The sequence below is a fragment of the Thermoactinomyces sp. CICC 23799 genome, assembly GCF_016055145.1.
In the GTDB taxonomy this organism is placed as follows: domain Bacteria; phylum Bacillota; class Bacilli; order Thermoactinomycetales; family Thermoactinomycetaceae; genus Thermoactinomyces; species Thermoactinomyces intermedius.
In genome coordinates this window covers 57672-173014 of the sequence record NZ_JAECVV010000006.1, presented here as the reverse complement: position 1 = coordinate 173014, position 115343 = coordinate 57672, and the positions used below count along the sequence as shown (strand labels likewise).

Annotated in this window: 118 protein-coding genes, 3 pseudogenes, 1 riboswitch and 1 other annotated feature (2 of these 123 cut by a window edge); of the genes and pseudogenes, 22 read left to right on the top strand and 99 right to left on the bottom strand. The window is 49.1% G+C overall.

The features are described 5' to 3' along the window. The 19 genes from I8U21_RS09835 to I8U21_RS09745 form a co-directional block, all read right to left on the bottom strand. A protein-coding gene (locus I8U21_RS09835) for a TlyA family RNA methyltransferase (protein ID WP_181731685.1) crosses the window boundary here: on the bottom strand, window positions 1-217 show its beginning. The gene continues 596 nt to the left of window position 1, outside the view; the window shows 217 of its 813 coding nt (coding positions 1-217); it begins with the start codon at window positions 215-217; the stop codon falls past the left edge of the window. 9 nt (window positions 218-226) lie between these two features. Continuing rightward, window positions 227-2116, bottom strand: coding sequence for a 1-deoxy-D-xylulose-5-phosphate synthase (dxs, locus tag I8U21_RS09830; protein ID WP_198053812.1), 1890 nt, complete (start codon window positions 2114-2116; stop codon window positions 227-229). Between the two features lie 565 nt (window positions 2117-2681). Next, complete coding sequence (locus I8U21_RS09825) at window positions 2682-3578, bottom strand: polyprenyl synthetase family protein (protein WP_309544787.1); 897 nt, start codon at window positions 3576-3578, stop codon at window positions 2682-2684. Then, complete coding sequence (xseB, locus tag I8U21_RS09820; protein WP_037993848.1) at window positions 3579-3839, bottom strand: exodeoxyribonuclease VII small subunit; 261 nt, start codon at window positions 3837-3839, stop codon at window positions 3579-3581. Then, window positions 3832-5196 carry an exodeoxyribonuclease VII large subunit gene (gene xseA, locus I8U21_RS09815; protein WP_181731687.1) on the bottom strand — a complete coding sequence of 455 codons (1365 nt, stop codon included), beginning with the start codon at window positions 5194-5196 and terminating at the stop codon, window positions 3832-3834. The genes xseB and xseA overlap by 8 nt, the downstream gene beginning before the upstream one ends. A 94-nt stretch (window positions 5197-5290) precedes the next feature. Further along, on the bottom strand, window positions 5291-6151 hold the full coding sequence (gene folD, locus I8U21_RS09810; protein WP_181731688.1) for a bifunctional methylenetetrahydrofolate dehydrogenase/methenyltetrahydrofolate cyclohydrolase FolD: 861 nt from the start codon (window positions 6149-6151) through the stop codon (window positions 5291-5293). A 160-nt stretch (window positions 6152-6311) separates the two neighbouring features. Further along, window positions 6312-6728: a transcription antitermination factor NusB gene (gene nusB, locus I8U21_RS09805; protein WP_181731689.1), complete on the bottom strand. Its 417-nt coding sequence runs from the start codon at window positions 6726-6728 to the stop codon at window positions 6312-6314. A gap of 89 nt (window positions 6729-6817) precedes the next feature. After that, entirely contained in the window at window positions 6818-7222 is a 405-nt protein-coding gene (locus tag I8U21_RS09800; protein WP_181731690.1) for an Asp23/Gls24 family envelope stress response protein, read from the bottom strand. Continuing rightward, window positions 7219-8580, bottom strand: a complete 1362-nt coding sequence (gene accC, locus I8U21_RS09795) for an acetyl-CoA carboxylase biotin carboxylase subunit (RefSeq protein WP_181731691.1) — start codon at window positions 8578-8580, stop codon at window positions 7219-7221. Before accC ends, I8U21_RS09800 begins: the two co-directional genes overlap by 4 nt. A 22-nt stretch (window positions 8581-8602) precedes the next feature. After that, entirely contained in the window at window positions 8603-9127 is a 525-nt protein-coding gene (gene accB / locus I8U21_RS09790; RefSeq protein WP_049719943.1) for an acetyl-CoA carboxylase biotin carboxyl carrier protein, read from the bottom strand. 188 nt (window positions 9128-9315) lie between these two features. Continuing rightward, window positions 9316-9876 carry a SpoIIIAH-like family protein gene (locus tag I8U21_RS09785; protein ID WP_198053811.1) on the bottom strand — a complete coding sequence of 187 codons (561 nt, stop codon included), beginning with the start codon at window positions 9874-9876 and terminating at the stop codon, window positions 9316-9318. 17 nt (window positions 9877-9893) lie between these two features. Beyond that, window positions 9894-10514, bottom strand: a complete 621-nt coding sequence (gene spoIIIAG, locus I8U21_RS09780) for a stage III sporulation protein AG (protein WP_049719941.1) — start codon at window positions 10512-10514, stop codon at window positions 9894-9896. A 68-nt stretch (window positions 10515-10582) separates the two neighbouring features. Beyond that, window positions 10583-11203, bottom strand: coding sequence for a stage III sporulation protein AF (spoIIIAF, locus tag I8U21_RS09775; RefSeq protein WP_181731692.1), 621 nt, complete (start codon window positions 11201-11203; stop codon window positions 10583-10585). Window positions 11204-11224: 21 nt separating this feature from the next. Further along, window positions 11225-12409 (bottom strand): stage III sporulation protein AE, encoded by a 1185-nt coding sequence (gene spoIIIAE, locus I8U21_RS09770; RefSeq protein ID WP_198053810.1) that lies wholly within the window; start codon window positions 12407-12409, stop codon window positions 11225-11227. A 12-nt stretch (window positions 12410-12421) separates the two neighbouring features. Then, window positions 12422-12811 (bottom strand): stage III sporulation protein AD, encoded by a 390-nt coding sequence (gene spoIIIAD, locus I8U21_RS09765; protein ID WP_049719938.1) that lies wholly within the window; start codon window positions 12809-12811, stop codon window positions 12422-12424. A gap of 15 nt (window positions 12812-12826) precedes the next feature. Beyond that, window positions 12827-13033 carry a stage III sporulation protein AC gene (gene spoIIIAC, locus I8U21_RS09760; RefSeq protein WP_037993870.1) on the bottom strand — a complete coding sequence of 69 codons (207 nt, stop codon included), beginning with the start codon at window positions 13031-13033 and terminating at the stop codon, window positions 12827-12829. A 28-nt stretch (window positions 13034-13061) separates the two neighbouring features. Then, a complete protein-coding gene (spoIIIAB, locus tag I8U21_RS09755) occupies window positions 13062-13577 on the bottom strand; it encodes a stage III sporulation protein SpoIIIAB (RefSeq protein ID WP_181731694.1) in 516 nt (171 codons plus the stop codon). Then, complete coding sequence (spoIIIAA, locus tag I8U21_RS09750) at window positions 13571-14551, bottom strand: stage III sporulation protein AA (protein ID WP_198053809.1); 981 nt, start codon at window positions 14549-14551, stop codon at window positions 13571-13573. Before spoIIIAA ends, spoIIIAB begins: the two co-directional genes overlap by 7 nt. Before the next feature lie 127 nt (window positions 14552-14678). Beyond that, window positions 14679-15101, bottom strand: coding sequence for a CD1247 N-terminal domain-containing protein (locus tag I8U21_RS09745; protein WP_181731696.1), 423 nt, complete (start codon window positions 15099-15101; stop codon window positions 14679-14681). Between the two features lie 140 nt (window positions 15102-15241). Here I8U21_RS09745 and I8U21_RS09740 point away from each other — a divergent pair, with 140 nt between their 5' ends. The 4 genes from I8U21_RS09740 (at window position 15242) to I8U21_RS09725 (ending at window position 19516) form a co-directional block, all read left to right on the top strand. Beyond that, window positions 15242-16522, top strand: coding sequence for an MFS transporter (locus tag I8U21_RS09740; protein ID WP_181731697.1), 1281 nt, complete (start codon window positions 15242-15244; stop codon window positions 16520-16522). Window positions 16523-16598: 76 nt separating this feature from the next. Further along, entirely contained in the window at window positions 16599-17390 is a 792-nt protein-coding gene (comA, locus tag I8U21_RS09735) for a phosphosulfolactate synthase (RefSeq protein WP_181731698.1), read from the top strand. Between the two features lie 66 nt (window positions 17391-17456). Next, a complete protein-coding gene (locus I8U21_RS09730) occupies window positions 17457-17909 on the top strand; it encodes a DUF441 domain-containing protein (RefSeq protein ID WP_037993879.1) in 453 nt (150 codons plus the stop codon). Window positions 17910-18211: 302 nt separating this feature from the next. After that, on the top strand, window positions 18212-19516 hold the full coding sequence (locus I8U21_RS09725; RefSeq protein ID WP_181731699.1) for an MDR family MFS transporter: 1305 nt from the start codon (window positions 18212-18214) through the stop codon (window positions 19514-19516). 119 nt (window positions 19517-19635) lie between these two features. On the opposite strand, the gene I8U21_RS09720 is transcribed toward I8U21_RS09725, so the two are convergent. From I8U21_RS09720 to I8U21_RS09710, 3 genes are all read right to left on the bottom strand, one after another. Further along, window positions 19636-20778: a conserved virulence factor C family protein gene (locus I8U21_RS09720; RefSeq protein WP_181731700.1), complete on the bottom strand. Its 1143-nt coding sequence runs from the start codon at window positions 20776-20778 to the stop codon at window positions 19636-19638. 82 nt (window positions 20779-20860) lie between these two features. After that, entirely contained in the window at window positions 20861-21418 is a 558-nt protein-coding gene (gene efp / locus I8U21_RS09715) for an elongation factor P (RefSeq protein ID WP_181731701.1), read from the bottom strand. A gap of 20 nt (window positions 21419-21438) precedes the next feature. Beyond that, the gene (locus tag I8U21_RS09710; RefSeq protein WP_181731702.1) at window positions 21439-22509 is read right to left on the bottom strand and encodes a M24 family metallopeptidase; all 1071 of its coding nucleotides are present in this window, start codon (window positions 22507-22509) and stop codon (window positions 21439-21441) included. A 203-nt stretch (window positions 22510-22712) separates the two neighbouring features. Here I8U21_RS09710 and I8U21_RS09705 point away from each other — a divergent pair, with 203 nt between their 5' ends. From I8U21_RS09705 to I8U21_RS09695, 3 genes are all read left to right on the top strand, one after another. Continuing rightward, window positions 22713-23885: a C39 family peptidase gene (locus tag I8U21_RS09705; protein ID WP_181731703.1), complete on the top strand. Its 1173-nt coding sequence runs from the start codon at window positions 22713-22715 to the stop codon at window positions 23883-23885. Window positions 23886-24087: 202 nt separating this feature from the next. Next, window positions 24088-25023, top strand: a complete 936-nt coding sequence (locus tag I8U21_RS09700) for a DUF1385 domain-containing protein (protein WP_198053833.1) — start codon at window positions 24088-24090, stop codon at window positions 25021-25023. Between the two features lie 14 nt (window positions 25024-25037). After that, a complete protein-coding gene (locus I8U21_RS09695) occupies window positions 25038-25298 on the top strand; it encodes a hypothetical protein (RefSeq protein WP_181731704.1) in 261 nt (86 codons plus the stop codon). A gap of 68 nt (window positions 25299-25366) precedes the next feature. On the opposite strand, the gene I8U21_RS09690 is transcribed toward I8U21_RS09695, so the two are convergent. The 4 genes from I8U21_RS09690 to I8U21_RS09675 form a co-directional block, all read right to left on the bottom strand. After that, a complete protein-coding gene (locus I8U21_RS09690) occupies window positions 25367-26320 on the bottom strand; it encodes a patatin-like phospholipase family protein (RefSeq protein ID WP_198053808.1) in 954 nt (317 codons plus the stop codon). Between the two features lie 82 nt (window positions 26321-26402). Beyond that, a complete protein-coding gene (gene mntR / locus I8U21_RS09685) occupies window positions 26403-26834 on the bottom strand; it encodes a transcriptional regulator MntR (protein ID WP_181731706.1) in 432 nt (143 codons plus the stop codon). An 11-nt stretch (window positions 26835-26845) separates the two neighbouring features. Further along, window positions 26846-27409 carry an NADPH-dependent FMN reductase gene (locus I8U21_RS09680; protein WP_220215002.1) on the bottom strand — a complete coding sequence of 188 codons (564 nt, stop codon included), beginning with the start codon at window positions 27407-27409 and terminating at the stop codon, window positions 26846-26848. 192 nt (window positions 27410-27601) lie between these two features. Then, window positions 27602-28069 (bottom strand): hypothetical protein, encoded by a 468-nt coding sequence (locus I8U21_RS09675; RefSeq protein WP_181731707.1) that lies wholly within the window; start codon window positions 28067-28069, stop codon window positions 27602-27604. Window positions 28070-28254: 185 nt separating this feature from the next. On the opposite strand from I8U21_RS09675, the gene hutH reads away from it, so the two are divergent. Continuing rightward, on the top strand, window positions 28255-29787 hold the full coding sequence (gene hutH, locus I8U21_RS09670; protein ID WP_181731708.1) for a histidine ammonia-lyase: 1533 nt from the start codon (window positions 28255-28257) through the stop codon (window positions 29785-29787). Between the two features lie 51 nt (window positions 29788-29838). Here hutH and I8U21_RS09665 read toward each other — a convergent pair whose 3' ends face one another. The 3 genes and pseudogenes from I8U21_RS09665 to I8U21_RS15325 all read right to left on the bottom strand — a co-directional run. After that, entirely contained in the window at window positions 29839-30570 is a 732-nt protein-coding gene (locus I8U21_RS09665; RefSeq protein ID WP_181731709.1) for a metallophosphoesterase, read from the bottom strand. A 136-nt stretch (window positions 30571-30706) separates the two neighbouring features. Then, complete coding sequence (locus I8U21_RS15380) at window positions 30707-31357, bottom strand: TSCPD domain-containing protein (RefSeq protein ID WP_445267830.1); 651 nt, start codon at window positions 31355-31357, stop codon at window positions 30707-30709. Window positions 31358-31495: 138 nt separating this feature from the next. Further along, window positions 31496-33997: pseudogene (locus tag I8U21_RS15325) on the bottom strand (vitamin B12-dependent ribonucleotide reductase); the annotation flags it as partial. 159 nt (window positions 33998-34156) lie between these two features. Between I8U21_RS15325 and dat the strand changes: the two are divergent. Further along, window positions 34157-35002 (top strand): D-amino-acid transaminase, encoded by an 846-nt coding sequence (gene dat / locus I8U21_RS09655; RefSeq protein ID WP_181731711.1) that lies wholly within the window; start codon window positions 34157-34159, stop codon window positions 35000-35002. A gap of 130 nt (window positions 35003-35132) precedes the next feature. Here the strand turns inward: dat and I8U21_RS09650 are convergent, their stop codons facing one another. The 10 genes and pseudogenes from I8U21_RS09650 to gcvT form a co-directional block, all read right to left on the bottom strand. After that, complete coding sequence (locus I8U21_RS09650; RefSeq protein ID WP_181731712.1) at window positions 35133-36941, bottom strand: serine/threonine-protein kinase; 1809 nt, start codon at window positions 36939-36941, stop codon at window positions 35133-35135. Window positions 36942-37251: 310 nt separating this feature from the next. After that, window positions 37252-38067 carry a lipoate--protein ligase family protein gene (locus tag I8U21_RS09645; protein ID WP_181731713.1) on the bottom strand — a complete coding sequence of 272 codons (816 nt, stop codon included), beginning with the start codon at window positions 38065-38067 and terminating at the stop codon, window positions 37252-37254. 51 nt (window positions 38068-38118) lie between these two features. Beyond that, a complete protein-coding gene (locus I8U21_RS09640; protein WP_181731714.1) occupies window positions 38119-39096 on the bottom strand; it encodes an NAD-dependent epimerase/dehydratase family protein in 978 nt (325 codons plus the stop codon). A gap of 124 nt (window positions 39097-39220) precedes the next feature. Continuing rightward, window positions 39221-41167: a glucose-specific PTS transporter subunit IIBC gene (gene ptsG, locus I8U21_RS09635; protein ID WP_198053807.1), complete on the bottom strand. Its 1947-nt coding sequence runs from the start codon at window positions 41165-41167 to the stop codon at window positions 39221-39223. 171 nt (window positions 41168-41338) lie between these two features. Next, on the bottom strand, window positions 41339-42184 hold the full coding sequence (gene glcT, locus I8U21_RS09630; RefSeq protein ID WP_181731716.1) for a glucose PTS transporter transcription antiterminator GlcT: 846 nt from the start codon (window positions 42182-42184) through the stop codon (window positions 41339-41341). A gap of 175 nt (window positions 42185-42359) precedes the next feature. Beyond that, window positions 42360-43839 (bottom strand): annotated as a pseudogene (locus I8U21_RS09625) (MFS transporter). Beyond that, window positions 43818-43997 carry a hypothetical protein gene (locus I8U21_RS09620; protein ID WP_198053806.1) on the bottom strand — a complete coding sequence of 60 codons (180 nt, stop codon included), beginning with the start codon at window positions 43995-43997 and terminating at the stop codon, window positions 43818-43820. Before I8U21_RS09620 ends, I8U21_RS09625 begins: the two are co-directional and overlap by 22 nt. Window positions 43998-44315: 318 nt before the next feature. Then, the gene (gene gcvPB / locus I8U21_RS09615) at window positions 44316-45776 is read right to left on the bottom strand and encodes an aminomethyl-transferring glycine dehydrogenase subunit GcvPB (RefSeq protein ID WP_181731718.1); all 1461 of its coding nucleotides are present in this window, start codon (window positions 45774-45776) and stop codon (window positions 44316-44318) included. Next, window positions 45773-47122, bottom strand: a complete 1350-nt coding sequence (gene gcvPA / locus I8U21_RS09610) for an aminomethyl-transferring glycine dehydrogenase subunit GcvPA (RefSeq protein WP_198053805.1) — start codon at window positions 47120-47122, stop codon at window positions 45773-45775. Before gcvPA ends, gcvPB begins: the two co-directional genes overlap by 4 nt. Before the next feature lie 22 nt (window positions 47123-47144). Further along, the gene (gene gcvT, locus I8U21_RS09605) at window positions 47145-48242 is read right to left on the bottom strand and encodes a glycine cleavage system aminomethyltransferase GcvT (protein ID WP_181731720.1); all 1098 of its coding nucleotides are present in this window, start codon (window positions 48240-48242) and stop codon (window positions 47145-47147) included. Window positions 48243-48404: 162 nt separating this feature from the next. Next, a riboswitch (glycine riboswitch) is annotated at window positions 48405-48497 on the bottom strand. Between the two features lie 165 nt (window positions 48498-48662). Here gcvT and I8U21_RS09600 point away from each other — a divergent pair. Beyond that, on the top strand, window positions 48663-50390 hold the full coding sequence (locus I8U21_RS09600) for a DEAD/DEAH box helicase (RefSeq protein WP_181731721.1): 1728 nt from the start codon (window positions 48663-48665) through the stop codon (window positions 50388-50390). After that, on the top strand, window positions 50371-51177 hold the full coding sequence (locus I8U21_RS09595) for a YqhG family protein (RefSeq protein WP_181731722.1): 807 nt from the start codon (window positions 50371-50373) through the stop codon (window positions 51175-51177). Before I8U21_RS09600 ends, I8U21_RS09595 begins: the two co-directional genes overlap by 20 nt. A gap of 61 nt (window positions 51178-51238) precedes the next feature. Here I8U21_RS09595 and I8U21_RS09590 read toward each other — a convergent pair whose 3' ends face one another. The 9 genes from I8U21_RS09590 to I8U21_RS09550 all read right to left on the bottom strand — a co-directional run bounded on the left by I8U21_RS09590 (window position 51239) and on the right by I8U21_RS09550 (window position 58823). Beyond that, the gene (locus tag I8U21_RS09590) at window positions 51239-51850 is read right to left on the bottom strand and encodes a class I SAM-dependent methyltransferase (protein WP_198053804.1); all 612 of its coding nucleotides are present in this window, start codon (window positions 51848-51850) and stop codon (window positions 51239-51241) included. 75 nt (window positions 51851-51925) lie between these two features. Then, window positions 51926-52669 (bottom strand): amino acid ABC transporter ATP-binding protein, encoded by a 744-nt coding sequence (locus I8U21_RS09585; protein ID WP_181731724.1) that lies wholly within the window; start codon window positions 52667-52669, stop codon window positions 51926-51928. A gap of 15 nt (window positions 52670-52684) precedes the next feature. Continuing rightward, the gene (locus I8U21_RS09580; protein ID WP_231564574.1) at window positions 52685-53368 is read right to left on the bottom strand and encodes an amino acid ABC transporter permease; all 684 of its coding nucleotides are present in this window, start codon (window positions 53366-53368) and stop codon (window positions 52685-52687) included. Window positions 53369-53511: 143 nt separating this feature from the next. Beyond that, a complete protein-coding gene (locus I8U21_RS09575) occupies window positions 53512-54141 on the bottom strand; it encodes a cyclase family protein (protein WP_181731725.1) in 630 nt (209 codons plus the stop codon). 16 nt (window positions 54142-54157) lie between these two features. Next, window positions 54158-55696, bottom strand: coding sequence for a glucose-6-phosphate dehydrogenase (gene zwf / locus I8U21_RS09570; RefSeq protein ID WP_198053803.1), 1539 nt, complete (start codon window positions 55694-55696; stop codon window positions 54158-54160). A 116-nt stretch (window positions 55697-55812) separates the two neighbouring features. Next, window positions 55813-55995 carry a hypothetical protein gene (locus tag I8U21_RS09565; RefSeq protein WP_181731727.1) on the bottom strand — a complete coding sequence of 61 codons (183 nt, stop codon included), beginning with the start codon at window positions 55993-55995 and terminating at the stop codon, window positions 55813-55815. A 111-nt stretch (window positions 55996-56106) separates the two neighbouring features. Next, a complete protein-coding gene (locus I8U21_RS09560) occupies window positions 56107-56895 on the bottom strand; it encodes a transporter substrate-binding domain-containing protein (protein WP_309544807.1) in 789 nt (262 codons plus the stop codon). Between the two features lie 129 nt (window positions 56896-57024). Beyond that, the gene (locus I8U21_RS09555; RefSeq protein WP_181731728.1) at window positions 57025-57396 is read right to left on the bottom strand and encodes a hypothetical protein; all 372 of its coding nucleotides are present in this window, start codon (window positions 57394-57396) and stop codon (window positions 57025-57027) included. 104 nt (window positions 57397-57500) lie between these two features. After that, window positions 57501-58823 (bottom strand): anti-phage deoxyguanosine triphosphatase, encoded by a 1323-nt coding sequence (locus tag I8U21_RS09550; RefSeq protein ID WP_181731729.1) that lies wholly within the window; start codon window positions 58821-58823, stop codon window positions 57501-57503. Between the two features lie 159 nt (window positions 58824-58982). Between I8U21_RS09550 and I8U21_RS09545 the strand changes: the two genes are divergently transcribed. Further along, window positions 58983-59261: an H-type small acid-soluble spore protein gene (locus tag I8U21_RS09545; protein WP_198053801.1), complete on the top strand. Its 279-nt coding sequence runs from the start codon at window positions 58983-58985 to the stop codon at window positions 59259-59261. On the opposite strand, the gene I8U21_RS09540 is transcribed toward I8U21_RS09545, so the two are convergent. Next, window positions 59177-60922, bottom strand: coding sequence for an ABC transporter ATP-binding protein (locus I8U21_RS09540; protein ID WP_181731731.1), 1746 nt, complete (start codon window positions 60920-60922; stop codon window positions 59177-59179). The two genes, I8U21_RS09545 and I8U21_RS09540, sit on opposite strands and share 85 nt — an antisense overlap. 23 nt (window positions 60923-60945) lie before the next feature. Then, entirely contained in the window at window positions 60946-62679 is a 1734-nt protein-coding gene (locus I8U21_RS09535) for an ABC transporter ATP-binding protein (protein WP_181731732.1), read from the bottom strand. A 122-nt stretch (window positions 62680-62801) separates the two neighbouring features. Between I8U21_RS09535 and typA the strand changes: the two genes are divergently transcribed. Further along, window positions 62802-64619: a translational GTPase TypA gene (gene typA, locus I8U21_RS09530; RefSeq protein ID WP_198053800.1), complete on the top strand. Its 1818-nt coding sequence runs from the start codon at window positions 62802-62804 to the stop codon at window positions 64617-64619. Window positions 64620-64657: 38 nt separating this feature from the next. On the opposite strand, the gene I8U21_RS09525 is transcribed toward typA, so the two are convergent. The 9 genes and pseudogenes from I8U21_RS09525 to I8U21_RS09490 form a co-directional block, all read right to left on the bottom strand. Beyond that, window positions 64658-65320 carry a flavin reductase family protein gene (locus tag I8U21_RS09525; protein ID WP_181731734.1) on the bottom strand — a complete coding sequence of 221 codons (663 nt, stop codon included), beginning with the start codon at window positions 65318-65320 and terminating at the stop codon, window positions 64658-64660. Then, a complete protein-coding gene (locus I8U21_RS09520; RefSeq protein WP_181731735.1) occupies window positions 65320-66492 on the bottom strand; it encodes a homogentisate 1,2-dioxygenase in 1173 nt (390 codons plus the stop codon). Before I8U21_RS09520 ends, I8U21_RS09525 begins: the two co-directional genes overlap by 1 nt. 394 nt (window positions 66493-66886) lie before the next feature. Beyond that, entirely contained in the window at window positions 66887-67519 is a 633-nt protein-coding gene (locus tag I8U21_RS09515) for an FMN-dependent NADH-azoreductase (protein WP_181731736.1), read from the bottom strand. A 90-nt stretch (window positions 67520-67609) separates the two neighbouring features. Then, window positions 67610-68260, bottom strand: coding sequence for an FMN-dependent NADH-azoreductase (locus tag I8U21_RS09510; RefSeq protein WP_181731737.1), 651 nt, complete (start codon window positions 68258-68260; stop codon window positions 67610-67612). 147 nt (window positions 68261-68407) lie between these two features. Next, window positions 68408-68536 (bottom strand): hypothetical protein, encoded by a 129-nt coding sequence (locus I8U21_RS15190; protein WP_255516960.1) that lies wholly within the window; start codon window positions 68534-68536, stop codon window positions 68408-68410. 204 nt (window positions 68537-68740) lie between these two features. After that, the gene (locus tag I8U21_RS09505; protein WP_037993958.1) at window positions 68741-69256 is read right to left on the bottom strand and encodes an adenine phosphoribosyltransferase; all 516 of its coding nucleotides are present in this window, start codon (window positions 69254-69256) and stop codon (window positions 68741-68743) included. Continuing rightward, the gene (gene recJ / locus I8U21_RS09500; protein WP_198053799.1) at window positions 69195-71615 is read right to left on the bottom strand and encodes a single-stranded-DNA-specific exonuclease RecJ; all 2421 of its coding nucleotides are present in this window, start codon (window positions 71613-71615) and stop codon (window positions 69195-69197) included. The genes I8U21_RS09505 and recJ overlap by 62 nt, the downstream gene beginning before the upstream one ends. A 117-nt stretch (window positions 71616-71732) precedes the next feature. Further along, a pseudogene (secD, locus tag I8U21_RS09495) lies at window positions 71733-73863 on the bottom strand (protein translocase subunit SecD). A gap of 107 nt (window positions 73864-73970) precedes the next feature. Beyond that, window positions 73971-74285 carry a post-transcriptional regulator gene (locus I8U21_RS09490; RefSeq protein WP_309544808.1) on the bottom strand — a complete coding sequence of 105 codons (315 nt, stop codon included), beginning with the start codon at window positions 74283-74285 and terminating at the stop codon, window positions 73971-73973. A gap of 190 nt (window positions 74286-74475) precedes the next feature. Between I8U21_RS09490 and spoVB the strand changes: the two genes are divergently transcribed. Further along, window positions 74476-76041: a stage V sporulation protein B gene (gene spoVB, locus I8U21_RS09485; protein ID WP_309544809.1), complete on the top strand. Its 1566-nt coding sequence runs from the start codon at window positions 74476-74478 to the stop codon at window positions 76039-76041. Window positions 76042-76046: 5 nt separating this feature from the next. Here spoVB and I8U21_RS09480 read toward each other — a convergent pair whose 3' ends face one another. Then, complete coding sequence (locus tag I8U21_RS09480) at window positions 76047-76658, bottom strand: DUF421 domain-containing protein (RefSeq protein WP_181731844.1); 612 nt, start codon at window positions 76656-76658, stop codon at window positions 76047-76049. Window positions 76659-76826: 168 nt separating this feature from the next. Here I8U21_RS09480 and I8U21_RS09475 point away from each other — a divergent pair, with 168 nt between their 5' ends. Beyond that, entirely contained in the window at window positions 76827-77222 is a 396-nt protein-coding gene (locus I8U21_RS09475; RefSeq protein ID WP_181731740.1) for a TIGR04086 family membrane protein, read from the top strand. A 54-nt stretch (window positions 77223-77276) separates the two neighbouring features. Here I8U21_RS09475 and yajC read toward each other — a convergent pair whose 3' ends face one another. From yajC to I8U21_RS09410, 13 genes are all read right to left on the bottom strand, one after another. Then, window positions 77277-77609, bottom strand: a complete 333-nt coding sequence (yajC, locus tag I8U21_RS09470; protein WP_181731741.1) for a preprotein translocase subunit YajC — start codon at window positions 77607-77609, stop codon at window positions 77277-77279. A 14-nt stretch (window positions 77610-77623) separates the two neighbouring features. Beyond that, window positions 77624-78760 (bottom strand): tRNA guanosine(34) transglycosylase Tgt, encoded by a 1137-nt coding sequence (gene tgt, locus I8U21_RS09465; protein ID WP_181731742.1) that lies wholly within the window; start codon window positions 78758-78760, stop codon window positions 77624-77626. A 107-nt stretch (window positions 78761-78867) separates the two neighbouring features. Continuing rightward, window positions 78868-79902 (bottom strand): tRNA preQ1(34) S-adenosylmethionine ribosyltransferase-isomerase QueA, encoded by a 1035-nt coding sequence (gene queA, locus I8U21_RS09460; RefSeq protein WP_181731743.1) that lies wholly within the window; start codon window positions 79900-79902, stop codon window positions 78868-78870. Window positions 79903-79953: 51 nt separating this feature from the next. Next, the gene (locus I8U21_RS09455) at window positions 79954-80172 is read right to left on the bottom strand and encodes a DUF2905 domain-containing protein (RefSeq protein WP_181731744.1); all 219 of its coding nucleotides are present in this window, start codon (window positions 80170-80172) and stop codon (window positions 79954-79956) included. Further along, window positions 80169-81167, bottom strand: a complete 999-nt coding sequence (gene ruvB / locus I8U21_RS09450; protein ID WP_181731745.1) for a Holliday junction branch migration DNA helicase RuvB — start codon at window positions 81165-81167, stop codon at window positions 80169-80171. The genes I8U21_RS09455 and ruvB overlap by 4 nt, the downstream gene beginning before the upstream one ends. 11 nt (window positions 81168-81178) lie before the next feature. Further along, window positions 81179-81781 carry a Holliday junction branch migration protein RuvA gene (ruvA, locus tag I8U21_RS09445; RefSeq protein WP_181731746.1) on the bottom strand — a complete coding sequence of 201 codons (603 nt, stop codon included), beginning with the start codon at window positions 81779-81781 and terminating at the stop codon, window positions 81179-81181. Then, a complete protein-coding gene (ruvC, locus tag I8U21_RS09440) occupies window positions 81778-82287 on the bottom strand; it encodes a crossover junction endodeoxyribonuclease RuvC (protein WP_181731747.1) in 510 nt (169 codons plus the stop codon). The genes ruvA and ruvC overlap by 4 nt, the downstream gene beginning before the upstream one ends. 146 nt (window positions 82288-82433) lie before the next feature. Continuing rightward, entirely contained in the window at window positions 82434-82607 is a 174-nt protein-coding gene (locus tag I8U21_RS09435; protein WP_181731748.1) for a hypothetical protein, read from the bottom strand. 221 nt (window positions 82608-82828) lie between these two features. Beyond that, complete coding sequence (locus I8U21_RS09430) at window positions 82829-83587, bottom strand: YebC/PmpR family DNA-binding transcriptional regulator (RefSeq protein ID WP_181731749.1); 759 nt, start codon at window positions 83585-83587, stop codon at window positions 82829-82831. A gap of 22 nt (window positions 83588-83609) precedes the next feature. Next, complete coding sequence (locus tag I8U21_RS09425) at window positions 83610-84461, bottom strand: NAD+ synthase (RefSeq protein ID WP_232333874.1); 852 nt, start codon at window positions 84459-84461, stop codon at window positions 83610-83612. A gap of 2 nt (window positions 84462-84463) precedes the next feature. Next, window positions 84464-85315, bottom strand: coding sequence for a nitrilase-related carbon-nitrogen hydrolase (locus tag I8U21_RS09420; RefSeq protein WP_181731750.1), 852 nt, complete (start codon window positions 85313-85315; stop codon window positions 84464-84466). A 71-nt stretch (window positions 85316-85386) separates the two neighbouring features. Next, a complete protein-coding gene (locus I8U21_RS09415; RefSeq protein ID WP_198053798.1) occupies window positions 85387-86235 on the bottom strand; it encodes a phosphotransferase in 849 nt (282 codons plus the stop codon). Between the two features lie 116 nt (window positions 86236-86351). Further along, on the bottom strand, window positions 86352-86972 hold the full coding sequence (locus tag I8U21_RS09410; protein WP_198053797.1) for a LysM peptidoglycan-binding domain-containing protein: 621 nt from the start codon (window positions 86970-86972) through the stop codon (window positions 86352-86354). Between the two features lie 124 nt (window positions 86973-87096). On the opposite strand from I8U21_RS09410, the gene I8U21_RS09405 reads away from it, so the two are divergent. From I8U21_RS09405 to I8U21_RS09395, 3 genes are read left to right on the top strand one after another with little or no spacing between them, the layout of a single operon-like run. Continuing rightward, window positions 87097-87918: a GDSL-type esterase/lipase family protein gene (locus I8U21_RS09405; RefSeq protein ID WP_181731753.1), complete on the top strand. Its 822-nt coding sequence runs from the start codon at window positions 87097-87099 to the stop codon at window positions 87916-87918. Next, a complete protein-coding gene (locus tag I8U21_RS09400) occupies window positions 87896-88825 on the top strand; it encodes an ABC transporter ATP-binding protein (protein WP_181731754.1) in 930 nt (309 codons plus the stop codon). The genes I8U21_RS09405 and I8U21_RS09400 overlap by 23 nt, the downstream gene beginning before the upstream one ends. Further along, a complete protein-coding gene (locus I8U21_RS09395) occupies window positions 88822-89805 on the top strand; it encodes an ABC transporter permease subunit (RefSeq protein ID WP_181731755.1) in 984 nt (327 codons plus the stop codon). The genes I8U21_RS09400 and I8U21_RS09395 overlap by 4 nt, the downstream gene beginning before the upstream one ends. A 42-nt stretch (window positions 89806-89847) precedes the next feature. Here I8U21_RS09395 and ilvE read toward each other — a convergent pair whose 3' ends face one another. The 5 genes from ilvE to I8U21_RS09370 all read right to left on the bottom strand — a co-directional run bounded on the left by ilvE (window position 89848) and on the right by I8U21_RS09370 (window position 94394). Then, window positions 89848-90759 (bottom strand): branched-chain-amino-acid transaminase, encoded by a 912-nt coding sequence (ilvE, locus tag I8U21_RS09390; protein ID WP_255516959.1) that lies wholly within the window; start codon window positions 90757-90759, stop codon window positions 89848-89850. A gap of 254 nt (window positions 90760-91013) precedes the next feature. Next, complete coding sequence (gene pheA / locus I8U21_RS09385; protein ID WP_181731756.1) at window positions 91014-91907, bottom strand: prephenate dehydratase; 894 nt, start codon at window positions 91905-91907, stop codon at window positions 91014-91016. A 20-nt stretch (window positions 91908-91927) separates the two neighbouring features. Then, on the bottom strand, window positions 91928-92857 hold the full coding sequence (thrB, locus tag I8U21_RS09380; RefSeq protein WP_181731757.1) for a homoserine kinase: 930 nt from the start codon (window positions 92855-92857) through the stop codon (window positions 91928-91930). Further along, window positions 92854-93927: a threonine synthase gene (gene thrC, locus I8U21_RS09375; RefSeq protein ID WP_181731758.1), complete on the bottom strand. Its 1074-nt coding sequence runs from the start codon at window positions 93925-93927 to the stop codon at window positions 92854-92856. Before thrC ends, thrB begins: the two co-directional genes overlap by 4 nt. A gap of 23 nt (window positions 93928-93950) precedes the next feature. After that, the gene (locus I8U21_RS09370) at window positions 93951-94394 is read right to left on the bottom strand and encodes an ACT domain-containing protein (protein ID WP_181731759.1); all 444 of its coding nucleotides are present in this window, start codon (window positions 94392-94394) and stop codon (window positions 93951-93953) included. A gap of 148 nt (window positions 94395-94542) precedes the next feature. Between I8U21_RS09370 and I8U21_RS09365 the strand changes: the two genes are divergently transcribed. Both I8U21_RS09365 and I8U21_RS09360 read left to right on the top strand, forming a co-directional pair. Then, window positions 94543-95013, top strand: coding sequence for a low molecular weight protein-tyrosine-phosphatase (locus I8U21_RS09365; RefSeq protein ID WP_181731760.1), 471 nt, complete (start codon window positions 94543-94545; stop codon window positions 95011-95013). Between the two features lie 80 nt (window positions 95014-95093). Further along, complete coding sequence (locus I8U21_RS09360) at window positions 95094-95474, top strand: hypothetical protein (protein WP_181731761.1); 381 nt, start codon at window positions 95094-95096, stop codon at window positions 95472-95474. A gap of 28 nt (window positions 95475-95502) precedes the next feature. Here the strand turns inward: I8U21_RS09360 and obgE are convergent, their stop codons facing one another. The 17 genes from obgE to I8U21_RS09275 form a co-directional block, all read right to left on the bottom strand. Further along, the gene (gene obgE / locus I8U21_RS09355; RefSeq protein WP_181731762.1) at window positions 95503-96807 is read right to left on the bottom strand and encodes a GTPase ObgE; all 1305 of its coding nucleotides are present in this window, start codon (window positions 96805-96807) and stop codon (window positions 95503-95505) included. A 7-nt stretch (window positions 96808-96814) separates the two neighbouring features. After that, complete coding sequence (locus I8U21_RS09350) at window positions 96815-97534, bottom strand: Spo0B domain-containing protein (protein WP_181731763.1); 720 nt, start codon at window positions 97532-97534, stop codon at window positions 96815-96817. 156 nt (window positions 97535-97690) lie between these two features. Beyond that, entirely contained in the window at window positions 97691-97999 is a 309-nt protein-coding gene (gene rpmA, locus I8U21_RS09345; RefSeq protein WP_037993495.1) for a 50S ribosomal protein L27, read from the bottom strand. 22 nt (window positions 98000-98021) lie between these two features. Beyond that, window positions 98022-98360, bottom strand: a complete 339-nt coding sequence (locus I8U21_RS09340; protein WP_198053796.1) for a ribosomal-processing cysteine protease Prp — start codon at window positions 98358-98360, stop codon at window positions 98022-98024. Continuing rightward, window positions 98357-98671, bottom strand: a complete 315-nt coding sequence (gene rplU / locus I8U21_RS09335; protein WP_037993499.1) for a 50S ribosomal protein L21 — start codon at window positions 98669-98671, stop codon at window positions 98357-98359. The genes I8U21_RS09340 and rplU overlap by 4 nt, the downstream gene beginning before the upstream one ends. A gap of 12 nt (window positions 98672-98683) precedes the next feature. Continuing rightward, window positions 98684-98755 (bottom strand) — a sequence feature (ribosomal protein L21 leader region). A 68-nt stretch (window positions 98756-98823) separates the two neighbouring features. After that, window positions 98824-99690, bottom strand: coding sequence for a M50 family metallopeptidase (locus I8U21_RS09330; RefSeq protein ID WP_181731765.1), 867 nt, complete (start codon window positions 99688-99690; stop codon window positions 98824-98826). Then, complete coding sequence (locus I8U21_RS09325) at window positions 99683-100441, bottom strand: M23 family metallopeptidase (protein ID WP_181731766.1); 759 nt, start codon at window positions 100439-100441, stop codon at window positions 99683-99685. Before I8U21_RS09325 ends, I8U21_RS09330 begins: the two co-directional genes overlap by 8 nt. Before the next feature lie 94 nt (window positions 100442-100535). Next, window positions 100536-101330: a septum site-determining protein MinD gene (minD, locus tag I8U21_RS09320; RefSeq protein WP_181731767.1), complete on the bottom strand. Its 795-nt coding sequence runs from the start codon at window positions 101328-101330 to the stop codon at window positions 100536-100538. 26 nt (window positions 101331-101356) lie between these two features. Then, a complete protein-coding gene (locus tag I8U21_RS09315; RefSeq protein WP_181731768.1) occupies window positions 101357-102037 on the bottom strand; it encodes a septum site-determining protein MinC in 681 nt (226 codons plus the stop codon). A gap of 76 nt (window positions 102038-102113) precedes the next feature. After that, window positions 102114-102644: a rod shape-determining protein MreD gene (gene mreD / locus I8U21_RS09310; RefSeq protein WP_181731769.1), complete on the bottom strand. Its 531-nt coding sequence runs from the start codon at window positions 102642-102644 to the stop codon at window positions 102114-102116. Between the two features lie 30 nt (window positions 102645-102674). Continuing rightward, the gene (mreC, locus tag I8U21_RS09305) at window positions 102675-103490 is read right to left on the bottom strand and encodes a rod shape-determining protein MreC (RefSeq protein WP_181731770.1); all 816 of its coding nucleotides are present in this window, start codon (window positions 103488-103490) and stop codon (window positions 102675-102677) included. A gap of 15 nt (window positions 103491-103505) precedes the next feature. Beyond that, on the bottom strand, window positions 103506-104564 hold the full coding sequence (locus tag I8U21_RS09300; RefSeq protein WP_181731771.1) for a rod shape-determining protein: 1059 nt from the start codon (window positions 104562-104564) through the stop codon (window positions 103506-103508). Window positions 104565-104607: 43 nt separating this feature from the next. Beyond that, window positions 104608-105315 (bottom strand): RadC family protein, encoded by a 708-nt coding sequence (gene radC, locus I8U21_RS09295; protein WP_269747550.1) that lies wholly within the window; start codon window positions 105313-105315, stop codon window positions 104608-104610. Window positions 105316-105404: 89 nt separating this feature from the next. Continuing rightward, on the bottom strand, window positions 105405-106004 hold the full coding sequence (locus I8U21_RS09290; protein ID WP_181731772.1) for a Maf family protein: 600 nt from the start codon (window positions 106002-106004) through the stop codon (window positions 105405-105407). Window positions 106005-106201: 197 nt separating this feature from the next. Further along, window positions 106202-107317 carry an SPOR domain-containing protein gene (locus tag I8U21_RS09285; protein WP_181731773.1) on the bottom strand — a complete coding sequence of 372 codons (1116 nt, stop codon included), beginning with the start codon at window positions 107315-107317 and terminating at the stop codon, window positions 106202-106204. 39 nt (window positions 107318-107356) lie between these two features. Beyond that, a complete protein-coding gene (locus tag I8U21_RS09280) occupies window positions 107357-108076 on the bottom strand; it encodes a prepilin peptidase (protein WP_198053795.1) in 720 nt (239 codons plus the stop codon). After that, window positions 108063-109106 carry a type IV pilus twitching motility protein PilT gene (locus I8U21_RS09275; protein WP_181731775.1) on the bottom strand — a complete coding sequence of 348 codons (1044 nt, stop codon included), beginning with the start codon at window positions 109104-109106 and terminating at the stop codon, window positions 108063-108065. Before I8U21_RS09275 ends, I8U21_RS09280 begins: the two co-directional genes overlap by 14 nt. A gap of 92 nt (window positions 109107-109198) precedes the next feature. On the opposite strand from I8U21_RS09275, the gene I8U21_RS09270 reads away from it, so the two are divergent. Together I8U21_RS09270 and I8U21_RS09265 are read left to right on the top strand one after the other, a co-directional pair. Then, entirely contained in the window at window positions 109199-109933 is a 735-nt protein-coding gene (locus tag I8U21_RS09270) for an ABC transporter ATP-binding protein (RefSeq protein WP_181731776.1), read from the top strand. Beyond that, window positions 109930-111159 (top strand): ABC transporter permease, encoded by a 1230-nt coding sequence (locus I8U21_RS09265; protein WP_181731777.1) that lies wholly within the window; start codon window positions 109930-109932, stop codon window positions 111157-111159. The genes I8U21_RS09270 and I8U21_RS09265 overlap by 4 nt, the downstream gene beginning before the upstream one ends. Before the next feature lie 29 nt (window positions 111160-111188). On the opposite strand, the gene I8U21_RS09260 is transcribed toward I8U21_RS09265, so the two are convergent. The 4 genes from I8U21_RS09260 to I8U21_RS09245 form a co-directional block, all read right to left on the bottom strand. Continuing rightward, the gene (locus I8U21_RS09260; protein ID WP_181731778.1) at window positions 111189-111830 is read right to left on the bottom strand and encodes an SCO family protein; all 642 of its coding nucleotides are present in this window, start codon (window positions 111828-111830) and stop codon (window positions 111189-111191) included. Window positions 111831-111929: 99 nt separating this feature from the next. Continuing rightward, complete coding sequence (gene murC, locus I8U21_RS09255) at window positions 111930-113315, bottom strand: UDP-N-acetylmuramate--L-alanine ligase (protein WP_181731779.1); 1386 nt, start codon at window positions 113313-113315, stop codon at window positions 111930-111932. A gap of 17 nt (window positions 113316-113332) precedes the next feature. Further along, on the bottom strand, window positions 113333-114637 hold the full coding sequence (locus I8U21_RS09250) for a bifunctional folylpolyglutamate synthase/dihydrofolate synthase (RefSeq protein ID WP_181731780.1): 1305 nt from the start codon (window positions 114635-114637) through the stop codon (window positions 113333-113335). Between the two features lie 160 nt (window positions 114638-114797). Further along, window positions 114798-115343, bottom strand: partial view of a valine--tRNA ligase gene (locus tag I8U21_RS09245; protein ID WP_181731781.1) — the end only. The gene runs 2094 nt beyond the window's last position; 546 of the gene's 2640 nt are visible here — the last part of the coding sequence; its start codon lies beyond the right edge, outside the window — the gene reads right to left on this strand; it ends in the stop codon at window positions 114798-114800.

The following is a 115343-nucleotide window of genomic DNA, read 5'->3' as shown; positions in this document are numbered from 1 at the left end:
CCGCTTCTTCCAGTTTCAATCCGCCACGGCTGACATAAGGGTGAAGTTGCCCTTTCACCTCGATGGACACATCCACCGGAACTTTGGTCCCTGCTTTTTCGATCCGTTCCTGATTTACGTAAACCAGTCCGGCCATGATGGATCGTTTGGCCTGCTCACGGCTTGCAAACAGGCCTTTTTGAACCAGTAAAGTATCAATGCGTTCCTTTTTTTCCACGTTCAACCCTCAAGCTTTTTGGATTTTTTGTGATAAAAATCTGTTAACAGTATCGGCAATGCCTTCCGGAGTTAATCCGACTTCTCTCCGTTGGTCATCGATGCTTCCGTGTTCCACATAGACATCCGGAACCCCCAAAATTTTCACCTTGGGCATGTCGATTTCTTTTTGCTGGTAATACTCCAGCACGGCGCTTCCGAAACCGCCAAGCACCGCGGCTTCTTCCACCGTGATCAACGGTATGTTTTCTTCAACCAGCTGATCCAGAAGCGCGGTATCCAGCGGCTTGGCAAACCGGGCGTTGATCACACGCGCATCAATACCCTTTTCTTTCAACCGTTCAGCCGCTTCCAAAGAGGTCTGAACCATCGGTCCCAGTGCCAGAATGGCCACATCCTTTCCGGGTCTCACCTCTTCCGCTTTCCCGATAGGCACCAACTTCAATTCATCATCCATCGGAACCCCGACCCCGGCGCTTTTGGAGTACCTGACGGCGACAGGCCCGTCGTTGTATTGGACGGCCGTATGGATCATGTGCTGCAATTCATTTTCATCTTTTGGCATCATGATCACCATGTTTGGCTGACTGCGCATATATCCGATGTCATAAATTCCCTGATGGGTTTCCCCGTCTTCACCGACAAATCCGGCCCGGTCCACTGCAAAAACCACATTCAGGTTCTGCCGGCATACGTCGTGAACCAGTTGATCATAGCCTCTTTGCAAAAAGGTGGAATAAATGGCGAGTACCGGTTTCATCCCTTGGGTTGCAAGGCCTGCAGCAAAAGTGACAGCATGTTGTTCCGCGATTCCCACATCAAAACAACGATGCGGAAACTTTTTCTGAAAATCATCCAATTTGGAACCGGTCAGCATCGCCGGGGTGATCGCGACAATGCGATCGTCTTTTTCAGCCAGCTTCACCAAGGTTTTTCCAAAAACCGAGGGGTAAGTCGGAGGACCTCCTGCTTTCTTTTGAAAAGCACCGGATTCAATTTTGTACGTTCCGACACCGTGATACACGACGGAATCATCTTCGGCGGGCTTATACCCGTATCCTTTTCTCGTGATGACATGGACCAAGACCGGCCCTTTGGTTTTGCCGGCCAAACGCAGGCTTTCCATCAATTCATCCAATTGATGGCCGTCAACCGGCCCGATGTAAGTAAAGCCCAAGTGTTCAAAAAAGACTCCGGATACCACCAAATATTTCAGACTGTCTTTTATTCTTTCCAATGTTTTGGCGAAAGGCACGCCGACCGTCGGAATCTTCTTCAAAAGATGCTGGATTTCGTCTTTCATCTTGTTATAGCTTTTGTTTGTGCGAAGACGGGCCAAATGATTGTGAATGGCACCGACATTCGGGCTGATGGACATTTCATTGTCATTTAAAATGACAATCATATCGCTTTGGGATTCCCCGATATGGTTGAGTGCTTCCAAAGCCATGCCGCCGGTCAGGGCTCCATCCCCGATCACCGGGATGACTTTGTAGTCTTCCCCTTTCAAATCCCGGGCCGCAACCATTCCCATCGCCCCGGACAAGGACGTGCTGCTGTGTCCGGTTTCCCAGCAGTCATGCTCCGATTCTCTCATTTTCGGAAAACCGCACAACCCTTTGTACTGTCGCAAAGTGGAAAACATTTCGCGGCGGCCCGTCAAAATTTTATGCACATAAGCCTGATGGCCGACATCCCACAAAATTTTGTCCCGGGGACTGTCAAACAGATAATGAAGGGCAATCGTCAGTTCCACCACGCCCAGATTGGAGGCCAAATGTCCTCCGGTCTTCGACAAACTTTCAATGAGAAACCGGCGGATTTCATCCGCCAATTTCGGAAGTTCTTCCACAGGTAATTTTTTTAATTCATCTGGCGAATTAATCTGCTCGAGGTGCACGAAAAACGCCTCGCTTTCGCTTTCTTTTCATTTTGGTTTACAAGACTTACTTGAAAAATAATATGATGAGCAAAGGAAATTGACAAGCGGCTTTGGTCCGAAAAATCACTGCAAAGAAAGAGCGTTGTTGGAAGCGATTACGACACCACAAGGTCAAGTCCGCTTTCAAAGCGGCCTTTCCCCGCATTCGCGGGTTTCCCGCCGCCTTCGTTGCCATCATGAATATGATCCGATACAGATGAGTCCTTCTCCATCCCGTCTCTTTATAAATGCAGTGACGTGCTCCTGAACACCCGTCATCTTTCCTTTGCCCGAATCCATTCAGAAAAATGCCGGCCGCAAGGACCGGTGCCGTTCATCGTTTCTCCAACGATGGATATGTATTTTTCCCGGTTCACGCAAGTGGTGCCCCTTGGGACGAGTACCGCATCAAGCAGGCTTTTCCGGCAACATACAGCCTGCTTGTCATCTGACGGTTCCCGATGTGCCTCCTTTTTCAAGAGACCCACTCACTGAAAACATATTTTATTATAGCACAAGGCTCTCTCTTTATCATACATTGGCGTCAATGATCACGGGACAATAAATAATCGGCGATTTCCAACAACCGGGACGGTTCAATCCCGGGATGGGACATCAACGTGTTTTTGGCATCCTCCGTGAGCAATTTCAGCCTTCTTTTGGATTCTTCAAGACCGAGCAATGACGGATACGTTGCTTTGTTGGATTTGATGTCGCTTCCGGCCGGTTTCCCGATCACTTCGGTGGTGCCGGTCACATCCAAAATATCGTCCTGGATTTGATACGCAAGACCGATTTGATAAGCAAAACGCGTCAAAGCATCCAGCACGGAGGGTTCAGCCTGGCAAAAATGCGCCCCCATGCGCACCGAAAAGGCGATCAAATCCCCGGTTTTTCTTTTGTGGATGCTTTCCAGTTCTTCCAAGCTGATCTTCCGGTTTTCACTCAACAGGTCATCCGACTGGCCTCCGACCATTCCGCGCGCCCCTGCACTTCGGGCTCCTTCTTCAATCATCGTCAGAGCCACTTCGGCAGGCAATCCTTCTTTTTTGGCCGCGGCGGCCATTAAACCGAATGCTTCTGTCAGCAGGGCATCCCCGGCCAAAATGGCCTGAGCCTCCCCAAACACTTTGTGGTTGGTCAGCTTCCCCCGCCTGTAATCGTCGTCGTCCATGCTCGGCAAGTCATCATGAATCAGGGAATACGTATGAATCATTTCAATGGCACAGGCAAAAGGCAGGGCTTTTTCGGGATCTTTTCCAAGCGACTCCACGGTGGCCAGCGTCAACACCGGACGCAACCGTTTCCCCCCGGCCAACAGCGAATACCGCATGGATTGCCGCAACACATCGGGCAGGCTGTCCATCTGATCCAAATATTGTTCCAAAGCCCGGTGAACCCGATCCGCTTGTTCCTTGATATATGATGTAATGGATTGCACTTACTCCAAATCCTCCTCTATTTCAAAAGGTTTTTTCAGCCACTCTCCATTCTCCTTGACCAGCATCTCGACCTGATGTTCCGCCCATTCCAGCTTCTTTCCGCAAACATGGGCCAACTTCATTCCTTCATCAAACAACTGAATCGCCTGCTCCAGAGGAGTGTCGCCTTTTTCCAGCTGCTGCACCACTTGTTCCAGCCGTTTCAACGCATCTTCAAACGGCAGGGACTCGAATGCGGACAGATCTTTTGATTCAGTCATTTTTTTCCTCCTCCGCTCTGTACACTTGACATCTCAACCGCCCGTCGGGGAGACGGACTTGAATCAAATCCCCGGGCTCCGCTTGCCGGACGGATTTAATCAGTTCATTCTTATGAAGGCGGTAAACGAGAGAATATCCGCGTTGCATGACCTTTAACGGACTCAATGCATCCAATTGGGCCAGTTGGTGATGGTAGCGTTGTATTTCGGTTTTCAGCCGCTGATGCATCAGGGTCCGGCTGTCTTTGATCAATAACGCCAACTGCTCACTCAGTTTAGACAATTTTTGCGACGGATGGCAAGCCTTTAATTGAAACTTCATTTCGGAAAAATCACGTTTTTTGGTTTCAAGCGATGCTTGCATGGCATGCTCCAGCCGCGTCTGTAAATGATCAAGCCGTTGGGTGTATTGTAAGAGGCGTGCTTTCGGATCCAGAAAGACAGCCCGGTTGACTTGGTTTTTCACCCGTTCTTTCATCCGGTCCAGGACCGACTGCTGAGACTGAATCAAACGCCGGGTTAACTGAGCGGTTTGATTTTTCAGCTCCAGCAGCTCGGGAACCACAAACTCCGCTGCTGCCGTCGGGGTGGGAGCCCGTAAATCGGCCACCAAATCGCTGATGGTTACATCGGTTTCGTGCCCGACGGCCGATACCACCGGCAATTTGGAACGATAAATGCTCCGGGCAACCACTTCTTCATTGAATGCCCACAATTCCTCCAACGAGCCGCCGCCTCTTCCGACAATCAACACATCCACTTCATCCATTTCGTTCATGTGATCAATGGCTCTGGCGATTTCGTGTGCCGCTTCATCCCCTTGAACCGAAACCGGATATAAGAGAATGGATGCAATCGGATAGCGCCGGCGAATCGTTACAATAATATCACGAACAGCGGCTCCGCTGGCAGAGGTAATTACCCCCACTTTTCCCGGAAATTTCGGCAGAGGCTTTTTTTCTTTGTCAAACAACCCTTCCGCCGAAAGTTTTTCTTTCAGCCGCTCAAAAGCAATGTACAAATCCCCGGTTCCGCTGAGCCGCATATCTTGCACATAAATCTGCAGATGACCGTTTTTCATGTATAAAGAAACATACCCGCGGACCAACACCCGGTCCCCGTTTTTGGGCACAAAACGCAACCGGCGGTTGTTTCCCGCAAACATGACCGCATCGATGGCGGCTTGATCATCCTTGATGGTGAAATACATATGGCGGCTTTTCCGGTTTTGGGAGAAATTTGTAATTTCTCCTTCCAGCCAGATCTTTTTTAAATTTTCATCCAGATTCAGCGACGTATAAAGGTATTCCACCAGGTCAGTGACTGACCAGACATCGCGTTCCGGTTCACGGAACATAACTTCCCCTCACTTTGCCTTTTTAAATCACTCATCTTTTCCATTATAAAAGAAAGAGGCTCTCCTCCAACAGAGGAAGCCTCTTCTTTTTCATTTATTTTGCACGTTGCCACAGCTTTTTCGCCGCCGTGACGGTGTTTTTCATCAGCATTGCCACCGTCATCGGGCCGACGCCGCCCGGCACCGGGGTAATCGCCGAGCAAACCGGCGCCACTTCTTCAAAATTCACGTCTCCCACCAATTTGCCGGCTTCATTCCGGTTCATTCCCACATCAATCACCACGGCCCCGGGTTTGACAAACTCTTTGGTGATCATTTCGCCTCTTCCCACAGCGGCCACGAGAATATCCGCCTGGCGGGTGTGATGAGCCAGATCCGCTGTTTTCGAATGGCACAATGTCACGGTGGCATTGGCTTGTTGCAACAACATGGCCATCGGCTTGCCGACAATATTGCTTCTTCCCACGACCACCGCATGTTTTCCTTCGAGAGAAATCCCCGTCCGTTTAAACAATTGCATGATTCCGTAAGGCGTGCACGGCAACAAACCGTTTTGTCCGATCATCATTTTTCCCATATTGACGGGGGAAAAGCCGTCCACATCTTTGGACGGGGAAATGGTTGCAATCACTTTATCCGGGTCGATGTGAGCAGGCAGGGGCAGTTGCACCAAAATCCCGTGGATGGCCGGGTCCTCATTCAATTCTTTCACCTGATTCAACAACTCTTCTTCTTGAACGGTTTCCTCCATCCGGATTAACCGGGAGTGGATGCCGATTTCTTCCGATGCCCGGATTTTACTCCGCACATACGTTTCGGACGCAGGGTTGTTTCCAACCAGAATGACGGCCAACCCCGGCTTCAATCCCTCTTCGGCTAATTGGCTGACTTCTTCTTTCAGTTCCGCACGGATTTCTTTGGCGATTTGTTTTCCATCAATCAATTGATAAGACAACGCGCTCACTTCCTTAACATTAAAGGTTAATTATTAATTAATGTTCAGTTTATATGTTAAATGTTTTGATGTAAAGACTTTATGCAAACACTTAAAATACAAGCGTTTTCATATACAAAAAAGAGGGGAGATCTCCGTCCCCTCTCCTCTTTTTTAAAAATTATTGTTCGGTTATTTGCCCGGCTTCTTCTTTTGCCACTCTTCCCAAAACCCCGTTGATAAACCGGCCGGATTCTTCGCCGGAAAAAGACTTGGCCAGTTCGACCGCTTCATTGATCACCACAGCCTTGGGCACATCTTTTTCATATAACAATTCAAATATGGCCAAGCGTAAGATCATTTTATCCACAGTGGGAATCCGTTCCAATGACCAGCCTTTTTTCAACAAGGGGCGAAACACTTCATCCAGACGGAAAGCGTTTTGCAAGATCCCTTCTGTTAAATGCAAAAAATACGAACGCTCTTCCCCGGCGAGTCCGGTGCTTCGCACAGACACAATTTCCTCTTGTTCCTCCGGGCGAAATTCACACTCATACAATGTTTGAATCACTTTTTCCCTGATCTCTCTTCTGCTCATCAACAATCCCCCAAAAAGAAGCCCGAGCCATGCAGCCCGGTCTTCGATCTTCCCTCTTTATTTTAACCAAAAAACAGCACAAGCCATTCTTATTTCACACGTGGCGGGTTTGGCTCATTCTCGTCCCCGGAATCGTTTGCCGGCATTTTGATGCCGCTGATTTTGACGGAAACTTGATCCACTTGAAGCCCGGTCATGTTTTCGATGGCTTGTTTTACTTCTTCCTGCACTTTGCGGCCAAGTTCAGGAATATTGAAACCATATTGTACCACAATGGACAAGTCAACGGCCAGTTGTTCTCCCAAATCCACATGAATTCCTTTTTTCAAATTTTTGCGGCCCAACAACTGATTGATATTGGCGGCGGTTCCCCCGCTCAACCCGATGACGCCGTCGACGGAAGACGCTGCAATCCCTGAGATGATTTGGATCACTTCCGGCGCAATCTCAATCTTGCCAATCGCATTTTGATCGTACTCATAAATTTCATTCATTGATCCATACTCTCCTTATTTAATGGATTCTTCTCCAGGAAAAGAATATCAAAATCCCCTTCGGCAAATTTCGGATGTTGCATCAGTTTCAGGTGGAACGGAATGGTTGTGTGAATTCCGTCGATCGCAAATTCATTTAATGCCCGTTTCATCCGCTCAATCGCCTCATTGCGATCTTTTCCCCATACAATCAACTTTGCCACCATGGAATCATAGAACGGCTGAATTTTGAAGCCTTGATAACAAGCGCTGTCCACCCGCACTCCGTTTCCTCCCGGCGGCAGGTAGAATTGGATGGTTCCGGGGGAAGGCATGAAATCTTTTTCCGGACGCTCGGCATTGATCCGGCATTCAATCGACCAACCGTTGATCCGGACTTCTTCCTGACGGAGCGAAAGTTTCTCGCCGGCGGCAATCCGGATTTGCTCTTTCACCAAATCCACGCCCGTTATCAACTCGGTCACCGGATGCTCTACCTGGATGCGTGTATTCATTTCCATGAAATAAAAGTTTCCTTCTTTATCCAGGAGAAACTCCACGGTGCCGGCTCCCGAATATTGGACGGACCGGGCTGCTTTCACCGCCGCTTCCCCCATCTTTTCCCGCAATTCCGGAGACAATGCGGGAGACGGGGCTTCTTCCACCAGTTTTTGATACCGTCGTTGGATCGAACAATCCCTTTCTCCGAGATGTATCACATTGCCGTGCTGGTCCGCCAACACCTGGATCTCAATGTGACGGGGTTCCACCAGGTATTTTTCCAAATAAACCCCCGGATTGCCGAAATTGGCTTCGGCTTCTTTCTGCGCAAGCGCAATCGCCCGTTTCAGCTCTTCTTCGTGATGGACCACGCGCATTCCTTTTCCGCCTCCGCCGGCGGTCGCTTTCACAATCACCGGAAAACCGATTTCTTTGGCTGTTTGCACGGCCTCATCCACATCCTCAATCACGCCCTCGGTTCCCGGCACGACCGGCACCCCGGCCTCTTTCATGGTATCACGGGCCGTCGTCTTATCCCCCATTTTTTGAATCGCTTCCGGCGAAGGGCCCACAAACGTAATATTGCAAGCAGCGCATAACTCGGCAAAATCGGCATTCTCAGACAAAAAACCGTATCCCGGGTGAATGGCATCCACTCCGACCAGTGTTGCCGTGCTCATCAGGTTGGTCATATTCAAATAGCTGTCTTTGCTTGGAGCCGGACCGATGCAATAAGCTTCGTCCGCCAGCGTCACATGCAATGCTTCCCGGTCTGCCTCGGAATAAACGGCCACCGTGGAAATTCCGAGCTCCTTGCAGGCACGAATAATTCGCACAGCAATTTCACCGCGGTTAGCGATTAAGAGCTTTTTAAACATCGTCATCCTCCTTCCGCGGCCGTTATGTGGTTTTCACCAAGAACAAGGGTTGGCCGTATTCCACCAGTTGTCCGTTTTCCACCAATACTTTCACAATGGTACCGTTTACTTCCGCTTCAATTTCATTCATCAATTTCATCGCTTCCACGATGCAAACCACTGTATCTTTTTGAATGGTGTCTCCTTCTTTTACATAAGGATCGGCATCCGGAGCCGGAGCGCGGTAAAAGGTGCCAACCATGGGCGAAACAATTTTATGTAAAGTCGGATCATCTTCCTCCGCCGCTTGCGGTGCCGGTTCCTGAGCCTCCTGTTCCTTTGGCGCCGCGACGGGTTCCGGAACCACTGCTTTGGGGGTCGGGACAGCTTGTACAGGTGACGCTTGAGCAGCCGGTTCGGATGTCGTGAGCGTTGCAGAAGCTCCGCTGTTTGTGCCGGACTTTTTCATATAAATTTTGTTTCCTTCAAACTCGAGTTCAAACTCATCGATTTGAGATTCATCAATTAATCGGATCAGTTCGCGAATCTCATACGGTTTAAAATTCATCTTTAATTTCCTCCCTTAATTTCTGCCCAAAGCAAAATCCATAATAACGCTAATAGCATAACGCATTTTCAGTGGTTTGACCACCTCTTTACATAGTAAAACAACCGACCCGGTTTTACCAAATGTCCGTATGTAAAAAAATAAACCAGTTTCCTTGTTGAAACCGGTTTTTTGATCATTTCTTTTTTTCAGCGGTATGCGACGGTCACATGATGCGGATCGACTTGCAGATGCTGGCGGACCAGACTGATTAATTTCACCACTTGTTTTTTGTCCAGCTTTTCGCTTTGGACAATCACATCGACGTGCGGAAGATTGGTAATGACCACGGCATCCTGATAACCTTCTTTCCGGATCAGTTCTTCCAACACGGTCTCCTGATTGTCAATTTTCATCAATTGCTGGATTTTCTGATTGGCCTCTTCCACTTCCTTCTCGGGTGCTTCCGGATTGGTCAGCACTTGCATGTATTCTTCGACAATTTTTTGGCGCAACGTGCTCCGTTGCAACTGATAACCGACAAAAAAATCATTGGACTGGTTCTCCAGAACTTCCGCCGATTTTTGGCCGGAAGAAGACGGTTCATCGACCCGCTTGATATCCACTTTGATATCCCCTTGTTTTTCCTTGGCGGTTTGTGCCACCTGATCAGCCGGTTCAACCGGACCCGTCACGATATAATAGGCAGACAAAACGACCATGACGGACAACATCGTCACCAGCCATACCGTTTGTTTGTTCACCGACATTCAGAATTCCTCCTTTTTTATCCTTTCGGTAATACAGAAATTCGATGCACCGGAACATCCAACGTCCGTTGGACCGCTTCAATCACAATCGCTTTCACCTTCAGGTTTTCCACTCCGCGCGCAACGACCAACACCCCCCGCACTTGCGGTTTTAACTTCTTGATGACCACGGGCTTCTCCCCGTTTTCACCGCGGTAGTAAGCGGTTTTTTGATCTTCGGTGTCTTGGGTGACGGAACGTTTCCCGCCGTTTTTATCCGTTTCCGTCGTCACTTGGCGCGATTCCCTTTTATCCACTTGCAAAACCTCTTCCACCGTCGAATTCAAGTTGACTATGACGGAAACATCTTCCACCCCCACGATTTTGCTCAACACTTCCTCCAGTTCTTTTTCGTACCTCTGCTCGTATTCCATCATGCTGAGGGCATCATCTGAGGAAGAGGTCACGGCCGCCGGTTTGGCATCGGCTTCCGCTTGGGGAGAATCCTTTTTATCCGGCGGCAACGAAGCTTCTCTCACTTGGATGAAGGATGAAAGAATCATGATCGCCACCCCCGAAGCCCCCAAAATCAAAATCCATCCCAAGCGCTTCGACTTCTCCCCGTCCCCTGCCGTGTTTTGGAAAAGCTTTTTGAACATGTTTGCTTTTCACCTCCGTCTTTGATGGTTATGTAAAGCCGGTGGCCATGACCGTAACAGGCAAACATCTACTCCCCCTGCACTTCCACATGAATGTTTTCCCTGGGTACATTCCAATGGTTTTCAAGGTAATGTATCACATCCCATTGCAGTTTTTTCCGGTTTGCTTCCTGATCTTTCTCTTGCGTACCATCGCCGGATTTTCCCACATTGATTTCAACGGGTTCAACGGACCGGTCCGATTGCGTCGCCGGGGAAGCCAGGGGCCGCATGACCACCACGATGCCTTCAATCGCCTGCTCGTTTCCGTCCATTTTTAATTTCACTTCCGCTTTTTCCACTTTGGCTTGGAAGCGCTGTTGCAATTCGTCTTTCAGCTGTTCCCCGGCCCTTGATTCGGCTTCTTGCCGGATCCATTGTTGTTGTTCCTGCTTGAGGGCCTCCCCTTGTTTTTTTATTTCTTCCATCGAAACTTCCTTGGACAGTGCCGGGCTTGAACCGAGAAAGGCAAAGGATCTTAAATCATGGTCTTCCGAGAGCAATTGGAAAACGGGTGACAACATCGCCAAAATGATGAGCAGTCCCATCACCAATTTCACATATCTGTCCAGACGGTTATTCGGCAATAACAAATCAATAAAGGTGGCGATCAAAACCAGGAGGACAATTTGCTTTAACCAATCACTCATCCAGGAGACCATCTGTTTCACCTACCTGATCATGGCGGAAATGTTTCCGGCCGCTACCAAAATGGTTACGGAGAGAAAAAACATGAGCCCGACGGTTGCCAAAGCCGCAAAGACGTAGATCAGTGTTTTGCCGATCGTGTTTAAACTTTCAATGATGGGACTGCTTCCCAAAGGTTGCATGATGGCAGCCGAAAAATTATAGATAAAGGCAAGCGATAATATCTTCAACGCCGGGAAAGCGCAAATAAACAGGAGGATCAGCACTCCGGAAAGCCCCACGGTGTTTTTCACCAGCAAAGAAGCACTCATGACGGTGTCTGCCGCTTCGGAAATGGTTCTTCCCACCACCGGCACAAAATTCCCCGTGATGTATTTGGCGGTTCGAAGCGTAATCCCGTCGGTCACCGCACTGGTGGCTCCCTGAATGGAAATCACCCCCAAAAAGACGGCCAACAGCCCTCCCAATAAAGTGATACCGGTTTTGCGCAACAATCCCGCCAAGTGATTGACTTTGTACTTCTCCGTGATGCTGCTGACGATGCTGAGCACCGCCGAAAAAAACAACAGCGGAAAAACCACGGTATAGATCAACGTTCCGATGATGTGGATCATAAAAACAATCAAGGGATGAAAAAGGGATACGGACACCACGTTGCCCATCGTCACCATCAGCGTCATCATCAACGGAACCAGCGACAGCATGAAATCGGTCATTCGCCCGATCGCCAGCTTGGCCGAATCGACGGCGACATAAAAACTGTTCACCGCCAAAATGATCACCACCATAAACACGATGGCATAGGCCACTTTACTGACCTGATTTTGTTCAAACGCCGTCTGGAGCGTTTGCAAAATCATGCTGAAAACCGTAAGGATGATGATGCTGCCCAACAATTTCCCGTTGTACAGGACTTCATCGAAAAAATACCTGACGAAACCGCTTAAAACGTTCTTGAGGCTGAGACCGTTTTCCCCCGAGAGAATCAAATCAAAAATATCCTTTGAACTCTGCCCGTCCAAATATTTTTCATAATCTTGCGCAATTTGTTTCCAAAAATCCTCGACTTGTTCGGTTTGCAACTGATCGAGGCGGGAACGGATCATCTCATGGACCATCCGGGAATCCCCCTCGCTTTCAGCCACAGCCAAGAGAGGAAAGCCTGTGATCAAAATCAAAATCCATCCAAGCAAAATCTTTTTCTTCATTCCCCTTCATCCTTACGCGGGCAGAATTTGGATAATGGTCTCAATCATCACGGTAATGATCGGGATGGCCATGACCATGATCAAAACTTTTCCTGCCAGTTCAATCTTGGAAGCAATGGAATCTTGTCCGGCATCCCTTGTCACTTGCGCCCCAAACTCGGCAATGTAAGCAATTCCGATGATTTTCAAGATGGTTTCCAAAAACAGGTCATTCACCTTGGCCAGATGCGCCAGATCCTTCAGGATCCCGATCACTTCCCCGATTTTGGTTGCCAGGAAGATAAAAATAACCACACCGACAAACAGTGCCAATGAAAATGCAAAAACGGGGCTTTGTTCTTTTACGGCCAGGACAAGAAATGTGGTGATAAGGCCAAGGCCCGCCACCTGGATGATTTCCAAGCGGATCGCCTCCCATCAAGTACGAAACAAAAAGACGTTTTTAATGGTTTGAAACAAATCCTGAAGCAACATTGCAACCATAAACAAAACGACGACAAAACCAAACAGGGTGACCCAATGAGCGAAATCTTCCTTGCCCATTTGTTTTAACACCGTGTGAATCATGGCCACGATGATTCCGATTCCCGCAATCTGGAATACTGAATCCAAATGGTATGGCATAAAGCCAGCACCACCCCTTCATCCAAGTTTAAAACATCAAAATCACCAGAAGGGCTCCGGATAAAACTCCGAGTGTTTTCACCATTTTTTCATAGGTTTCTTGTTCTTCCCGGGCTTTGTTTTCTTCCATTTGCAAATTTTCTTGCGCCAAATCCAAGTGATGCAACTGATCCCACCGGTTGGAACTGCCCAACACCTGGCACAGTTTGAGGACGATGCCTTTTTCCTCTTCCCCCATCACTGTTTTTTTCCACTTTTCCTCAATGGCCGATTTCAAACATTCATAAGTGGATTTGCCATCCGAAGTATTTAATTTCCGGCTCGCTTCGAGGAAGACCGGTTTCAATTCGCCGCTTGCTTCGGCAATGCGTTCGAATGCCTCGGCAAGCGGCCTTGTCCCATAGTTGATCTCGGTTTTTAAAATTGCCAAACCGGAACGGAGTTCTTGTATTTGCCGCGGCCGCTTCCGGAGTTGCCGGGCTGAGTCAAATCCGATCTTGGACGTCGCCATGAGGATCAAAACCGCTCCCAAAACTTTCAACATAACGTTCCCGGCCTTCCCGCCCGTTGCCTTGCATCCAGCCGCTCAAAAAATTGATTAAAAACACCTTCCACCGTTCCGGGGCCTTTTCTCCTGCTCAACAAGATAATCCGGGTGAAAACCTTTTCCTGCAAAAGTTCCTTCAACACCGGACGCGCGGCGATCTCCTTGATGGATTGCCCGTGAACCGTGGCAAAAATGTGAACCCCCGCATAAACCGCTTCATGGATAGCATCACTGTCTTCTTTCCGCCCGATCTCATCCACCACCAGGAGATCTGGTGACATCGAGCGAATCATCATCATCATGCCTTCCGCTTTCGGGCACCCGTCCAACACATCCGTCCGGGGACCGACATCATGCTGGGGAACCCCCGCCACACATCCGGCAATCTCCGACCGTTCATCCACAATGCCGACTTTGAATGCCGGAAACAATGCGCTTCCTTCGCTGGCCCGGCGGGCAAGGTCACGGATCAACGTGGTCTTCCCGCATTGGGGAGGGGACACAATCAACACATTTTCCACTTTGTTGTGATGGAACATATAAGGGAGCAACGGATCGGCCACGCCGGGAACCTGCCGGGCGATCCGGACATTAAAACCGGTGATGTCCCGAAGATGTTTGACTTTCCCTCCTTCCACAATCACCTTTCCGACCAGTCCGATCCGATGCCCGCCTTCCACTGTCACATATCCCTGCCTTAATTCTTCATCCATGGTGTACAATGAATGGTTGCTGATCAGATTTAAGAGATTCAGACAATCTTCCTTGTTCGGAATCATGGCATCGTGCGGCTGTTTGGAAAGGCGCGAAGACCGGCTGACAAACCACGACTCTTCATTGGTGACGATTTCCAGCGGCCTCTCCTGGCGAACCCTGACTTCTTCCAAACACTCCAGCACCGGAGCAGGAAGCGATCGGATCACCTCACGGATGGAAAGCGGAAGAACTTGAAGAACCGGCTGAAAAGACATGGAGCACCTCCTGTCCCAAACCTTTTTTCTTATTCCCATTCATATGTGGACTTGTTTTGAATATGACAAGCAATGCGGACAAAATCACCGGACCGCGGAAGCAAAAAAAGAGCGGGACGCCCTTTTTTCAGTCCGTCCCGCCATCCATGATTTCTTCGGCTTCTTCATCGTGTATGTCTTGTAATTCCAGCACCGTATTGCATTTGGGACAAAGAAGTTCAATGGAATCATCTTCGAGATCTTCCGCCTCCACCACGACTTCTTCCCCGCATTCGGGGCAAACCACATACACCGGCTCATCAAACTCTTCGTCTTCATCTTCATCGTCATAAACCAATAATTCCAGATCATTCAAGTCTTCATCCACGGCCTCCACATATTCTTCCAATTCTGACTGTCGCCGGTCCAACTGCTCAACGGACTCCACCAACTGATCCACTACGTCCAACAGACGGTGCAACGCTTTGGATTCCACGTGATCCCGGTGTTTTTCATCACCTTGCAAAAGTCCCTCAATATAAGATAAATCCCGTTTTAAGTTGACATACATACAATCACCTCATCGTCCCTGATGATTTTTCCTTAGTGTGTCTTTTTCACCGGAGACCCAAACAAATCAATAAATGGAAACAAGATTTTACGGAAAACGGGACATTCTAAACCAATAAAACGACAAAAGAGGTGAACCGAATGCCTCCAAACCAAATGGCTTCGAAAGAAAAAAGAACCGCGCCTGATTCTGCGGTTTTACTCACATTAAGCACCATTCCGTTTATCATGGTGATCGGAAACTCGATGCTGATTCCTGTATTGCCGACAGCCGAAGAAGCATTGAATGTAAATTCATTCCAAGTCAGCCTGCTTATCACCTTGTTTTCCATCCCGGCTGCCATCGTCATTCCAGTGGCCGGAATTCTGGCGGACCGGATCGGCCGCAAACAAATTGTTTTTTACAGTTTGCTTTTATACGGCTTTGGAGGGTTGTTGGCCGGCTTTTCGTCCATCATCCAAGGAGGATCTTACACCCTGGTTTTGATTTCAAGGATCATTCAGGGCATCGGCGCTGCCGGAACCGCTCCGATTGCCATGGTCTTGTTGGGGGATTTGTACCAAGGGCAAGCCCGGAGCAAATCGCTTGGCATTTTGGAAGCCTCCAACGCATTCGGGAAAGTCATCAGTCCCATTCTCGGTTCACTGATTGCACTGATCACTTGGTATGCCATGTTCTTTATTTTTCCTCTCTTGTGTGTGCCGGTGGCCATTGCCTTATGGAAAGTGATCGAAGAACCGTCCAAAAGAGAACCCCCCCAACCTTTGCGGGAATACAAACAACATATCCGCCAGGTCTTTCAACGCAGGGGTTCCTGGCTTGTCGTTACTTTTTTGTCCGGGTCTTTGATCATGTTCACCATGTTCGGGGTTTTGTTTTACCTCTCTGATTTCCTTGAAGAATCCTTCCGCATCGGTGGCGTGATCAAAGGGTTTATTTTGGCCATCCCGTTGCTCGCCTTATGTTTGACCGCATACTTCACGGGGGCTCATGTAAAAGAAAAAACGCACCAGATGAACCAATTGATTGTGATCGGTTTGATCATCACCACGATCGCCACTGCGGCCATTCCCTGGTGGCGCAATGCCTACTGGCTGATTCTCTGCTCTTTTGCCATCGGCATTGGAAGCGGGTTGATCCTTCCCTGTTTAAATACGTTGATCACCTCCGCCGTCGGCATGCAGGAACGTGGCATCATCACTTCGTTATACAACAGCGTCCGTTTTTTCGGAGTGGCCCTCGGCCCGCCGGTTTTCGGCGCTTTGTCACCGCATCCCTTTCTTTTGTTTCTCGGGCTGGGAGGCATATTATTTGTCATGATTTTCCTGACCCGGAAGTTTATCGAGCGTCCCCAACGGTTGCGGGGAAAAGACGGAAGGACCCGTTTGTTGCTGCGGAAAAAAAAGCTTTCGCCTGCCTGAAGTGTTACCGGCGGATTCGCCCCGCATAAAAATAAGATGTATTTCAAGATGCATTTCATTTCAGGAGGCGAAATCCATGAATCAGCCATTATGGCCGGATACACTCGTTTCATCCCGAAAGCGCCCGCCTAAACCCCGTCGGAACGGTTTGACCATGGTGATCGACAAGGGGTTGGGGTTGAGCGCTTTTTGCGATTTGCTTCAGCTCGCCGGCGAATATATCGATTTTCTCAAGTTGGGATTTGGCACCGCCGGAGTCACCCCGCCCGAAATCTTACGAAAAAAAATAGCACTCGCCCGGCAATCCAAGGTCTCCATTTACCCGGGCGGCACCTTTTTGGAAATTGCCCATGCCCGAAAAAAGCTCCAACCGTGCTTGAAGACCCTCGCCGGATTAGGGTTTGAATGGATTGAAGTTTCCGACGGATTGATGGAATTTTCCCCGGCCGAGCGCTCCCGCCTGATCAGACTGGGGCAAGAAATGGGTTTTCGCGTCATCACTGAAATCGGGAAAAAGGCCTCAGGCATTCCCCTGGATTTAAAAACGTTTGCAGATGTATATGAACGGGACCGGGAGGCGGGAGCCGCCTTTGTGATCGTGGAAGGAAGAGAATCGGGAAAAAATGTCGGGATCTATGATGAAAACGGGCAAATCCGCCGGTCCATGCTGGAATTCATCCGGAACCGAACCGATCCCGATACCATTTTGTGGGAAGCTCCCCAAACCCATCAGCAAATCCAACTTCTTCATCTTCTCGGCCCGAAGGCCAATCTGGGAAATATTTCGCCCCATGATATCCTGTCGCTGGAATGCTTGCGGAGAGGCCTTCGGGCCGATACCTTCCATCCGGGCGATCCCCGTACTTAAACATTCATAAATCAAACCTGTCCCACATATTTTTAGTACAAACTTGACAGGACAGGGGTTAACCGAATGAATCCCGATCTTCTTTTAGTGACACTCATCATCATCGGCGTCATCGGACGATCGCCGTTGATCGCAACGGCCTCCAGTTTGTTGCTCATTCTCAAATTGATTCATTTGGAGCGGTACTTCCCTGCTTTGGAAAGAAGAGGGTTGGAATTCGGATTGTTGTTTTTAACCATTTCCGTTTTGGTCCCTTTTGCTTCCGGGCGAATCCAAAGCAAAGATGTTTTATCCGTTTTTATCACTCTGCCCGGGATTTTGGCTCTCATTGGCGGAGCCTTGGCTACATATATGAACGGAAAAGGACTGGACCTTTTAAAAGTGGATCCTCAACTCATCGTGGGGCTTGTAATCGGCTCCATCTTCGGCATTTTATTTATGCGCGGCATTCCGGTCGGCCCTTTGATGGCTGCAGGAATCACAGCCTTTTTGCTCCGGCTTTTGAAATGGCTTTTTTGAATCCGGTTAAAAAAAGATTGCAACCGGATTGATCTTTCACTAAAATAAAAGTACATCATTTTCAAAAAAATCAAGGAGGTGGAAAGGATTATGAAAAATCTCCAAATCGTAAGCATGTTTCCCCTGAAAAAACCGGGCTTCAAGTATGCCCGTCAAATCAAAACCTTTGTAGGCAGATTCAATCCTTTCCGCCCCGATGACGGATAAACTCTTTTTTTTGCGGGACTCGTATCTCCAAAAGAAGCCACGGGTAAGGATCGTCTTGCCTGTGGCTTCTTTTTCTTTTTATAAGGGGGAGTACTGTGCGAATTCGAGATTGGGACCAAAATTTAAAAGTCCGTCTCTTCGGAGAAGGGCTGATTCACATTCTTTTTTGGATGTATATCCCGTTTATGTCCATATTCTTCGCCGATGCTTACGGAAAAAAAACCGCCGGGATCTTGTTGATTCTTTCACAGATGATCAGTGTGCTGGCCAATCTGGCCGGAGGTTATTGTGCCGACCGCTACGGACGGAAAAAAATGATGGTTATCGCCTCCGTCGGGGAATCGGTCACCTTTTTCTCCTTTGCACTGGCCAATTCGCCTTGGTTTTCCTCACCGGGTTGGTCTTTTGTCTGCTTTGCCGTTTTGGGAATGTTTCAATCCATCTATTGGCCGGCAAGCCATGCCATGATTGCGGATGTGGTGGCCGAAGAGGACCGGAACCAGGTTTTTGCCACCTTTTACACCACGTCCAATCTGGCCGTGGTCGTCGGACCGGTTTTGGGCGGATTTTTCTTTTTTCAACACCGGTTTGAATTGTTGCTGGCATCCGGCCTGGCCACTCTGTTATTAGCGGTTTTGATCCAAAAATTTGTCCGGGAAACCGCCCGGATCCGGGAAGGAAACACCCCTGTGTCCGGAAACGGGAAATGGATTGCGTTTGTCAAACAAAATTTGCGGGACTACCGGATTATTTTTTCCGACTTTAACTTCATGCTTTTTATCCTGGCAGGCATCCTGGTTTCCCAAACCTTCATGCAACTGGATTTGGTCATTGGCGTTTATGTCACGGAATCGATTCCGGTTCAAACCCTGTTTCAATGGGGATCGTTCAAAATCGAAGCGGGAGGCGCCGGATTTTTCAGCTGGCTGATTACGGAAAACGGTTTGATGGTGGTTCTTTTTACGGTTTGGATCACCAAGATGATTCACTCTTTTCACGAAAAAACCGTTTTTGTCACCTCATCCCTGCTGTACGGCTTTTCCATGATTTTGCTGGGTATGACGCATCTGTGGTGGCTCGCCTTTTTGGCTATCTTTATTTTCACCGTCGCCGAAATCCTGGTGGTCGGATTGCAGGACGGCTTTATTTCGAAACTGGCTCCGGAGTCCATGCGCGGACAATATTTTGCCGCAGCCAGTCTCCGGTTTTCCATCGGGAAAACCATTGCCCCCGCCGCCATTCCCTTGTCGGCATGGGTGGGATATCCGTGGACCTTTGCCATTTTGGGTTTGATCGCTTTTGCCGGGGCATTTTTGTATCATCTTTTGTTCCGGAACTTACGGCACCGTCCACTTCCGTCCGGCCATCTAAAAAAACGGGGTGCTCAAAAAGCAGTGTAGTCCGGAAAAAACCGGCGCCCTGTCGGAATTGGAGAGACATGAAAAAAACGGATGAGATGTTCACACCGTGAGCATCCATCCGTTTTCTGCCCTCTTCAGGAAAAAAACCGGACTGTGTTTTATTTCTTATCTTCTTCCATCCGCCTCATCATTTGCTGCCAAACCGTTCCGCTGGCTTCTTCTCCCCGCTTAATGCGTTCCAAAGCCATTTGGGCTTGCAACCGCACTTCGAATTCGACATCATTCACGGCTTCTTCCAAAGCAGGAATCGCACTTTCGTCGCCAACCTCAAACAAAAACCGGGCGGCACGCCATCGCACCAGTTTGTTCGGATCTTTCAACGCTTCACACATAGCCGGAATGGCTTTGGGATTCCCCAGATCCGACATCGTATCGCCCGCTGTGCGGCGGACAATGGCGGACCGGTCCTTCAAGGCTTCTTCCAGATACGGAAGCACCCGCTCATCTTCCAAAAAACCGAGATACACCACCGCCAGGCGGCGAATTGCCGGCTTTTCATCTTTCAGCGCTTTTGCCAGCAAATCCAGATCCCCGATTTCCGGTTCAAATTGTTCCAAAGCGGCATACCGTTTTTCCCACTCCGGAGAAGTGAATGCTTTTTCCACTTCTTCCCGGCTGATGCCTTTTTCTTTCGTTTCCGTCTCCCCGGAAAACGCTCGTTTCACCAGATTTTCCAGCCGCTTTTTGTCATAGGCGGCGGAAATTTCTTCCACGATTTGGTTCCCGACTTCTTCAATCTCCCCGTATCGCGGCTTTTGCTCAACCCATTGCCGTTCAAAAATCAAATTGGATGTCGTTTCCTGAACTTTCATCACGGCCTCTTTAAAACGATCCGGCAATCCAAAGCGGTACTCTTCCCCGTCTTTTAACAATTTTACTTGCATGGGGATCTCTTTCAACTTTTGGATCAAAACCGTGATTTCACCGAAAGAAGACGATTCTTCCTCCACCGTTTGCCCGCTCTGTTCTTCCCTTTCACCTTCGGCCTCCCCCAGGATTTTGCGCGCTTCGGCCAAAACCGCCGGCCAATCCGCTTTGGGGTGCCGCTCCAAAGACAAAAAGTCCGATACCTGAAAAACGCTTGTCACCCCGTCAATCGCCAGCAGTTTCCGGATATAATCCGGCGCTTCCTCTGCTTTCTCCCTGGGAAAATTGTAACTGACTCCGTCCGGAAGTGTCTCATCCATATTTAACTTCATCACGTTGGGACTGGGGGTCGGTTCAATGGATACGATCCGCATGCTATCCCATCCTTTGCTTCAATTAATCCTTTAAAAACGGATAAAACCCCCATAGCAAAGCTACAGAGGTCTCATCTTCCCCTCAGGCACGGGATACATACTCACCACTGCGCGTGTCAATGATGAGACGGTCTCCCTCATTGATGAACAAGGGAACCTGCACGGTAAACCCGGTGGACAATTTTGCCGGTTTGCTTCCGCCGGTGGCCGTGTCTCCCTTGATTCCCGGTTCGGTTTCCACCACTTCCAACTCCACGGTGTTGGGCAATTGGATCCCGATGGTTTCCCCTTTGTAAATCATGATTTGGATGTTCATGTTTTCTTGCAAAAAGTTCAATTCATATTCCAGCCGTTCCTTCGGCAAGGTGATTTGCTCATAGGTTTCATTATCCATAAAGGTGTATTCGCCGCCGCTTTCATACAAGTACTGCATTTCGCGTGTTTCCACCATCGCGCGGGGAACTTTTTCACCAGCCCGGAAGGTGCGTTCCTGGATGTTCCCGTTTCGCAAATTGCGCAATTTGGAACGGACAAACGCCGCGCCTTTTCCTGGCTTCACATGTTGAAATTCCATCACTTGCCAAACATCGTTGTCCAGTTCAATGGTTAAACCTGTACGAAAATCGTTGACACTGATCATTCTTCTTTTCCTCCCAAACTTTAATGAATCATGATGATTTCTTTGGAAACGTTTGTAATGTTTTCATATCCGGATTCGGTAACAATCAGATCGTCTTCAATCCGAACGCCACCCAAATCAGGAATGTAAATGCCCGGTTCAATGGTGATCACCATTCCCGGAACCAGTGCTTCTTCTCCCCTCGTGGAAACGAGCGGTTTCTCATGGACTTCCATTCCCAAGCCATGGCCGGTGCTGTGTCCGAAATACTCTCCATAACCATGCTCTTTGATGTAATTGCGGGCGATGGCATCCACTTCTTTTCCGGTTTTCCCGGGTTGAACCCCGGCAATCGCCTTTTTGTTTGCTTCCAAGACAATTTGATAAATTTCTTTTTGTTTCGCGGTGGGTTTGCCCATCATGACGGTGCGGGTGATATCGGACGCATATCCTTGATAATAAGCTCCGAAATCCAATGTGACAAGATCCCCTTTTTCAATCACTTTGTCACTGGCAACCCCGTGGGGAAGAGCCGAGCGCCAACCGGATGCGACAATGGTGTCAAAGGAGGAAGAAGTTGCCCCGTGTTCCCTCATGATCACTTCCAGACGCAGAGCCACTTCCTTTTCCGTCATGCCGGGGCGGATCTCTTGCAAGATCTGTTCAAAAGCACGATCTGCAATTTTGGCTGCTTCTTTGATCAGCAAAAGCTCTTCGGGTTCTTTGACCAGGCGAAGCTTTTCGATCAGTCCGCTGACCGGCACCAAGCGGATGGAATCCAACTGTTCCTTCAGCTTGGCCACCTGGGCATAGGTCAAATGATCCTGTTCAAAAGCCAGCTGTTGAATCCCCAGCTTTTTGCAGCAAGCCGCCACATCAGCGAAAATGTCCCCTTCTTGCCGGACCAATGTCCAATCCGGGCATTGTTCTTTGACTTGGACCACATACCGGAAATCGGTAATGAACAAAGCTTCTTTCCCCGTCAGCAAAGCGACCCCTGCCGTTCCCGTGAAACCTGTCATATAGCGCCGGTTGACCGGATGGCTGATCAGAAGGGCTTCCACGCCTTTTGCCGCCATCTCTTCGTGCAAACGTTGAATTCGCCGTTTCATCCTGTTCCCCCTTTTAAACGGATAAACGCCCCGCAATTGGTGTTATGTAGATATTCGTATTGTACCACAGAGGAGAAGGCATTTCTTCGCAATATTATATTTTCCCATGATCCCGTTTTTTTGTCTACGTTTCTTTCCGGGAAGAGGAAAACCCCCTTAAAAATCGAATTGTTTAATCAAAAAATCTGGGAGGGATCCTCATTTTGCTCCGTTTTTTTTCCACCCTCTTTATTGTATTGCTTGTCTGGGCCTTTATACCTTCCGCTGTCTTTGCCGCCAGCGCCTCCGGCAGCCACAAACGGTTTATTTCCCTTGCATCCGGACTTCATCACGGTAAATTTGACGGCACTTTTTACGACGGTGCGGCGCTTCGTTTAAATCCCGCCAAGCTCAAACAAGGAACGGACTCATCCGGAAAATACCATTTTGGCACTTTCTATTACGGCACGTGGACTTCACCGGTAATTCGTGAGAATTTTCTTGAAACCATTGCCTCATGGGAAGCCGACACTCCTGAAAACACCTGGATCGAAGTGGAACTTCGCGTCCACAGCAAAAACCGCTGGAGTTCGTGGTACAGCATGGGGGTTTGGCATGAAAACGACCACCCTTTCCGGCGCCATTCCGTCAGCGGCCAGTCGGACGAATTCGGGCGGGTTTCCGTCGACACGCTGGTGTTGAACAAGACGGCTTCTGCCGTTCAAGCCCGGGTCACCCTCTTTACGACCGAGCCCGGCCGAAGCCCCGTCCTGACTTCCTTGGGCCTCTCGGTTGCCTCCGGCAAAGATGAACCCGGCCAAGTGCCCAAAACCGGCTTGACCAGCGCGTTGGACGTACCCATGCGTTCCCAAATGGTTTATCCGGACGGGGGAGAAGTCTGGTGTTCCCCCACCTCTTTATCCATGGTGATGGCTTATTGGGCCAAAGTAATGAATCAACCCCGTTGGGATCAACCCGTGCCACAGGTTGTCACAAAAGTGTGGGATTATGTTTATGACGGAGGGGGAAACTGGACTTTTAACACGGCCTATGCCGCCTCTAACGGGCTGGAAGCCAAAGTGGTGCGGCTGAAAAGCCTGGCGGACGCGGAACGCTGGACCGCACACCGTGTCCCCGTCATCGCCAGCATTGCTTATGGTGAAGGGGAACTGCCCGGAAGCCCGATCCCCTCTTCCAACGGGCATCTGTTGGTGATCCGCGGTTTTGACGAAAACGGGGATGTCCTGACCAATGACCCGGCCGGCCCCAGCGACGATCAAGTCCGCATCACTTATCCGCGCGAAGCGTTTGAAAAAGCTTTTCTCAACCACTCCAACGGCACCGTCTACCTCATTTATCCCAAAGGTTGGGACATTCCGCTGGGGGACCGATGGTAAGATTCATTCTCCGTCTATTTACACATTTGCCGAATTCAAGTTAGAATGGACTCCGAACGGCAAGAAGCGGACCGCCCGGCGCGTGTCCGCCTCTTCGTCCGCGTTCGGTTTTCTGTGAACATTTCATAAAAACAAGGTGGTGCAACCTTTCGTGTCCGAAAAAAACATCGCATATGGCGGACAAGCCGTCATCGAAGGCGTCATGTTCGGCGGCCGATATGCGCAAGTCACGGCCATCCGGCGGAAAAACGGAGAGATTGAGTGCTTGGAAATAGAAAAAAATGAAATCGCTTGGCTGAAGCCGCTGAAACAACTTCCATTCATCCGCGGGCTGGTTTCGCTGATTGAATCCAGTGCGTTGGGGGCCAAGCATATGCAATATGCCTCCGAAAAGTATGATCTGGATCATCTGGATCCCGAAGAAGCCGAAGAAGTTGAAGAAGAGCCAACATCCGGCTCCAAATGGGAAATGATCCTGAGCATAACGCTCATCGGGATTTTGTCTTTACTGATCGGGAAGGTCATCTTCACTGCTTTGCCCGCCTATCTGGCAAGCATCCTGTTTGACCGCTTCACCCAAAACCTCATCGTGCAAAACTTGATTGAAGGCGCCATCAAAACCTTATTGCTGTTGGGCTATCTCTGGGCTGTTTCCCAAACCCCGCTTGTCAAACGCGTTTTTCAGTATCACGGGGCGGAACACAAAGTGATCAACGCCTTTGAAAACGAGGAACATTTAACCGTGGAAAACGTGCAAAAATATTCCACGCTTCATTACCGGTGCGGCAGCAGCTTTTTGGTTTTCACCATTATCATCGGCGTCATTGTCTATTCATTTTTCAGCTATGACAATGTATGGGAGAGAATCGGAATCCGGATTCTGTTGATTCCGGTGGTGATCGGATTATCTTATGAATGGCTAAAATTCACCAATTCGCTGCGACACATACCGGTTCTCAAATATTTGGGCTATCCGGGATTGTGGTTGCAAAAACTGACGACCAAAGAGCCGACCGATGATCAGGTGGAAGTGGCCATCAAAGCCTTTGAACGCATGCGGGAGATGGATGCGCTTTTGGAAAAACAGAAAACGCCCGCTTCCCCGTTGAACCCCCCGGTGAACTCTCCAATTCATTAAAAGGAGGCTGCAAAATGCCAAGGCGAACGCAATTTCCATGGTATTATCTGATTTTGGGGCTTGCCGCCATCGGTTTGATCTCCCAACTGGTCCATTCTCCCTCATCTTTTTTCATCCCGGTTCTTGTCATCGGGTTGGTCTGGTATTTTTACAAAGCGCCTCCCCGCTGGTTCATCCGCCTCGTCAACCCTTCCCATCCCCGCGCCTCGAAAAAGCTGCCGAAAAAAAAGCGGAAAAAACACCGGTTTCAAGTCATCAACGGAAATAAAAAATAAGTCAGGCCCCCATCCGCCGGGGGCCTTGACTTGCGGTATATTTTGAAATATTCCGACTTGTTTTTTCATCAGCTTCCCGCTTGATCCGTGCGTTTTTGCCGGAGACTGTTTCGCTTGCCCCTTGCTTTTAAATATTCGTCAAATGTCCAGTTATTGAAAAAGAGTTCGGCCGCTTTGACCCCGGACAAGAACAATTCCCTCTTTTTTTCTTTCGATAATGAAAAATCAGTTAATTTGACGTCCAAAGAAGGAACCTGGATTGAACGCACTTGCTCCAATTCCTCAATATAGCGGTTGTCATGAGCCTCCAACATGGTAAAAAACAAGGAAAGCAACATGCTGAACGGACCGGAGATCTTATTAAATTCATGATCTCTTTCGGAGAACAACCGGAAACCGAAAGTGGGCCAACGGGGATTCTCCTTGTCAAACAACCAGACCGGAAAGTTGCTCAACACGCCTCCGTCGACGATGTAACAAGTCTCCCCTGTCGGTTTGTACGTTAATTTCACCGGATCAAAAAAGAACGGAATACTGCAACTCATACGGACCACTCTGGCCACCGGAAAATTTTCCGCCTGATAGCCATAATCCTCCAGATCCCGGGGCAAGACCAACAGTTGGCCCCGCGTGATGTCTGAAGCAATGATATGAAGCTCCGTTTCCCGGGACAAGTCTTGAAACGTTTGAATCCCTTTTTGCTCGAGGAGCCGGGCGATCCATTTCTCCAAATCATTCCCGGAAAACAATCCCTTTTTAAACCATAACCGGATGGCGGATCCCACATACGGCAAATAGTCAGGCCATTTCGGGGTCAAAAAATCGCTGAAATCTTTGTCCATCATGATTTCAGCCATTTCCCGGGCGGTATAGCCGGATGCAATCAATGTGGCGATGATCGACCCGGCCGAAGAGCCGGCAACTTTTTTCCAGCGATACCCGTTGCTTTCAGCGACAGACAAAGCCCCCACCAGCCCGATCCCTTTGACACCGCCACCTTCAAACACAGCATCAGCCCACATACGATCCCTCCTGAAAAAATTCTCCTTTTCCCATAAATATGTCTCTCTGTTGAAAAAAACCCTGGAAACATGTCCAAGGTTTTTAGGGTTTTGAATCCATTTGCTCTTCTTTTTTCAACGAATGAAGAAACTTGACCAATTCCGGATTATTTTCCAGGTACTCCACAAGATTTTCGATGCATGTGATCGAGTCCCAGCTCAAGTGATGTTCAATACCCTCGACATCCTGATAAATTTTATCTTCACTGACTCCGATCAACCGCAAAAATTGTTCCAGGAGATCATGCCGGTCCATTAAGCGTTTTCCAATCTTTTTCCCTTTCGGCGTGAGAATCAAACCGCGATATTTCTCATAAACCAAATATTTATTTTGGTCCAGCTTTTGCACCATCTTGGTCACAGAAGAAGGGTGAACCTCTAAAGCCTCAGCAATATCCGAAACCCGTGCATAACCTTTTTGCTCAATCAACTTATAAATATTTTCCAAATAATCTTCCATGCTTGGTGTAGGCATGAAGAGGCCCCCTATCTATCCTTATTCGTACCCGCACAATGACGCTCGATTGTTTTGACCAGATCCACACCCAAACGCTTCAGACGACTTTCCAGCTTTTCATCCTTCAACGAGCCATCCGGATGAAAGGCCTGGTAAGCCTGAGGAACAGACGGCATGGATGGCAACGGCCAAGCATGCAATGTCCGGCAGATGATGTTTAAGGTGTTCAAGGTATTGGTGGCTCCCAAGGCTCCTCCCGAAGTTCCCAACAGCGCGACAAATTTCCCTTCCAATTCTCTCGCCCCGATAAAATCCAGTGCATTTTTCAACACCCCCGAGACGGATCCGTGATATTCGGGGGAAGCCAGGATATATCCTTCAGCTTCCAACATTTTTTGTTTAAACCGGTGAACATTTTCCGGATACGTCGACTCATCGGAGCGAGCATCATAAATGGGAAGCGGATACTTTCGCAAATCAAAGATTTCCACTTCAGCTCCGGTCTGCCTTGCAGCTTCGGCAACGATCGCCACTGCTTTGTGGGTGGTCGAATCTTCCGTCAAGCTGCCGGGAACAGCCAAGATTTTCACCATATCAGCACCCCCGTCTTTTCTATGTATCCTTTTGCCATTGATGTCCCTTGAAAAAGATCTGTATTGTTTCATTTTAGCACGTTTCAGTATACCTAATTCATCCGATCTTTTCTACAAAAACAAAAAGCTGACTCTTAAAGAGTAGCTTTTTCAGAAAAGACAAAACATTATACCCGTCAAGCCATCTTCCCGTCAAATGTCATGCGAAGCCAAACGGATGTAATCCACAAACAACAAGCCTTTTTTAAGCAGGAACACCACCGCAACATACCGGGCATTGGAAGGGGGAGACGGGACAATGGTGAAATACGAATACCATTTCCTTCCCAAGTAAGGAGGATGAATGAGAAGCGGGGTGGATCGGATAATCTGCCGTTTTTCGTTTGAATAAGCCACCGTGGCATACAACTCTGCTTGGCTTTGCGGAGGGGTCACGTTCAGCAGACGAAAGTACAGATAATAGACACAACCTCTTTCGAAAGGGCCGCGAATGGTCTGTTTTAAGACAGAATCACCCCCGGCCCCCGTGGCCCCCATCCACATGGAATAATCCCCGGCGCGCAGCGGGTTTTTCATCCGGCTTATCCGTTTTCCCGTCCATGGAGCCCTTCCTTTTTGAAAGCCTCCGTTGATTAAAATATTCCGTCCGGAACATGCCATCTTTTACAGCCTCTTTTCTGTTTCAGATCGATTTATTGTATTCCCCTTTCTTCCGGATGGTGCAGGCTCATTCTTTTCTTTATAGAAATATAATAAAAATAATCCAAACGAAAGGAGGGTCGGGATTCTCCCCAACCCTCCTTTCTATTGAACACTCTAATATAATAAAAGGAGAAAGCGATAAAATGGCAGCGAACCAAACTGTAAAAATTAAAGGGGATGAATTGAATTTTTCTCAATTCTCATCTGTTGTTTTTGAAAAAACCCCGGTTGCCTTGGACGATGAAGCCATCAAACGGATGCAAGCTTCCCGGGATTTTGTCGAACGGCTGATTCAAAACAGAGAAACAGTTTACGGGATCACCACCGGCTTTGGCCAGTTATGCAACCGTTTCATCGATCCCGGCCAAGCTTCCCGGCTTCAACACCATTTAATCCAAAGCCATGCCTGCGGAACGGGGGAACCGCTTCCGGAGCCAGTGGTCCGCGGAATGATGCTGCTCCGGATCAACGCTTTGGCCAAAGGTTATTCCGGAATTCGCCCTTCCACGGTGCAAGCTCTGGTGACGTTGTTGAACCGGGAAGTGTATCCGGTCATCCCCTCGCAAGGGTCACTCGGTGCCAGCGGGGATCTGGTCCCGCTCGCCCACATGTGCCTTCCGCTTTTGGGAAGGGGAGAAGTCATGCATCAGGGGAAACGAAAGCCCGCTTCGGATGTATTAAAAGAAATCGGCCTGACGCCGCTTAAACTGGAAGCCAAGGAAGGATTGGCCTTCATCAACGGAACGCAAATGATGTGCAGCCTCGGAGCCTTGGCCGTGATGGAAGCCAAAAAACTTTTGCTGGCTGCAGACATTATTGCTTGCATGACTTTGGAAGCATTGGAAGGCATCCCGCATGCCTTTCATCCCCGTCTGCAACAAGTGCGCGGACAGTCCGGCCAAATGGTCACCGCGGATAACTTGCGCAAACTGCTTCAAGGCAGTGAATGCATCAGCAAGCCCGGGGAAAAACGGGTCCAGGATGCTTACAGTCTTCGTTGTATCCCACAAGTGCACGGCGCTTCCAAAGATGCTTTCCATTATGTTGAAGAGATTGTGCTCCGGGAAATGAATGCCGCAACCGATAACCCGCTTCTTTTCGCCGATGAAGAAGAAGTCGTCTCCGGAGGAAATTTTCACGGGCAGCCCCTTGCTTTGGCTTTGGATTTCTTAACCATGGCGATGGCCGAGATCGCCAACATCTCCGAACGCCGCACGGAAAGGCTCGTCAATCCGCAACTCAGCGGCCTCCCTCCGTTTTTGGTCCCCAACGGGGGATTAAACTCCGGTTACATGATTTTTCAATATGTCGCCGCTTCCCTGGTTTCGGAAAACAAAACCTTGTCGCATCCGGCTTCCGTCGATTCCATCCCCTCCTCCGGCAATCAGGAAGACCATGTCAGCATGGGAGCGATCAGCGCCCGGAAATGCCGGCAAGTGATCGAAAACACCCGCAAAGTGCTGGCCATCGAATATCTTTGTGCCGCGCAAGCTCTGGAATTTCAATCAAAAAAACCGGGCAGAAGCACACGGCTGGCTTACGATCTGTTGCGCCAATCGGTCCCTCCCTTGGAAGAAGACCGGGAAGGTTACCGGGAAATCGAATGGGCCGACCATCTCATCCAAAGCGGACAACTGACCAGTTTGATTCAAAGCCGGATCGGGCTGAAAGTTTGACCGGCAAAGAAAAAAGCAACGGACTTTGCTGTTCCGTTGCTTTTGTCGTCATCAATCCCAAATCTTCACCGGGCAAAACCCGATGGCATCGCATGAAACCAGGCGCAATTCGATTCCGTCGACATTCCCTTCAATCGCATCTTCTTGCGCCCTGCCGTGCAAATGACCATAAACGCACAGTTTCACGCCATATTTCTTCATGAGTTCCATAAATCCCGATTCGCTGGCCATCGGCGTGATCGGAGGATAATGCAGCATCACGATTTTTTCTTTATCCGGTTGTTCACGCTCCGCCATTTCCAGAGCGATTTCAAGCCTTCCCACTTGGCGTTCATAAATTTTCCGGTCTTCTTCTTCGTTGTAAAACTTATCTCCCGGCAGCGTCCAGCCTCTCGTGCCGGCAACCACTTTTCCTTCCACCAGCGTGTAATCGGCATCGATCCACTCCATGCCTTCCGGGAGCATCTGGCGGACTTTCTTTTTGCTTTGGGCGTAATAACAATGATTTCCCGGCGACAGCACTTTTTTTCCGGGAAGCTGATGGATCCAGCCGAAATCGTAACGGGCCACTTCCAGTTTCATCGCCCAGCTGATATCCCCGGGAATCAAAACGGTATCTTCCGGTTGGACGGTATCTAACCAATGATCACGAATTTGATGATAATGCCGGTCCCATCCAAACACATCCATCGGTTTATCAATGTCTTTTTCCGGATCAATGTCATACAAACTGACTTCCCTGTTAAAAGATAAATGCAGATCACTTAATGCGTAAATGGCCAATCATCTTCACACCTTTTTCTTCTTGTAACGGTTTGTCGGTTATGATTGTATAATACAAAAACCCGGTCACTTGAGCAATTTTTCAAAACAAACGGAAGAAAAACACCTCCCGCATCGGGAGGTGTTTTTTTGGTGATCAGGAGCAACCGGTGGTGGCACCGCAATCCAGGCAAACATAACAGGATCCGTTCCGTTTGGTCATTCCGCCGCATTCAATGCACAAGGGGGCTCCACTGCTGGCACGGATGGCTTCCAGATTGCTGTTTTCCACAGATGCGGACGACAGTTGCAATGATTCCTTCCGTTTTTCATCCGCCTTTAATTCCTTTGTTTCCTTTGCTTCCGCTGCCGGTGCGTCAACGGCCGATTCTTTCTTTTTCTGGTTCAAATAACAACGCAACTCTTCTTTCTTCGGCGGAACTTGGACAAAATCCGTTTTTCCCAGATATTCCATACCCAATAACCGGAAGACGTAATCAATCACCGAAGTGGCCATTTTGATATTGGGATGGTCCACCATTCCGGCCGGTTCAAACCGGGTGAACGTCAATGAGTTGACATATTTTTCAAGCGGCACCCCGTATTGCAAGCCGAGAGAAACCGCAACGGCAAATGCATCCAGCATGCCCCGCATCGTGCTTCCTGCTTTGTGCATGTCAATAAAGATTTCTCCCAACGAGCCGTCTTCATATTCCCCGGTGCGAACATAGATCTTCTGCCCGTTGATTCTTGCCTCTTGAGTGAATCCGTCCCGTTTCCGCGGCAACTGGCGACGGACACCGGACACACGGCCTTGGGAAACCGCTTGGCTTGACTCAGGGCCGGCAGACAGCGCCTCTTCTTCCGCGGCTTCCTCATCGTTTTGATCGTCCCCTTTGGTATTGAGCGGCTGGGAGCTTTTGGATCCGTCGCGGTACAAGGCCACGGCCTTCAATCCCAATTTCCATCCTTCTTCATAAGCATGGAGGATATCCTCAACGGTGGCACTATTCGGCATGTTAATGGTTTTTGAAATGGCTCCGCTCAAGAAAGGCTGAGCCGCGGCCATCATCCGCAGATGCCCCATGTAGTGGATAAAGCGGGTGCCATGTTTTCCGCACGGGTTGGCCGTGTCAAAAACCGGGTAATGCTCTTCACGCAGATGCGGTGCTCCTTCAATCGTCATCATGCCGCAAATCACATCATTGGCTTCATCGACTTGCTTCTTGGTGAAGCCCAATGCCCTTAACACGTCAAAATCCGGTTTTTCATACTGTTCGGGGGTAAAGCCCAAGCGTTTCAAACAATCATCCGTCAATGTATAACGGTTGAAAGCAAACGAAAGCTCAAACACTGTCGGCAGAATTTCTTCCACCCGGTTCAGATCTTCATCGGTAAACCCTTTTTGTTTCAAGGTTTCCCGGTTAATGTGAGGCGCATTGTCCAACGACAACGTACCCGTTACATAAGTGAGAATGTCGTCGATTTGCTCTTTGCTGTAACCCAGCTTTTTCAAGGCCGGACGGATGGAATGGTTGGCGATTTTAAAGTAACCGCCGCCGGCCAGCTTTTTAAATTTCACCAACGCAAAATCCGGTTCGATCCCCGTCGTGTCGCAATCCATCAACAAACCGATGGTTCCGGTTGGAGCCAAGAGGGTCGTTTGCGCATTGCGATAACCGTATTTTTCTCCCATGGCGAGAGCTTCGTCCCAAGCAGCCCGGGCCGCTTTCAACAGATATTCCGGGCAAACTTTTTCATCAATGCCCATCGGCTTGACTTCCAGGTTTTCATATTCTTCTTCCGGTGCATTGTATGCCGCACGGCGATGGTTGCGAATCACCCTGAGCATATGCTCCCGGTTTTGCGGGAATGCTTTAAAAGGTCCCAACTCTTTGGCCATTTCCGCCGAAGTGGAATAAGCCACCCCGGTCATGATGGCCGTGATCGCCCCCGTAATCGCCAAGGCTTCTTTGGAATCATAAGGAATGCCGGAAATCATCAGCAACGTTCCGATGTTGGCATATCCAAGCCCCAAGGTGCGATACAAATAAGAAAGCTTGGCGATTTCTTTGGACGGATATTGTGCCATCAACACAGAGATTTCCAGAACAATGGTCCACAGACGGCAAGCATGACGGAAAGCGGGAATATCGAACTTGCCGGTTTCGGCATCAAAAAATTTCACCAGGTTCAACGAAGCCAGGTTACAAGCGGTATTATCCAAAAACATGTATTCCGAGCAAGGATTGGAAGCATTGATCCGGTTGTGCCTTGCCCCGAGTTTGCCATCCATCCCGGCGGGCGTGGTATGCCACTCATTGATGGTGGTGTCATATTGGATTCCAGGATCGGCACATTCCCAAGCGGCTTTTCCGATTTGTTCCCACAAGGAACGGGCCGGGATTTTTTTGCACACTTCACCGGTCGTGCGGTACGTCAGCTCCCAGTCTTCATTGTTTTTCAGTTTCTTGAAGAAAGAATGGGGGACCCGGACAGAGTTGTTGGAATTTTGCCCGGAAATGGTTTCATAAGCTTCTCCGTTAAACGAAGAATCATATCCGGCTTGAATCAATGCTCTGGCTTTTTTCTCCTCGACCAATTTCCAATTGATAAACTCTTCGATATCCGGGTGATCAATATCCAGGCACACCATTTTTGCCGCCCGGCGGGTGGTGCCGCCCGATTTGATCGCTCCGGCTGCACGGTCCCCGATTTTCAGGAAAGAAAGCAGTCCGGATGAAGTGCCTCCGCCTGACAGGGTTTCCCCTTTCCCGCGGATATTGGAGAAGTTGCTTCCCGTACCGCTTCCATATTTAAACAACCGTGCTTCCCGCACCCACAAATCCATGATTCCATTTTCATTGACCAGATCGTCTTCCACCGAAAGAATAAAGCAGGCATGCGGTTGCGGACGTTCATATGCACTTTTCGATTTCTTCAATTCTTCCGTTTTGGGATCCACATAATAATGGCCTTGCGGTTTTCCGGTAATACCATAAGCATAACTTAATCCCGTGTTAAACCACTGGGGGGAGTTTGGCGCGGCCATTTGGTGCAACAGCATGTACACCAATTCATCATAAAAGGCCTGGGCATCTTCCTCCGTATCGAAATATCCGTGATCTTCCCCCCATTTCCGCCAGCATCCGGCCAAACGGTGCACAACCTGTTTGACGCTTCTTTCCGGTCCGAGAACTTTCTTTCCGTTTTCATCGAGGATTTCATTTCCCTCTTCATCCGTTTGGGGCACTCCCGCTTTGCGGAAGTATTTGGAAACCAAAATATCGGTGGCAACCTGTGACCAACCCTTCGGAACTTCGGCTCCCTTCATCTCATAAACAACCGTTCCGTCCGGATTGGTGATGCGGCTGTCCCGTTTTGTATATTCAATCGTGTCATATGGGTTTTGGCCTTTTTTGGTGAAGTACCTCGTGATCTTCATTGTTTCCCTCTCTTCTTTCTACTATATGTAGTATCAAAAACAGTATAATACTACTATATATTGAAAATCAAAAGACATCAAATAAAAAAATAGTGAAATATCTTGTTCTTTTTTTTCCTGTCTTGCAAACTATACATATAACACGCGAAAGGATGAAACCTCATGATGATTTTGTATGATGATCAATTCAAAAAACGCGAAGATGTGCGTATTGACATTGAGGACCGTGCCTATCAATTCGGCGACGGAATTTATGAAGTGATCCGGGTTTATGATGGAAAACCTTTTTATTTGAAAGAACATTTAGAAAGACTGGAGAAAAGTGCCAAAAAAATAAGATTAAACCTCCCTTATTCCTTGGACGAGCTGGAGGATCGGTTAAACCAATTAATCAAACAAAACGATTTTACACAAGGAAATCTTTATTTACAAGTCAGCCGGGGAACCGCCCCGAGAAACCACGCTTTCCCGAAAAACAGCGCCCCCCTTCTCATAGCATACACCCAACCGGCCGAACGCCCCGTCAAAGAACAAACGGAAGGGATCCGTGCCATCACGGCGGAAGACATCCGCTGGCTTTGGTGTGATGTCAAAAGCTTAAACCTTCTCGGAGCCGTGTTGGCCAAGCAAGAAGCTCATGACAAGCACTGCAAAGAAGCCATCTTCATCCGGGACGGCATTGTCACGGAAGGAAGCTCCACCAATCTCTTTATGGTAAAAGACGGCATGCTCCTCACACATCCGGCCGACCATTTCATTTTACACGGAATCACCCGAAAGATCACTTTACAATTAGCGGATCAATTGCAAATTCCTGTCAGCGAAAAGAAATTTGGCAAAGAATCCCTTTTTGATGCCGATGAAATCTTTATCACCAGCACCACCATGGAAATCTGCCCGGTGGTGGAAGTGGACGGAAAAACCATCGGCGACGGGTGCCCCGGTCCGCTCACCCGACGGTTGCAAGAAGCTTTTAAACGGCTGATCCCGTCAAAAACCGAAGCTTGAACGCCCACTTTCCGCCCGGTTTCTCATGAGGTTCCGCAAATGAAAAAAAGATGAAAAATCACACTTTCTCCAGAAACAGCCAAGGAAGACCCATCAAATCCGGTCTTCCTTGGCTGTTTTCGGATCATTTTTATTTTTTCGCCTCAATGATTTTAAATCCGGTGTTCCGTAGCGTGACATCTTTGATCAATACAGGGTTTTCCGCCGTATGATTGAGCTCGGTGACATTCGAACCATGAGTCAACTGGATGTTTAAAATATTCAGCGTTGTTGTGACGGCCACCTGAAGGGGTGTTTTGCCATCATAATTGTCCATCCGCTGTTCGGCCACTTTTTTCATATTCCCGTTGACATCAAAAAGCTCCACTTGGTCCTTTTTATCCGACCATACCAAACGGAACCGCTCATCCCCCACGGATTGAATATCCATGGCAAACGATTCATTTGGCGGAGGCTGGATCAAAAAGCCGGAAGCCGCTCCCGCATCCAACCGGACTTGGGATTTTGGAAACACATCCAGGTAATTGCGGTTTTGCTCATCCACCGACAAAATGGCCTGACCGAAATCAATGATCCAAGGCTGATGGTTCAACCAGTCGCGCAGTGCGGATGATTTATCGCTGATGCCATCCACTTTCGGCGCATTCAGCCGGGCCCCTTCATCACCGCGGAATTTGAGCTTCATTTCCCCTCGCATCGGAGTGATACCGACCGCGATCCATTTCTCTTTTTTCCCTTCTTCCTGAAGCGAGATATGTACAGGATTTCCGGAGAGATAATAGATCTCGAAATGGTATTTCTTATTGGGGGAAATACGATATTGATTGCCGGATTTTGCAATCGTCGTGACTTTATCTCCGCCAACCTGATGGAACAGACCGATTTCCCCTTTTTCATCAATATACAAACCGTAAATGGAAGACTTGTCTTCTGCTTCCAGATATCCCAGAAACGTGTTGGTTTCTTTCAGGATGAAATCCCCTTTTAAAACGGAGTTGCCCTGGATGCTTTTGGACAAGGTATACTGATCCTTTTCTTTTGTGAACTGGATCAGCTGATTTTCCCCTTTTGCCTGATTTGCTTTATCCCCGCTGGACACAAACAAACCGGCCAAAGGATTGTCGGATGAATAGCTGTCCTTCGGCTGCCATTGGGCCACCGCCAAGGATACCAGAACCAATGCCGCCGCAGCCACCGTCACGGTTGCATAAACTTTCTTCCGGTTACTCTTTTCTTTTCTTGAGCGGGACAATCCGGCCTCATCCGCATGATGCTGAAGATAATTCTCGATGCTTTCGGCAACTTCTTCAAAATTGCGTTGCCGGTTCAAGGCAAACAACGCCAATTTGGCAATCTTCTGCGGGATTTTCTTTTCGTTTAAAATCTTTTCTGCCGACTTGTGTCCGCCTATCGGCGACTGGCCGGTCAACAAATAGAACAACAATTCACGCCATTTCTCATCATATCTCGGCTTTTCCGGATCTTTCATGTAATAGAACAATAACAGCGGTTTTTGCCCGTTGAGCAAAATGTTTTTCGGATCCAGCGTTGCGCTTAACGGCAGTGGCAAACGGGATAAATCAAGCAATGTTTTAAAGCACCGGTTCACCAAGCGAACGGCAACTTCCGGCTCCATCGCCCGCTCTTTATTCACGATCAAGGGCAAAGGATCCCCAGAAAAAGGCGGATGAACCAAAATGATTTGGTCCTTTTCTTCCATGACATCCAGAATTGGTGCCAAGTTAGGATGCTGCAAACGGCGAAAGGATTCGCGATAACCGGACGGTAAAGGTCGACGGGTGATTTTGATGGATTGCAGGAATACCTGAGCACCATCTGGGGATTTTGCTTGCAGAAGTTGTCCGGAAAAAAAATTAATCACGTCTTCCACTTGAAATCTCTCGTAATAACGACGATTTAATCGACTTCCCTGTTTCAACAGCATTTTCCCCTAACTTATAAAAGTTTATTATGATCAAAAAATGGATTAGAGCAATTATAATCAGCAATCTATATGCTATCATAAGAACTCGAAAAATCAAGCAGGATGATCTCACCAGTCCCAATTGATCTCAAAGGAAAATTCAGAAAAAAACTTACGATTATGATGATACTCTGTCCAAAAAAATAAATCAATTCATATATCGAAATAAGAAGAAATAGCAACATAAATTTCATGAAAATTTCATATTCAAACAAAAAAGCTTTCCAACCGAAATGATTGGAAAGCCGAAAACATACATCCCCTCTTATCTGCGCAAGTTCCAATCATCGGAATCATAGCGCTCGCGGATGCGGGCTTGGACCCGCTCTTTTTCTTCCGGTGTCAATTCGCCCGGCTCCAATTTGACGCCGATTCCTTTTTGGAACCCTTCGTAAAAAGCCTGGATAACTTCATCCAACGAAACCGGATGGGACAAAATCCGGTTGATGGCCACCGCTTTTTGCAAAAATTGTTCTTTCAGCCTTTGCCGGACCCGTTCGGAAGGAAATACCAGCAAGGAGAACAACAGATCTTCATCAAAATCCATCAAAATCGAACCATGCTGGAGAACCACTCCGTGTTGCCGGGTTTGTGCACTTCCGGCCACTTTTTTTCCGTCGATCACCAGTTCATAATCCGACGGGGAATCAAAACAAGCAGCCGACATGTGTTCTTTTTTGGTCTTTTGCGGATCGGACAAATAAGCGTTCAACCCCAGCGCTTTAAATCCTTCCAACAGTCCCTGGCTGATGACCCGGTAGGACTCGCTGACGGTTTTGGGCATGATCGGATCCTCTTCCGGCACGATCACGCTGTAGGTCAGCTCCTTGTCATGGAGAACCGCCCGTCCCCCGGTCATCCGCCGGACAAAGCCCAGATTTTTTTCCTTTATGTAAGACAGGTTGACTTCTTTTTTGGCTTTTTGGAAGTAACCGATCGACAAAGTCGGAACCTGCCAACCGTAAAAACGCAAAGTCGGGGGAACCTTTTTCTCCGCGACAAGCTCCATGACCGCTTGATCAATCGCCATATTTTCCGCGGCGGAATATGCCTGGTAAGGCAAAAATCGCCATGTTGTCATTTCCATCACACCTTTGTCATCAAATCCGTTTACTTTTTCATGATACAACACTTATTCAAAATCTGCATGCGACCGTTGCCGCTTCTCCCATTCCAATACCTTTTGCAGCGTTTCATCCAGCGGTGTCGCATGATAACCCAACTCCCGAACCGCTTTTTGCGAGGAATAATAAATCGTTCTCCCGGTCAATTTGGCCAAATCCCAAGCAAAAGGCGGTTCCTTCCCGATCAGCCAGGATAAACCTTCCCCCAGCCACGAAACACCTTTCACCAACGGAGCCGGAACCGGATAAACCGTCCGGTTGCTTCCTGCCAAGCGGATGATCCTCTGAAACAGCTCCCGCAAGGGCAGATTGGTCCCCCCCAAGAGATACCTCTCTCCCTTTTTGCCGTGCAATGCCGCCATAAGGTGGCCTTTTGCCACATCATCCACATCACAAACGTTCATGCCGCCTTCCGGTGCAACAAACAATCGCCCTTGCAACACGGAACGGACAAAATTGGAAGCATAATTCCTTCTGCCAAGGATGACCGTGGGGTTAACAATGGTCGCATTAAGCCCTTTTTTGACATACTGCAGCACGACCTCTTCGCCTGCTTTTTTTGCCATGGAATAGCCGACTTTCAGGCGGTCCCCGTTAAACGGGTAGGATTCATCGGCAATTTCATTGAAAGGCAGTCCCACTGCAGCCGCCGAGCTGGTGTGGATAAATTTTTTCACCCCGCTTTTCAGCGCTTCTTCCGCTATATGTTGCGTCCCGTTGACATTGATCCGGAACATGTGCTTTTTTCCGGCTTTTCCCCAAGTCACTTCCCCCGCCACATGAAAAACCCAATCCATCCCTTCACAACAACCGGCAATCGTATCCGGACGGGTCAAATCCCCGGTGCGAAGCGAAATCTTTACCGGGAGATCATGCAAACGGGATGTTTCCCGGTGCAGGACGGTGACATCATACCCTTGTTCCCATAAATAATGCACCAGGTTTCTCCCCACAAAACCGGTGCCGCCGGTGACCAATACCTTCATCCAAACCCCTCCCATTCAAAGATGTTCCATGATCCATTATTTCATATCCATCCGGGCAAAAAACAAGTGGTTCAGCCAATAAACAAAGCGCCGCATGCATGTGCATGCAGCGCTTTGTCTTCCCTTAACCCTTGAAGGAGATGATCTCTTTGTCCCCCCGGGTGACATTTTCTTTTTCGATCTGAACGGTTTTCCCTTCTTCCAGGTTGGTAAATACGATCGGAGAAATGAGCGACGGCGCATTCTCCTTCACAAAATCCAAGTCAAACTCCAGCAATTTTTGCCCTGCTTTGACGGAATCGCCTTCCTGTACAAAGCTTTCAAATCCTTTTCCTTCCAACTTCACGGTATCAATTCCGATATGAATCAGCACTTCACGACCGTTCGGAGTGCGGATGCCGATGGCGTGCTTGGTCGGGAAAAGATTGATGATTTCACCGTCCACGGGGGAAACAACCACTCCTTCAGCCGGCTCGACGGCAAATCCGTCTCCCATCATTTTTTGCGAGAACACTTCATCCGGCACTTTTTCAATCGGCAGAAGTTTCCCGGTCATGGGCGAAACCAACGTTTCCTCTTGGTCATGTTGAACCGTCGCCGGTTCTTCTTTTTTGGTGTCTTTTTCTTTGTCTTTCTCCGTTACTTGCGGGCTTTTTCCCATCATGATGCGCTTCATTTGTTCCTTGATGTTATCTGACTTCGGCCCGAAAATGATCTGGAAGTGATTTCCCATCTCCAGGACACCGGAAGCTCCCAGTTTTTTGAGGCGGTCTTTGTTCACCTGTCCGGCATCATGGACCGAAATCCGGAGCCGGGTAATGCAAGCATCCAAGTTGGCAATGTTTTCTTTTCCGCCCAACGCTTCCAAGACATTGGCCGCAAGTTCCCCGGTCGGCGACGCAGCCGTTGCATCGTCGCTTTCCGCATCATCTTCCCGGCCCGGTGTTTTCAGGTTCCAGAACTGGATGGTAAAGCGGAATCCGAAATAATAGATCACCGCAAAGACCAGCCCGACCGGAATGATTAACCAAGGCTTGGTATCCTGCCCCCAGAACATGATCAAGTCGATCACACCGCCGGAGAAGGTCATTCCGGCTTTAACGCCCAAAATATCCATCATCATGAAGGACAAACCGGCAAACACACAGTGAATGGCATAAAGGACCGGGGCCACAAACAAGAACGAAAACTCAATCGGTTCGGTAATCCCGGTCAAAAATGAGGTCAAACCGGCCGACAACATGATCCCGCCAACCAATTTTTTCTTTTCTTTGCGGGCCGTGTGGTAAATCGCCAACGCAGCCGCCGGCAAACCAAAAATCATGAACGGAAATTTCCCGGACATGAACGTTCCGGCCGTCGGGTCTCCGACCATGAAACGGTTCAAATCCCCTTTGACTATTTGGCCCGTATCAGTGACATATTGTCCAAACTCAAACCAGAACGGTGAATAGAAAATATGATGCAATCCAAACGGAATGAGGGAACGCTCGATCAAACCGAAGATGAAAGCCGCAACCGCCGTATTTTGGGTTGTCACAATTTTGGACAGGTTATCGATTTGATCCTGAATCGGCGGCCATACAAAGAAAAAGATCAATCCAAGCAAAAACGCCGAAACAGCCGTTACAATCGGAACAAAACGTTTTCCTCCGAAAAAGCCGAGGAACGAAGGCAGTTCGATATCGTGAAAACGGTTATACAAATAGGCGGCAACCGCCCCGATGATGATTCCTCCGAACACACCCATCTGCAAAGTGGGAATTCCCAGCACATCGACGGTTTCCACTTGATTTAACTTTGCCATTTCCCCCAGGGTGGTGTTCATGATCAAATACCCGACGACGGCAGCCAATCCGGCTGTCCCTTCCCCGCCGGACAAACCGATCGCCACCCCGATGGCAAAAATCAATGCGAGGTTTTGAAAAATGATGTTTCCTGCACTTTCCAAAATGCTGATGTCCAGCTTATTCCCGAATGCCAAAAGCAATCCGGCAGCCGGCAAAATCGCAACGGGCAGCATCAATGCTTTTCCGATTCGTTGCAAGACGCCAAACAAATTTTTGAACATGCAAATTACCTCCTCTGTTTCTCCTATTTTGCCCTTTTCTCACGCAAAAAGGCATGAGCAAAAAAAGCAGACAGAAAGCGCTTGCACAAGGTGCAAACCGCTCTCGCAGCTTTTTCCACTCATGCCTGATCGAATCAGTAACACGTGGTAAAAGAACAAAAACAGGAATATTTACTTTTTATCAGACCAAAGTTGTTGCAGATGTAAGGTCAAATAACTGATCTCTGCAGGATACACCGGTTTGTTCAGTTCCTTTTCCATCACTTTGGCTAGTTTCCAAGCCATATTGTAACACAAAGGATACTGAGTTCGCAACATTTCATTCATCCCTTCGGGTTCCGAAATACTTTCCCCTTTTTCCGTCCGTTCAATGGCATAACGCAAGTGTGTGACCAAACGCATATAGGATAAACTTTGCTTGTCCAGTTTTTGACCCAGCGTATTTTCGACAAATCGAATCAATTTTAAGATTAATTTGGAATATTTCTGAAGTTCCGCCAAATGCCGCCTCGTCAAAGCGCTGTGAATGTGAAGGGCAATGAAACCGATTTCTTCTTCCGGCAGATGCACATCCAGCCGCAGGTTGATCCACCGGACAATCTCTTCGGCAACCTGATATTCTTTTTGATATAACGTTCGCGTTTCGATCAGAAAAGGGTTGTGAAAAGAAAGCCCCTGCTCGGTTCTCTTGATCGCAAAAGCAATGTGGTCCATTAAAGCGACATGAATATGCTCATTCAAAGGGGATTGAAACCGGTCCTGAATATGCTGAACCACTTCATTCATCACTTCCACCAACCGATCATCCACTTGGTTCAGCAATTGCTTGTATTGTTCTTGTTCCTTCGGATCATATAAGACAAAACATTTCTCCACTGTTTTTTCATCGATCACGGCGCCGGCTCTTTTATGGAATCCCAAGCCTTTCCCGATTAAAACCGTTTCTCCAAAGACCGGGTGAACGGCTATGACCACATTGTTATTCAATATTTTTTTTATACGAAACAATCCGCTCACTTTTTCCATCCTCACTTTACTCGTTGCCTATGTGCTTTGAGTATACGTGAACATGATTTTCTTTTCAATAACAGTGTAACCATACTCGATAATAAAAAAAGTTCCTTTTAAGGGAACTACCCTGAAAGGAACTTTTCCAAACGGAAAAATGAACAAGATGAATTCAAGGAAAACGTTATGGTTGTCCGGTCAGTTCTTCTTTCTTTTCATGGATTTGACGGGCTTCTTCCTGCCACCATAATGCTTCTTCAGGATTTTCCATAATTTCCTTGATTTCGTGACGTTCTTCCACAACCGGCAACGATCCCCGGAGCGCTTTTCCGGATGTTTCCTTCACGAACCAGGTGACCACCAGCATTCCCACCACCGATGCGAAAATCAGGTAATACGCCGGAACCATCCGGTTATTCGTCTGACTGATGAGCCAGGAAACAACAAGCGGTGTCGTCCCTCCGAACAAGGAGGTCGAAATGTTATAAGTGATCGCCAATGCCCCGTTGCGTACATTGGTAAAAAACAAAGAAGGCAAGACCGACGGCATGGTTCCCTGAAATGTGGAAGAAAAGACCGCCAACAGCATCAATCCGGCAAACACAAGGATGGCATTGCCGCTTCCGATGAGCAAAAACGCCGGAACGGATAAGAGGATCAACCCGACCAAACCGCCCTGCACGATTTTTTTGGCTCCGATCCGGTCACTGGCATATCCCATCAACAAGACGATCGGAATCATGATCAGCATCACAACCACAATCAGCAGCAGCCCTTCGGCTTCCCCGTAACCAAGCACGGCGGTCAAATGCGAAGGCATGTAGGGATAAAACCGTATAATTGATGACATTATAGGAGAATACCACAAACAACCCAATGAGAATCGGACGCCAATGAAGCCGGAGGATGTCTTTGACGGATGCATGTTCATCATTTTCTTCCTCCGGTTTGTCACTTTCCATCGCCTCGTAAACCGGCGCTTCATCCAACTTGTTCCGGAGATAAAAACCGATCAGTCCGATCGGCGCGGCAACCAAAAACGGAATTCTCCATCCCCACGCCAACATGGTCTCTTCACCCAAAAGATAGGTCAGCACCGTGACCAATCCGGCCCCGGCAATATATCCGACGAGGGTTCCCACTTCCAAACCGCTGGACATAAACCCTCTTTTTTTATCCGGCGTGGATTCGGCGATATACGTCATGGCGCTGGCATATTCTCCGCCGGTGGAAAAGCCTTGGGCCAAACGCGCCAACAGCAACAAAATCGTTGCGGTGGATCCGATGGAGGCATAACCCGGAATCAAACCGATACTCAGTGTCGAAACGGCCATGATAATCAAAGTGACCGACAGAATATTCTTTCTTCCGAACCGGTCTCCCAACATGCCGAAGAAGATCCCGCCGATGGGCCGCACGAGAAAAGCGATGGCAAATGTGGCAAACGAATAGACCAATTGCATGACTCCGCTTGCCTCCGGAAAGAACACTTGTCCGATGGTGGCTGCCAGGTAGGAATAAATCCCGAAGTCAAACCATTCCATCGCATTCCCGGCGGAAGTGGCCATGACCGCGCGCTTGGATTCCTTGGCATCCACCACGGTAATGTCGTCTTTTTTCAGTTTCATCTTTAACTTTTTTCTCAATCGGTTTCTTTGCTCCATTTTTTCTTCCAACCGGCAATTCCTCCTTTTGGCAGTCGGTTAATCTTAATGTGTCCGCATTTCAACAGAATTAAAACCGGCAAACCCCGGTCAAAAAAACAGTCCTTTCCAATTGGAAAGGGCTCTTCAGTCATTGGTTTATCCAATTTGATTCTCATCAGAAAACCGCCATCAGCCAAAATCCGCCCAAGGATTGATTGCCACTTGCACCTAAGACTTTCCGCTTTGTAATCCAACCATCGCTCCAGTATTCCTTCATCCAAACGTTATTTGATTTTCCTTGTTCCGGTTTGTCCATCGGTCACCGGCGAACCCGTGAAAAACGTCCTGGTCCATTCATCCCGTTCACCTTCCCTCACATATATATACCTCTTTTGGCGGCAAATAAACGTGAAATTGCGGAAACTCTGGAAAATCAGGCTCCCAATAAAAAAGCACAAACGAAGGGCACGCCCCCGTTTGTGCTTTCATTTTATTCATTGGTCCGGTTTCGTCCAACGCACGACCGGCTTTCTTGCCGCCTGCACTTCATCCAATCTTTTCAATACGGTATGGTGCGGGGCTTCCTGCACGATCTCCGGATTTTCTTCCGCTTCTTTGGCAATTTGAATCATGGCCTCCACAAAGGCATCCAAGGTTTCTTTGCTTTCTGTTTCGGTCGGTTCAATCATCAGGCACTCATCCACGATCAGCGGGAAATAAATCGTCGGCGGATGCATGCCGAAATCCAGCAATCGTTTGGCCATATCCAGGGTCCGTACCCCCAATTTCTTCTGTTTTTTGCCGGACAAGACAAATTCATGTTTGCAATGTTGCGGATACGGCAGGTCGAAATAAGGCTCGAGCCGACGCATCAGATAATTGGCATTTAATACGGCATCTTCTGACACCCGGCGCAAACCGGCAGGCCCCATCGTCCGGATATAGGCATATGCACGGACCAAAATCCCGAAGTTTCCGTAAAACCCTTTGATGCGGCCGATGGAGCCGGGAATATTTTCATCGAGATAATAATTTCCCTCATCATCCTTTTTCACGACCGGGGTGGGCAAAAACGGCGTCAATTCCTTTCGCACCCCGACCGGTCCGGCTCCCGGGCCGCCACCTCCATGCGGGGTTGTAAACGTTTTGTGCAAGTTTAAGTGCACCACGTCAAATCCCATATCTCCGGGACGGGCAATCCCCAAAATCGCATTGGCATTGGCCCCGTCATAATACAGCAACCCGCCCGCTTCATGAACCAGGTCGGCAATTTCCAGAATTTGTTCTTCAAACAAGCCCAAGGTGTTGGGGTTGGTCAGCATCAGGGCTGCTGTATCTTCCCCCAAAACTTTTTTCAGTTCTTCCACATCCACCAGGCCTTTTTCGTTGGAAGGGATGGTGATGGTTTGAAATCCGGCGACGGAGGCACTGGCCGGGTTGGTTCCGTGTGCCGAATCCGGAACAATCACTTTGTTTCGCCCGCTTTCCCCGCGCGATTCATGGTAAGCACGAATCAACATCAAGCCGGTCCATTCCCCTTGCGCTCCGGCGGCTGATTGCAACGTCACGGCATCCATTCCGGTAATTTCGGCCAGGTCGTTTTGCAATTCATACAGAAGTTGCAAAGCGCCTTGAACCGTTTCTTCCGGCTGATAAGGATGGATTTGGGCAAATCCGGGATAACGGGCCACGTCCTCATGCACTTTCGGATTGTATTTCATGGTGCACGATCCCAAGGGATAAAAGCCGTTGTCCACACCGTGGTTGCGTCTGGACAATTCCGTATAGTGACGCATCAAATCCAGTTCGGACACTTCCGGGAGTTCCGCCGGTTCTTCCCGAAGCAACTCTGCTGGCAGATCATCCACGTCGGGCACATCCGACTCCGGCAAACTGTATGCCACACGCCCCGGGCGGCTCATTTCAAAAATCAAGGCTTTCTCTTTGTTCTTCATAAGATTTCCTCCAATCTTTCTGCCAACTGGTCGATTTCTTCTTTGGTCCGCACTTCGGTCACTGCCATCAGCATCTGTTTCTCCCAAGCCGGGTTCAACTTTCCAAGATCATATCCGCCGATCATTCCGTGGCGGAGGAGGGCTTGATTGACTTCTGCGGCCGGGCGGCTGAGTTCAATCACAAATTCATTGAAGAACGGTTGCTGATAAACCGGTCGAACCCCCGGAACCTGTGACAGGCGTTTTTGCGCGTAATGGGCTTTTTTGGTGTTTAACCAGGCCACTTCCTGCATGCCTTTTTTCCCCAATGCCGACATGTAAACGCTGGCGGCCAGGGCCATCAGTGCCTGATTGGAACAGATATTGGATGTCGCTTTGTCGCGGCGGATGTGTTGTTCCCTGGCCTGCAAAGTGAGAACAAATCCGCGCACCCCGTCTTCATCCACGGTTTGCCCCACAATCCGTCCCGGAATCTTGCGCATCAACTTTTTTGTCGTCGCAAAAAACCCGCAGTGGGGGCCTCCGAAAGAAGCCGGGATTCCCAAAGGTTGTGCATCCCCGACAACAATGTCCGCTTTATATTGGCCGGGCGGTTTCAAAATGCCGAGAGACAACGGATTGGTGCTGACAATCAACAAGCCTTTATGCGCATGGGCAATTTCTTCAATCCCCTTTAAGTCTTCAATGTTCCCAAGGAAATTCGGGGATTGGACAAGGACAGCCGCCGTTTTTTCATCCGCCAGCTGCCGCAGCGCTTCGATGTCGGTCACTCCGTCTTTGGCCGGCACCATGACAATCTCCCATCCGAATCCTTTGGCATTGGTTTGAAGAATCTGGACGGCCTCCGGATGGATGGTTTCAGAAACGATCATTTTTTTCTGACGGGAGGCCCCTGCCGCCACACTGGCTGCTTCCGCCAAGGCGGTAAATCCGTCATACATGGATGAGTTGGCCACTTCCATGCCGGTCAGTTCACAAATCATGGTTTGGAATTCAAAAATGGCTTGCAGTTCCCCTTGGCTGATTTCCGGCTGGTAAGGGGTATAAGCGGTATAAAATTCCGACCGCGAGATGACATGATTCACTACACTGGGAATATGGTGTTCATACACGCCGGCTCCCAAAAAAGAAACATATTGGTCCAACGAAGCATTTTTTCCGGCCAGACGGGCCATATGCCTCACCAAAGCCGGCTCACTCATCGCTTGGGGAAGGTTTAATTCGCCTTGAAAGCGCACTTCTTCGGGAATCTCTGCAAACAACTCCTCAACCGATCCGACTCCAATGGTTTTCAACATTTCTTTCCGATCCTGATCCGTCATCGGCAAATAACGAAACTTTGTCATATCCGACCTCCGCCTTTCTCTTTTACTTCTCGCGCTGATAAAAAGGGGTTTTGACGATTTTCGCTTTCAATTTTTTCTTGCGGATTTGCACTTCCACTTCTTCACCGGTTTTGGCATATTCTGAACGGATCAATGCCAACCCGATATTCTTTTTTAACGTGGGGGACTGTGTTCCCGTGGTGACTTCCCCGATTTTTTCTTCCCCCCGGTAAACAGGGTAGCCGGTGCGCGGAATTCCCCGCTCCGCCATTTCCAGTCCGACCAGTTTGCGGGGAGCGCCTTCTTTCTTTTGCAAAGCCAAGACGTCCCGCCCGATGAACTCCCCTTTATCCGGTTTGACGGCAAAGCCCAACCCTGCTTCGACCGGGGTAATCGTTTCGGACAGTTCTTGTCCGTATAACGGGAGTTTGGCCTCAAAGCGTAAGGTGTCCCGTGCTCCCAATCCGCAAGGCAAAACACCTTCCGGCTTTCCTTCCTCCAGAATCGCCTTCCACAACCCGGGAGCGTCCTCAGCGGAAAAATAGATTTCAAACCCGTCTTCCCCGGTGTAACCGGTTCGTGAAACCAGACATCCTTTGACTCCGGCAATCTCGGTTTCCTGTTGGAATTTGAAAAATGAAATCGATGATAAATCCGTTTCCGTCAAGCGTTGCAATACCTGTTCCGCCAGCGGCCCCTGCAAAGCAAGAAGCGCCACTTTCTCGGAAATGTCTTCCACAACCACTTGTCCGGAAGCATGTTGTTTGATCCAGTCGTAATCTTTATCGATATTTGAAGCATTCACCACCAGCATGAATGTTTCTTCTCCTGTCCGGTAAATCAACAGGTCGTCGATGGTTCCGCCATCCTCTTTGCACATGATGGTATATTGCGCGGCTCCCGGTTTCAGCTTGGAAACATCATTGGTGGTCAGCTTTTGCAGCAGATCCAAAGCACCCGGCCCGCTGACCATGATTTCTCCCATGTGGGAAACATCAAACAATCCGGCTTTGGTTCGGACCGCTTCGTGCTCCTGTTTGATGCCGGAAAACTGGACAGGCATTTCCCAACCGCCAAAAGCAACCATTTTGGCGTCATCTTTGTAAACTTCATACAACGGAGTTTTTTTCAGCTCACTCATGTCTGGTTCCTCCTTACTTCATGGGTCATGAAAAAAAGACAGAATGTCCCCTGTCACGGGAAAAACACTCTGTCCTTATGACCTGAGAGTTGCTTTGCGAAATGAACGCAAAGTTGCCCCTTTGGTGGCTGTGATCCAAAAGACCAGCACTCTCCAGAGGTGCGTCCAGCGGGCCTCCTTTTGCCTGAGAGATTCGCCTTCTTTCAAGGCTTGCTCCTTCGGCGCCACGGATGTGGTCTCTCCTCCCGCCTTCAACCGCCGAACGATATTTGGTTATCTACCCCTCATTTTGCCATAATTCACGATTATTTTCGAGGTTATTATATAAAAAAGTTCGTTTTTATTTCCCCATGCATTCATTTACTTCGTTTGAACCATACTATAACAGGATTCATGACTATCAGAAAGGTGGATCGACGGATGCATTCACCCCCGATTCGTTTTGACCGAACATGGCTTCAATCCTTTCTGACCCAAGCGGAAACAGACCAAAACTGGTCCACATGGGAACGCTTCCAATTGGCGGTGGAAGCGGCCGAAAAAAAGATCATCCCTTCTTTTGAATCTATCCAATGTTTGAAACAAATTCAAGGGTTTGAACCGCTTCCGCACCAAATTGAAGTCGCAAGGCGTGTCATCAACGAAATGCGCGGCCGTGCCATCCTGGCGGATGAAGTGGGACTCGGAAAAACCATTGAAGCCGGTTTGATTTTCAAAGAATATCTGATCCGCGGACTGGTCAAGCGGGCTTTGGTTTTGGTGCCTTCATCTTTAGTATTGCAATGGACCCGGGAATTGAATCAAAAATTTGACATCCCGGTCATGGCCCAAAAGAAAGTCTGGATGTGGGACAAATATGACTTTTTAGTCGCTTCCATCGACACCGCCAAACGAACCCCCCACCGCGAACATGTGTTGAACAAGCATTATGATCTGGTCATTATCGATGAAGCCCACAAACTGAAAAACCGGCGTACGAAAAACTGGCAATTTATTAACCAGTTGCAAAAAAAATATTGTCTGTTGCTGACGGCAACGCCTATTCAAAATGAGATACAGGAATTATATAACCTGGTGACCCTTTTAAAACCGGGGCACCTGGGAAAACAGTCCGATTTTAACAGCGATTATGTCGCAGGAAAACGAAAAGCCAAAAATGAGGCCCAACTGAAAGAGGAAATTCAACGCGTGTTGATCCGAAACCGCCGCTCCGATCAGCAACTACCGTTGACCAAACGGCATGTTCAAACCATTTCTATCGAACTTTCCGGTGCCGAGCGGGCTCTGTATGACGGCATCACAAACTTTGTACGCCAAAGATACCACAAATCATCCGACATGCAAAACACGCTTTCCCTTTTGGTTTTGCAAAAAGAAATTTGCAGCAGCCGGGACGCGGTGTTTCATACTTTATTTAAACTACTGCAAAAAGAGGCAAAAGGTCAATCCGAAATTTCGCCGGAGATTTCCAATCTGATCACGCTTTTAAGAAGCATAAAATATTCTTCCAAAGCCAAAGCCGCCGTCGAATTAATCCGCCGCCTGTCCCCGGAAAAAGTGGTGTTGTTTACGGAATACCGCGCAACCCAGGAAATGCTGATGCGGGAATTACTCAATGCCGGGATTCAAGCCGTCCCCTTTCGCGGCGGATTTAACCGGAATAAAAAAGACTGGATGATGGAGCTGTTCCAAAAAAGGGCCCAGGTTCTTGTCGCGACGGAGGCAGGCGGCGAAGGCATCAATCTCCAATTTTGCCGCCATATGATCAACTATGACATGCCCTGGAACCCGATGCGGGTGGAACAACGAATCGGCCGGATTCACCGGTTGGGGCAAAAAAGCGATGTGTATATTTATAATTTTGCCACCTTAAACACCATTGAGGAGCATATCATCTGGTTGCTGCATGAAAAAATCGATCTTTTCCGGTCCGTCATCGGCGAACTGGAAGTCATTTTGGAAAAAATGGATTGGGAAAAAGACGTGGAACAAAACATTATGCGGGTTTGGCTGGAAGCGAAAGATGACGGGGAAGTCCGCAAGCAACTGAGCAAATGGGGAGATGCCTTTTTTGAAACGAAAAAAGCGGTCCTGAAAGATCGGAAGGAAAAAGAGGATGTGTTGCTTTATGGATCCAGCCCAAGTTAGAGAGTGGACAGAGAAATACCTGAAGCTTTATCAATGCCCGGTCATTGAATCGGGCCCTTCTTATCTGATCACACAATTATCGGTCGAAGCCGATAAAGATTTGCTCAACCGTCCCTTCTACTGGATGTACGTTGAAAAAATGAACATTCCGCCCAAACCGGTCCAACTTTGCTTTATTTTCGATCCAAAAAACCATCCTCCTGACATCCGGGGGGAAATACTGCATTACGGGTCCCCCCGTTTCCAAAAAATGCTCCAATCCGCGCAAAAACACGGAAAATTTGTCCGTTTGTACGAAGATCCCGGCTGGCAACCAAGCCACTCGCCATCCAAGCCCTACACGCCCTGGCTGTTGGTCAATTATCAGCTTTCCTATGTTTGTGACCAGAAAAAGGATCGCTTGTGTTCCCTTGGCATCAATTTGTTAAACGGGGAAATTGCCGAGTCGTTTTATGACCGTCTGAAAAACCGAAAATGGTTGAACCGCCTGCCTCCCCACCGCTATCTCCCTGCACAGGGAATGTCTTTGACTGAAGCCGTCGGCGAATTGGAATACTATCTGGAAGACCAATTGAAAGAAGAAGACCAGACATGGGCAACCAAAGCAAAAGAACGATTGCGCATGGAACTGGAGCAATTAAATGCCTTTTATCCGGATGATGAGGAAAACCAAGGCGAAGAAATCCGGCTGGAAAAGAAAAACCGGGAACAAGAATTGGTTTGGCAATTCCATCCCCGCATCGAAGCGGAGGTGGTCAATGCCGGACTGTTTTACATGGAATCATGAAAAAACAGGGTGTGGCTTAAACCCGGCACACACCCTGTTTCCGTTTGGCCTTATGTAACTTTTAACGTTTGGTGATCAAGACGATATTCCCCGGGATCCCGTTGGTCTGTCCCATCAGGCGCAAGGGAAGAATGGGGCCGAGAGTGAAATGATCGGGTGAAAACAGCGACTCAATCGTTTCCTTGGCCAGCGGTTTAATGGCAATTTCCCTTTCGCCGGCCGCTTCTTTCAGCTTATCGGTCAATTCGCGGCAACCCCGCAATAACAATTGTCCGCCCGGTTTTAAAACGCGCAGAATCTCTTTCACGTACCGGGGCCGGTCTTCTTCCGGAATCACATGCAGGCAACCCCGGTCATTGGCAAAATCAACCGATTCATCCTCAACGGGAAGCGCCAAAGCGTTTCCTTGTTTGAAATCGACTTTAACCTTTGCTTCTTCCGCCCGTTTTTTCGCCAGTTGAATGGCATTGGACGAAAAGTCCACCCCGGTGACATCAAATCCGCATTTCGCCAGAAAAATCGATTCCCATCCGCCGCCGCAACCGATGTCCACCCCACGCTTTCCCTCTGGTGGCAACCCTTTGACGGCAAATAACGCAACCAGTTCCGATGAAGCTGTTCCAAAATCCCAGTTTTTAAAGTCGCCGGTTTCGTAAGCTTGATTCCAGTCCATCTCCATCCCCCATTTTGGTGAATAATGAAATGACAAAATTATTATATTCCCTTTTCCTTTAAAAAAGAAACCACGTCACGGATTCAGTAATTTGGACAGAAATTGACGGGTGCGTTCCTCTTTGGGATTCACAAAAATTTCATCCGGCGATCCCGATTCGATCACTTTTCCGTGATCCATAAAAATGATTTGGTCCGCCACGTCACGGGCAAAAGACATCTCATGGGTGACAATCAGCATCGTTTGCTGCTCCCGGGCCAGCTCTTTCATCGTTTTCAGCACTTCCCCGACCAGCTCCGGATCCAGCGCCGAAGTCGGTTCATCAAAAAGCAGCACCTCCGGTTCCATCGCCAACGCCCGGGCAATGGCCACGCGCTGTTGTTGCCCTCCGGAAAGCTGGCTCGGAAACACATGCTTTTTGTCGGACAATCCCACTTTTTCAAGCAATTGTTCGGCTTTTTCCCGTGCCTTTTGCTTTGATTCCTTTTTGACCACAACCGGCCCTTCCATCACATTCTCCAGCACCGTACGATGCGGAAACAAGTGAAATCCCTGAAATACCATCCCGGTTTTTTCGCGCAACTTCCGGATTTCCGCCGGCGCGATTTTCCGGTCTCCGAACGACAGTGTGACATTGGAAATGGTCAATTGTCCCCGGTCGGGGGTTTCCAGCAGATTCAAGCAACGCAACAGGGTCGATTTTCCCGATCCGCTCGGACCGATGATGCAAACCACTTCCCCCTGGCGGACCTCCAACTCAATCCCTTTCAATACTTCCACATCACCAAACGATTTATGAAGATCTTTGATCCCGATCACAGCTGCTCCCCCTTTCTATGCCGCATAACGTCCATACCGTTTTTCCAGTTTTTCCTGGACAATGTTCAGCAATGTACAAATCACCCAATAAAAGAATGCGACCAAAATGTACACCGTCATGTAATCAAAAGCGCGGGCACCGACGATTTTGGCATGATAAAACATTTCGTTCACCGTGATCATCGCCAACAAAGAAGTATCCTTCACCAAACTTAAAAAGGTGTTCGCCAAAGACGGGAGAGCCACCCGGGCCGCCTGCGGAATAATCACCCGGCGCATCGTTTGCCAATAAGTCATGTTGAGGGACGATGCGGCTTCCCACTGCCCTTTGGGAATGGAGAGAATGGATCCCCGGATTGTTTCCGCGGAGTATCCCCCGACATTGAGCGACAAACCAATGATCCCTGCCAGCGTGGCCGTTAGCTTGATGCCGATCACCGGAAGCCCGAAGTACAAGATAAATAATTGCACCAACAAAGGCGTCCCGCGGATAATGGAGATGTAGGCGCGGGCAATCCACTGAAACAAAAAGTTTTTGGACATGCGGCCGACGGCGGTGATTAAGCCGAGCAAAAGCCCGATTGCCATGGACACCAAGCTCATCCAGATTGTGGCCGCCAACCCTTCCAAAATGTAAGGCGCGCTTTCAACCGCCAATTCAAGGTCAAATAATTGTTCCCAGCGAATTTGCGTTAACACATCCATTTTTTGACACTCCATCGTAAATATATTCTAAGTCTATCAATTTACTTTTATTTAAAGGTGGATGATTCTATCATAATCAGACCCTGACTCCGTGTCAAAGCAAAAAAGGCGACACGAAGTCGCCTCTTTTTCCTTCGTTATGCCCGGATCCCTTCCATCAGGATCACCCGCGCCGGAGCGGCTTCCGTTTCCATCAATTTAATCGGCAGAGCCACCATAAAATAAGTTCCTTCCGGCACTTCTTTCAACCACAACCCTTCCATGATGATCACACCGGCTTGGAACAAAGATTTGTGAGTGGGATGCCCCGGTTGCGAGCGTTCGATCCCGAGCGCATCAATCCCCACGCCTCTTACTTTCTTCTCTGCAAGAAACTTGGCTCCGTCTTCTTTTAAATAAACAAATTCAAAATCAAATTCGTCTTTCCCGGAGTTTTTGGTTTTCAGCAACAAAAACTCGCCGGGTTGGATATCTTTGGCTTCAAGATCCTCTTTGCCGATGCCTCCTTCCACCTCGGAAAAATCCAACACCCTCGCTTTTCCGACCAGATGTTCCAGGGGAATGGTTTCCATCGTTCCCCCGTCCGGAAGCATGTGAAGCGGCGAATCGACATGGGTACCACAATGCACATCCATCGTGATTTTGGATTCTCTGGCTGCGGCTGTGTCAAAATCCTGCACGACTTGGATCAACGGCTTCTTCGTTTCTTTGTTTTTGTAAACAGGCATGTCCGGTACAATCGGCATGGAAACATCATAAATTTTCATGGCACACTCTCCCTTGTTATGTAGTTTTCAATTCACCGGCCGTGACCACCTGAGGATCGTTTTGAAGGATGGGCGGCCACCAATGGTGTCCTTCTTCCGCCAACAAATCATGCGCTGCTTGCGGACCCCAGGTTCCACTTTTGTAAAAATGGAGGGAATCTTGTTCCTGCGTCCAGGCTTGATGCACCGGATCAATAAACTTCCATGACAGCGCCACTTCTTCCCAATGCGTAAAGAAGGTCTGATCCCCGACAATCGCATCATAAATCAATGATTCGTATGCTTCCGGCGAACGCTGTTCACAGTTGTGGCAGAATTCCAGTGCAACGGGCACAATTTGATGGTCGGATCCGGCTTCTTTGGCGTTTAGCACCAATTTGACGCTTTCTTCGGGATGGATGCTGATGACAAGCAGATTGGGCCGCAAATTATTTTGCTTGTTGAAATAAATCCGGGGCATTTCCTTAAATTGAATCACAATTTGCGTCACTTTTTCCGTCATGCGCTTGCCGGTCCGGATATAAAAAGGAACACCGGCCCAACGTAAATTATCCACAAAAAGTTTGGCCGCGACAAATGTTTCCGTCATGGAACGGGGATCGATGCCTTTTTCTTCCCGGTAAGCAGGCACCGGTTTTTCCCCCATGACTCCTTCCTGATATTGAGCCCGCACAAAGTATTTTCCCACTTCCTCTTGATCATAACGTCTGAGCGAGCGCAACACTTTGATTTTCTCATCATGGATCGCTTCCGTTTTCAACCGGCTGGGCGGCTCCATGCAGACCATCATCAACATCTGCAGCATATGATTTTGCACCATGTCCCTTAACGCCCCGGCCTGATCATAATAACCGGCCCGCTGCTCAACGCCCACCGTTTCACTGGCCGTGATTTGGACGGATTCAATATATTGATGATTCCAGATCGGTTCAAACAAAGAATTGGCAAACCGCAACACTTCGATGTTTTGCACCATTTCCTTGCCCAAGTAATGGTCAATCCGGTAAATTTCTTCCTCGGTAAAGGCTTTTTTGATCTGTTCATTCAGTTGCTTGGCCGATTCATAATCATGCCCGATCGGTTTTTCGATGATGATTCGTTTCCAGCCGTTGGTCCGGGTCAATCCGGATTCTTTCAAATGAGAGGAAACCGTTCCGTATAAATCCGGAGCAATCGCAAGATAGAACAGACGATTCCCATTTCCTGCTCCTTGCCAAGCTTTTTCTTTTTCATCGATCAATGTCTTCATTTGTTGATAGCCGGCCGGATCGTCGACACTGGAAGTGACAAATTGGAAGTGCCGGATGAACCGGGACCATTCCTCTTCGTTTTCGGCTTTAATTCTTCCAAACAAATGGACGGAATCTTTCACGGCTTGGTGAAAATCCCCGACGTTTCGGATCGAGCGGCCGATTCCGATCACCTGAAAATCCTCCGGCAACTGTTCTCTTTTATATAAGCTGAACAATGCCGGGAACAATTTCCGTTTCGCCAAATCACCCGTCGCTCCGAAAATCACCAAAGAAAAAGAACCGACAGATCTATTTGAAGTCATTCTACTCCCATCCTTTCAACCAGAAACCAACATTCATCCTTAATATGTGTTTCATGTGATGCAGTCATTCTGAAACACATATTTTCAATTCTAACAAATGTCATCAACCAATGGATTCAAAGAACGAAAAGCATATAATTCTTAACTTTCTTTCTCATTGTTTTTTTTGATGGCAGAAAAGATTTATAAAATAACCCTCCTTCCCCGCTTTCATCCGAACATTGCCCATCTCCCTTGCCCGCCCCCTGAAACCAGCCGTCCCGCATGATTCCTGATGCGCGTGTTTTTTCTTTTTCCATTTAAATTTTTCCTCATTCGACTCTTTTTAACGATCCGGTTTCCTTTTTGGCCGGGACAGCGTTTTGCTTCACAAAAAGCCCTTTCCTTGTAAGGAAAGGGCTTTCTTTTCATTATTTGGTCACGTCGGTGCCAAACCATTTTTTGGATATTTTTATCAGCGTTCCGTCTTTTTCCATCTCATCCAAAGCCTTGTTGATAGCCTTTACCAATTCGGCATTGCCTTTTTGCACCGGAAATGCCGATTCGGCCCGGTCACTTTGGATGTCGATGACTTTCAACGGCAAATCATTGTTTTTCAACATTTCCGCAATCGCCAATTTATCATTGAGGGAGAGATCGATGCGCTTGGCAGCCACATCCTGCATCGCCCCCATCATATCTTCATAAGCGACGATTTGAGCGCCATGCTCTTCTGCCATCTTGCCGTAGTTGCTTGTCGGGGTTTGCCCGGCTTTTTTTCCTTTGATGTCTTCAAGCGTGCGGATGGTTTGATTATCCTGATGTACCACAAGCTGTGCATAAGAAATGGTATACGGCTTGCTGAAATCAAACTTCTTCTGCCGCTCGGGTTTAATCCCCACTTGATTGGCCACCATATCGATTTTTCCGGTTTGCAAACTGGTCAACAGCCCATCCCACGGAATTTCCACAAATTCCGCTTTCACGCCGAGCCTCTTGGCCACTTCCTGTGCCACTTCCACATCAAAACCGGTCAGCTGATTGGTTTTGGGATCATGAAAACTAAAAGGTTTATAAGTCCCTTCCGTTCCAATCCGGATAGTTCCCCTCTCTTTAATCTGACTCAGCAAGTCCCCGTCTGTTTGCACACTGCATCCGGTCAGTTGCACAAGGATCATCAAACCCAGCAAATAAACCAAACCATGTCTGAACCACTTCACAGAGCGTCTCTCCTATCAAAACACAAGTTTTTCGATCTATTTTTAACGGATAAAGTAATTTTATGCTACTTACTATTGATCCCCTTGTCAAGAAGTGATTATACAACGAAAGAACATAAATTTCTCCTGTCAATCATCGTTTCTCTTCTGTTGCCGGTGAAATATCATCAGTCTCCACAGCAACTTGCGATACCTCTGGTTCACTTCTTCCAAGTATGTTTGGAAAGATTCCCCCGTCATGTTCAGCCAGCTGAAACAACACAGTTCCAAGTAATACACCAACTCTTCCAATTGGGGATGAATGCCTTCCCATTCTCTTTTTTGGACCCGGTCCAACATCCATTCCACTTTCTGCTGAACCTTGCGTATTTGCGCGGTTTTCCGGTGCAACTCCGAAACTTCATTCAACTGGCGGACACTTTCATCAATGCCGATCAAAATTTCTCCCAATTCATTGGATGGATTGCATTCACGGGAACACGGTTTCACATTAAAGATCATGTCACCACCCCTGTTTCTTGCAGAAACCGTTGAAGAGCCTGGTCAGCCAGACAAAATCACGTCTACTATATCACCAATTTTCACCATCCTGCAATGACGGATGATCAAAAATCAAAAAAATTGCGACTCAGCCCGTACAAACGGCCATACATCCTCATCGCAAACGAATCCGTCATTCCGGCAATATAATCACAGATCACGCGGGCCCGCTCTGCTTCCGTGGAAGACTGGTTCAACAGCATCCGGTCATGTTCGGTCAACAAACGTTCTTCCGACAGCAATGCCTGAAACAAAGAACGGATGATTTGCTGCCCCTTCCATGCGATCGTTTGAACCCGTTGGGAGAGAATCACCTTCTCGGATACCAATTCTTTCAGCCGGTCCAATAAATCCCGCAAATCATCCGGCAACATCACCGAATATTTCAATCGCGGCGACCGGACATCCAGATCGTTCTTTTTCACTTTGACATGGGTAATCAGCGTGGAAATCAATCCGGAAAACACTTTTTTCAGCCGGTATTTCAACTGGGGATCTTCCGGGTCCGTCCGGTCCAGGATCATGCAAGCTTTTTGCAACTCCTGATAAGCCGGGTTTTCACCGAAAGGCATCAACAAATCTTTCAAATGGGCCAGCCGGATAAATCCCAAATGAACGGCATCTTCTGCATCGTGCGTGCCGTAAGCTATATCATCCGCCAAATCGATAATCGAACACTCCAGCGATTGATGAACGGTCAGGCGGCGGCCGGCATCTCGGGTCTTCATCAGATAAGCCTTTTCTTCTTCGCTCAGGGACGACACCACCCATTCAAACGCTTCCTGATCACAGCGAAACATGCTGGCTTTCGGCGGAAGAGACGGATCATCCCCACCCCGTTTTCGCTTCATGGCGGTATCCAGAAAGATGGGATATTTCATCACGGACAAAAGCAACGCACGTGTCAAATTTAATCCCCCGGCATGCGCTTCCCCTTCCAGCCTCGTTAAAATCCGGAATGTCTGCGCATTGCCTTCAAACCCGCCATAGTCCAACATGCATTCATGCAACGCTTCTTCCCCGCGATGGCCGAAGGGAGGATGCCCCAAATCGTGAGCCAATGCCGCCGCTTCCAACAATGAAATATCCAGCGCCTGATTTTCCGAAAAAAAAGGAGAATGCTTGTTCAGATAAATGCCAATGCCCCTGGCGATTTGGGCAACTTCCATGGAATGCGTCAAACGGGTCCGGTGAAAGTCCCCGGCACTTTGCCAAAACACCTGGGTTTTGGACTGGAGACGGCGAAACGCCGCACTGTGCACAATCCGTCCGTAATCTTTTTCAAAATCATCCCGGACATCTTTGAAATTTCTTGTACCGGAAGCTTTCCGCCGTTCAATATCCTCAGGCAGATACAATTGATTTTCCTTCGGACGATACATCAACATACGCTCCACCCTTATCCATCCGTTCTTTCTTTACAAACGCTTTTAACATTTCTTGGTTTTTTTCCAAATCCCTTCGCGCGTCATCAATTTTCTTTTTGCATAGTTTTTCATTTTTCCAAACATGATAAAAGCAGAACCTTAAGAAAAGGAGCGATGGACATGGAAATCGAACGCGCAAAACAGATTTTGCAATCGTCGGAAAAAATCACGGTCTTGTACCAAGGAGAACCGGTCTGGATTGACATGGTGGACGAAAATGCTGAAAAAGCACAGGTTCATTCCGAATCCAACCCCGATGACGTAAAAAAGATCCCGGTTTGGGATCTGGAAGAGAAAAAAAGAAGTGCACTGACCTACCGGGGCCAAAAAAAAGAGGATCCTCCCTTTTGCAACCGGTACATTTTCCGGTATAACCCCTCCCGGGCCATTAATTCCTGATGCGTTCCCCGCTCCACAATTTCTCCCTGATGTAAAACCAAAATCAAATCCGCGTCCTGGACAGTCGACAACCGGTGCGCAATGACCAGTGTCGTCCGGTCCCGGCGCATCTTTTTCAGCGCCGTTTGAATCGCTTCTTCCGTCTCTGTATCCACATGGGCGGTGGCTTCATCCAGCAACAGGATTTTCGGTTCCATCGCCATGGTCCGGGCAAAAGAGATCAACTGCCGCTGTCCGCCGGACAACGTGGCGCCCCGCTCGACAACCGGTTCTTCCCAAGCCCGGGGCAATTTTTCAATGAAGTCATCCGCTTGGACAAACCGGGCGGCTTTTTTCACTTGCTCTTCACTCATCGGATGATGAAGGCGGATGTTGCCGGTCACATCCCCCGCAAACAAAAATGGCTCCTGCATCACCAAACCGATCTTTTGGCGCAATTCCCCGTTGTCATAAAAACGAAGCGGCACCCCGTCAATAAAAATCTCTCCGCTTTTCACCCGGTAAAAACGCATCAGCAAATGGATGATCGAACTTTTTCCGCTTCCCGTATGCCCCACCAACGCGACGGTTTGCCCGGGTTTGACTTCAAAAGTGATATTTTTCAGCACATCCGTCTTTCCGTCATAAGAGAAGGAAACATGGTCAAACCGGATGTGCCCTTTTTTGATTTCGGGGGAGCTATCCCCCTCTTTTCCCGGGGCAAACTCTTTCTGATCCATCAGTTCAAAAACTCTTTCCGCTGCTGTGAGCGATTGCTGCAACGGGGACAAACGCATCATGATTTCATTGACCGGTTCGAAAATTCTTTCAATCAGATTCAGAAATCCGTATAAGATCCCCAATTGAACCGCTCCATCCCGGGAGACAAAGCCGAAATACAACAACACCGCAACCGTTGCAGCGACGGATAAAAACTGTGTCGCCGGCCGCAACATCAATGCAAAGAAGCGGATGTTTCTCATTCCGGCCCGGTAATGCAATTCATTGATTCGGGAAAATTCCCGGATAAACCGCCGCTCTTGCAAAAAAGCCTGGATGATGTTCATCCCTGCGATGGAATCATTCAATTTGGCATTCATCCGGCTCAGCTGATGTCTCGACTCCCGGTAAGACGGGGAACTGAGATCGCGATATTTTTTCATCAACCAAAAAATAACGGGAAGCACGAGGGTCAACCAAGAAGCCAAAGTGACATCAAGCCAAAACATCCCGGCAAAAACAAAAAGAATAAACACCGTGTTTTGCAAAAAAGAAGCCAAAACGTGCACATAAAAATCTTTCACAGCCTCCGTGTCATTGGTGATCCGGGAAACCAGGGAACCGCCCGGCACCTGATCATAAAACCGGAGCCCCAAGCGTTGGACATGCGAAAACACATCCTTGCGCAACGATCTTACCACCCACTGCGCCACGGTTTGAAAAGAAAGCATCTGGTAGTAGTCGAATGCCGCCGCAACACTTTGCAATAGAAGGATCCCCAATCCGTAAACAATTAAGACGGCAAGGTCAAATCGCCCGGGAACCAGGTATTCATTAAGATAATGGCTGACCAATAGCGGCACGGTCACTTCCGCGCCCGATCCGGCCAACAAGGCCGCAAATGCCAGCCAAAACCGCTTTTGGTAAGGTTTCAAATATCGCAAAAGGCGTCGAAACACCACAATCCACTCATTCCTCCCCACATTCACCACAATTCCAATTGTTGCCGCTCATACATGTGACGGTACCAACCGTTTTTTCTCATCAAAGACGCATGATCTCCCTGTTCGGCGATTTGCCCCTGATCCAACACGATAATCCAATCGGCCGATTCGATCGCACTGATCCGATGGGCAATGATCAACGTGGTTTTGTTCTTGCGGTTTTCAGCAAGCTGTTTCAAGATGTTGTATTCCGTCCGTGCATCCACGGCGGACAAAGCGTCATCCAAAATCAGGACATCCGGATCGATGATGAGCGCCCGGGCCAAGGAAATCCGTTGTTTTTGCCCCCCTGACAAAGCGACGCCCCGTTCGCCGACAATCGTTTCATAACCATCGGGAAAGTTTAAAACATCCTGGTGAACGGACGCGATTTTGGCTGCCTTTTCCACTTCCTCCGGCTTTGCGTCCGGTTTGGCAAATGCAATATTTTCATAAACCGATCCGGTAAACAAAATATGTTCTTGCGGAACATAACCCATTTTTCTCCTCAGCGATGCCGGTGACACCCGGTCAACAGGAAAGGATCCAAACCGGATTTCCCCGTCGGTCACATCAAATTCCCGCAGCAACAACCGGATGAGGGTGGTTTTCCCGCTCCCGGTCTTCCCTGTGATTCCGATCGTTTCCCCGCGGCCGATGGATAGATGGATATCTTTTAAAGCCGGCATTTTTTGTCCGGGATAATGGAACCGGTTTACCCGGATGATGATGTCTCCGTCCGGAATCTCCCGCCCGGGATCCGGTCCGTCTTTTACATCCGATTCTTCCTCCAAAAGCTTTATCACACGGTCATAAGAAGCTCTTCCCCGCTCCACCAGATTGATGAGAAAGCCGAACGCCAGCATCGGCCACACCAATTGACCCAGATAGATGGTGAATTGCGTGAGCTGGCCGATCGTCAGGGTTCCTCCGGCAACCAGATAAGATCCGTAAGATATACTGAACAAAAAGGAAAAACCGGCGGACAACATGATGGTCGGATCAAACAAAGCATGCACTCTCGCCACCGCGATGTTTTTGTCCGCCACTTCACCGGTGATCCTGCTGAACGCTTCTTTCTCCGCTTCCTCCATGCCAAATGCTTTGACCATCCGCACACCGGAAATATTTTCCTGCACCTTGCCATTCATCCTCGAAAAGGCCTCCTGGGCCTTCCGGAAACGGCGGTTCATCATCTTCCCGAATTTCCGGGTCACCCAGGCGATCACCGGCATCGGCAATAACGCCACTGCTGTCAACGACTCATCAATAAAGAAAAACATTGTCAAGACCACCAGTCCGCCGGTGATCAACGAATCAACCAGTGTTAAAACCCCGTCCCCGGCGGTTGCGACAATGGCTTGAATATCATTGGTGGCATGGGCCATCAAATCCCCGGTTCGCCACCGGTGAAAAAACGACGGCGACATCCGGGTGTAATGGACAAAAATTTGATTCCGGAGCCATTTCCCCAGCCGGTTTGCCGCTCCATACAACGCGATCCGCCAGACATATCCGAGCACATACCGGATGAGCGCGGCCAGAAGGCACAACCCCGTCCAAAACCATAAATCCCGGGCGGTCAGTGTGCGGCTTGCCATCAAGTCCACGACTTCCTTCACGGCATAAGGCGGGAATAATTGTATCAGCGCAATCAAAAGCAGTGCGATAATCCCCAACAAATAGCTCTTTTTTTCCCTTTGAAAAAACCATCTCAAGTATTGATACCGATCCAATCCTCTCCACACCCTCCATCATCCTGCTGGCGCGAAATCATATCCTGTGATACGATTTCGTTTGTAAATATTTTTCAAGTTAAAGGAAAAGGGGGTTGGGGTCCGTGTGACCCCACAACAGAATGAAACCGGAAAACATTCGAAACATCGCGATCATTGCTCATGTGGATCATGGAAAAACAACGCTTGTGGATGCCATGTTAAGACAAAGCCATATCTTCCGGGAAAACGAACAAGTCGAAGAACGGGTCATGGACTCCAACGACTTGGAACGGGAACGCGGGATCACCATCTTGTCTAAAAATACAGCCATTCATTATAAAGACATCAAAATCAATATTGTCGACACCCCCGGCCACGCCGACTTCGGCGGAGAAGTGGAACGGGTGATGAATATGGTCGACGGCGTCCTGCTGCTTGTGGATGCCACCGAAGGGCCCATGCCGCAAACGAAGTTTGTATTGAAAAAAGCACTGGAACGCGGACACAAAGCCATTGTGGTCGTCAATAAAATCGACCGTCCAAGCGCCCGTCCGGAAGAAGTGATCAACCAGACATTCGACCTGTTTATCGACTTGGGGGCCACGGAAGAACAATGTGATTTCCCCATTGTGTACGCCAGCGGCCTGACCGGCTCCTCCGGTTTTGCTCCGGATGCGCTGAAACCGACCATGGAGCCGCTTTTGGACACCATCATCGAGCAACTTCCGGCTCCTGCGACCGATCCGGACGGTCCTGCACAGATGCAAGCCACTTTGCTGGATTATGACGATTACAAAGGGCAGATTGTCATCGGCCGCTTAAACCGGGGAACGATTCAAAAGAACCAAACCCTTGCCTTGCTTCCGCAAAACGGAGAAAAACGCACCGTGAAAGCAGGACAAGTTTTCACACACCAAGGTTTGAACCGCATGGAAGTCCAACGGGCCAGCGCCGGAGACATCATTGCCATCACCGGCCTTGGTGAAGTCGGAATCGGAGACACCCTCACCGATCCGGAACATCCGGAACCGCTTCCTCCCATCAAAGTGGAAGAACCCACTTTGCGCATGATGATCGGGATCAACACCAGCCCCTTCGCCGGGCAAGACGGTGAATTTCTCACATCGCGAAAAATCCGTGAGCGCCTGATGCGTGAAACGGAAAAAGATGTGGCATTGCGTGTTGAAGAGACGGATTCGGCGGATCACTTCCTGGTATCCGGCAGAGGTGAACTGCATTTAAGCATTTTGATCGAAAACATGCGCCGGGAAGGATATGAATTCCAGGTGAGCAAGCCGGAAGTGATCCTGAAAGAAGAGAACGGAATCAAGCTGGAACCTTATGAAATCGTAGAAATTGAAACCAGCTCGGAGCAACAAGGAGCTGTCGTGGAATTGCTCGGAAAACGAAAAGGACAATTGCAGGATATGGTGGTGTTGGACAGTGGAAACATCCGATTCACATACAAAGTCCCCTCACGGGGATTGCTCGGCTTCCGGTTGCAACTTTTAACGGCGACGCACGGGGAAGCGATGATCAATACGATGTTCCATGGCTATGAACCTTACGCCGGAGGCATCGAGGCATATGATCACGGCTCCCTGATCGCCTGGGAATCGGGAACGGCCACCACGTACGCCCTTCATGCCGCCCAGGAACGCGGACAGCTTTACATCACTCCCGGCACGGAAGTGTATGAAGGCATGGTTGTGGGGCAACATATCCGCGAAACGGATCTGGAAGTCAATGTATGCAAGAAAAAACATTTGACCAGCATTCGGCGCGCCACTGCGGAAGAAGCGCTCCGCCTGGACACGCCGCGCCAACTTTCCATCGACGATGCACTTGAAATCATGAAAGAGGATGAACTTTTGGAAATCACCCCCAAAACATTCCGCTTACGCAAAAAGTTACTGAAGAAAAACGAACGGGACCGGGCCCGCAAACACAAGCAGTGAATCCGGACCATAACCATCCGGGCCGAATCCGTTCGCCGTCAGCCGGGGTTACTCCCCCGGCTTTTTTCATGTTTTATCAGCCACTCATCATAGGAAAGCCGGGGCATGGAAAACATCTCTCCCCCTTTCACGTATGACCTTCCGGCCATCCGCCCCACCGGTTTTAGTGCACCGGTGTCCACTTTCCCTTGATCATACAACCCCTCATCCAGATGCACCCTAACCACTTCCCCGATCAGAAAATCCGCATTGGGATGCCGGCCGTTTCCTCCGATCGGAACATGGCGGTGCAATTTGCACTCCATGTGAATTTTCGCCTCTTGAATCCGGGGGACGCGAACCACGGCCGACGGGAGCAAATGAAGACCGACTTTTTCCGCTTCACTTTGATCCGGCGGAAAGTCAACGGCGGTTTCATTCACCAAAGCCACATTTTCTTCGCTCACGGTGTGAACAACAAACTCCCGTTGGCCGATGATATTTTTTGCCGTGTCTTTCATTTCCCCGTCCGGCTTGCGCATGCAGGCAAACCCCACCATCGGCGGTTCGGTGGCCACCACATTAAAAAAACTGAACGGGGCCGCATTCACAACCCCGGAAGCACTGATGGACGTCACAAAGGCAATGGGACGGGGCAACACCGTTCCGATCAACCATTTATAATTTTCCTTTTGACTCAACCGCCCGGGATCCAGCTGCATCATACTCCCCCTTTTGATTCCGGCAGCCAACTGTACATATATTGCCGGTCTTCCATGCCCAAGGCTGCCTTGGTCACTTTCAGCGGCCGGAATGTGTCAATCATCACCGCCAACTCTTCCGTTCTTTCTTTTCCGATGCTCTCCTCGGCTTTATTGGGATGCGGACCGTGAGGCAAACCGCAAGGATGCAACGTCAGGGAACCTTCATGGATGCCGCGCCGGCTCATGAAATTTCCTTTCACATAATACAGCACCTCATCGCTGTGGACATTGCTGTGATAATAAGGAGCCGGGATTGCCAGCGGATGATAATCATACATGCGCGGGACAAAGGAACAAACCACAAAGTTGGTGCCGGCAAACGTTTGATGGACCGGCGGCGGCTGATGGATGGAGCCGGTGATCGGCTCAAAATCATGAATGCTGAAGGCCCATGGATACAAATAGCCGTCCCATCCGATCACGTCAAACGGGTGAAAGTCATAAATATAGGCATGAAGCCCGCCGCGCACCTTGACCCGGACTTCAAATTCCCCTTTTTCAACCCGGGGATTCAATGTCTCCGGCACCCGTATGTCCCTTTCACAAAACGGACTGTGTTCCAACAATTGGCCAAACTCATTGCGGTAGCGGCGGGGGATGGTGATTTCCCCGGTTGATTCGATCACCAAAAAGCGCTGGTTTTGATCTTTCATGTTCAGCCGCCAGGTGGTTCCGACGGGAATGACCAGATAATCCCCGGGGGAATACGGAAGGTCGCCGAAAACCGTCTCCAGCACCCCTTCACCTTCATGCACAAAAAGGATTTCATCGCCGTCACTGTTGCGAAAAAAATAATTCATCTCTTCCACAGGCCGGACCGTGGCAATCGCCACATCCTCATTGGCCAGCCAATACACGCGCCCATCCACGGGGTCTTTTCCCGCTTCGGTTTGAAAAGTGATAAAATGCCGGTGCCGGTGGGCACCTTCTTCCTCCACCGGAATCGACCACGGGCGGATCCACTTGGCTTCCCTCACCTGTGTCGGAGGATGAATATGATACAAAATGGATTGGATTCCGGAAAATCCTTTGGTCCCCATCACCTGCTCCCGGTACAGACTGCCGTCAGGCTGGCGGAATTGAATATGCCGCTTTGGGGGCAATTGTCCCAAACGATGGTAAAAGGGCATTGCCTCGCCTCCCCATTCATTTGCATAATAGTCAGATCTAATTTCTATTTTAACAAAATATTTAGTTTTTTGTCTAAATCGATGATTCTGATAATTCATCTTCCGCAAGCGACACAGGGACCGCAACAATTTTTTCATTTTTGCTGCAACCCGGCCAGGGTAAAATCAGTCTAAATAAAACAAAAACCATTTTAAAGGCAGGTTTTCAATGTGAATAAAGATCTGATTATTTCCGGTTTGTCGTTGGGATTTTTGGTTTTCATCGCCTGTTGCATGATTTTTCTTTCAAATCCGACAAAACCTTTCACCGCCGATCAGATCGAAGTTCCTGCCACAAGCGAAACAACCGTTCCATAAAAAAAACGCGCCTTTTGAAGGCGCAAAAACAAATGTCTCATTCAACAAACCGGGCGGCTGCTTGTGGCACTTGTTCCAAAGCTTTGGCAAAAATGGACTCAGCTTCTTGCGGATTGGCTGCCATCCCTTCGGCAATAACGGACTGAACATCAGTGATTCCGATAAAGCCCAAAATCGCACGGAGGTAGCGATCCGCAAACTCCAATTCCCGGGCGGGACCTTCGGAATAAACGCCGCCGCGCGCATGTAAATGAACGGCTTTTCTCCCTTCAAGGAGACCAACCGAACCGTTTTCCGTATATTTGAATGTTTTGCCGGCCATGCAAATGGCATCAATATACAGTTTCAAGCGCGGGGGGAAGGACAAGTTCCACATCGGCGTGACAAACACATACTTGTCCGCATCCACAAATTGATCAACCAATTCATTAAGCCGGTTGACTTTTTGTTCTTCTTCCGGGGTCAGGCTTTGATTTTGCGCCAATTTTCCCCATCCGTTAAAGACATCTTCATCCAGAAACGGAATATCAGCCTTGTATAAATCCAATTCGATGATTTCATCTTCCGGACTGATTTCTTTTACTTTTTCCATGAACGCTTTTCCCAAGCGCAAGCTGAAGGCTTCGTTTTCCGGTTTCGGATTAGCTGTGATGTATAAAATTTTAGCCACTGCTGTTCCTCCTGTTTCTATATAAACTAACCTTTAGTAAGAAGCTTAATATATATAATTAATCAAGTCAACTTAAAAAAATTTCCTTCCTCAGGCCATGCTTCTGCCCACGGGTTTGGCGAATTCCGCCGCCGTTCGCTTTGCCAATTTCTTGGCCTGATTGATAATCTCCTGGTATTGGGACGGATCAGCCGTGCCTTCCGCTATGATTGATTTTACGTCGTAGATTCCCATAAAACCGAGCACCATGCGCAAATAACTGTCTCCATATTCCATCGCTTTCATCGCCCCGTGTGAATAAATCCCCCCTCGCGCCTGGATATGTACCGCTTTTTTTCCCACCAACAAGCCGACGGATCCTTCTTCGGTATAACGAAAGGTTTTTCCAGCCATGCAAATGAGGTCAATATAAGCTTTCATCATGGGAGGCACCCCGAAATTCCACATCGGTGTGACAAACACGTATTTGTCGGCCATGACAAACTGGTCGGCCAATTCATTGATTCTGGCCAATTTTCTCCTTTCTGACAAAGAAAGCGGAACACTCTCTTTCATTTTGGCCCACGCATCAAACACTTCCACATCCAAAAGCGGGATCTCATCCCGGTAAACGTCCAATTTAATGATTTCATCAAAAGGGTTGGAAAGCTCATAGGCATTTAAAAACGCCCTGCCTATTTGCAAGCTCACCGATTCCGATTCCTGTTTCGGGTTTGATGTGATATATAGCAGAGTAGCCATGGATGACAACCCCCAAATCTTAAAAAAATACACGGAACAATTTCTGTACTCATCAAATATACCACTCTTTTAGAATAAAACCAGCAACAAAAATAAAAAAAGCCGGCAAAACGCCGGTTTTTTATCAAAAGGGAATGCTTTTTGGTTTTATTCGTAATATTTCAACAAGTAATAATGAACCTGTTCTTCCGGACTGGATTCCTCTTCTTGTTTCAAAACGGCCCCGCACTGTTCGCAACGGACTTCTTGTTGTTCAGGAGCATGTTGGGACTCCACGAAAACCCCTCCATCCGAATGTTGTATTTGAACATATTATATTATAACAGATTCTGTTATGCAACAGTTTGTTATAATACATTATTCTGTTTTTTTATAAACCCTTGCAAAACAGGCACAAAAAAACGCACATGCAGACGAATCTGCCATGTGCGTGAAATGGCCATGCAAAAACAGCCGGATCAAACCGGGGACCTGCCGGCTTCAATCATAGCGAACCAATGAAATGATATCCAATCCTTTCAATTTATCTCTTCCGCCGAGATATCCCAGTTCCACAAAAAAGGCCGCTCCCACCGGATCTCCGCCCAATTGCTGAATCAATTCCAACGTGGCGGAAATGGTTCCGCCCGTTGCCAGCAAATCATCGGCAACCAATACTTTTTGTCCTGGAACAATGGCATCTTTGTGCATTGCCAACGCATCTTTTCCGTATTCCAAGCTGTATGTGGTTTCCACCGTTTCATACGGCAACTTTCCAGACTTGCGCACCGGTACAAATCCCACTCCCAAGGCATACGCCAAAGGAGCGCCGATGACAAACCCCCTCGCCTCGGGCCCGACAATGAGATCAATCTCTTTTCCTTCCAGTTGGCGGGCAATTTGATCAATGGCTTCTTTGTAAGCTTTTCCATCTTTCAACAGCGTGGTGATATCTTTAAACCGCACCCCCGGTTGCGGAAAGTCTGGAATCACTCGAATCTTTTCTTTGAAATCCATCTGTATATCCTCCCATGTGTGTAAAAGAAATCGTTTCAAACAAATAACGGCACAAATCTTTATAGCTTGAATAAACCAGTGTCTCCAAAACCCGTTCCCGTTCTCTTTGGTGTTGATATGTTCTGGATTCCGTCAGCGGCCTTTTGGCCGGGTTTTCATGGACGATCAAATCTTCCTGATCCAAGCTGACAAACCCTAATTCTTCAAACACTTGAATCATAAAAGAAATGACACGTTTTTGCAATCCTGTCACCCGCATCAGCGAAGACAAATATTTGCGCAGGGAGATCTTCCCTTTCCCTGCAATCACCCGGTACAGCTTTGAAAAATCTTCACGGGACGGGGTTTTCGGCAACAAATGATCAAACTCTTTATCCCCGAACATGACATAAATCCGTTCCGCTTCCCGTCCGTCTTTCAAGCGGTTGCGAAACACCTCCAATGTCGGGGGCGATTCCGCCAAAACCAAATGTTTGGCTTGCTTCATGCTTTCCTGTTGCTTTTTATCCATCAGCTCTTCCCATGTCACCACGATTCGATTCGTCGATTGGGACAATTGTTTAAAAAGTGCGGAGCCGCTGGAACAGATAAAACATATTTCTTCCGGGTTCAATCCGGCCAGCTGCGACCATTCTTTCCGGTTGCTTCTTAAATCAAACACTTGCAGATGACGGACCTCCATATCCCGGATAATGATTTGGGGGGCTCTGTGGCCGTTCCATTCATTCATCTCCAGCTCGCCGAGCAAACGGATCCGTCCGTGGGGACTGAGCCCGTCGGCCTGATTCCCCAGGCGAAAACCGACCGCGCTTAACATTCCGTTTTTCCGCTTCAAATACAATTTGACATGTTCTTGTTCCCTTCCCATGCGCTGAATCCGCGCGACAGGCATTTCTTTTACAATAAAGAGCGGCTGTGGGTTCCCGACCCCAAACGGAGCCAGAATCTCCAGCTGTTCAATCAGGTCCTCCTCAATTTGCTCGGCATCCAATTCGCCTTCCGCCCATTTGAGCGGCACGTAATCTTCCGGGCGGATCCGTTCTTTCGCCAACCTCGAAAGCCGCTCATGCAGTTTGGAAATGTTTCGGGCTTCCAGCGTCATTCCCGCAGCCATTTCGTGTCCGCCAAATTCGGGCAACCATTCTTTACACTCTGACAACGCTTGAAACAAATGAAATCCTTGAATGCTTCTCGCCGATCCCTTGGCCGTTTGTTTTTCTTCGTCGATCCCCAACACCACAACCGGCCGGTAATATTTTTCGACCAACCGGGAAGCGACAATGCCGACCACACCCACATTCCAGCCCGGGCGGGCAACGACAATCACATATTTGTGCTTGTCCGGATTCTTCTCAATCTCTTCCACTGCTTCCAGGGTCATCTCATCCACCAATTGTTGCCGCTTTCGGTTGAGCATATCCAATTCTCCCGCAAGGGCTTCCGCTTCTTCCGGGTCCTCCGTCATCAGCAAACGGACCGCCGTGTCCGCCGTGTCCAACCGTCCGCATGCATTGATCCGGGGACCGAGCAGGAATCCCACATGACTGGCCGACACGTCATGATCAATATCGCAAGCCTGAATCAACGCTTTCAATCCGACATGCACCGTCTGGCTCATCTTCTTCAATCCGTAGCAGGCCAAAATGCGATTTTCCTCCACCAGCGGAACCAGATCGGCAATGGTTCCCAACGCAGCGATGTCCATCCACGCTTCCGGCACCTCTTGCAATAAGGCCGTGGCCAGTTTGAAAGCGACACCGACCCCAGCAAGCATTTTAAAAGGGTACGGGCATCCCGGCTTCTTCGGATTGATCACCGCCAACGCATCCGGCAGCGTTTCCTGGGGTTCGTGGTGATCGGTAATAATGAGATCCAACCCCAACTCTTTGGCATAAGCCGCCTCCTTGACGGCGGCAATCCCCGTGTCCACCGAAAGAATCAGGCGGAACCCGCGCTCTTTGGCTTGTTTTAAGGCCTCTTGATTGATCCCGTATCCTTCCCGGAAACGATGGGGGATATAGTAATCCACAGTTGCCCCCAACCGCCGGAGCGTTTTCAGCATCAAACAGGTGCTGCTGACGCCGTCCACATCATAATCCCCGTAAACCAGAATCGGCTCTTTGTCCCTGATGGCCTGGCGGATCCTTTGCACGGCGGTTTCCATTCCATCCAACAGGAAAGGATCATTCAGGTCGGCAAGGGAAGGATTTAAAAAACGGCGGGCCTCCGGGATTTCTTTGACCCCCCGGCGAATCAGCATTTTTGAAATGATGGGATGAATGTCCAGCTCTTTGGACATCTCCTCGCTTAAATCCTCGTCCACCGGCTCCACATCCCACCTTGCTCTTGCATGCAACATGACCGAACACCTCACTCTTTGCGCTAACCATTATAGCACAAAGAAAAACAGGCAGAAGACAGAAAAAACGCCCAAAAAAAGAAGCCATGTCCTTTCCATGGCTTCTCCGGTGTATTTTTATTCCGTCACGGCTTTTTTGGAAGGATGCTTTTTTTGCATCGATTTCCATTTCCAAGTGACCCAGAGCGGGCTGGCCACAAAGATGGAAGAATAAGCGCCCGAAATCAATCCCAAGAGCAGGGCCAGCGAGAAATTCCGGATGCTTTCCCCGCCCAACAACCACAACAGAAGGGCGGCAAACGCCACTGTTAACACGGTGTTGATCGAACGGACCAGCGTTTGCATGATGCTGTTATTCACAACCGCCGCCAAGTCATCCCATTTGGCAGGATTCTCCTGTTTCATGTTTTCACGGATCCGGTCAAATATCACAATCGTATCATTGATCGAATATCCCACAATGGTCAGCACCGCGGCGATGAAAACCAAATCCACTTCGATCTGAAAGAGGGAAAAGGCTCCGACCACAAACAGGACATCATACAGCAAAGCCAATACGGCCGAAACAGCAAACCGGTATTCAAAACGGATCGCCACATAAATAATGATGAAAACGGAGGCGATGAGAACCGCTTTGATGGAATTCATGGCCGTTTCCCGACCGACCACCGGGCTCACGGTCTGGGCCTGGATATTCACGTCGGTTTGAAAAGCTTTTTCAAAAGCCGCCTCAATCTGATTGATCTGGTTCCGTTCCATGCTATGGCTGACCCGAAAAAAGACAAACTCATTTTCCGATCCGCCCGTGCGGACATCCGGATCGTGATACCCGAGTCCGGTCAAAACGGTCCGTGCTTTTTCCAGATCCACATTCGGCTTCACATGAATGTCCAGCCGGGTTCCGCTCACAAAATCGACTCCCAGGTTGAGTCCCTGAACGGACAGCGAGATGATGGAAACCGCCACAATCAACAGCGTCAGGATAAAAATCTTTTTTCGATGCTTCACAATATCAAACTTATAGATCACTGATCTCATCCTCTCTCACCCTGAACCAAACCGGGCTTTTCAGCAAGTTGGACCGGACCAGCAAATTCATCATGATCCGGGATAGTGCCACCGCTGTCACAAAGCTGACGAGAATCCCGGCAATCAGCGTCACCGAGAATCCTTTGACACCGGCACTTCCGAAGATAAACAACACCGCTCCGGCGATGATGGTGGTAATGTTCGCATCGAAAATGGTCAGGAAAGAACGTTTGGAACCGGCACGGACGGCTGCTTTCATGCTTTTGCCAACCCGCATCTCCTCACGAATCCGTTCATTCATAATGATATTGGCATCCACCGCCATTCCGATCCCCAGAATAAACGCGGCAATTCCCGGCAGGGTTAAGGTCACGCCCATCACCATGAAAGTCAACAGCAACAAATACGAATAAGCCACCAAGGTCGTGACCGCCACAAATCCCGGCAACCGGTAAAAGCCGATCATGAAAATAAAGATCGCGATCACGGCATAAGCCCCTGCGATGAGACTGTCCCTCAAGGAGTCTTCCCCGAGGCTGGCATCCACGGAATGGCTTTGAATTTCCTTCATTTTCAACGGAATGGCGCCGGCATTCAACAAATCGGCCAGCTGTTGTGCTTCCTCCGTATCCTTTTGGCCGGTGATTTGTGCCGTTCCCCCGGTGATCACTTGTTGGACCACAGGGGCGCTTAGCTGTTGCTCGTCCAAATAAATGGCAATCGGTTGTCCCAGATGCTCACGGGTGATCTTGGCAAATTTATCCGCATTTTTCAGTTGCAACGTGACAACCGGCTGTCCCATCTGGTCATAATCGACTTTTGCCCCTTTTTCCTTCAAGTCGCTTCCCTCCAGCAACACTTTCCCCGAAGCATCGCGGAAGGTGAGCTTGGCCTGTTTTCCAAGCAATTCCCGTGCTTTGTTTTGGTCTTTGACTCCTGCCAGTTGCACCCGGATGCGATTGGGCGGTTCAATGGTGATATCCGGTTCCGACACCCCCAGGACATTGATCCGGCTGTTTAAGGCCGCGGCAGTGTCTTTCAAAATCCCCGTATTCACTTTTTGTCCGGGCTCCGCCTCATATAACACTTCAAATCCGCCTTGCAAATCCAGGCCCAACGTGACATGTTTCCATATATAACCGGTAGTTGTGGCCGCCAAGCCGAAAATTGCAACCACCAGGAGGATAAATACGACGATATTGACTTTTCGCACCCTCATTCCTTGTCCTCCTTTTATGTATAAAACACCGTAATTTTAATTATCCCTGCATCCGAAAGTCATGTCAATTTTGCAAAAAAAGACGACAGCGGGATTGTGGCTGTCGTTTATTTCTTTTCATTCTTGTCATCATCATCCTTGTATACCGATAACATCAACCAATTCATAAAGCGGTTTGCTTTCAATGAAATGATGTCATTCACCAGCCGGTTCAGCCGGGGCCATCCCCTCCGGTAATTTTCCGAGACACAGGCCCAAACCTGCTCTCCTGTCACATTTTCATAACCATACATCCGAAATTCCCTGGCTTTGCTGTTACACAACTCTTCAATGCATTGCATCAGCTCATGCTCAGGCATCAGTTCGACCGAATCCTTCTGATGGCTTCCCACCGGTTTCAAAGAACCATGTTTCTTTCTCACTTCTCATTCACTTCCCGTTTTAAAGGTATTATTCTGAAAGGTTTCCCAAAAATCCTACTTATTTTAGTTAACAACTCTGCGGGCATTCATGCAAGCCCTGTTGAAAAATTTTGCTGTTAAACATTTTTGTCATGAGTTGTCCCAGCAACTCATACGTTTAAATAGGAATCAGCGAAGGAGGGGCGTGGTAGTGCGCAAAGGATTTTTATACGGCACTTTTGTTTTGGTCAGCGCCGGGTTTATCACCAAAATTCTCGGATTTATCTATCGGATTGCCCTGTCCAGAATCATCGGCGATGAGGGAATGGGACTGTTTCAAATGGCGTTTCCGATCTTGTCCTTCACCATCGTGATCACCACCGCCGGACTGCCGGTGGCCATCTCCAAACTCGTCTCCGAAGCGGAAGCAAAACAGCAAGAAGGAAGAATTCGTTCCATTCTCATGATTTCGATATTGATCGTCATCATAACGAGCACCATCGTCACCGGCGGCGTTCTCATCAGTGCCCCGTGGATTGCACAAATGCTCCTCACGGATGAACGGGCCATTTACACTTTGCTCGGAATCGCCCCGATCATTCCGATCATTGCCGTATCATCCATATTTCGCGGTTATTTTCAGGGGCGGCAGAATATGAGCCCTTATGCCATTTCAACCATTGTCGAACAATTTGTCCGCATCTTCACCGTCCTTCTCATCGCCGGTTATTTATTGAAATTCGGCGTGGAATATGCCGCGGCCGGAGCCATGCTCGGAATGGTGGTCGGAGAATTCGCCGGCATGATGTTTTTGATCCGTTCCTTCAAAAAAGATCCGACCCGCCCGAAACTGGACAAATCCTTGTTCAAACCGGGTTGGAAACCTTTCCGGCAAACTTTCCGCGACCTTTTGCGTTTGGCCGCTCCGGTGACAGCCAGCCGCATGGTCGGTTCTTTTTCTTACGCCATCGAACCGATTGTCGTGGCGCAAAGTTTGGCCATGGCCGGATTTGCCACGACAACAGCGACCGCTTTATACGGGCAATTGGAAGGGATGGCGGTCCCGTTAACCTTTTTTCCCGCTTTCATCACTTATGCCTTGTCCGTGTCATTGGTCCCGGCGGTCAGTGAAGCGGCCGCAAAAAAAAATGCCCGGCTGATCGAGCACCGGTTGCAACAAGCGATCCGGTTATCTTTTATTGTCACCGCGCCTTGTGCCCTGATTTTGTATCTGTTGGCCGAACCGCTTTCCATTCTGTTGTATCGCGAGCCGGATGTCGCCCGGCTGATCCGGATCATGGCCCCTTTTACCATGATTCACGCTTTGCAAGGCCCGTTCGCATCAGTCTTGCAAGGATTGGACAAAGCACAAGCACCCATGCGCAACTCCATCATCGGGGCCATTTTCAAAACCATTCTCATTCTTTTGCTCGCATCCCGGCCGGAAATTGGCATCGACGGAGTGGCGCTTGCCATCAACTGCGGCATTTTGATCGTCACGACGTTGCATTTCATCGACATCGTCAAGCTGGTTCCGTTTCACCTGAAAGTAAAAGAATGGGCAAAACTGGCTCTAACCATTTTCATTGCCGCGGTGGTTTTCCGCTTCAGCAATTTCAGCGGTTCGGATTCGATGCTGATCCAAACCGTCACCCAAGCCGGCATCACCCTGTTGGCTTATGGGATCTGCTTGATTCTTTTTTCACTCATCCAAAAAAACGATGTCTTGCGCATTCCTTTGATCGGAAAGTGGGTTGCCCGGATCCTTTCCAAGTGAGGATTTTATGAATCTTTCCGGTCGATGAACAATTTTCCGTTGCTGTTCACGGAAGCATAAAAAATTTCCTTGAAATCCCGGTACCCTTGTTTTTGAATCTCGTTTTTCAGCCAGAAACGGGTTTTCCCGATTTGTCTCAATCCTTCATCCTGGACCTTTCCGTCAATGATGAGCGGAACGGGCATTTGAAACGGTCGCAGGGAGTTATGTACACCTTCTTCGCAGGTCTTTTTTTCTTTTGGAAACACACTCAACTTCCCGGTGGTTTCCAAAATCGCAAATTCCACATCGGACACATCGGCAATGTTTTTCTCCCGCAGTTGAACCATCAGATCATCCATGTTATAGCGGGCTTTGGCCATCTGATCATCCAGGATTTTTCCCTTTTCGACAATGACCACCGGCTTCCCGTCCGCCCATTCTCTGATTTTTTTGCTTTTTAAAGAAAGATATGAAATAAACACTTGAAAGATCGCCAAGGTCAATATGGAGATAATGCCGATAAACATGGGCTTTTCCGAATCGATCGCCATCGCGGAAAGGTCGGCAATCATGAACGAAACAATCAGATCAAACACCGACAATTTGCCGATCTCCCTTTTTCCCATCATTCTCATGATCACAAGCAAGAAAAAATAGATAAATACCGTGCGTAAAATGATGGTCCATATCAACCCAGGTCACCTCCTTTTCAAAACATAGTTTGACCAAATGCCGCCTCTTTATGAATGCTCAAAAAATACCAGGCATAAGGATGTATTAATCAAGAAAGGAGAGGAAAAGCAATGAAAGAAGCTTTTTTCGACTCCGCCAAAAAAGGCGTCCGGTCTCCTTGGCTCATCGGGCAATGCGTCATCTGGGGAATTGTCCTTTTGGGCTCGTTGATCGTCACTTTGTTTCTGCAATACTCCACCTTGTCCTCCCACCGCCTCCCGATGATTGCCTATGCGTTGAATTTCGCCGCCTTGTTAAGCGGGGGATTTGTCACCGCGCGCAAATCGGAGTACCGCGGATGGATGGCTGGCGGGATTCAAGGAATCATCTATGCCCTGATCATCTTGCTCATTGCCTTTCTGGCTTTTGACAGCCTGACGTCCATTCATCCGCTTTGGCTTTCCTTGTTTTCCTTCGGCGGTGGCGCACTGGGCGGAATCATGGGGGTGCAAACCAAACAGGATTAAATCCCCGGAAAAACCAAAAAAGCTTCTGATCCTGTGATCAGAAGCTTTTTGGCCTTATTTGGATTCCTCTTTGGCTTGTTCTTTTTTCTCTTCTTTTTTCTTCTCTTCTTTCTCTGCGGATGCATCCTCATCGGTTACCACCGAATTCACCGAAGAGCGCTCAAAAACCAAACGGGTATTGTCACTGACTTTTAACGTCACCCGGTCTTCCGTCAAATCCACAATCGTTCCGTGAATCCCGCCGATGGTGATCACTTTGTCCCCTTTTTTCAAAGCATTCAACATGGCCATCCGTTCTTTTTGCCGTTTTTGCTGAGGGCGGATCAGCAGGAAATAAAACACGACAAACATCAGAATAAGCGGTATCAACGTACCCCATTGTCCCATAAATTGGTCCTCCTTCAAAAAGGTTTTTCCGGATGCAAACTTCCGTAATACTTCATCATAAATGCATCACGGAAATCAAGCAGCCGGTCTTCCAGGATCGCCAGGCGAACCTGTTTCATCAATTCAAGCAGAAAATAAAGATTGTGGTATGTGATCAGACGCAAGCCGAAGGTTTCATCCGCTTTGATCAAATGCCGCAGATATGCTTTGGTATAGTTTCGGCAAGTATAGCAATCACATTCCGGATCCAGTGCGGTGAAGTCACGAGCATATTTGGCATTGCGCACCACAACACGCCCTTGGCTGGTCATTGCCGTCCCGTTGCGGGCAATTCTTGTCGGCAATACACAGTCAAACATGTCGATCCCCCGGATGGATCCTTCAATGAGCGCATCGGGTGATCCGACCCCCATCAGATAGCGCGGTTTGTGCTCGGGCAACAAAGGAGTGGTATAGTCAAGCACTTCATACATCAGCTCCTTGGATTCACCCACACTGAGCCCGCCCACGGCATAACCGGGCAAGTCCAAATCCACGAGCTGACGGGCGCTTTCCTCCCGCAAATCCTGATACATCCCGCCTTGGACGATGCCAAACAAGGCTTGCTCTGCCGGACGCTGATGCGCTTTCATGCATCGTTTCAACCACCGGTATGTACGTTCGGTTGAAGCTTTGACATACTCACGGTCAGCGGGGTATGGCGGACATTCGTCAAACGCCATGATAATGTCTGCTCCCAATGCGTTTTGGATCTCCATGGCCTTCTCCGGCCCGATAAACAGCTTTTCCCCGCTGATATGGGAACGGAACGTCACTCCTTCTTCTGTGATGTCGCGCAGCTTGCTCAGACTGAACACCTGAAACCCGCCGCTGTCCGTCAAGATCGGACGATCCCAGTTCATGAATGCGTGCAATCCCCCTGCTTCCCGGACAATATCATGCCCCGGACGCAAAAACAGATGGTAGGTATTGCTCAAAATAATTTGCGCATTCATTTCTTTGAGTTCTTCCGGGCTCATCGTCTTTACGGTTGCCTGTGTTCCCACCGGCATAAAAATAGGAGTATCGATGGTTCCGTGTGGTGTATGTAAGCGACCCAACCGGGCGCCGGACTGTTTGCACGTTTTAATGAGTTCATATTTTACAGCCAAGGTGTTTCCTCCTACTTAAATTAACCATTCTGACAAAAATGTCATACTCCTTCTAAACATTATAGAGAACACCACGAACGAGAACAACCTTTTTCCGGCAAACTCTTTTAAAGGATCAGCATGGCGTCCCCGAAACTGAAGAAACGATATTGCTTGCGGACCGCTTCCTCGTAAGCCGACAAAATCAGTTCGCGCGAAGCAAAAGCGCTCACCAGCATCAGCAAAGTGGACTGGGGAAGATGGAAATTCGTCAAGAGACCGTCGACCACACCGAACTGAAACCCGGGATAAATGAAAATATCCGTCCAACCCTGATCTTTTTTGATTTCCCCGTTTAATTTCCGGTACACGGTCTCCAAAGTGCGCACACAGGTGGTCCCCACGGCAAACACTTTGTTCCCCCGTTTTTTGGCGGCATTGATTTCTTGAGCCGTTTCTTCGCTTAACTCATAGTATTCCGCATGCATCCGGTGATCCTCAATCCGCTTGACCGTCACGGGACGAAAGGTTCCCAGCCCCACATGCAACGTGATGAAAACCACTTTGACTCCTTTTTCACGAATGGCGGCCAATAACTCTTCCGTGAAATGAAGTCCTGCCGTCGGGGCCGCAGCCGATCCGACCACTCTGGAAAAAACGGTCTGGTACCGTTCCGGGTCGTCCAGCTGTTCATGGATATACGGGGGAAGAGGCATTTGCCCCAGTTGTTCAAACAACTTTTCAAGATCTCCCCCTTCATACTGCAACTGAAACACCCTTCCGCCCGCCACTTCCGTCTGTTCTTGGGCGACGGCTTTCAACCGGCCTTCCCCGAATTGGATCACGGTCCCTTGTTTGACCCTTTTTGCCGGACGGACCAGCGCTTCCCACCGGTCATTTCCGAGCGGATTTAACAAGAGCAGCTCAATCTTTGCACCGGTTTCTTCTTTCACACCGATCAACCGGGCCGGGCGGACACGGCTGTCATTTAAGACAAGCACATCCCCGGGATTCAGATAGTCGAGGATATTGGTAAACTTGGCGTGGCGGATTTGTGATGTCTTCCGGTCCACCACCATCAGCCGGGAGGCATCCCTCTTTTCGGCCGGAGTTTGTGCAATCAATTCTTTCGGCAAATGATAATCGTACAAGGATACATCCATTTCGTCGTTCCCTTCCTTCTTCCATCCAAGCTCAAAGAAAAAAGCCCGTTCCTATCGAAACAGGCGAAACAAATAGCTTAATAACGATAAGACAATGCTGATCACAATGCAAGTGACAATCGGGAAATAAAACCGCGTGTTTCCTTTTTCGATCACAATGTCCCCGGGAAGTTTGCCCAACTGCAAATACTTCCCGCCCACCTGCCAAAAAAGCCCGATCACCACGAGAACCAATCCCATGACAATCAACGTTTTTGCAAAAGGATTCATTTCGGCCACTCCATGTTAAAATGCTCGTAACATCGTTTGGTCACCATCCGGCCCCTCGGGGTGCGCTCCAAATAACCGATTTGCATCAAATACGGTTCATATACGTCTTCAATCGTGTGCGCTTCTTCCCCGATCGTGGCCGCCAGCGTATCCAAGCCGACGGGGCCGCCCCGGAACTTTTCGATGATGGTCAGCAAGAGCCGGTGATCCACATGGTCTAACCCCATTTTATCCACTTGAATGCGATCCAATGCATCCCGGGCGGCTTCTTCCGTTATCAAACCGTCTCCTTCAACCTGGACAAAATCCCGGACCCTTTTTAACAGCCGGTTGGCTATCCGCGGCGTTCCCCGTGCCCGGGAAGCAATCTCTCTCGCTCCGTTTCCAACCACCCGGACATTTAACAGATCGGCCGCCCGCTCCACAATCAAAGCCAACTCATCCACCGAATAAAATTCCAAACGGCTCATCACCCCAAACCGGTCCCGCAACGGCGAAGACAGGGAGCCGGCCCGGGTGGTGGCCCCAACCAGGGTGAACGGGGGAAGATCCAGCCTGACCGAACGGGCACTGGGTCCTTTCCCGATCATAATGTCCAAAGCAAAATCCTCCATCGCCGGATACAACACTTCTTCCACCGAGCGATTCAGACGATGAATCTCATCGATAAACAACAAGTCATTGGGTTCCAGATTGGTTAAAATCGCCGCCAGGTCCCCCGGACGTTCAATTGCCGGGCCGGAAGTGACCCGGATGTTTACGCCCATTTCATTGGCAATGATTTGGGAAAGCGTGGTTTTCCCGAGCCCCGGCGGACCGTACAGCAGCACGTGATCCAATGACTCGCCGCGCATCTTGGCCGCTTCTATGTATACTTTCAGATTCTCTTTTACCTGCTTTTGCCCTATATATTCGTGAAAATACCGAGGGCGCAGACTGTATTCGACCATCTCATCGTCATGGTTCGCCTTGGCAGAGATGATCCTCTCTTCCATGTCCGACCCTCCTACCTGTTCATCATGATCTTCAATGCCTGTTTAATCCATGTTTCGGTGTCCAACTCTTCTTCCGATCCTTTCAACGCTTCCTGTACAGCCCATTTTGCTTCTTCTTCATTATAGCCAAGGACCTTCAATGCTTCAATCACATCCCTTTCTCCCGCATCCGGCGCGGACAGGGGCACCGGGGATACAGCCACAAGATCCGGAAAATGCATTTTTTTCAACTTGTCTTTTAAATCCAACACCAGGCGTTGGGCCGTTTTTTTCCCCACTCCCGGCAAACGGGTCAATTGTTTGACATCCTCCGTTTGGATCGCCTGCACCAACTGATCCGGTTTCATTCCGGAAAGCATGCCCATTGCCGCTTTCGGTCCGACGCCGGAGACTTCCAACAGCAGGCGGAACAAATCCCGCTCTTGTTTGGTGTCAAATCCGTATAACAATTGGGCATCTTCCCGCACCACAAAATGGGTGTACAAAAAAACTTCCGCCTCCGGATCATAGGCATACGGGTTCGTCACATAAACCTGGTAACCGATCCCGCCCGTTTCCACCGCCACATAATCCTCTTCCAGATAATGAACTTTCCCTTTCACAAAGTCGATCATCGCTTCAATCCCCACTTTTTGTATTTTTGCACCGTTCCGGAAGAATGTGCTTCACAGATGGCAATCGCCAGCGCATCCGCCACATCGTCCGGTTTTGGCACGGACGGCAAATGAAGCAGCAATTTCACCATTTCCTGCACTTGCTTCTTGTCTGCTTTCCCGTAACCCACCACAGCCATTTTCACTTGCAAAGGGGTGTATTCCGTGATCGGGATCCCGGCTTCTTCCGCAGCCAGCATCATCACGCCCCTTGCTTGTCCGACGGTAAATGCCGTGGTCACATTCCGGTTGAAATACAATTTTTCAATGGCCACGACGTCCGGCCGGTATTTGGAAAAAAGCAATGTACAAGCATCATAAATTTCCTTTAACCGCGCGGGGACCGGCATCCCGGCCGGCGTTTGGATACTGCCGTAATCGACATCCACCAGCCGGGTACCCCCCTGCTTGTCAAGGATGCCGTATCCCACGATGGCGATCCCCGGATCTATGCCCATAATACGCATCTCAGTGGTTCCTCCCCAGAACAAAGCGAACGTTTATTCTTAAACCACGACTAATTATATCACAAGTCTCCATCCAAATTGGCCAAAGATTTCCACCACGGATTCCTCCGGCAAAAAGCCCGATAAAAAAACGCTTCCCGAAAAGGTCAGCGTTTCTTCCATCCCAACATGTCAAAAATTTTTAATTCCCTTTTGGCTTGTTCCCTCACGTCTTTCGGCCATCTGCTTTCCCATTCTTCCCAGGTCCCTTGACCGCTTTGTATCTTCAAAGCTTCTTGAATCGCCTTTTCAAGCACAAAGTTCCAATAAATCCTTCCCATCCTGAAAACCCCTGTTCCAAATATGGCTTACAGTATATTCTATGGAAGAGAAGCACACGACATGAACTTTGTTTCTTTTTATTTTTCTCCAACAGCCCATGTATTAGTCCGTACTTCCCTGCGCCCCGGCAAAAACATTTGCGCCCGTCCCCCGGCACAAAAAAGAGACCATCAATGGCAGATGGTCTTCTCAAAAGGCGACCGTGTGCATATACACGGCTTCAATCCTGGATGTATTCGGCCAATTCCTCATCGTCCACTTCAAAATTGGCATAAACATTTTGCACATCATCATGATCTTCCAACGCGTCAATGAGCGAAATCACGTTTTTGATGATGTCTCCGTGAATTTCTGTTTTGTTGGACGGAACAAAGGTGACTTCCGCCGTGGAAAAAGAGAACCCTTCTTTCTCCAACGCTTCTTTGACCGTTTCAAACTCTTCCGGTGTTGTGGTCACCTCATAGCTTTTCCCGGTGGATTCGATATCCTCGGCACCGCATTCCAAAACGGTCAGCATCAGTTCCTCTTCATCCAGATCGGTATGATCCCGGTCAATCACCAGCAATCCTTTCCGTTCAAACATCCACGAAACACAACCGGACTCCCCCAAGTTTCCGCCGTTTTTGGAAAAGATATGGCGTAAATCGGCCGCAGTCCGGTTCCGGTTGTCCGTCAAAGCTTCCACCATGATGGCCGTTCCGCCCGGACCGTAACCTTCATAAGTAATCGCTTCATAATTTTCGCCCGTTCCGCCGCCTGCGGCTTTTTTAATCGCACGTTCGATGTTTTCATTGGGCATGTTTTTGGCTTTGGCTTTGGCGATTGCAATCCGCAACTGGTGGTTGTTTTCGGGATCTTTATCCCCGTTTCGGGCGGCCACATAGATCTCACGTGCCAGTTTGGCAAAAATTTTCCCTTTCAGTGCATCCTGACGCCCTTTGCGATGTTGAATGTTTTTCCATTTGGAATGCCCTGCCATCGTCCATCACTCCCCTTGCAAATTACGATCCCCAATCCCGTAAATAACGGAAATCGATGCCGACCGTCCGTTCGCTCAATTTGATAATCACCGGCATCGTCCGTTTATACTGATTGCGGATGATCCGTTGACTCACCTGACGAATAAATGCATCATCAAACTGGAGGGCAAGCAACTGTTCCAGGGTATATTGCCGGTCAATCATGTAATACAAGAGCCGGTCAACATCCAAATAGTTAAACCCGAGTTCGTCTTCATCGGTTTGATCTTCCCATAAATCGGCACTCGGCGGCTTGGTGATGATCGGCTCCGGCACGCCCAAATAAGCCGCCAGCTGACGGACTTGGGTTTTGTACAAATCCCCGAGCGGGTTGACGGCCGAGGCCGAATCCCCGTATTGGGTGCCGTAACCCAGCAACAACTCCGTCCGGTTGCTTGTGCCGATCACCAGAGCTTCGTATTGAGCGGACAAGTCATATAAAATGGACATGCGCTCCCGGGCCATCTTGTTGCCGCGCCTTAAAGGCGTCGCATCCGGAATGCGTTCAAAATACGCATCAATCTGCGGGGTGATATCAATGGTCAAGCTTTCCACACCGGTATCGTCAATGGCCAGTTGCGCATCTTCCAAACTCGCCGGACTGCTTGTCTTATACGGCATCCGCACGGCGATCACGTTTTCCGCGCCGAAAGCTTTGACACACAAATACAAGGACAAAGCAGAGTCGATTCCCCCCGACAAGCCGACAATGACTTTATCGAATCCAGCCTTGTTCACTTCTTCACGCAAAGCGGTTGTCAAGAGACGGGTCGCCACTTCTTCATCCAAACGCAAAAAAGGCGCTTTTTCCAACATCTCATCAATCATCTGCATGATCAGCTTCCCCCTCCAGTCCGCTTCTGCCTGATGCGATTTAATTCACGAATGGTCAAATCCAAATTTTCATCCCGCAACACAGGAAGTTGGAACCGGGCTTTCCGGATCTTGTCCAGATCCAAATCAACAATGATGAGATCCTCTGTAAACAGTTCCGCTTGCGCTTCCACTTCCCCGAACGGATCCACCACTTGAGAACCGCCGAAGAAAGTGACTCCGTCCTCGGTTCCCACGCGATTGCAATAAATCATGTAACTTCCGTGGCAAACAGCGTTGTTTCTCAGCATCAAGTCCCATGATTTTTTGGAACCCGGCACCGGGCTTGTGACATCCCGCACCGGCGCATTGGACAACACAATCATCACCTGCGCCCCATCCTGAGTCAACAGATAAGGGGCCGAGCTGTGCCAAACGTCTTCACAAATCAACAGGCCGAATTGTCCAAACCGGGTCGGGAAGCTGCGAATCCATTCGCCTTTCCCAAAATAACGCGCTTCATCAAACATTCCGTATGTAGGCAAATACACTTTTCGATGCAAATAATGCAAATTTCCGGCCGTCGCGTAAATTGCAGAGTTATACAAGATATGTTCAGGGCTGTGCTCCACGAATCCAAACACCAGATCCATATCGCCTGCGGATCGGATCAGCCCTTGTATTTCAGGACTAAAAGGATCTCTGGCCATTTCGTATGTCAGATCCAACAACTGGTATCCTGTCAGACTGAGTTCCGGAAAAACAAGAAGATCCACCTGTTCCTCCCGGGCCCGATGGATCATTTCCTCGTGCAATTCCAGATTTAAATCCACTCGCCCCAAGCGTGGTCTGATTTGTGCAAGTCCTACTCTCATTCTTTTGCCTCCTCAAGCAAGAACAAGGCTTCGATAAAATCACTCTACATCATAACATAAGCGCGATCAGACTACCAATACAAGAATTGGGCAATTTGTTTTTTCCATTTCTTTCTATTGGCCGCGATTTGTTTGAGGTATGGATAAGAAGCCTTGATTTCATATCCTCTTTTTCTTTCCACCAACCCGATCATTTCCCGAAAAAATTCATTTGGAAACAAGAATAAGCAAGCCAAAATCTCTTTTTCCACCGGCTTTAAAGGGCGAACGGACTGGTATGCCTGAAGGACCGTCTCCAATCCTTGATCCGGAAATTGGTTTGCAGCCAAGATTCGCATCGTCATTTGCCAAAGATCCCCCACTTGCGCATCATAATCCGCCGTTTCAAAGTCGATCAACCACAGTCTTCCCGCTTGATCCATCATCCAATTATGGCTGGCCAGATCGCGATGGGCCAGCATGTGTTGCATTCGCTCATGTTCCACCCATTCCCGAAAGGGGATTTGCTCCAGCCGCTCCCAGGCTTTGATGCCGTCCAAATAAAAATTCGTTCCGGCTTCGGTTAAAAGATCCCGTAACCGTTGGTCTTCGATTTGATCCGCTCGTGTGAGGATTTGATAAAATTTTTGCAACCTCCTTTGCAACCGGTGAATCAAAAGAAACGCCGCCCCTGACGGCGGCGGCGTTTTCAGATATCGGCCCGCCTGATGAAAAAACGCCAAAGTATGAATCATCCGGATCACTTCACTGACATTGTTATAATTGCAAGTTTTCCCCTGAATAAACGGAGTAAGAATCCAACTTTCACCATCGGTAATCATCGGGAGCATCGACTGAAAGCCGCGCTCTCTCAGTTCGCGATCCACTTGTATCAGCCAACTGGCTTTCAGGCCGTCAAAAGGCTTTGCGATCCACCACATAAAATCGGTCTCAATACACCAATTGTTTCGATATGGACTGATACGCCGGACTGGTGTATGTAATAACTTTTGGATATGAAGTGGATGGGGTTGAATCATCGGCTCTCCCTCATTCTTTATCCTACACTTGAAGAACTTTCTTTCCATTCCCTGTATTCCATGGCAATGCGGTTGCCAAAGGCATCGGGATGATTCATCGGAACGGGCGGCGGGTAACAAGGTTGCAAAGGCCATCCGCTGCTTATCATAAAGGGATCTTGAAACACCGGAACCGGGAACATCGGGGCAAAACCATGCCAATAAGAAGGATAAGGGGCCGGCGAATCCAAATGGGAAAGATTCGGTTCATCATCATAATACGACGAATCCGCCATAAACGAGGAAGAATCGTCCAACACCTCCGGTGACCACTCCGAAAATTCACCAACGGACGGCGGCTTGGGCAATTCTTCTGTCACAAACCCGCTGCTTTCGGAGGACTCCTTTCGGGAAAGCAGTTCTTCCTCCTCTCCCTTGGGTGATTCCTTCACTTCCGACGGTCCGGTGGTTCCCCGGGTGTCCTGTCTGGAAACGGCCAGGGGAATCTTGCCGGTGGGAATCCGGATTTTCTCCCCTTTTTTCAATTTCTCTGTATCCGCCAAATCCGCATTCCATTCTTGTAACCGTTCCAGCGGTATATTATACTTTTGAGCAATATCCCACAATGTCTCCCCCTCACGGGCAATATGGATTTTCATTGGACAACCCCCTTCATAAAGGCTGAATCAATATCATCCTATGCATAAACAAACACTTTCTTGCTTAAAGAAATAAGGCGTTTCATAAAAATCTTTTGCAAGAACCAATAAGGAGGAGCCCGGGATGAATTCCAAAACCATCTGGTTGAAGTCCGTCTATTTCCTCACCTGGGGATCCCTGTGTCTCATGCTGGCCGGTTTCGGATGGGCCATCCGTGAGATGGTGAAACCGCCTGAAAACAGCCATTCCCCTTCCGAAACGGCCTCCCTTTCTTCGGAACCAGGCAAAAAACTGCTGCTCGGCCTCGGCGACTCCTTGACCCGCGGAGTCGGTGACCACAGCGGACAAGGTTACTTCGGAATCATCCAAAAAAATTGGCGACACCATTATCCCGGTTCCCAATCCATCAATTTGAGCATCCGGGGACAAACTTCCCAACATTTGCGGGATCAATTAAAAAAAGCACACATCCGGGAATTTGTCAAAGAAGCGGATGCGCTGGTGATCACCATCGGCGGCAATGATTTGTTCCACGGAAGCGAAGACTTGGCAAAAACCGATCCCCAAGCCATTTTGGAAAGGAAAAACCATTTCCGGAACAATCTCGTGTCCATCTTGTCAGACATTCAGCGGTTGAATCCGGACGGTTCCGTTTATCTTCTCAGCCTCTACAATCCGTTTGCCGATTTAAAAGGGAATGAACTGACATTCAAAATCGTGGCGGACTGGAATGATACCCTGACGGCCACCGCCCGATCTTTTCCGCAAGTCACCGTCATTCCGGTGTATGATTTGTTTTGGAAACATCCAAAATCGTTTCTTTACAGTGATCATTTTCATCCAAACCAACAGGGATACAGACACATTGCCGACCGGTTGTGGCAAGTGATGACCCTTGAATCCCCGGAGGTGGGAAAATCCCATGCAGAACAAGCCGACTCATGAAACGGTGCTGTCGGTTCAAGGATTGGGCAAAGTTATCCGCGGCCGGCCCATTGTCCAAAATCTTTCCTTTGAAGTCCGTGCGGGAGAAATCTTCGGTTTTTTAGGCCCGAACGGCGCCGGAAAAACCACCACCATCCGCATGCTGGTCGGACTCGTCCGCCCGGGTGAAGGAAGCATCCATATTGCCGGCCATGACCTGAAAAAATCGTTTACCAAAGCCATTTCCCATGTCGGGTGTATCGTTGAAAATCCCGAATTATACCCATCTTTAACCGGGTATGAAAATCTGGAATTCTTCGCGCGCATGGCCGGTCTTCCAAAAAAACGGATTGATGAAGTAATCGAACAAGTGCGTTTGTCCGGACGGATTCACGATCCGGTCAAAACCTATTCGCTGGGCATGAAACAACGTCTGGGGATTGCCCAGGCGTTGTTAAACCGGCCAAAGTTGCTAATTCTGGACGAGCCGACCAACGGGCTCGACCCTGCCGGTATTCACGACTTGCGGTCTTTCATCCGGCGGCTTGCCCGTGAAGAAGGGATCGGCGTGTTTCTATCCAGCCACATTTTGCATGAAATCCAAGCCCTCTGTGACCGGGTGGCCATTATCCAAAACGGCCAATTCATCTATACCGGTCCGGTCCATCCCCCCGCCGGCGACCTTGAACGGGTGGAATGGAAAGTGACTCCTTGTAACCAAGGGATGCATTGTTTGCAACAACTCCCCTATGTTACAAACATCAGGAAAAAACCCGGCTCCCGTTTGTCGGTGGAGATGCCTGCCGGGAAAATCAGCGAAACCAACCAATATTTATTAAATCACCAGATTCAGGTGTGGGAAATCACGCCCCGAAAACAAACCTTGGAGGATCTTTACATGAACCTGACAAAGGGGGATGCTCCTTGAACCGTTTGATTTACAATGAAGTCCTGAAAATGATAAAAAACAAACGGATTTTGGTGATATTGCTGATTTTGTTTATTTTAATCCCTCTTTTCACTTACGCGCAATACCGAAATACAGCGGAACAAATCAAACAATCGGGAACTGACGACTGGCGCTTGTTATTGCAGCAACAAATCGTGGATCAGCAAAACCGCCTGGCATCCAGCAGAATTCCGGAAGAGTGGAAAACATGGGCCAAAATCAATATTGAACAGCAACAATATTACTTGGAACACAACATCAATCCGGCAGCACCGGGCGCTCCCACATTCCTCAGAAAATTCATCGAACAGTCATCTTCCCTGTTCCTGCCGTTATTGGTGGTCGTATTGGCTTCCGACATCGTTTCCGGGGAATATACGCGGGGAACCATCAAGCTGCTTTTAACCCGGCCGGTGCCGCGGTGGAAAATTTTACTCAGCAAATATATTGCGCTGTTGCTGGGCATTTCGCTTTTGCTGCTTTTGACGGCGGTCACCGGATACGCCATCTCCGGCATCGCCTTTGGTTACCGGGGATGGTCCCTGCCGGTTTTAACCGGTTTTCAAATCCAGGGGGATCAGCTGTTGACCGGACATGTCCGTCTCATCCCGCAATGGAAATACATTTTTATGGCTTTCGGGCTCGTTTGGTTTTCAAGCATCGTGGTTGGTACCCTTTCGTTTATGGTTTCCGTTTTGGTAAGAAGCACGGCGGCCGGCATCGGCATTTTGTTGGCCGCCATCATCTCCGGCAACCTGCTGATGCAAATGGCTCCGTCGTGGAAGATCCTCAAATACTTTGCATTCACGCATTTAAGCCTGACGGATTATTTGGCCGGAAAACCGATAATGATGGAAGACATGAGTTTCCCTTTTTCCCTGTTCATTTTAAGCATCTGGGCTTTGGCCGCTTTGTGCATTTCATGGATCACCTTTGTACGGAAAGACATTTTATCTTGAAAAAGCAAAGCCATGCTCTTTTGAGCATGGCCAAAGGGAAGATTAACCCACGACTCCGAATTTTTTGTTTTCGTAGACAGGAACCCCTTCCTGGCGGGCATATTGCGCAAACTCTTCTTTTAATTCTTTCGTCACCTTTCCAGGAACCCCATCCCCGATGGTTCGTCCGTCCACTTTCACAACCCCGATGACTTCGGCGGCCGTTCCGGTCAGGAACACTTCATCCGCCACATACACATCATGTCTGGTAAACGGCTGTTCTTTGACCTCATACCCTTTTTGCCGGGCCAAATCCATTATGGTGGCGCGGGTGATCCCTTCAAGCGCCCCGATATAACTGGGCGGTGTATATAAGACGTTGTTTTTGACGATGAAAATGTTGTCACCGGACCCTTCCGCGACATATCCTTCGGAATTCAGCATCAAAGCTTCGGAAACCCCGGCCAAATTCGCCTCGATTTTCACCAGGATGTTATTGAGGTAATTGAGCGATTTGATCTTGGGATCCAGGGCATCGGGAATGTTTCGCCTTGTGGGAACAGTGATGATGGAAATTCCCTTTTCATAAAATTCATTGGGAAATAACCGGACTTGGTCCGCGATAATGATGACGCTTGATTGGGAGCATTTTTTCGGGTCGAGTCCCAAATCCCCCACTCCCCGTGACACCACCAAACGGATATAAGCATCTTGAAGCCGGTTCCGGCGCACGGTGTCACAAACCAAGCGGCTCATTTCTTCCTTCGAATATGGAATCGTCAACAAAATGGATTTGGCTGAATCATATAAACGGTCAATATGTTCTTTCAACTTGAAAACTTTTCCGTCATAAGCGCGAATTCCCTCAAAAACACCGTCACCATACAAAAAACCGTGATCAAAAACGGAAATGAATGCTTCTTCTTTTCGCTTGTATTCCCCATTCATGAAAATCCATCGTTCAGTCCCCGTCAAAATAAACACTCCTTATGGAATGGATGTTATGATAAAAAGCCCCTCAGAGGCAAATTCCAATCCTTGCGAATCAGAACCTGCCGCTGGAGGCTTTTATCCCCACGGTGTACACCGGTTGGTGTTGGTGCCGCTCGGTCCAGACTTCTTCAACCGAAGAACGGAACCCTAGGCACCCTTCTGATTAAACTGAAAATTCATTATCGATAAATTTTCAATCATTATACCCCGCCGGTTTGCAGATGTCAAACAATTTCTCAGCTTCTCTGCTGGATCGCTAATGTTTTTCCGACTTCTTTGAAAAAACAAGGGAACGAACCCAGAACACGAACCTGGCATCCCAACGCTTCAATCTCTTTGATGGCACCCTGCATCAAGACATGTTCAACCGGCAACTCGGCATCGATCCAAAAGAAGTAATTACCCAGCCCCGTTTTAGTCGGCCTGGACTCAATATGCGTCAAATTCACCTTGCGCCAGGAAAAAGCCGCCAACACCTGATACAGCGCCCCCGGATAGTCGGAAGGCAAAATGACCTGCAAGCTGGTTTTGCGGGTGTCGGAGTCCGGGAACGAAGAGGAATCTTCGCGGCTGACGACAAAAAAACGGGTGAAATTGTTCGGATGATCTTCCGCATGTTCCTGGATGATTTGCAGTCCGTACTCTTTGGCGGCAGCTTCCGGACCGACGGCAAGCCACGGTTCCCCGGGATGCCCCGCAACCATTTCCGCCGCTTGCGCCGTGCTTTCCATCATCTTGTACTCGGCACAAGGATACCGTTTTCTGAGGTTTAACTCGCATTGGGCTATTCCCTGCGGATGGGAATAAATGCGCTGGATCTGATGCGGATCCCGGTGGATGACAGACGGATGCCCCATGATGCATTGGGCAATCGGATAAACCAATTCGGCGCAAACCGGCAGATCCACATGGTGAATCAACCAATCCAGTGTGGAATTCACCGATCCTTCAATGGTATTCTCAATCGGAACGACAGCACACCGGGTTTCTTTTTCCTGAGTGGCATTCAAGCAATCGGGAATCGAAGCATAAGGAATAAATTGAACGTCTTCTTCATGCGCGAACAAAGCTTTTGCAGCCATATAACTAAACGTTCCGACAGGTCCAAGATAGGCAACACGTTTATCCATGCACAAACTCCTTATATTTTTCAAATGAATTTACTATGTTTTTCTGTGGCTGTCAACTCCACTGCCGCCCCTTTCTCAGCCGGAAACATCTTTTCCATCCGGACCGGCACGTTTAGCTCATAAAACAACCGGCGGAAAAACCGTTCCAGCTCCATCCAGTCATTCACAAAAGCCACCATGGTCGGCCCCGCCCCGCTCAAAGCAATCCCGTAAGCACCATGGGCAGTCGCTTCGTTTAAACTTTCTTTCAAACCGGGAATCAACGTTTCACGGTAGGGCTGATGAAAAGCATCCTGCATGGCCGTTTTCAGCAAGTCCCATTGTTTCAAAAACAAAGCCGCCACCAGCAAATTGGCCCGGCTGCTTGCCAACACCGCATCATCCCGCGGATACTGATCCGGCAGCGCCCGGCGGGCCGTTTGGGTCAACAGGGATTGTTCCGGAATGACCGTCATCACCGGCATATCTGGCGGTTCGCACGCCACCGCTTCCACCTGCCGGCCATCCCAGGAGGCAATCACCACCCCTCCGAAAAGGGAAGCCCCGACATTATCCGGATGCCCTTCCAACAGCGTGGCTCTTCTCAACAACTCTTTGCGGCTCCAGTTCATGCCAAGCAGGTGATCGGCCGCCATGAGGCCGGCCACAATCGCCGCCGCACTGCTTCCCAACCCTCTGGCCACCGGAATGTCATTTTCAATATGCAACTTAAAAGGCGGGAGAAAGACACCCTGTTCCCGGGAGACATCCCGGATGACACGGACAATCAGGTTATCCTCATCCCGGGAAACTTGACCGGCATGCTTTCCCCCGACCGTGATCTCCCAACAGGAGGACGGTTCAAAATAAAGCGTCAGATAACAATTCAGAGCCATCCCGATCGAATCAAAGCCCGGACCCAGATTGGCCGAGCTGCCCGGAACTTTCACCCGAAACGGCGAGAAGCTCATAACGGAAAACTCCCTGATTTTTGTTTTTCAAACAGACAATCCAAAATCGCTTCCTTTTCACAGGCGATGACTCGCGGCTTTACTTGAACCGTGTCCAAGGCGATGTGCGGATCCTTGAGGCCGTTACCCGTCAACACGCACACGACTGTTTTTGGTTTCCCTTTTCCAGAACGAAGCATTTTCATCACGCCGGCCACGGAAGCGGCAGATGCCGGCTCGCAAAACACACCTTCCTTTTTGGCGATCTCTTGATAGGCAAACAACATTTCACGGTCTGTGACAGACGAAATCAACCCTTTGGATTCATCTGCTGCCTGAACCGCCTGTTTCCAACTGGCCGGGTTTCCGATCCGGATTGCGGTCGCCACCGTTTCCGGCTCGGCAACCGGCTCCCCGCGGACAATGGCGGCTGCCCCCTCCGCTTCAAACCCCCACATTTTCGGGAGGGTTTGGATGATTCCTTTTTGGTGATACTCTTTGAAACCTTTCCAATACGCCGTGATATTGCCGGCATTTCCGACTGGAATCGCCAACACATCCGGGGCTTCCCCCAACTGTTCGGCAATTTCAAACGCCGCGGTTTTTTGCCCTTCGATCCGGTACGGATTGACGGAATTGACCAAGGTGACAGGATGAGTTTCCGTGATGTCACGCACCACCTTCAGCGCTTGGTCAAAATTTCCCTTTACGGACAAAACCGTGGCCCCATACATGACTGCCTGCGAAAGTTTGCCCATAGCCACATACCCGTCCGGCACCACCACAAAGCATTGAATTCCCATTTTGGCGGCATAGGCTGCGGCCGATGCGGCCGTGTTTCCCGTCGATGCACAAATCACAGCCCGGCTTCCCTCTTCTTTTGCTTTGGCAATGGCCAAAACCATACCGCGGTCTTTGAAGGAACCGGTCGGATTTGCACCTTCAAATTTCAAATACAACCGGACGCCCCATTCCCTGGATAAGGTTTCTGCATAATAAAGCGGGGTCTCTCCTTCGTACAAGGTCAACTTTGGCGTCTCCGGGGTGATCGGCAGATCCTCTCTGTACTTTTCCAAAATTCCTGTTCTCATCTTTCTTCTCTCCTCACTCTCTCTTACTCTCCTGAGCCGACAACGGCGGCCCGCCGCACACCATCCAAACGGGAAAGCCCGTGCAAAACAGTTTGGATATCGGCTTCCATCTGCGTGGTATCCACAGACATTGACACCGTGGCTTCCCCTTGCAAGGGAATGGTCTGGTTGATGGTCAGGACACTGGTATTCATCCCGGCCATGTATTGGAGCACTTGGGATAAAACCCCTGCCCGGTGTTCCAGCGTCAGGGCAATGGTGACAATTTTCTCTTTCACCATCGCATTAAACGGAAAAACACTGTTTTTATATTTGTAGAACGAGCTGCGGCTCAAGCCCACTCTTTCCACTGCTTCCTGCACCTTGGTCACTTCTTTGGTTTCAAGCAATTTTTTCACTTCCAACGTTTTCTGAATCGCTTCAGGAAGCATATCCACACGAACCAATGCAAATATATCTTCTGACATACCCAACTGTCCCCCATTAAAAAACAAATGTTTTCTATATACGGACATTTTAATCTTTGACAGCGTTTTCAAGCAAGCTTTTTTCATATTTTTTTTCGTGTTATGATAAAATCTGCAATCATTTGCAACAAAAAGGAGCGATTGGTCAATGATTTCAGTACTGTTTGTCTGCCTGGGCAACATTTGCCGTTCCCCCATGGCTGAGGCCGTGTTCCGCCATCTGGTCAAAGAGGAAGGGCTGGAGCAGGAAATTCAAACAGACTCAGCCGGCACCGGGGACTGGCATACCGGAGAGCCCCCGCACCATGGAACGCAAAAAAAATTAACCGAAGCCGGCATCTCCTTTGACGGCATCACCGCGCGTCAAGTAAAGCGGGACGATTTTTCCGCTTTCACCTATATTATCGGAATGGATAACAACAATGTCCGTGATTTGAAGCGTTTGGCCCCGGACCCGGATCACAAAATTTACCGGTTTGTCGATTTTATTCCCGGGACTTCTTACACCGAAGTGCCTGATCCGTGGTACACGGGCAATTTTCAAGAAACGTATGATTTGGTCAGCGAAGGATGTAAAAATTTACTTGATTTCATCAAAAAGGAACATAACCTTCACTAAATTTTCGGGAAACTGTTCCGGTTTCCCTTTCATATTCCATCCAATCCTGCTTATACTAAATAGAGCAAGGTGGTGATGAAATGCAACACCTCTGGAAAACAAAAATTTTCTCCATCCTCTTACTCGCTTGTTTTTCCGTCGGCTTTTCATTCCCGGTCGAACATTCTCTGACATTAACCCCGGACCAGTCCCAACCCTCATCCTGGACCGAATGGTTTCATCTTGACAAAGGAACCATGACCATGGAAATTCAAAATGACGGTCCTTCTCCGGTCTATTACTATGTATTTACCTACTGTGACCATTTGGAATGTCCGACCATCGCCGAGGGAAAAGTCCCGCCGGGCACAAAGAAAATACAAAAAATTGTGCATGATGAAGGAAAATTCATGTTCAAACTGGATCAAGCCCCGGATGAAAACGCCCGTTATTCCCATGCCACCGGGACCATCCGTCAATAAAAAAGCAACCGGATCCCCGGTTGCTTTTTTAATAATCCACGGCATCATTCAATTCAAATTCCATGTCCCCGATCCGTACCGTATCTCCGTCTTTTGCCCCGCGTTTGCGGAGCGCTTCTTCCACTCCCATGTTCCGGATGATTTTTGCAAAGCGCATGATGCTGTCATGATAGGAAAAATTCGTCCGTTGAACCAACGCTTGAATCCGCTCGCCTTCCACCACGTAAACTTCATTTTCTTTGCGAATGGTAAATGCCGGGTCGTCCTCTTCTTTGTTCCGGTAGACCTTCCGCCGTGCAGGCAACTCCATCGGTTCCCCGGGAGCCGGCATCTCTTTTTCCACTTTCTCCAACAATTGAACAACTGCATAAATCAAGTCTTTGACCCCTTTGCCGGTCGCTGCGGAAATCGGATAAACCGGCACCTCTTCTCCCACTTGCTCTTTAAACAACGCAAGGTTTTCTTCGGCGTCCGGCAAATCCATTTTGTTTGCCGCCACAATTTGCGGGCGCTTCTCCAATTCCTGGCGATATTGCTTCAACTCTTCGTTGATCTGCAAATAATCCTGATAAGGATCCCGTCCTTCGGATCCTGCCATATCAATGACATGGACGATCACCCGGGTCCGTTCCACATGGCGCAAAAATTGATGCCCCAAGCCGACGCCCTGATGGGCGCCTTCAATCAATCCGGGAAGGTCCGCCATCACAAAGCTCCGGCCGCTTTCGACATGAACCACTCCCAGGTTGGGAACGAGCGTTGTGAAGTGGTAGGCGGCCACTTTGGGTTTGGCTGCGGAAACAACGGATAACAACGTCGATTTTCCAACGCTCGGATACCCAACCAGACCGACATCCGCCAATAATTTCAATTCAAGCTCAATCCAACGTTCTTCACCCGGCTCCCCATTTTCGGCAATTTGCGGCGCCGGATTGACAGGGGTGGCAAACCGGATGTTTCCGCGGCCGCCACGGCCTCCACGGGCAACGACTGCTTTCTGGCCGCTTTCCGTCAGATCCGCGATCAATTCACCCGTATCGGCATCCCGAACCACCGTTCCCGGAGGAACTTTCACCACCAAATCTTCTGCATTGGCACCGTGTTGCGATTTGGAACGCCCGTTTTCTCCCCGTTTGGCCTTAAAATGCTTTTGGTACCGGAAGTCCATCAACGTCCGCAAGCCTTCATCCACGATAAAAACGACATCTCCGCCACGGCCTCCGTCTCCGCCTGCCGGACCGCCTTTGGGTACATACTTTTCCCGGCGGAATGCCACCATGCCGTTTCCACCATCCCCGCCTTTTACATATACCTTGACTTTATCCACAAACATTGCTTCGTCACCTTCCCAGTCCATTCGGCTTCAGTTGATAGGTCAACACGAATGCATTTTCCAGGTTTTGGATCGCGATCGATGGTTCCACCGTTTTCAAACGGTCTTCCAACACCGGCAACCATTCCCCGGAACAAAAAGAAGCCTCGTTTGAGCGGACCCCGACCCGCACCTGGTTATCCTCTTTTTCCAAAGAAAAAGAGACTCCGGAATACGCATCCGTTTGTTGATGCCTGTTTTCAATCATCGTTATCAACTGCTGCCAAATTTTCAAAAATTTCTTTTCTTCCTCCACTGATTCAAACCGGAACTGATCCGAAACATCCAAAGACAGCTCCCACTCTTTCAGGCGATGGCGCATGTCAAGCAAAGCAACCGCCAGCGGAGCATAAGACAGATTGGATATGATGCGCTCGTTTCGGGCTTGCTTCACCAGCCGGTTAAAATAATCTTTCATGGCCTCTTCTTTTTTCATCATCAAATATCCCATCAAAACCTGAATGTGATTCATCCATTCGTGGCGCAAATCGGACAGCATTTTTTTGATCCGGCCGGCTTCCCGGATTTCATTTTGTCGTTGCCCATAAAAGATCCCTCCCAAAAGAGCACACCATGAAGCGAGGAAAAAGAAAACATCCCCCGATTTTCCAAACGGATGCACAAGCCACCCGGTCATCACCAACATCAACGGAACAAACGGCTTACAGAGCAGAAACCCCCGCTTCAAAATAAACCTCTCCCATCTTATGTATATCCGAAATTTTGCTTTGCCATTTATTGTACAAGATTGCCCCTGAAAGAAAAACCCATAAATAAAAGGTAAGCACTTGCCCGACGACGAACAATGCTTACCTTTCATTAAACTGGTATTTGAAATTCAACCTTACGCACGTGCAGCGGCTGCTTCTTTTTCTGCAACCGGAATGATGCTCACGCGTTTTTTGTTGCGTCCCATACGCTCGAAGCGTACAATTCCGTCAGCTTTCGCAAACAAGGTGTCGTCTCCGCCACGGCCGACATTCAAGCCCGGGTAAATTTTGGTTCCGCGTTGACGAACCAAAATGTTTCCGGCCAATACGAATTGACCGTCGCCACGTTTTACACCCAGACGTTTAGAAATGCTGTCCCGACCGTTTTTTGTGGAACCCACACCTTTTTTCGAAGCAAAGCATTGCAGGTTAAGTTTCAGCATCATGTCCACCTCTTTCTGTTCATTATGATTTCCATTTACTTATTCTAACATAAGACGAATAGGCTTCCGCCACGTTTTCGAGTGAGACGACCATCGCTTCCAGCAACAAGCCGATTTTTTCACGAGTATCAGGATCTTTCACCTGATCCGGCAAGAAACAATCAATTTTCCCGTCCCCGTCATCATCACGATGAACCTGGACACCGAACATTTGTTCAATGGCATTCACCATGCCGATGGAAATGCCGGAAACAGCGGCACACACAATATCTTTTCCATACTCGCCGTAATCGGCATGCCCGGTAATCAACACCCGTTTTACACGGTTTTGGCCGTCACGCTTCACCCGAACCTGGATCATTGGGCTTCAATGCCGCTGATGACCACTTTGGTAAACGGTTGACGATGCCCTTTTTTCCGTTTGTAATTCTTTTTCGGTTTATATTTAAACACGGTGATTTTTTTCCCTTTTCCATGTTTCAATACTTTACCGGTTACTTTTGCACCTTCCACCAGAGGGGTTCCCACTTTGACTTGTTCACCGTCATTTACCAGCAAAACTTTATCAAAGGTGACGGTTTCCCCTTCTTGTGCATCCAGTTTTTCAATGTAGAGAACACTGTCTTTCTCCACGCGATATTGTTTGCCACCTGTTTCGATTACAGCGTACATTTCCAATCCTCCTCTTAAATAGAGACTCGCCACAGCAGGAAAGGCATCGAGCCTTTTGGAATCCCGTTGTGAGCGGTGATAACAACAACGCTTATCTTAGCACATTCCCATGGAAATTGTCAAAGTGTTTTCGCTTCCAACTCCACCCAATTTCATGACGCAAACCATTCCTTGATGGTGGTTTTGCCGTACGGGCAAGTCATGTAAGCATCGAGCAGCCATTCTTCGGGCAAAATGCTCACCAGTTCCCCGTTTTGATCCACCACCTCCAAAACATGGTATTTTTCTTTGCAGAGCTTCAAAATCACCTCGTTCAAGCGGGTGTCGGGTTCCATGCGCACCTTTTTGACCGGGCGGGACAAATCGGGATGATGGCGCCGAAAGAGGAGAAAACGGAAAAAATGGATATTTTTTTGCCTGAGCATCTGCAAATTGGAATAAAACAAAAAGATGCCAAGAATCAATAAGTGAACCAAAATCCCTTCGGGCGACCAAAAAAGGGCCAGCACGCACAAAGCAAGCGATCCGGCCATTCCCGTCCACAGGGTAAAGTGAAGGCAAAACCGGTACGGGAAAAAATAACTGAGCGTCGAAAGAAAAACACGCCCCCCGTCCAAAGGATAAACGGGCAACAGGTTAAAACCGGCGATCATGAGATTTCCCTGTATAAAATATTCCGTCCACTCTTTTGTCCACCATCCTTGACGGTAGAAAAACAAACTGATGAGGATCATCAGGATATGTTGAAACGGTCCGGCCAAAGCGACCGTCAGCTCTTCCCGGGCCGGCACCGTTCCCCATTCATCGGTTTTCACCACCCCGCCAAACGGCAACAACTCAATGGAATCCACCCTCCAGCCGAATGCACCGGCAGCCGCCGCATGGCCCAATTCATGAATCAGCACCAGCACAAACAAAGTCATAATCTCAATAAAATAGCCTGTCCATACCGCTGAACAGACAATGAGCCAAAACAGAGGATGAATGCGAACGGGCACCGGAACCATTCGCTTAATCAAATGGAATCACACCCGCCGGATTGATGAATTCTTTATTTTTCCGGATGGCAAAATAGAAAAAGGATTGATTCTCCATCTTTTTGACTGTACCAATCTCTTTTCCTTTTTGGACCCAGTCTTTTTCTTTTACTTTCATGTCTTCCAACCAGCCGTACCATGTTTCGGTCCCGTTGGCATGCTGAATAATGATGGTGTTGCCAAGTCCTTCTTTATACCCTGTAAATTGAACCCTTCCCTCTGCCGAAGCCACCACTTTAGCCGACTCCGGAGTGACAAGGACCACTCCTTTTCGTTTCTCATCAAACGGCAAGGCAATTTTCCCAGACACCGGGACGGTCCACTGCTCTTCCTTTTTTTCTTCATGGTTTCCCGAAAAGGCCGGCAACAATGCAGGGGATCCGGCGGCATATTTTTGATACCAGTCCAACACGGTTGCGAATTGAAATTCCTCTGTGAGCGACCGGGATATCCAATGTTTCACAGGAGCGGTCCGGGCTGACGGTACCGAATAAACCGCGGCGGTTGCCAAAAACAAAATCATCACAACGATCCACTGGTTCAAAAATGATTGGAGCGGTTTCCGTCTGTCTTTGGTTTCCTCCGGCTGTTTCACGGACGCCTGATACCACGGGACCGAACCGGATCCCAAGCGGTTTCCGGCAAGATTCCGTTCTCTGATCTTGTTCATCTGACGCCATTGTTGCTCCCGTCTTTTTCGGATTTGCCGAACCCACTCATGTTCACTGGCCATAGGTTATCACCCGTTTGTCCATTTTTCATCAATATATGTCCAACCCATCCGGAATATGAAAAAAGCAGACCGCCCCGGCCTGCTTCGTGTTTCTTCAAGCAAATCCCAACCATTTTTTCATTTTGGTAAACACGCCAATTTCTTTTTCCAAGACCATGAGGGGAACCATTTCTCCCTGAATCCGACGCGCGATATTCCGGTAAGCTTTTCCGGCCGGATTCCGATGGTCATAAACGATCGGTTCCCCCGTGTGTCCGGCCCGGATCACCTGCTCATCATCGGGAACCACCCCCAGAAGATCCACGGCCAGGACAGCCACGACTTCATCGACATCCATCATGCTTCCGTCCCTGGCCATTTGCTTGCGCAACCGGTTGACCACCAATTTCGGAGCCGACACTTCCTCTTTTTCCAACAAACCGATCACCCGGTCCGCATCCCGGATGGCCGCATTTTCGGGAGTGGTGACGACAATCGCTGCATCCGCACCGGATACGGCGTTTTTAAAACCGACATCAATACCTGCCGGGCAGTCTATGAACACATAATCAAATTGCTCTTTTAATTCGGCAATCAACCAACGCATTTGCTTTCTGGAAACGGCGGTTTTGTCCCTTGTTTGGGCGGCCGGCATCAAATAAAGCTCATCACAACGCTTGTCCTTGATCAAAGCCTGTTCAATCCGGCATTTCTTCTCCAACACGTCGATCAGGTCATAAATGATCCGGTTCTCCAACCCCATCAACACATCCAGATTCCGAAGACCAATATCTGCATCGACCAAACACACTTTTTTCCCGGACAAAGCAAGGGCGGTTCCAATATTGACCGAAGTCGTCGACTTTCCCACGCCCCCTTTGCCCGAGGTTACAAGAACGCTCTCTCCCAATGCTCACCCTCCAAACCATCTGTCATCTATAAAAAACGCCGTCTGGTTGTTTTCCACTCGAATTCCGGACGCAACTGCCCCAGAAGATGAATTTTCTCCACGGCAATTTGATGATCCGACAAATAAGCAAAGCGCATCCCCACTTCGGCCTCGTCCCAACGATCCGGCGGGCGGGAAATCACATCTGCAATCCGAAGCTGTGTGGGACGCAAAACCGATGCAACGATGATGGCATTTTCATCTCCTTCACATCCGGCATGGGCCAGCCCCCTCAACGCCCCCAATACGTAGATGCTTCCCGTGCATTGAATCGTTCCGCCCGGATTCACATCCCCCAGAAAAAGGAGATTTCCGCTATGTACCAACACCTGACCGGAACGCACCGTCCCCGATTTGACTTCAATCTCATCTTCTTCCCTTTGCAGATAATGCTTTCCTTCTGATTGGAATTCGTGAATAATCAAGTTTTTTCGTTTGGAGAACAATGCGCGTATTGACTTTTCTTCCGTCCGGGTAATCTGCCGCTCCCCCAGCTTGATGATGACTTTCATGTCGGGACCATCCCAAATATTTGCAGCTTGCGTGTTTTCCAGCTTATGTTTTAACTCTTCCAATACAGCTGAAAAGGGACGCGAATCATCGAGATAGAAGAGAAGGCCGTCTTTGGTGCCTTTGATCGTTACGCCCGGTTTTAACACTTTACCCATCTTGACGTCACCCGCCTCACTATTGATTTCGCTTTCTCCCTTTATTTTCCTTCCATCCGTGTCGCGCTTTACAGGCTTAACGCAAAATCGTGTCAAAGATAATGGAGCGATTCCGTTTTTTCTGATAGATCCAACGGATCGGCTGATGAATGAGATAGGCCAGCAACCAATTCAACAGGATGGACGGAACGATATGGAGCCAAAAGGCATAAGAAAAATCCATGTTTGTAAAACCAAACAACCAATACCAGCCATAGAGAATGATAAAATATGCGGATTGCCCCAAAAAGAAGGTGATCCCGGCGATCCATTGATACAATGAAAAAGCTCCGGACAACAGGTAAGTGCCGTAAGCGACAAGAGGGAACGTGAAAGCTTTGATCCCGATGGCCGGCCCGTAAACAATATCATGGAACAATCCGAAGATAAAACCAATCCATAAAACATAGCGGCGCGGCAAATAGAAAGAAATAGAAATCAAACCACTTACCACCAACGCCGGAATCATGACAAAAGTGCTCCCCCAAGATTGAGGGAGCAATAACTGCAATTTGGATCCTTCCAATATAAATAGGAAGGAGAGAAAAGCGACGAAGTATTTTTTCATCGATTTTCCCCTCCCGTTCCCGGTATGTTTTTATTTCTGAAGCTGATTTAATTGTAATTTCTCCGGATCTTTCACCACCATGACAAAATCCAGATTCTCAAACGATGCGGACGGTTTGACATAAACCACCTGTTCAACTTTTCCTTCACTCATTTTCACATCGTCGACGGTGCCGATCAAAATCCCTCCCGGATAAACATCCGATAACCGGGAAGTCACCACCATTTGTCCTTTCTCCGGCCGGGCGGTGACGGAGACTTTATTTAAAATCAAACATTTTCTCCGGGGATCATATCCTTCAACAATCCCCAACACTTCCTCCGAGCCGGTCTGGATCACCGCCGCAATCCCGGGGCCTCCTTCCGAATCCGTCAACAGCTGAATCTCGGCCATGTACTTCGTCACATTTTCCACCCGTCCGATCAATCCCTCGGAAGTGATGACCGGCATTTTGGGCTTGACACCGTCTTCCGTACCCCGGTTGATCACCAACCGGTTATTCCAACGGTCCGGATTGCGGTAAGCCACCCGGGCCGTAATGGTATCCATCGGATGTTCTTTTTTGTAGCCGAGAAGCTTTTTCAACTCCTCATTTTCCTTTTCCAGGTTTTGTGCTTGAACTTTTAATTTCATCATGGCGGTTTCGGGGCTTTCTTCCTCATGTCCCGCCGCGAGAAGGGGTTGAACCGGCAGGTGAATCAAGGATTGAATCCATCCAAAACCGTTGATGAACCAGCTTTCCGGTGCCGACAGCGTCCCTCTTTCCCCCCGTGTCACATTGACGGTCAGAAAGATTGCAACCACAAGGGCCATCACCATTAGAAACCGATTGGTACTGCGCCTCATCCATTTCACAACCCTTTAATAAAAACGTTTCCGAAACGACTCCAGATAGCCGGAATGATTTTTCGGATTCAACTTATCCAGATGCTCCAAAGAAGCACCCGTCCCGATCGCCACGCAATCCAGCGGGTTTTCCGCGATCATCACGGGCATGTGGGTCTCCTGATGCAAACATTCATCGATATTGCGGAGCAAAGCCCCTCCCCCGGTCAACATAATCCCGCGTTCCAATATATCGGCCGCAAGCTCCGGCGGGGTTTCTTCCAAAGTCAATTTCACGGCATTGATAATCTCTCTGACCGTTTCGGACAAAGCTTCCGCAATTTCTCTTGAAGTGATGGAAATTTTTCTGGGAAGCCCGGTGATCAAATCCCTTCCTTTGATTTCCCGTTCTTCCTTGCCCGAATCATCATCACTCGGAATCGCCGAGCCAATCTCCAATTTCAGCATCTCCGCCGTCCGCTCGCCGATCAACAAGTTATGCTTCCGACGGATATATTGGATGATCGCTTCATCCATTTTATCGCCGGCCACCCGCAACGACTGGCACGTCACGATTCCCCCGAGGGAAATGACCGCCACTTCGGTGGTGCCGCCGCCGATATCCACCACCATGCTCCCGGTCGGCTCCCAAACGGGTAGGCCGGCCCCAATGGCTGCGGCAAAAGGTTCTTCAATCGTGTAAGCCTCTTTGGCTCCGGCCCGCGTCGATGCTTGTTCCACCGCCCGCTTTTCAACGGGGGTCACCCCTGACGGAATGCAGACCATCACGTTGGGCTTACGGGGAATGATCATTTTTTGATCCATCGCTTTTTTGATAAAATACTCCATCATGGTTGCCGTGGTGGTGTAATCCGCAATCACACCATCTTTCATCGGGCGGATCGCAACAATGTTACCGGGGGTGCGCCCGATCATGAGCTTGGCTGCATTCCCCACCGCTTTGATCTCACCGGTTCCCGACTCCATGGCCACCACGGACGGTTCCCGGACCACGATCCCTTCCCCTTTGACGTATACCAGGGTGTTGGCCGTCCCCAAATCAATTCCCAAATCTTTGACAAAACCGCCAAACATAAAGTTCCTCCTCCCCATGATCCCTTATCTCGTTCATTGCCGGTCATTCCTCCGGAATCATGCCGTGCTCACGCATGCTCATATACAGTTGATCCCCGATAATCAGGTGATCCAGAATTTCAATCCCCAATAATTTCCCGGCTTCCACCAACCTCTCCGTCACTTCGAGGTCTTCCGGGCTGGGGGTCGGGTCCCCGCTGGGATGATTATGTACGCAAACGATTGCCGCAGCACTGAAACGGATCGCTTCATGGAAGATCTCCCGGGGATGAACAACAGAGGCGTTTAAACTCCCTTTAAAAATGCATTGTTTTCCGATGACTTGATACTTGGTGTTTAAAAAAAGGCAAACGAAATGCTCCTGTTTCAGAAAACGAAGCTCTTCCATGACATAGCGGGCAGCATCTTGCGGGGAATGAATGGCATACCGTTCCTCGGGCAGCAATCTTGAAATCCGTTGCCCGAGTTCAACCCCTGCCATGATTTGTACGGCTTTGGCAGGGCCGATGCCATGAATTTGCATCAATTCTTGGAGTGAGATTTGCGTGAGGGCTTTCAAACCCCCCGTTTTGCTCAACACGCGTTGCGCCAGCACCATGACCGATTCTCCCGTGCTTCCCGTCCGGAGCAAAAGTGCCAACAACTCCGCATTGGACAACTTCTCCGGCCCGAAGCGCAACATCCGCTCACGGGGTCTTTCTTCCTCCGGAACATCTTTTAACATCGGCAATGAATTTTTCGGTTCCTTCATCATCCATCCTCCTCTGCCGGCCACTCCACTCCTTCCTTCCGGAGGATTAAACCAGGTTGTCAAAGGTCAGCAGAGGTGAATCTCCGACGTTAATCCTGTGCAAGGGTATAACCGGTTTCGGTCAGCATTTCATCCAAGAGGGACAAAGACATGCCGACCACATTAAAATAGCATCCTTCAATCCGGTCCACCAAACAAGCTCCCAACCCTTGGATTCCGTAAGCTCCAGCTTTATCTAAAGGCTCTTTCGTGTTCACATACCATTCGATTTTCTCATCGGAAAGCGGTCGCATCCAAACGCGCGTCATCCGGTGCGATACATCCTCTCTCGTGATTTTCCCCTGATCAACGGTGATCAAAGAAAGCCCGGAATAAACCTGATGCTCTTTTCCTGACAACATCCTCAGCATGGAAACGGCATCCTGTTCATCTTTCGGCTTTCCCAAAATGGTTCCATCAAACACAACCACCGTATCCGCTCCGATGACCAAAGCATTCCGGCATCCGGCGGCAACTGCCTTCCCTTTGCGCCTTGCCAGTTCTTCCACAACTTTTTCCGGCAAATCGGGCAAATCCCTCGTTTCATCAATGCGGCTTGTTTGAACACGAAACGGAACTCCAAAACGTGCAAGCAATTCTCTTCTGCGAGGAGATCCGGAAGCCAAAACAATTTCGCGTTTCATATCCATCCACCAACACCTGCCTGAAAACCAAAACCAACCAACGGTTATAATCAATTTCCAAAAATTTACATATTGTCTTATCAAGGAAAAAAGCACCCGCTTTCGCGGGGTGCCGTCAATTCATATATCATTTTTTAGTTTATCAGATGGCAAGCTCTTCAACAAGATTCCAAACGCCCTTGGTGACATCCGACTCAAAAATTTCATTGTTCTTTTAAGGATTGGATCAATTTCTCGTAACCCACGGTGTACCGGATCAACCCCTCTTGCATTTGCCACAGGAGCGCCTGGCCGGGATTTTTTTGTGCAGCCAACCCGCTTTGCACGGCCTGGTCCAACGCTTGGATCATCCGGTCCGCCGATTCCCCGGCGTCACCCGGAAGTTTTCCTTTCACCGCTTGCATTTGGACGACAAAGTTTTGGAATTGTTCAGATAAATCCCCCGGTACCTTGAGAGGTGTTTCCTGCTGTGCCGTTCCCCGGATGGCGCCGGCTGACAGGCTGCTCAGTTGTTGCACCAGGCGGTTTCCTTGTTTCAATGGATCCAGAAGCGCTTGGTTCACTTCCGGATCCAATGCCGCTTCTCCCTGTAAACGGACTTCCTTCAAATAAACGGAGACATCCTGCTTCTGATAAATTGCCGACAATTTCAGGGCCAGGTCCCGGTCAGGTGCCATCCCCAGATAAATCCGGTACGGAGCTTGTTCCGACATCACGGCGGCCAACCCTTTCACCCGGAATTGATTCATCGCTTTTTCCGCTCCTGCTTTTTCTTCATAACTTCCCGCCTGCAACATCACGGTCTGAAGCGGGGGAAGAGCCTGGGAACGGTCGGTTGGTTCCGGTAGCGGCGTTTCTTTTTCCCCCGCATCCGGCGGCGGATTGAGATGAGAATCAATGGTACGGTTGGAAAACGTGGCATTTTCATTAAAAAACAAATTCAAGACGGAAAGTCCCATGATGGTGCCGATCACCAACGCGGCCCCGGCCGAACATATCATTTGCCAAGCTGGGTTGTTCCGCTTTTTTTTCCCGGTTCTTTTATGACGAAACGGATTGTTCGGGGAAGCCCACTGAATCACCCGTTTTTCATTCTTTGCCTTTTCCCACGGCCACACACTTCCTGTCGTCAAATTTTTCATTTTCAGCCATGGTTCCCACGATGGCTTTTGCGTTTCCGTTTTCGGTTTGTACAGCGGTTTGGTTTCCGTTGTGACGGAACAGTCATGCTTCGGCTTTGCAGCAACCGGTCTGGTTTGAAGCCTTACCTTTAATCCGGTTTTATGCACTTGCACTTGAGTTTTTCTCAGTTTCTCCATGGATTGACTGCCCCCTCTCTATCATCCTGTTAATATAGTTTATGAATTCATAGGAACGATAGAACCAAAACAGGGCAGGAAAAATTGCAAAAACTGCTCCCCGTACCAATCGCGGAGCACATCCCCGCACAATAAGGAAAGAAACATGCCTGCGGCCAAATGAGGACCGAACGGAAGCGGTTCACGGACGGCCGCCCTCCCCCGGGACCGGAGACGCCCGGCCACATGAAGCATGGAACTCAGCGTGGCAAACCAGATGGACAGCAAAAGCTGCGGCCATTCCACCACCCAGGATGCCATGGCGACCAGCTTGACATCCCCCCAACCCAGCCCGCGGCTGATCCAGCTGACCAGAGACAACCCCGACGTGATGAAAAATCCTCCGGCCAGGTAAACGGGCATGTTGGCGGCATCCACAAAGAAACGCCACGACATAAAGAGGAAAAAGCCGCTGTATGTGACCACATCGGGGATCAGAAAAAAACAGATGTCGGTCAGTGCAATCACCAATAACAACCAAACCAACACCGTCGCCATCCAACTTTCCCAACCGGTTCCCAGCTTCCACTGAACCGTCCATGACAAGCCGGCGGCGAAAATGGCGAAGAAAACCCGGGACAACGGTTTCAAACGAAATGAACAGTGTACCGGCTCCCCGCATTTGCCCGATCCGATCCAATAAGCCAGTCCGGGGATCCAATAAGCAACCAAGCCGCTTACGCCCGCCGCCATCCATAATCCATATTCATTCAATGGCACCGATTCCTTCCTCCTGCAGTTTTCTCAATTCCATTTCCATGGTCTGCATGCCTGAAGCCTGATGAGCCTGCATCACGGAAGGAAGCTGGTGGATCTCGCCATTTCGAATCAGATGGGCAACGGAACGATGGTTCAGCAAAACTTCAAAAACCGGCCGCATACGCCTGCCGATTGGCCCGGCCATCTTTTGGGCCACCACCGCCGACAGCGAAGCCGCCAATTGCGACCGCACCCATTTTTGCCGATCCGCGGGAAAACTGTCAATGATCCGGTAAATCGCCTTTTCCACATTCCCGGCATGAAAAGTGGCCATGACCCGTTTCCCCGTTTCGGCAAGGTGAAGGGCGGCCATGATGCTTTCAACGTCCCTTAACTCCCCGACCATGATCACATCCGGTCCTTGCCGCAAAGCGGACAACATACCACTTACATAACTTTCGGTGTCTTTCCCGATTTCCCGTTGGATGACCAGCGACTTTTTTGACGCATGGAAATACTCGATCGGATCTTCCAACGTCAGGATATGTAAAGCTTCCGTATGATTCAATTCCTGAATCAACGAAGCCAGCGTTGTCGTTTTTCCGCTTCCGGTCGGGCCCGTGACCAGCAACAAACCGGTTTGATACATCACTTTTTGATACAGCACCGGGGGAAGATGAAGCTCTTTCGGAGTCGGAATGCGATCCGGCAAAAAGCGGATGGCCAGCGCCAGACGCTCTTGTTTTTGATAACAATGAATCCTCGCCCGGTGATGGCCTGAATGCCATGTGAAATCCGACTCCCTCACCGGATCGGTCCCGGATGGCATGCACTTTTCAATCTCTTCTCTTATTCCCCGGCCGGCATACCATACCAAGACTTCCCCGTTCACCCGCATACAAGGATGCTCCCCCTCAATGTAATGCAAATCGGTCGCGCCTTCTTTCAAAGCAAGATGAACGGCTTCCTCCAACAGCACCCGCTTCCCTCCTCCCGCAGAAATCCCGACAATTTTTACCAATTCTACTTTGTTTTGAATTTTCCTTTCCATCCGCGGATCTTTTCCCTGCTTGCAATCCTTTCTTTTTTCACGCAAACTAATGGTAAACCATATCCATTTTTCACTACATAAAGGAGTATTTTATGCTTTCAGTCAATCAACTTACCGGTGGATATGCCCGTCAACATCCGGTCATCAAAAATGTCAGTTTTTCGGTGAAACCCGGTGAAATGGTGGGCCTCATCGGGTTGAACGGCGCCGGAAAAAGCACCACCATCAAAAATATCTTGGGCCTTGTCACCCCTTTTTCCGGCACCGTCACCATCAACGGGTATACGTTGTCAGAAAATCCGGAATCGTTCCGGTCCCAACTCGCTTACATCCCGGAAACCCCGCAATTTTATGAAGAACTCACTTTATGGGAGCACCTGGAACTGACAGCCAGTGCTTATCAATTGTCCCGGGAGGAGTTCCAACAGCGCGCAGGGGCCTTGCTGGAACGTTTCCGGATGAACAAAGTGAAAAACTGGTTTCCGGACACTTTTTCCAAAGGCATGCAGCAAAAAATCATGATCTTGTGCGCTTTCCTGGTCCGCCCCCGCTTTTTGATCATCGATGAACCCTTTGTCGGGTTGGATCCGCTGGCCATCCGTTCTTTGCTCCAATTATTGGAAGAAAGAAAAAAAGAGGGGATGGGCATTTTAATGTCCACACACATTTTGGAAACGGCCGAAAAATTTTGTGAGCGCTTTGTATTGCTTCATGAAGGCGAAGTGCGCTTCTCCGGCACCCTGTCCGAGATGAACCGGCAGGCGGGAACCCGGAACAAGGCATTGGATGAACTGTTTATGTTGGCGATAGAAGGGAAGCGATCATGAATACCGGCAAACTTTTTTATGACCGAATGAAAAATTCCTGGCTGGCTGCCATGCGCTCAATCCGGATGGTGGCCAGTAGCGGGGGGACGCCCCTTTTTCTGGGAATCTTATTCATTGCCCTGTATTTTGCTTACGAGCAATTCCTGATCTGGCTGCCCCCTGATTTTCCGATTGAACTTTTGTTAACTCTTCCTTATGCCTTGCTCTTGACATCCAGCCGGATCCGCACATGGATCCAGCCGGCTGATTCCGTTTTTCTTCTGCCGCTGGAAACCCGGATGAAACCGTATTTTCGGGCCAGCTTGATCTACAGCACCGCCATTCATCTGATTCACCTGGCCATTTTCACCCTGTTGCTCTATCCGGTTTTTCTCGCGGTTTGGAAAAGCCATGGATTCTTTTTTGTCTCCTATGTCTTTTTTGCCGTCATCCAAGTGGTAAACATCTTCGCCGAATGGTGGCAAATGCGGTTAACCATTTTGCTCCCCGTGCAGCAAGTGCGTCTGGTAACCGGGATCCGCTTTCTGTTCAACGGAGGGGCCGCTTATGCTTTCTTGCATCAGCAGGGAATCTGGGCGTCGGTCTTGCTCATCGGCCTTCTGCTTTCAGCCATTGCCGTTTACCGAAAAGCTCCTGCCTGTCCCTATCCCTGGCGGTTGATGCAGAAATCGGAAGCAAACACATTGGCCCGTTATCATTCGCTGGCCGGCTTGTTTGTGGACATGCCGCGGCTCAAGACCCCCGTCAAGAAACGGGCATGGCTGATCCGGTTTCTTCCCCGGTGGTCCCGGCAACAAGCATCTTCATATTTGTATTGGCGCACCTTTATCCGGAAAAGCGAACTGTTTTCCATTCAAATCCGACTGCTCATCTGGGCCATGATCTTGATCGGGATCTTTCCAAACCGATGGGTGAGCGCCGGCGTCTGTGTCGCCTGTGCTTGGATGTTCATCAAGCAATTGCCGCAATTGGCCGATCCGAAACAATACCCGGGCATCCGCCGGTTATATCCCCTCTCAGCCGCTCAATGGGCTAAAGGGTTGACGTTCATCGGATGGATCAACCTGGGAATCCAAACCGTATGGATCGCGTTATTCGCCCGGATCGTTGATGCATTGTCAACCCTGGAATGCTTGTGGTTGGTCATCACCGGTGCCTTGATCAGCACGGCGCTCAGTTTGCTTTATTTGCCACGCCGGGGGGAACATCTCATCAATTCCCGTTAAAAAAAGGCTTGAGATGGTTCTCAAGCCTTTTATTTTTGCAAGTTTTTAACATCCTGAACGATTTGCCCGGCATCCGGCTTCAATCCGTCATAAAATTTCACGACTTTCCCGTTTTGGTCGATCAGATAAAATTGTGTCGGGTGATTGACCAACAGCGGAACATCCGGGGACGGCCCTTCCTGTTGAGAGATGGACCCCTTAAAAGCCTCTTGAGTCAACTTTTGAATCTCCTCCAGGGAATAACCAGTCAAAAAGTGCCATGAATTTAAATCAGCATGGTGCTTTTCGGCAAACACCCTCAACTGTTCCGGTTGATCATGTTCAGGGTCCACCGTGAACGATACGATTTCCGCTTTCACCCCGGCTTGTTTCAGAGCTTCTTGAACTTTGGACATATTTGCCGTCATCGGCGGACAAACATTGGGACAGCGCGTGAAGATAAAGTCGGCCAGCCAAACTTTTCCCTTCAAATCATCCAATCCCACGGTTTCGTTGTTTTGATTGGTATATGTAAATGAAGGAACCCTCCAATTCAGATCGGACACATCATTATCGGATACGGCACTTTGTCCGGTTTGGGTTTCTTCTGCCGGCTGGTCGGCGGCACCGCATCCGGCCAAAACGGCCAACATGCCGATCAAAATCAGCGCAAGCCATTTTCCTGACTTCACCGGTCTCTCCTCCTTTCTCATGCAAAGCATAGCATAAATCCTTCCTGCAGAAAAAGAGCCGGTGAAATACCGGCTCTTTTCCGACTCCGCAATCATTTTTTACTCATTCACCCGTTCTTTTTGCAATTCTTCTTTCAGCATGTGAGCCACCCGCCAAATGTCGCCGGCCCCCATGGTCATCACCAAATCGTTGGGCTGTACATGTTGAGCCAGATATTCAACCACTTCTTCTTTGGTGGCCAAAAACCGGGTATTGGCATTGCTGTTTTGCTTGATCAGTTCGGCCAAACGCTCGGCGGTGACGCCGGGAATCGGTTGCTCGCCGGGCGGTGCGTAAATGGTATTGATGATCACTTCATCCGCATCGTAAAAAGCCTGGCTGAATTCATTCATCAATAAATGCGTGCGTGAATACCGCTGCGGCTGGAAGACGACAACCATCCGGCGGCCGAGCGCCTTTGCCCCTTTTAATGTAGCTTGGATTTCCGTCGGATGATGGGCATAATCGTCCACAATCAAGATGTCTTGTTCTTCGCCAATCACCTGGAAGCGGCGTTTGGCTCCCTGAAAACGGAACAACGCTTTCACAATCTGCTCAAACGGCACCCCGACTTCCAGGCAGACAATGACGGCCGCCAAGGCATTGGCCACATTGTGGCGCCCCGGGATGTTTAACAGCACATCCCCCAACACCTCTTCCCCGCGCACAACGGTAAATTGAATCTGACGCAAATTTTCGCGGATGTTTATGGCCCGGTAATCCGCATCGCGGTCAATGGCATACGTGATGATGCGGCCGTTTACATCATCCGCCATTTCCCGGACATATTCATCGTCCCAAAACAGCACTGCCGCACCGTCGGGCCTTACCTGATTGAGGAAGGAACGGTACGCTTTTTTCAAGTTTTCAAAATCGCCGCCATAATTTTCAAGATGATCTGCTTCAATATTGGTCACGACAGCCAGATGCGGATAATACTCCAGGAACGATCCGTCGCTCTCGTCCGCTTCAGCGACGACATAATCGCTCTGGCCGGCTTTGGCATTTCCTTTCAGGGCGACAATCTCTCCACCGATGATATAGGTCGGATCCACTCCGCACAATTCCAGCGTCTGGGCAACCATGGAGGAAGTGGTTGTTTTTCCATGAGCCCCTGCAACCGCGATCCCTTTTTTGTCATTCAAAAGGCGGGCCAACATTTGAGAACGGTGAAGCACTTCAATCCCTTGTTCTTTGGCCGCCACCCGTTCCACATTGTCCGGAGAAATGCTGGAAGAATAGACAACGATGTCCGCCCCGTCGATATGCTCCGCCGAGTGTCCGATCGAAACCTTGGCTCCGCGCTCCATCAGGTTTTTCACCAATGCATTTTCAGCCACATCCGAACCGGACACCTGATAACCCAAGTCCAAAAGAACCCGTGCAATGGCACTCATGCCATATCCGCCAATTCCTACAAAGTGAACCCTTTTTTGACTATTCATCGTGAAATCACCAACCTTCATGTAAGTCCCTGTCTTCCCCCATGGTTCATCAATAACGGCCGCACTGCAGAAACCAAATACAGCGATCCGGCCACAATGCCTAAATCATCATCATTCAATTGGTTTTGGAATACGTGAAGTGCGTCTTGTTCTCCTTGGACGGGCACCACGTTTAAATCCGGATTGATTTCTTTCAACATGTGGGCCAATTCCTCCGCCCCAAGGGAACGGGCATGTTCCTCAAGCGAGGTTGTCACAACAAAATCAGCCGTTTGCGCAAGGTGCTCCAACATTTCCCTGACCGGTTTGTCTTTCATCATGGCAATCATAAAACCGATTCGGCGATAACGGGATCCATATTTTTTTATGGTTTGAACCAACGCCTTGATCCCCTCTGTATTGTGAGCGCCGTCCAGTCGAATGTGCGGCCGGTCACCCGCTTTTTCCAACCGGCCCGGCCATGCTGTTTTTTTCAATCCGTTGAGATAGTGCTCCGGCTCGATGACCGTTGCATAATTTTGGCGCAAAATTTCCAACGTCATCAATGCCGTTGCCGCATTTTGCAACTGATGATCCCCGGCCAGCGGGAGCGAAAGATTTTCCAACTTGCGATACACATTTTCAAACGTGAATCTTTGCTCATCCAGATCCTGATGGTGTGCGGTGGCAGAAAAATCTTCATTATACATATATAATCGGGAGTGTTTGTCTTTGGCAACCCGTTTGATGACGGACAGCGCTTCTTCTTTTTTGCTGCCGCAAATCACCGGCACTCCGGGTTTGATGATCCCCGCCTTTTCCGTTGCGATCTCTTCCAACGTTTTGCCAAGCCACTTTTGGTGGTCATAACCGATTTCGGTGATCACGGATACCAACGGGTAAACCACATTGGTGGAGTCAAAACGACCTCCCATCCCGGTTTCCCACACCACAAACCACGGGCAGGCTTCTTTCGCAAAATAACATAATGAGACCAAAGTCCAAAATTCAAAATGAGATGGGGCCCCCGGCCCTTCTTCCGCCATTTTTTCGATCAGCGGCTTTAATTCATTAACCCAGCGGACAAAAGAAGATTCATCCATCGGTTGTCCGTCGAATTGAATTCGTTCATGCCAGGAAAGAACGTAAGGGGAAACAAACATCCCCACCGAAAAACCGGCTTCTTTTAATACGGATGCAATCATGGCAGCGGTTGAACCTTTCCCGTTGGTTCCTGCAATATGAATGAATTTTAACCTTCGTTCAGGATGATCCAACCGCTCCAGCATCCATTCCATGCGTTCCAGTCCCGGTTGAATGGTTTTGGCACATGTTTGTTCCATCCAAGCGAATACTTCTTGAGCTGTTTCGAATTGAGTCATTCTCCCTCAGCTTCTTTCCAAAACTTTTTTAATTAATAAGAATACATTCACTTTGTCCATTTTGCCTGTTATCCGGCCATCCGTCAATATGAAACGGGGAGGGGAGAGCCCTCCCCCCTTGTCATCCTTCCATTTCCTTCAAACGGGCGAGCACTTTCTCCCGTTTTTCTTTGTACTCTTCACCCTTTTTCCGTTCTTTCTCGACCACTTCGGCGGGTGCTTTGGAAACAAAGCCGGGGTTTGCCAGTTTTTTCTCCACTCTTTCCACTTCGGCATTTAATTTTTTCAATTCGGCTTTCAGACGGGCAATGGTTTGTTCCACGTCCACCATTCCGGCAAGCGGCAAGAAAATCTCGGCTCCGGTCACCACATCCGCCATGGATTTTTGCGGCCGTTTGAGACCGGAATCAATGGTTAACCGGTCGACACCGCACAATTTTTTAATCGCCGATTCGTGGTTCCGGATGGTTTCTTCCATGTCACCGTCCGGACGGATCAAAAGCTCGATTTGACGTTTGGCCGGAACATCCATTTCCGCCCGGATATTGCGCACCGACCGGATGATTTCAATCAACACCCGCATCTGCCGGACCGCTTGTGGGGATTCGAACCGTTCATCTTCCACCGGCCACGGGGCGATCATGATGCTTTCCCCTTTCACCGGCAA

Excerpts from the sequence above, each read along its gene's own strand:
- I8U21_RS09400 (WP_181731754.1), top strand. The coding sequence starts at position 87,896 with ATGCAGAACAAGCCGACTCATGAAACGGTGCTGTCGGTTCAAGGATTG.
- I8U21_RS09265 (WP_181731777.1), top strand. The coding sequence starts at position 109,930 with ATGAATACCGGCAAACTTTTTTATGACCGAATGAAAAATTCCTGGCTG.
- typA (WP_198053800.1), top strand. The coding sequence starts at position 62,802 with ATGAAACCGGAAAACATTCGAAACATCGCGATCATTGCTCATGTGGAT.
- gcvT (WP_181731720.1), bottom strand. The coding sequence starts at position 48,242 with ATGAGTGAGCTGAAAAAAACTCCGTTGTATGAAGTTTACAAAGATGAC.
- I8U21_RS09250 (WP_181731780.1), bottom strand. The coding sequence starts at position 114,637 with ATGGAACAAACATGTGCCAAAACCATTCAACCGGGACTGGAACGCATG.
- I8U21_RS09645 (WP_181731713.1), bottom strand. The coding sequence starts at position 38,067 with ATGACAACATGGCGATTTTTGCCTTACCAGGCATATTCCGCCGCGGAA.
- mreC (WP_181731770.1), bottom strand. The coding sequence starts at position 103,490 with ATGAGGCGCAGTACCAATCGGTTTCTAATGGTGATGGCCCTTGTGGTT.
- zwf (WP_198053803.1), bottom strand. The coding sequence starts at position 55,696 with ATGACTTCAAATAGATCTGTCGGTTCTTTTTCTTTGGTGATTTTCGGA.
- I8U21_RS09675 (WP_181731707.1), bottom strand. The coding sequence starts at position 28,069 with ATGGCATGTTCCGGACGGAATATTTTAATCAACGGAGGCTTTCAAAAA.
- I8U21_RS09545 (WP_198053801.1), top strand. The coding sequence starts at position 58,983 with ATGGAAATCGAACGCGCAAAACAGATTTTGCAATCGTCGGAAAAAATC.
- I8U21_RS09800 (WP_181731690.1), bottom strand. The coding sequence starts at position 7,222 with ATGAATGAAATTTATGAGTACGATCAAAATGCGATTGGCAAGATTGAG.
- radC (WP_269747550.1), bottom strand. The coding sequence starts at position 105,315 with ATGAAGGAACCGAAAAATTCATTGCCGATGTTAAAAGATGTTCCGGAG.
- I8U21_RS09430 (WP_181731749.1), bottom strand. The coding sequence starts at position 83,587 with ATGGCAGGGCATTCCAAATGGAAAAACATTCAACATCGCAAAGGGCGT.
- I8U21_RS09410 (WP_198053797.1), bottom strand. The coding sequence starts at position 86,972 with ATGAAAATCCATATTGCCCGTGAGGGGGAGACATTGTGGGATATTGCT.
- nusB (WP_181731689.1), bottom strand. The coding sequence starts at position 6,728 with ATGAGCAGAAGAGAGATCAGGGAAAAAGTGATTCAAACATTGTATGAG.
- spoIIIAA (WP_198053809.1), bottom strand. The coding sequence starts at position 14,551 with ATGTCTTTTCAGCCGGTTCTTCAAGTTCTTCCGCTTTCCATCCGTGAG.
- ruvB (WP_181731745.1), bottom strand. The coding sequence starts at position 81,167 with ATGGAAGAGAGGATCATCTCTGCCAAGGCGAACCATGACGATGAGATG.
- I8U21_RS09555 (WP_181731728.1), bottom strand. The coding sequence starts at position 57,396 with ATGATCTTTAATGTGAAACCGTGTTCCCGTGAATGCAATCCATCCAAT.
- I8U21_RS09370 (WP_181731759.1), bottom strand. The coding sequence starts at position 94,394 with ATGTCAGAAGATATATTTGCATTGGTTCGTGTGGATATGCTTCCTGAA.
- mntR (WP_181731706.1), bottom strand. The coding sequence starts at position 26,834 with ATGCCTACACCAAGCATGGAAGATTATTTGGAAAATATTTATAAGTTG.
- I8U21_RS09620 (WP_198053806.1), bottom strand. The coding sequence starts at position 43,997 with ATGAGAATCAAATTGGATAAACCAATGACTGAAGAGCCCTTTCCAATT.
- I8U21_RS09340 (WP_198053796.1), bottom strand. The coding sequence starts at position 98,360 with ATGATCCAGGTTCGGGTGAAGCGTGACGGCCAAAACCGTGTAAAACGG.
- I8U21_RS09680 (WP_220215002.1), bottom strand. The coding sequence starts at position 27,409 with ATGGTGAAAATCTTGGCTGTTCCCGGCAGCTTGACGGAAGATTCGACC.
- I8U21_RS09710 (WP_181731702.1), bottom strand. The coding sequence starts at position 22,509 with ATGAAACGGCGAATTCAACGTTTGCACGAAGAGATGGCGGCAAAAGGC.
- I8U21_RS09270 (WP_181731776.1), top strand. The coding sequence starts at position 109,199 with ATGCTTTCAGTCAATCAACTTACCGGTGGATATGCCCGTCAACATCCG.
- I8U21_RS09480 (WP_181731844.1), bottom strand. The coding sequence starts at position 76,658 with ATGAGAATGATGGGAAAAAGGGAGATCGGCAAATTGTCGGTGTTTGAT.
- ptsG (WP_198053807.1), bottom strand. The coding sequence starts at position 41,167 with ATGTTCAAAAATTTGTTTGGCGTCTTGCAACGAATCGGAAAAGCATTG.
- obgE (WP_181731762.1), bottom strand. The coding sequence starts at position 96,807 with ATGTTTGTGGATAAAGTCAAGGTATATGTAAAAGGCGGGGATGGTGGA.
- I8U21_RS09300 (WP_181731771.1), bottom strand. The coding sequence starts at position 104,564 with ATGTTTGGCGGTTTTGTCAAAGATTTGGGAATTGATTTGGGGACGGCC.
- I8U21_RS09550 (WP_181731729.1), bottom strand. The coding sequence starts at position 58,823 with ATGTTGATGTATCGTCCGAAGGAAAATCAATTGTATCTGCCTGAGGAT.
- I8U21_RS09315 (WP_181731768.1), bottom strand. The coding sequence starts at position 102,037 with ATGGGTAAAGTGTTAAAACCGGGCGTAACGATCAAAGGCACCAAAGAC.
- I8U21_RS09275 (WP_181731775.1), bottom strand. The coding sequence starts at position 109,106 with ATGGAAAGGAAAATTCAAAACAAAGTAGAATTGGTAAAAATTGTCGGG.
- pheA (WP_181731756.1), bottom strand. The coding sequence starts at position 91,907 with ATGGATAAACGTGTTGCCTATCTTGGACCTGTCGGAACGTTTAGTTAT.
- gcvPA (WP_198053805.1), bottom strand. The coding sequence starts at position 47,122 with ATGACAAAGTTTCGTTATTTGCCGATGACGGATCAGGATCGGAAAGAA.
- spoIIIAB (WP_181731694.1), bottom strand. The coding sequence starts at position 13,577 with ATGTTGAAAGTTTTGGGAGCGGTTTTGATCCTCATGGCGACGTCCAAG.
- spoIIIAF (WP_181731692.1), bottom strand. The coding sequence starts at position 11,203 with ATGAGTGATTGGTTAAAGCAAATTGTCCTCCTGGTTTTGATCGCCACC.
- I8U21_RS09520 (WP_181731735.1), bottom strand. The coding sequence starts at position 66,492 with ATGCCCTTTTACCATCGTTTGGGACAATTGCCCCCAAAGCGGCATATT.
- I8U21_RS09360 (WP_181731761.1), top strand. The coding sequence starts at position 95,094 with ATGCAACACCTCTGGAAAACAAAAATTTTCTCCATCCTCTTACTCGCT.
- I8U21_RS09720 (WP_181731700.1), bottom strand. The coding sequence starts at position 20,778 with ATGCGGATCGTATCCATTGAACCGACCCCCAGTCCCAACGTGATGAAG.
- I8U21_RS09435 (WP_181731748.1), bottom strand. The coding sequence starts at position 82,607 with ATGGGAAGGATTTATTGGAACTTTGTGCTTGAAAAGGCGATTCAAGAA.
- xseA (WP_181731687.1), bottom strand. The coding sequence starts at position 5,196 with ATGTTCCGTGAACCGGAACGCGATGTCTGGTCAGTCACTGACCTGGTG.
- I8U21_RS09575 (WP_181731725.1), bottom strand. The coding sequence starts at position 54,141 with ATGAAAATTTATGATGTTTCCATGCCGATTGTACCGGACATGCCTGTT.
- thrB (WP_181731757.1), bottom strand. The coding sequence starts at position 92,857 with ATGAGCTTCTCGCCGTTTCGGGTGAAAGTTCCGGGCAGCTCGGCCAAT.
- I8U21_RS09365 (WP_181731760.1), top strand. The coding sequence starts at position 94,543 with ATGATTTCAGTACTGTTTGTCTGCCTGGGCAACATTTGCCGTTCCCCC.
- I8U21_RS09785 (WP_198053811.1), bottom strand. The coding sequence starts at position 9,876 with ATGTCGGTGAACAAACAAACGGTATGGCTGGTGACGATGTTGTCCGTC.
- I8U21_RS09700 (WP_198053833.1), top strand. The coding sequence starts at position 24,088 with ATGTTCGGCGGCCGATATGCGCAAGTCACGGCCATCCGGCGGAAAAAC.
- recJ (WP_198053799.1), bottom strand. The coding sequence starts at position 71,615 with ATGTTGCATGCAAGAGCAAGGTGGGATGTGGAGCCGGTGGACGAGGAT.
- murC (WP_181731779.1), bottom strand. The coding sequence starts at position 113,315 with ATGAATAGTCAAAAAAGGGTTCACTTTGTAGGAATTGGCGGATATGGC.
- accC (WP_181731691.1), bottom strand. The coding sequence starts at position 8,580 with ATGTTTAAAAAGCTCTTAATCGCTAACCGCGGTGAAATTGCTGTGCGA.
- I8U21_RS09690 (WP_198053808.1), bottom strand. The coding sequence starts at position 26,320 with ATGTGGGCTGATGCTGTGTTTGAAGGTGGCGGTGTCAAAGGGATCGGG.
- I8U21_RS09285 (WP_181731773.1), bottom strand. The coding sequence starts at position 107,317 with ATGGAGAAACTGAGAAAAACTCAAGTGCAAGTGCATAAAACCGGATTA.
- I8U21_RS09510 (WP_181731737.1), bottom strand. The coding sequence starts at position 68,260 with ATGGCTACTCTGCTATATATCACATCAAACCCGAAACAGGAATCGGAA.
- I8U21_RS09695 (WP_181731704.1), top strand. The coding sequence starts at position 25,038 with ATGCCAAGGCGAACGCAATTTCCATGGTATTATCTGATTTTGGGGCTT.
- rplU (WP_037993499.1), bottom strand. The coding sequence starts at position 98,671 with ATGTACGCTGTAATCGAAACAGGTGGCAAACAATATCGCGTGGAGAAA.
- spoIIIAE (WP_198053810.1), bottom strand. The coding sequence starts at position 12,409 with ATGAAGAAAAAGATTTTGCTTGGATGGATTTTGATTTTGATCACAGGC.
- I8U21_RS09745 (WP_181731696.1), bottom strand. The coding sequence starts at position 15,101 with ATGTATGTCAACTTAAAACGGGATTTATCTTATATTGAGGGACTTTTG.
- comA (WP_181731698.1), top strand. The coding sequence starts at position 16,599 with ATGAATCAGCCATTATGGCCGGATACACTCGTTTCATCCCGAAAGCGC.
- I8U21_RS09425 (WP_232333874.1), bottom strand. The coding sequence starts at position 84,461 with ATGCAGATGATTGATGAGATGTTGGAAAAAGCGCCTTTTTTGCGTTTG.
- queA (WP_181731743.1), bottom strand. The coding sequence starts at position 79,902 with ATGGATGTATCCTTGTACGATTATCATTTGCCGAAAGAATTGATTGCA.
- I8U21_RS09415 (WP_198053798.1), bottom strand. The coding sequence starts at position 86,235 with ATGTGGTGGATCGCAAAGCCTTTTGACGGCCTGAAAGCCAGTTGGCTG.
- xseB (WP_037993848.1), bottom strand. The coding sequence starts at position 3,839 with ATGACTGAATCAAAAGATCTGTCCGCATTCGAGTCCCTGCCGTTTGAA.
- I8U21_RS09455 (WP_181731744.1), bottom strand. The coding sequence starts at position 80,172 with ATGAATCCTTTTGCAAAAACGTTGATTGTCATGGGATTGGTTCTCGTG.
- hutH (WP_181731708.1), top strand. The coding sequence starts at position 28,255 with ATGGCAGCGAACCAAACTGTAAAAATTAAAGGGGATGAATTGAATTTT.
- ruvC (WP_181731747.1), bottom strand. The coding sequence starts at position 82,287 with ATGCGTATTATGGGCATAGATCCGGGGATCGCCATCGTGGGATACGGC.
- yajC (WP_181731741.1), bottom strand. The coding sequence starts at position 77,609 with ATGGGACAATGGGGTACGTTGATACCGCTTATTCTGATGTTTGTCGTG.
- I8U21_RS09730 (WP_037993879.1), top strand. The coding sequence starts at position 17,457 with ATGAATCCCGATCTTCTTTTAGTGACACTCATCATCATCGGCGTCATC.
- I8U21_RS09405 (WP_181731753.1), top strand. The coding sequence starts at position 87,097 with ATGAATTCCAAAACCATCTGGTTGAAGTCCGTCTATTTCCTCACCTGG.
- I8U21_RS09505 (WP_037993958.1), bottom strand. The coding sequence starts at position 69,256 with ATGGATTTCAAAGAAAAGATTCGAGTGATTCCAGACTTTCCGCAACCG.
- I8U21_RS09420 (WP_181731750.1), bottom strand. The coding sequence starts at position 85,315 with ATGAGAGTAGGACTTGCACAAATCAGACCACGCTTGGGGCGAGTGGAT.
- I8U21_RS09475 (WP_181731740.1), top strand. The coding sequence starts at position 76,827 with ATGAAAGAAGCTTTTTTCGACTCCGCCAAAAAAGGCGTCCGGTCTCCT.
- I8U21_RS09290 (WP_181731772.1), bottom strand. The coding sequence starts at position 106,004 with ATGGATATGAAACGCGAAATTGTTTTGGCTTCCGGATCTCCTCGCAGA.
- spoIIIAG (WP_049719941.1), bottom strand. The coding sequence starts at position 10,514 with ATGTTCAAAAAGCTTTTCCAAAACACGGCAGGGGACGGGGAGAAGTCG.
- spoIIIAC (WP_037993870.1), bottom strand. The coding sequence starts at position 13,033 with ATGCCATACCATTTGGATTCAGTATTCCAGATTGCGGGAATCGGAATC.
- I8U21_RS09525 (WP_181731734.1), bottom strand. The coding sequence starts at position 65,320 with ATGCAGCTGGATCCCGGGCGGTTGAGTCAAAAGGAAAATTATAAATGG.
- I8U21_RS09640 (WP_181731714.1), bottom strand. The coding sequence starts at position 39,096 with ATGAAGGTATTGGTCACCGGCGGCACCGGTTTTGTGGGGAGAAACCTG.
- I8U21_RS09590 (WP_198053804.1), bottom strand. The coding sequence starts at position 51,850 with ATGGACTGGAATCAAGCTTACGAAACCGGCGACTTTAAAAACTGGGAT.
- I8U21_RS09565 (WP_181731727.1), bottom strand. The coding sequence starts at position 55,995 with ATGGAAAAAGAAAAAACACGCGCATCAGGAATCATGCGGGACGGCTGG.
- I8U21_RS09325 (WP_181731766.1), bottom strand. The coding sequence starts at position 100,441 with ATGGCCAGTGAACATGAGTGGGTTCGGCAAATCCGAAAAAGACGGGAG.
- thrC (WP_181731758.1), bottom strand. The coding sequence starts at position 93,927 with ATGAGAACAGGAATTTTGGAAAAGTACAGAGAGGATCTGCCGATCACC.
- efp (WP_181731701.1), bottom strand. The coding sequence starts at position 21,418 with ATGATCAGTGTCAACGATTTTCGTACAGGTTTAACCATTGAACTGGAC.
- I8U21_RS09600 (WP_181731721.1), top strand. The coding sequence starts at position 48,663 with ATGCATTCACCCCCGATTCGTTTTGACCGAACATGGCTTCAATCCTTT.
- gcvPB (WP_181731718.1), bottom strand. The coding sequence starts at position 45,776 with ATGAAGAACAAAGAGAAAGCCTTGATTTTTGAAATGAGCCGCCCGGGG.
- dat (WP_181731711.1), top strand. The coding sequence starts at position 34,157 with ATGATGATTTTGTATGATGATCAATTCAAAAAACGCGAAGATGTGCGT.
- rpmA (WP_037993495.1), bottom strand. The coding sequence starts at position 97,999 with ATGCTGAAACTTAACCTGCAATGCTTTGCTTCGAAAAAAGGTGTGGGT.
- I8U21_RS09595 (WP_181731722.1), top strand. The coding sequence starts at position 50,371 with ATGGATCCAGCCCAAGTTAGAGAGTGGACAGAGAAATACCTGAAGCTT.
- accB (WP_049719943.1), bottom strand. The coding sequence starts at position 9,127 with ATGAATTTTAAACCGTATGAGATTCGCGAACTGATCCGATTAATTGAT.
- mreD (WP_181731769.1), bottom strand. The coding sequence starts at position 102,644 with ATGAAAAAATACTTCGTCGCTTTTCTCTCCTTCCTATTTATATTGGAA.
- ruvA (WP_181731746.1), bottom strand. The coding sequence starts at position 81,781 with ATGATCGACTTTGTGAAAGGGAAAGTTCATTATCTGGAAGAGGATTAT.
- I8U21_RS09740 (WP_181731697.1), top strand. The coding sequence starts at position 15,242 with ATGCCTCCAAACCAAATGGCTTCGAAAGAAAAAAGAACCGCGCCTGAT.